Source organism: Nocardioides thalensis, from assembly GCF_013410655.1.
Classification (GTDB): Bacteria; Actinomycetota; Actinomycetes; order Propionibacteriales; family Nocardioidaceae; genus Nocardioides; species Nocardioides thalensis.
The window spans coordinates 1,868,382-1,979,423 of sequence record NZ_JACCFP010000001.1 but is presented as its reverse complement, the minus strand read 5'-3'; the positions used below and the strand labels follow the sequence as shown (position 1 = coordinate 1,979,423).

The following is a 111,042-nucleotide window of genomic DNA, read 5'->3' as shown; positions in this document are numbered from 1 at the left end:
GCTGAACATCTACACCGCCAGCCTCGGCCAGTTCCTGCTCGGCTGGGCCTACCTGCCGTGGGACTTCGCCCCGACGACCGGCGAGGCGCTGCCCCGCTTCTTCGACGGCGTCGTGCTCGACTACCGGTCGCTGCCCCAGGTCGCCGGTGACACCGGCGACAGCACGGCGTTCGCGATCTACGGCGAGGGCGACACGGCCACCCACGAGGTCGGCCACTGGCTCGGGCTGTTCCACACCTTCCAGGGCGGCTGCACCGAGCCGGGCGACCACGTGGGCGACACGCCTGCCGAGGCGTCGCCGGCGTTCCAGTGCCCGGTCGGCCGCGACACCTGCGCGGCCGCGGGCTCGGACCCGATCCACAACTTCATGGACTACACGCAGGACAGCTGCATGTTCGAGTTCACGCCGGGCCAGGTCACCCGGATGCAGGCCACCTGGGCGGAGTTCCGCGCGATCGGCTGAGCCGGCCCTCGCAAGATCCACGTCCACCGGCGACGGCGGCGGTACGTTCCCCGGCATGGCGAAGCGCCCCCGCAACCACGGCTATGCCGCCTTCGCCCCGGAGGACGTCGCGGACGCACGGGCGGGACGCCCGCCCGCCGAGCTCCGCGAGTACGGCGCCGCCCGCGGGCTCGCGTGGCTCGACCACGCGCGGCCACTGGGTTTCGCCGCGGCGGCGCCGGGCTTCGACGAGTACCGCTACAGCGTGCTGCGCGGCGAGCTCCCCGGTGGCCGGTACGGCGTGCTCATGCACCAGCTGATGGAGGTGCCGGTCACCGGCTCCCCCAACGTCAGCGGCACCCTCCACGGCTCGGTCGTGCGGACCGGTGGCCGGTGGTGGATGCCGAGCTGGCCCAACCGCACCGACATCCCGATCATCGGCGACTTCCTCGACCCGCCGACCGACCACAGCCCGCGCGAGCCCTTGGACACCGACGCCGTGTGGATCCCGACGACCGTCGTCGCGACCCACGTGCCCGAGAGCGTGCTCCAGTTGTTCCTCACCCGGCTCGACCGCCGCGACAAGCTCGCGCCCTACGACTTCACCCACCAGATCGCCCTCGAGCCGGCCGGCCTTCCGGGCTGGCGACTGCGGACGCACGTGCACCCGGTCGGCCACGACCTGCTGAGCCGCATGCTCTCCGGGCCGGTGCGCGAGGTGCTGGCCCGCCGTCACGCGGACCCGTACTTCGGCGTCCTGCTCCTCCGCGGCACGCTGGTGGTGCGTCGCAACGGCTACCTGCTCGACCCGTCGGCGCTCGACCAGCTCGCCGCGGACGCAGTGACGATCGCGGACGCTGTCGCGGACGCCTGCCTGCCCGAGCTGTCCCCGCGCCCGTTCTCCGAGCCGCTCCCGTCGCCCAGGTCGGAGCACCCCGAGGTGACGCCGGCGTGGCGCGACGGCTACATCCAGGTCGCGACGCGACTCGGACTCGCGATGGAGGACGTCGACGAGCTGCACCGCGCGTTTCCCTCGCTCCCGGTGCCCGGCCGCGTGGTGGCCGCGATGCGGGGCGACCTGGGAGGCGGGATCCACGGTCGCCTGGTCTACGCCGCGGAGCTGAACCTCGCGGCGTCGGAGCGTGCGCGCGGCGCGGTCCTGCTACCGGCCCCGCCGGGCGCGCGGCCCACCGCTCCCGCGGGCGAGCGACACGACGACCGGAAGCTGGTGCACCACCAACGCGAGGACATCACCGTGCTGTTGAGCACCCACACCGCGGGCTTCTTCCGCGAGGAGCAGGAGGACCTGGTCGCCCGGGCACTGACCTTCGCCCGCGAGCGCGACCTGCTGACCGGTTGAGGGGCGGGCGCCTACGAGACCCGCTCCGCGGGCACCTCGAGCGGCCGGACCCCGCCCAGTCGCTTCTGGTAGCGCACGTGGTCGGCGTAGCCCTCGAGGGTGCGCCACAGCGTCTGGTGGGCCTCCCACGGCAGCGGGTCGGCGCCCCGGCGCCAGCTGTCACCGAAGCTGATCCACACCGGCACCCATTCGGCCGCGTCGTCCCAGGCGCCACGCTTCTGCATGATCAGGCGGCGCCGGACCTGGAACTCCGTGCGCGGGCCGTCGACGCAGATCGGCGCGGTGCGCACCGGCCACACCCGCAGGTCGAGCTCCATCAGCGTCAGCTCGACGTCCTCCAGCACGCGCGGGTCCACCAGGACCGTCGCGACGTTCTCGTGGGGATGCCGCAGCATGGAGCAACGCTAGTCGCTGGCTCCGACACCGTCACGGATTCGCGCAAGCAGACGCGCCCCGGTCAGGCGAGCAGCTCCGCGACCTGGCGGATCTCGCCGGCGCTCCGGCAGCTGAGGAGCAGCGTGGTCACGCCCGTCTCCTCCCACTGGGCGACCCGCTCCTTCACCTCCGACGCGGTCCCGATGATGTGCATGTCGGTGACCAGCTCGTCCGGGATCAGCGCGGTCGCCTCGTCCTTGCGCCCCGACAGGTAGAGCTCCTGGACCTTGTCGGCGAGCGCGCCGTACCCCATGCGGGTGAAGACCTGGTGGTGGAAGTTCTGCTCCTTCGCACCCATGCCGCCCATGTAGAGGGAGACGAACGGCTTCATCGCCTCGACGACGGCCTGCTTCTCGTCGCCGTCCTCGACGACCTGGAGGTGACAGGTGGCCGCGATCTCGAACGAGTCGCGCGTCCGGCGGGCGCCGGGCCGCGCGAAGCCCTCGTCGAGCCACGGCTGGTACATGCCGGCGCTCTTCGGCGTGTAGAAGATCGGGATCCAGCCGTCCGCGATCTCGGCGGTCTGCGCGACGTTCTTCGGACCCTCGGCACCGAGCCAGATCGGGATGTCGGCGCGCAGCGGGTGCACGATCGGCTTGAGCGGCTTGCCGAGACCGACCGATCCGGGGCCGTTGTAGGGCAGCGGGTGGTGCGGGCCGTCGTTGGTGACGGGCGCCTCGCGGGCCAGCACCTTGCGGATGATCGAGACGACCTCACGCGTGCGCGCGAGCGGCTTCGAGAACGGCTGGCCGTACCAGCCCTCGACGACCTGCGGGCCGCTCACGCCCATGCCGAGGACCACGCGGCCGCCGGTGAGGTGGTCGAGCGTCAGCGCGTGCATCGCGATCGACGTCGGCGTCCGCCCCGACATCTGCACGATGGACGTGCCGAGGCGCACCCGGGAGGTCTCCCGCCCCCACCACGCCAGCGGGGTGAACGCGTCGCTCCCCCACGCCTCCGCCGTGAAGACGGCGTCGAAACCGGCCTCCTCCGCCGCGGCCACGAGCTCCGCGGTCCCCGTCGGGGGCTGCGCGCCCCAGTAGCCCAGCTGCAGGCCCAGCTTCATCTCATACCTCCGGGTGGTCGTTGATCCGAATACTAGAACGTGTTTCACTTTGCCGCATGAGCCGCACCCTGCAGGCGCCCGTGACGGTCGCCTTCGACTACACTCGATCGGTCGGCCCGGTGCTCGGTCGTTTCCTGACCGGCCTTCGCGAAGGCCGCTTCGTGGGAGCACGCACGAGCGACGGCCGGGTCGTCGTACCGCCGCCCGAGTTCGACCCTCTCACGCACCGGGCGACCGCCGACTTCGTCGACCTCCCCGACACCGGGACCGTGACCTCGTGGACGTGGGTCAGCGAGCCGGTCGCCGGCCAGCCCTTCGACCGGCCGTTCGCGTTCGCGCTGGTGACCCTCGACGGCGCCGACGCGCCGATCCTGCACGCCGTCGACGCGGCGGGCCCGGAGGAGATGTCCACCGGGATGCGGGTACGGGCGCGGTGGGCCGAGGAGCGGGCGGGAGTGATCACGGACTTCGTGTTCGAGCCGGACGGGTCCTCGGAGGTGTCGAGGCTCGGCACCGGGGCGCCTCGCACCTCGACCACCGAGGAAGGCGACGCGGTGAGCGGGATCATCACCCCGGTCAGCCTCGACTACGTCTACGCCGCCTCCCCGGAGGAGTCCGCGTTCTTCCGCGGCCTCTCGGAGGGCCGGATCCTCGGCCAGCGGTGCCCGAAGTGCCAGAAGGTCTACGTGCCGCCGCGGCCCGCGTGCCCGGTCGACGGCGTCCCGACCGAGGGCGAGATCGAGCTGTCCGACACCGGCACCGTCACGACCTTCTGCATCGTGAACGTGCCGTTCCAGGGCCAGAAGATCAAGCCGCCGTACGTCGCCGCCTACGTGCTGCTCGACGGCGCCGACATCGCGATCCAGCACCTGATCCTCGACATCCCGGCGGACGAGGTGCGGATGGGGCTGCGGGTGAAGGCCGTCTGGAAGCCGCGCGAGGAGTGGGGCACCACGATCGAGAACATCAGCCACTTCGCGCCGACCGGTGACCCGGACGCGGACTACGAGACCTACAAGCAGCACCTGTGAGGAGCGGATCATGAGAGACGTTGCCGTCGTCGGGTTCGCCCAGCGACAGATGACCGACTACGACGGGTCGCCGCAGTGCGCGGAGCTGCTGGTGCCGCTGCTCGCGGAGTGCTACGAGCAGACCGGCTGGACCAAGAAGGACATCGGGTTCTGGTGCTCCGGCTCGTCGGACTACCTCGCCGGACGGGCGTTCTCGTTCGTGTCGGCGATCGACGCGATCGGCGTGCTGCCGCCCGTCAACGAGTCGCACGTGGAGATGGACGCCGCGTGGGCGCTCTACGAGGCCTGGCTGAAGATCCAGACCGGCGAGGTCGACACGGCCCTGGTCTACGGCTTCGGAAAGTCCTCCGCGGGCGTGCTGCGCCGTACGCTCGCGCTGCAGCTCGACCCGTACACGATGACGCCGCTGTGGCCCGACACCGTCTCGATCGCCGCCCTCCAGGCGCGCCTCGGCATCGACGCGGGCCTGTGGGACGAGCGGGCGATGGCCGAGGTCGTCGACCGCTCCCTGACCGACGCCGAGAAGAACGAGTACGCCGTCCGCGCGGGCGGGTCGTCCGTCGAGGACCTCCTGGCCCGGCCGATGTTCGCCGACCCGCTGCGCAAGCACGACTGCGCCCCGGTGACCGACGGCGCGGCCGCGATCGTGCTGGCGGCCGGCGACCGTGCCCGCGAGGTGCGCGACCGGCCGGCCTGGATCACCGGTCTCGGCCACGTGTCCGACGGCCTCCACCTCGGCACCCGCGACCTCACCCAGTCGGAGTCCGCCGAGCGGGCCGCCGCGTCAGTGGGCGGCCTCGACGGCGTCGAGATCGCCGAGGTGCATGCGCCGTTCAGCCACCAGGAGGTCATCCTCCGCGGTGCGCTCGGGCTCGCGGACGACGTACGGATCAACCCGTCGGGCGGACCGCTCGCGGGCAACCCGATGTTCACCGGCGGCGCGATCCGGATCGGCGAGGCGGCTCGCCGGGTGTGGGACGGGACCGCCGACAAGGTGGCGGGCCACGCGACCAGCGGACCGGCCCTGCAGCAGAACCTCGTGTGCGTGATGGAGGCGAAGTAGAGATGGCGAAGGTTCCTGCGGCGGTCGTCGGGGTCGGGCAGACCCACCACCGCGCGAAGCGTGAGGACGTCTCGATGGCCGGCCTGTGCCGGGAGGCGATGGACCGGGCCCTCGAGGACGCCGGCATGACGCTCGACGAGATCGACGCGATCGTCGTCGGCAAGGCCCCCGACCTCTTCGAGGGCGTGATGATGCCCGAGCTGTACCTCGCCGAGGCGCTCGGCGCTGCCGGCAAGCCGCTGCTCCGCGTGCACACCGCCGGCTCGGTCGGCGGCTCCACGGCGATCGTGGCGTCGTCCCTCGTCCAGGCGGGCGTACACAAGAAGGTGCTGACCGTCGCGTTCGAGAAGCAGTCGGAGTCCAACGCGATGTGGGCGCTGTCCGTGCCCGTGCCGTTCGTGATGCCGGTGCACGCCGGTGCGGGTGGCTACTTCGCTCCCCACGTGCGGTCGTACATCCGGCGGTCGGGCGCGCCGACGGAGGTCGGCGCCATGGTCGCGGCGAAGGACCGCACCAACGCACTGAACAACCCCTACGCCCACCTGCGCGAGGAGAAGACCGTCGAGCAGGTCCTCGGCTCGACCATGCTCTGGGACCCGATCCGCTACGACGAGACCTGCCCGTCGTCCGACGGCGCATGCGCGCTGGTGATCGTCGACGAGGACGTTGCGCGCAGCTCGAGCAACCCGGCCTGGATCCACGGCACGGTGATGCGCTCGGAGCCCACGACCGCCGCCGAGCGCGACCAGGTCAACCCGCAGGCGGGCCGCGAGGCGGCCGCGACGCTCTGGCGGCAGGCCGGCATCACCAACCCGCTCGAGGAGATCGACGCGGCCGAGATCTACGTGCCGTTCTCCTGGTTCGAGCCGATGTGGCTGGAGAACCTCGGCTTCACCGAGGAGGGCGCCGGGTGGAAGCTGACCGAGGCCGGCGAGACCGGCATGGACGGCAAGCTCCCGATCAACTGCTCCGGCGGCGTGCTCTCGTCCAACCCGATCGGCGCGTCCGGGATGCTGCGGTTCGGCGAGGCGGCGCTCCAGGTGCGCGGCGCCGCGGGCGACCACCAGGTCGACGGGGCGCGCAAGGCGCTGGGCCACGCCTACGGCGGCGGGTCGCAGTTCTTCGCGATGTGGGTCGTCGGCGCCGACAAGCCCACCAACTGATGGGCCACGACCGATGACCGAGGGCCACGGCTTCGTCCTCGTCGACCGCCCCAAGGACGACGTCGCGGTCGTCACGCTCAACCGCCCCGAGCGGATGAACTCGATGGCGTTCGACGTGATGGTGCCGCTCCGCGACGTGCTGCGCGGCATCTCCGACGACAACGCGGTGCGGGTCGTGGTCCTCACCGGCGCCGGGCGCGGGTTCTGCTCCGGCGCGGACCAGAGCGGCGAGCGGGGCCGGATGCCCAACATCGGCGGGCTCACCGCCGTGACCATCGCGTTGCGGGCGATGGAGCTGCTCGACGAGATCCAGGTGACGCTGCGCAAGATGCACCAGCCGGTCATCGCCGCGGTCAACGGCCCGGCGATCGGCGGCGGGCTGTGCCTCGCGCTGGCGTGCGACGTACGGGTGGCCGCGGAGTCGGCGTACTTCCGGGCAGCAGGCATCAACAACGGCCTCACCGCCAGCGAGCTCGGGCTCTCCTACCTGCTCCCCCGCGCCATCGGGTCGTCGCGCGCCGCCGAGATCATGCTCACCGGCCGCGACGTCGACGCGACCGAGGCGGCGGCCATCGGCCTCGTCTCGCGGGTCGTGCCCGACGACCAGCTGCTCGACTCGTGCCTGGAGACGGCGGCGGACATCACCCGGTGGAGCCGCCCCGGTGTCGAGCTGACCAAGCGGACCCTGGTCGACTCCCTCGACGCCTCCTCCTTCGAGCAGCACATGCACGCCGAGGGGACAGGCCAGCTGCTGGTCCGGCTGCTCACGCAGAACTTCGAGGAGGCCGTCGCCGCCCGCAAGGAGAAGCGCGCTCCCGAGTTCCGCGACTGATCCCCTCTCGGTGGTTGAGGTGCGAGGCCGCCCGCGGCCGAGCCTCGAAACCCCGTAGGCTGGGCGGGTGATCGAGCTCCGTACCCCGACCCAGATCGAGCAGATGCGTCCTGCCGGGCGCTTCGTCGCCTCGGTGATCAGCGCACTCGCCGAGAAGGCTGCGGTGGGGGTCAACCTGCTCGAGCTCGACGAGCTGGCGCACCGGATGATCAAGGACGCCGGCGCAGAGTCGTGCTACATCGACTACCACCCCTCGTTCGGCGCCAGCCCGTTCGGCAAGGTGCTCTGCACGTCGGTCAACGACGCGGTCCTGCACGGGCTCCCCCACGACTACGTGCTCCAGGACGGCGACCTGCTGTCCGTCGACTTCGCCGCCTCGGTCGACGGCTGGGTCTCCGACTCGGCCCTGTCGGTCGTGGTCGGCACGCCGCGCGAGGAGGACCTCCGGCTGATCGACACCGCCCAGCGGGCGCTCGACGCCGGCATCGCCGCCGCCCAGGCCGGCAACAAGCTCGGCGACATCTCGCACGCGATCGGCTCGGTCGCCCGCGCCGACGGTCTCGGCGTCAACCTCCAGTTCGGCGGCCACGGTGTCGGCCGCACCATGCACGGCGAGCCGCACGTGCCCAACGACGGCCCCGCCGGCCGCGGCCTCAAGCTCCGGCCCGGCCTGGTCATCGCGATCGAGCCGTGGTTCCTGCACACCACCGACGAGATCGTGTTCGACCCCGACGGCTGGACCATCCGCTCGGCCGACGGCTCGCGCGGCGCGCACGTGGAGCACACCGTCGCCATCACTGCCGACGGTCCGCTGGTGCTCACCGCTCGCGACTGAGATTTCTCGACCCGAGCCCCCTCCTTCGGAGTGGGTCGTGGCGTGGTGATGGGTGAAGCCCCACCCTGGAGGACACCATGACCACGCTGCACGACCGCCTCGTCGACCTCGCCGCCGACGCGCCCGCAGGCCAGGCCGAGCCGGATCTCTGGGATCGGGGGCGCCGGTTGGTACGACGCCGCCGGGGCACCCAGGTGATCGCCGGCGCCACGGTTGCCCTGGTCGCTGCACTCGGGATCGGCTGGTGGCAGCAGTCGCCGGGTCCGGTCGCACCCGCGTCGGCGGAGGCCGAGCTGCGGCTGCCGGACCGGTTCTACGAGCCGAGCGGCTGGCTGCCCGGCACCGAGGAATCCGGGCCCATCGGACCGCTCGTGGCCGTGATCGGTGCTGAGCGGTCGTCGTGGACCGGCGGCGACTACGGCGTGGTCGGCGTCTCTGGCGAGACCGGGGACTACCGCTTCCTCGATCTGCCAGTCGACGCCTTGACGAACAGCAGCCTTCCCGATGTCGCGCTGTCCCCGGACGGGCGCTACTTGGCATTCTGGACGGCCACCGCATCGAGCTCGTCCGACGTCTTCGTCGAAGGAGTGGCCGTCTACGACACGGTGACCGGAGAGACCGATCGGCGGGACTTCGATGCCCCCTGGGGCATGTCACCGGAGGGCATGATCTGGACCGGTCACACCCTGTGGGTCGACGCCTACCGGTTCGCCGACAAGACGCGCACACTTTCGCGCGGGGGTGACCCCTGGCAGTGGGCCCCGACCGCAGGCTGGAAGGAGGCTCCGTTCGCCCCGGACTTCTACGAGGCGAGTGCCTACGGCGACGACATCCTGATGTCGGTGCAGGGTCGTACCGCACGACTCAGCCTCGACGGGGCCGAGCCCGTCAGGATCCGAATGGATCTCCCGGCCGAGCACGCCGCCCTCGGGCCCGGTGGACAGATCGCGGGGGATCTCGATACTGACGGCCCGAGCCGGACCGACTCGGGCGCGGGTGCTCCCCTCGTCGTCGGGACGATCGCCCGCGATGGGACGGTCGATCTCACGCGCGTCCCTGAAGCCAGAGCTCACCAAGTGGTCGCCTGGCGTGATGAGCGGACCGTCGTTGTCCGCCGCTTCACCGATCGGTCCGCGTCGAGCGTTCCTTTCCTGGCGGTCGACGTGCGCACGGGCGAAAGCACCGTCCTCGTGGACAACCAGAGCCAGACCGACTGGCTGATCCAGCCCCTCGTGGCCGCAGACGCGTGGGCGGCACCCACGTACGACGCGCCCGAGCCCCCGTCGCAGTGGGACCCGCGTCTCGTCCTCGGCGGCGGCGTCGCTGTCGTCCTCGCGGGCGGCATCGCAGTACTCCGATGGAGGCGCCGTGTCCGGCCGTGACGACTTCGAGTCGTTCGTCGCCGCGCGCCGCGGCGCGCTCCTCAAGTCGGCGTACCTGCTGACCGGGTCGCATGCCGACGCCGAGGACCTCGTCCAGACGACGCTCATCAAGGTCGTGCCCAAGTGGTCGCGGATCGCCGACCACCCCGAGCCTTACGTGCGGCGAGTGCTCGCCCGAGAGAGCATCAACCGCTGGCGGCGCCGGCGCTGGCGGGAGGTCTCAACGGCCGTGCTGCCCGACTCCCCTGTCGGCGCCGATGACGGGTCCGAGCGCGACATCCTGCGCGCGGCCCTGCTGAAGCTCTCGCCACGCCAGCGCGCCGTGGTCGTGCTGCGCTACTACGAGGACCTCACCGAGCGCGAGACCGCCGCCCGTCTCGGGCTCTCGCTCGGCACGGTGAAGTCGTATGCACGCGAAGGACTTGCGCGCCTGCGGACCACGCTTCCGATCGACGACCTGTCGGGGCCTCAGAGGTCCTTCTCGTAGAAGACTCGCTCGAACTCGCCGTCCCGACGTCGAGCAGTCTCGACGTAGCCCCACCGCTCGTAGAGCTGCTGGTTCTCCACCATGACCGCATGGGTGTACAGCCGGATCGACGGAAGCTCGTACGCAGCCGCTCGCTGCTCCGCGAGCTCGAGAAACGCGCGGCCGATGCCTCGTCCCTGGAACGCCGGGTGGACAGCGACGTTCTCGAGAAGCAGGTGGTCCTCCTGCCGGACGAGGATCAGGAAGCCCGCGACCACCCCGTCGTCGAGCTCGGCGACCCACACCTCGTCCCGCTCGACGGCGGCCTGGTAGTCGGTCTGGAGCGGCCCGGGGCGGACGCCCGCTGGCAGCCGCGGCAGGTAGATCGAGTAGGCGGCGACGGCGAGCTCGGCGAGGATCGGCGCGTCTTCTGTCGTTGCGGCACGGAGGCCGACCGGGCTGCCCGTCACCCGTCTCTCCGCCTCGTGCCGACGATCAGTTGCTGGTGATGCCCCAGATCATCCCGAAGATCCCGGCCCCGACGCCGGAGATGATGATCAACCACAGCGTGATCCAGGCCAGCGTGTGCATGCCGTGCTGGTAGTGGTTCTCGGAGAAGCCCTGGAACTGCTCGACGTCGATGTCGCTCATGTTCGAAGTATCGCGCTCGGAGTGATCCACGTCACGAACTTACGCGTAGCGGACCTGGAGATCCTTGATCCCGTTGATCCAGCCGTGGCGCAGCCGCTTCGGCTCGGCGAGCTTGCTGATGTCGGGCGCGACGTCGGCCAGCGCGTCGAAGATCACCCGGATCTCCTGACGGGCGAGGTTGGCGCCGAGGCAGTAGTGGGCGCCGTGGCCGCCGAACCCGACGTGCGGATTGGGATCGCGGGTGATGTCGAAGCGGAACGGGTCCTCGAAGACGTCCTCGTCGAAGTTGGCCGAGGCGTAGAAGATGCCGACGCGCTGGCCCTTCTTGACCGGCACTCCCCCGACCTCGACGTCCTCGAGGGCGGTGCGCTGGAACACCGTCACCGGCGTCGCCCACCGGACGACCTCGTCGACCATCGTGTCCGGCCGCTCGCGCTTCCAGAGCTCCCACTGGTCGGGGTTGTCGAGGAACGCGTTCATCCCGTGGCTGATCGCGTTGCGGGTCGTCTCGTTGCCGGCGACGGTCAGGATGATGACGAAGTAGCCGAACTCGTCGTCGTTGAGACCTCGGCCCTCCTCGTCGGCCTGGAGCAGCCGGGTGATGAGGTCGTCGCGCGGCGTGCCCGCCTCGATGAGCGCCTTGTGCTCCGCGGCCATCCCCATGGCGTACATGAGCACCTCGGCCGCCGCCTCCTGGCCGTCGACCTCCGCGTAGTCGGGGTCCTCGCTGGCGAGCATCTGGTTGGACCAGTGGAAGAGGCGGTGCCGGTCCGCCATCGGTACGCCGATCAGGTCGGCGATCGCCTGGAGGGGCAGCTCGGCCGCGACCTCCTCGACGAAATTGCCGCTCCCCCGCGCGACCGCGTCGCTGACGATCTTGTGCGCCCGCTCGCGCATGATCTGCTCGAGCGTGTTGATCGAGCGCGGCGTGAACGCCCTCGACACGATGTGCCGCATCGTCGCGTGGTCGGGCGGGTCCTGGTTGAGGATCATCACCCGCTGCATCTCGACGTCCGCGCGCGTCATGCCCTCCGGGAACCGGATGATCGCGCCGTTCTCCGCGTTGGAGAACTGCTTGCTGTTCTTCGAGACCGCCGCGACCTCGGCGTGCTTGGTCGCGGCCCAGTAGCCGGACCCCGACTCGGGCGCGAACCCGTCGTACGAGCCGGGCTTCTGCTCGATCCAGGCGACCGGGGCGGTACGGCGCAGCTCGCGGAACTGTTCGTGCGGGACCGCCGCCCAGTTGACGTCAGGATCGGTGAAGTCGAAGCCCTCGGGCAGGACGGCGGTCATCGCACACGGCCTCGCTACTTGTAGTTGACCTGGAGCTCCTTGATGGCGTTGAGCCATCCGGAGCGGAGACGCTGGGGCTCGCCAGCCTGGCTGATGCCGGGCACGATGTCAGCAAGTGCGTCGAAGATCAGCTTGATCTCCATCCGCGCGAGGTTGGCGCCGATGCAGTAGTGGGCGCCGTGACCGCCGAACGCGACGTGCGGGTTCGGGTCGCGGAGGATGTTGAACGTGAACGGGTCGTCGAAGACGTCCTCGTCGAAGTTGGCCGACGCGTAGAAGAGACCGACGCGGGCGCCCTTCTTGATCTCCTGGCCGGACAGCACCGTGTCCTGCTTGGCGGTCCGCTGGAACACCGTCACCGGCGTCGCCCAGCGGATGACCTCGTCGACCATGGTGTCGGGACGCTCGGCCTTCCACAGCTCCCACTGGTCGGGGTGCTGGAAGAACGCGTGCATGCCGTGGCTGATCGCGTTGCGCGTCGTCTCGTTGCCGGCGACGGTCAGCAGGATCACGAAGAAGCCGAACTCGTCGTTGGTGAGCGCGCCGTGGGCGTCGTCCTCACCCGCGTGGATCAGCTTGGTGACGATGTCGTCCCGCGGGTTCTCGCGACGGTCGTTGGCGAGCGCATCGAAGTAGGCGAGGATCTCCATCGACGCGACCGCGGGATCGATCTCGAAGTCGGGGTCGTCGTAGGCCATCATCTGGTTGGACCACTCGAAGAGCTTCTTGCGGTCCTCCTGCGGCACGCCGAGGAAGTCGGCGATCGCCTGCAGCGGCAGCTCCGCCGCGAGGTCCTCGACGAAGTCGCCCGAGCCCTTCGCGGCGGCCTCCTCGACGATCTTGTAAGCACGGTCGCGGAGGTTCTCCTTGAGCGACGCGATCGCGCGCGGCGTGAACCCGCGCGAGACGATGCCCCGCATCTTGGTGTGGCTCGGCGGGTCGTGGTGGATGAGCATCGCCCGCTGCACCTCGACCTGGTCACGCGTCATGTCGGGGGCGAACCGGATGATCACGCCGTTCTCGGCGGTCGACCAGTTGTCGTTGTCCTTCGACACCTCGCGGACGGTCTCGTGCCGCGTGCACGCCCAGTAACCGGTGTCGAGGAACCCGGCGCGCGCCTCCGGCTCCTGCTCCACCCAGTGGATCGGCGCAGTCGAGCGGAGCGCCTTGAACTCGTCGTGCGGCAGCGCGACCGCGTTGATGTCGGGGTTCGTCGGGTCGAAGCCCGGCGGGATCAGGTCGACTGCGGTCACGTCTGCGGAACCTTTCGAGCGGACTGGAACACGTTCTCATCGGAGGCTACACATAGTCATGCAAATACGAAAGGCTTTCAGTAAATCCTCGGGCGGCGTGTCCCGGTCGTGTTGCCCGGGGCGAGAACGTGTTCTAGTTTTGGCGCATGGGCAACCCCGTGATCATCGACGCCGTCCGCACCCCTCTCGGCAAGCGCAAGGGGTGGCTGGCCGGCCTGCACCCCGCGCAGATGCTGGGCTTCGTCCAGCAGGAGGTGCTCCGCCGCGCCGGCGTCGACCCGGAGCTGGTCGAGCAGGTCGTCGGCGGCTGCGTCACCCAGGCCGGCGAGCAGTCCAACGACATGGTGCGCCGGGCGTGGCTCTACCAGGGCCTTCCCCAGCACACCGGCGGGACGATCCTGGACGCCCAGTGCGGCTCGGGCCAGCAGGCCGCCCACGTCGTCAACGACATGGTTGCGGCGGGCACGATCGACGTCGGCATCGCATGCGGCGTCGAGGCGATGACGCGCATCCCGCTCGGCGGCAACGTCCCACAGGGTCTCGGCGACCCCCGTCCGGATGACTGGACCATCGACATGCCCAACCAGTTCGAGGCGGCCGACCGGATCGCCAAGAACCGCGGGCTCACCCGCGCCGACCTCGAGACGTTCGGCCTCGCGTCCCAGCAGAAGGCGCGCGTCGCCGTCGACGAGGGCCGCTTCAAGCGCGAGATCGCCCCGATCGAGGCTCCCGTCCTCGACGAGGACGGCAAGCCGACCGGTGAGACGCGCGTGGTCGACACCGACCAGGGCCTCCGCGAGACCACGCTCGAGGGCCTCGCCGGCCTGAAGACCGTGCTGCCCGACGGCATGCACACCGCCGGCACCTCCTCGCAGATCTCCGACGGCGCCGCCGCGCTGCTGATCATGGACGAGGACCGCGCCGCGGAGCTCGGCCTCAAGCCGCGAGCCCGGATCACCTACCACTGCCTCGTCGGCTCGGACCCGTACTACCACCTCGACGGCCCGATCGACGCCACCCAGCGGGTGCTCGACAAGACCGGCATGGCGATCAGCGACTTCGACCTGTTCGAGGTCAACGAGGCGTTCGCCTCGGTCGTGCTGTCGTGGGCGGGCCAGCACCGGGTCGACATGGACAAGGTCAACGTCAACGGCGGCGCGATCGCGCTGGGCCACCCGGTGGGCGCGACCGGCGTACGCCTGATCACCGCGGCTCTGCACGAGCTCGAGCGCCGTGACGCCTCGACCGCGCTGGTGTCGATGTGCGCCGGTGGCGCGATGGCCACCGGCACCGTCATCGAGCGGCTGTAGCGGTTACGCGCCGTAGACCGGCTCCGGCGCCGGCGCCTCCGCGAGCAGCTTGCGAAGCGCCGGCCCGACCTCGGCTGCCTCCCAGCGGGAGCCCTTGTCGTCGGACGGGCCGTGGCGCCAGCCGTCCTCGACGGTGATCTTCCCGCCGTCGATCTCGATGACCCGCCCGGTGACGTCGCCGGCCTCCTCCGAGGCGAGCCACGCGACGATCGGTGAGTTGTCCTCGGGCAGCGCCATGCCCGAGGTGTCGAACGCGCCCTCCGTCATCCGCGTCTTGGCGACCGGCGCGATGGCGTTGACGGTCACGCCGTAGCGCCCCAGCTCCTGCGCCGCCACCAGGGTCAGGCCGGCGATGCCGGCCTTGGCCGCGGAGTACGTCGCCTGGCCCACCGAGCCCTGGAGACCCGCGCCCGACGACGTGTTGATCACCCGCGCGGCGCGCTGGCGCCCCTCCTTGGCCTCCGCCCGCCAGTAGGCGCCGGCGTGGCGGAGCGGCGCGAAGTGACCCTTGAGGTGGACCCGGACGACGGCGTCCCACTCCTCCTCCGAGGTGTTGACGAGCATCCGGTCGCGCACGAACCCGGCGTTGTTGACCAGGATGTCGAGCCCGCCGAAGGTGTCGATCGCCTGCTGAACCATGGCGGCCGCCGCCTCGAAGTCCGCGACGTCGGCGCCGTTGACGACCGCCTGGCCGCCGCGCTCGACGATCTCGTTGACGACCTCCTGGGCCGGCGTCTCGCCAGTGCCCTCGCCTGCCAGCGAGACGCCGTAGTCGTTGACGACGACCTTGGCACCGTGGGCCGCGAGCTCCAGGGCGTGGGCGCGGCCGATGCCGCGGCCGGCGCCGGTGACGATGGCGACGCGGCCTTCGAGCAGACGGGACATTCAGTTCTCCTTCATTGCGGCTTGGGCGATGTGCAGGAAGACCGGCTGCTCCCCGCCGCCGTGGCAGGCGACGCGGGCGCCGGAGACGTACGACGACAGGTCGCTCGCGAGGAACGCGACGACGTTGCCGATCTCCGCGAGACCGGCCATCCGACCGAGCGGGATGGTGCGCTCGATCGCAGCGACCGTGGCGTCTCCGCCGTAGTGGTCCGCTGTGTCGGGGGTGCGGACGAGACCAACGTCGACGGCATTCACGCGCACGCGCGGGCCCCACTCCATCGCGAGCGAGGTCGTCAGCGCGTCGAGCCCTGCCTTGGCTGCGCCGTAGGCCGCGGTGCCCGGCGACGGCCGGCCAGCCGAGACCGAGGAGATGTTGACGATGACACCGCCCCCGTCCTGCCCCTGCATGACACGGTTGGCCGCCTGGCTGACGAGCAGGGCGGACGACAGGTTGAGGCCCACGATCTTGTCGTGGAAGCGCGGCGAGGCGTCGGCCGCGAGTGCGTACGGCGCGCCGCCCGCGTTGTTGACGAGCACGTCGAGCCGGCCGTGGTCGGCGGCGATGCCGTCGACCAGAGCGGCGACCGCGTCGGCGTCGCGGACGTCGCAGACCCGGTGGGTCGCGCCCGCGGGTGGCTCGGCCTCGCTGCGGCCGCAGGTCACCACGGCCGCGCCTGCCTCGAGCAGGACCTCGGTGATGCCGCGACCGATCCCGCGGGCACCGCCGGTGACGAGGGCGACCCGGCCGGACAGGTCGATGTTCAGCGCCATGGCCTAACCCTACCAAGCATTTGCTTGGTAGGGTCTCGATACGCCCTCGCCTAGCGGCTCGGGCTACTCGACCAACGGAGGACGGATGACAATCACCAGCGACCTGAGGCCAGACGGGATCCGCGTCATCACGATGGACGCTCCCCCGGTGAACGCGCTGACGGTGCAGGGCTGGTTCGACGTGGCGGCGGCCCTCGACGAGGCGAGCGCGGACCGGGCGACCAAGGTCGTCGTGCTGCGCGCCGAGGGGCGGGGCTTCAACGCCGGCGTCGACATCAAGGAGATGCAGAACACCACCGGCTTTGACGCACTGATCGGCGCCAACAAGGGCTGCTACGCGGCCTTCAAGGCGGTCTACGAGTGCGCGGTGCCGGTCGTCGCGGCGGTCAACGGGTTCTGCCTCGGCGGCGGGGTCGGGCTCGTGGGCAACGCCGACTGCGTGGTGGCCAGCGACGACGCCTACTTCGGCGTGCCCGAGGTCAACCAAGGCGCGCTCGGCGCCGCCACGCACATGGCGCGGCTGGTGCCGCAGCAGATGATGCGCAGGCTCTACTTCACCGCCCGCACGATCAAGGCCGCCGACCTGGTCGCGTTCGGCACGGTGCTCGAGGTGGTGCCACGCGAGGAGCTGCTCGACGCGGCGATGAAGGTGGCGGGCGAGATCGCCGCCAAGGACACCCGGGTGATCCGCGCCGCCAAGGAGGCGCTCAACGGCATCGACCCGATCGACGTCAACAAGTCCTACCGGTGGGAGCAGGGCTTCACGTTCGAGCTCAACCTGATGGGCGTCAGCGACGAGCTGCGGGACGAGTTCGCCGGTACCGAGAAGGGGAAGAAGTGAGCAACAAGCCACGCGACAAGCGGATGTCGATCGACGAGGTCGTCGGCAGCCTCGAGAGCGGGATGACGATCGGCATCGGCGGCTGGGGACCGCGGCGCAAGCCGATGGCCCTCGTCCGCGCGATCTACGGCTCCGACCTCACCGACCTCACGATCGTCAGCTGGGGCGGCGCCGACGTCGGCCTGCTGACGCGCGCAGGCAAGGTGCGCAAGCTGGTCTACGCGTTCGTCTCCCTCGACTCCGTCCCGCTGGAGCCCAACTTCCAGCGCGCTCGCCAGAACAAGCTGATCCCCGAGGTCGTCGAGCTCGACGAGGGGATGTTCCAGACCGGCCTCCGCGCGGCCGCCCAGCGGCTGCCGTTCCTCCCGATGCGCGCCGGCCTGGGCTCCGACGTCCTCGTCAACAACCCGCACCTGCGCACCGTGACGAGTCCGTACGACGACGCGGAGGAGCTGGTCGCCGTACCGGCCCTCGAGCTCGACGTCGCGCTGGTGCACCTCAACCGGGCCGACGAGCACGGCAACGCGTCCTACCTCGGCCCCGACCCCTACTTCGACGACCTCTTCGCGATGGCCGCCAAGAAGACCTACCTCTCCGTGGAGAAGGTCGTCGACACCGCGGGGCTTACCGTCGACTCGCCGGTGCAGCGTCTGCTGCTGAGCCGGATGATGGTCGACGGCGTGGTCGAGACGCCCAACGGCGCGCACTTCACGACGTGCACGCCGGACTACGAGCGCGACGAGCGCTTCCAGAAGGCGTACGCCGCAGCGGCCTCCGGCTCCGACGAGGACTGGCAGGCGTTCCACGACCGGTTCCTCTCCGGCGACGAGGCGTCGTACCAGGCCGCCGTCCAGGCGTTCGGCGAGGAGACGGACAAGTGAGCGACTACACCCGAGCCGACGTCTGTGCGGCCGCCATCGCCGACGCGTTCAAGGACGACGGCGAGATCTTCGCCAGCCCGATGGGCCTGCTCCCCACCCTCGGGGTGCGGCTCGCCAAGCTGACCACCAACCCCGACCTGGTGATCTCCGACGGGGAGTCGCTGTTCCTGGCCGGCACTCCCCCGCTCGGCAAGAAGGACGTCGTCGAGGGTTGGATCCCGTTCCGCAAGGTCTTCGACGTGGTCGCGTGGGGCAAGCGGCACGTGATGATGGGCGCCACGCAGGTCGACCGGCACGGCAACCAGAACATCTCGGCCATCGGCGACTTCGCCCAGCCGAAGCGGCAGCTGCTCGGGGTGCGCGGCGCGCCGGGCAATACGGTCAACAACCGGACGTCCTACTGGGTCCCGCGGCACTCCGCGCGCGTCTTCGTCGAGGAGGTCGACGTCGTCTCCGGCGTCGGGCCGGCCCGTGCGAAGGCCGCCGGCGCGGCCGCGAGTCGCTTCAACGACATCCACCGGATCGTCACCAACCTGGCCGTGCTCGACGTCGGCGGGCACGACGACACGGTGCGCCTGGTCTCGGTCCACCCGGGCGTGACGGTCGACGAGGTCGTCGCCGCGACCGGCTTCGAGCTGGCGCTGCCCGAGGGCGAGGTCCCGACGACGCGCGAGCCGTCGTACGCCGAGCTCGTGATCATCCGCGAGATGCTCGACCCGAAGGGGTTGCGGTTCAAGGAAGTGCCCGAGCCGGAGGCCGCGAAGTGATCGAGCAGCTCATCCGGACCCCGTTCACCGACCTCGTCGGCGTACGGCACCCGGTCGTGCAGACCGGCATGGGCTGGGTGTCCGGGCCACGGCTCGTGTCGGCGACCGCCAACGCCGGCGGGCTCGGCATCCTCGCCTCGGCGACGATGACCTTCGACGAGCTCGAGAAGGCGATCGTCGAGGTGAAGGGACGCACCGATCAGCCGTTCGGCGTCAACCTCCGCGCCGACGCCGGCGACGCAGCGGCCCGGTGCGACCTGCTGATCGACCATGGCGTGAAGGTCGCGTCGTTCGCGCTCGCACCCAAGCCCGAGCTGATCGCCCGGCTCAAGGAGCACGGCATCGTCGTGATGCCGTCGATCGGGGCGGCCAAGCACGCCAAGAAGGTCGCCGCCTGGGGCGCCGACGCGGTGATGGTGCAGGGCGGCGAGGGCGGCGGCCACACCGGCCCGGTCCCCACCACCCTGCTGCTGCCGACGGTGCTGGACGCCGTCGACATCCCCGTCGTCGCCGCGGGCGGGTTCTTCGACGGGCGCGGGCTCGCCGCCGCGCTGTCGTACGGCGCCGCGGGCGTCGGCATGGGCACCCGCTTCCTGCTGACCTCGGACTCCGCGGTGCCGGACGCTGTGAAGCGGCTCTACCTCGAGCGCGGGCTCACGGACACGGTCGTGACGGCGAAGGTCGACGGGATGCCCCACCGGATGCTGCGCACCGACCTCGTGAACGAGCTCGAGGAGACGTCAGCCGTCAAGCGGATGGGGCCGACCCTGCGCCGCACCCTCGAGTTCAAGCGCGACTCCGGCATGTCGTGGGCCGAGCTCGCGAAGGACGGCCGGGAGATGAGGAAGCAGCAGGGCCGCACGCTCGGCCAGATGGCGCTCGCGGCCAACACGCCGATGATGCTCAAGGCGGGCCTGGTCGAGGGCGACACCTCGGCCGGGGTGCTGGCCAGCGGGCAGGTCGTGGGGGTCATCGACGACCTCCCGTCGTGCGAGCAGCTGATCGACCGCGTGGTCACCCGCGCGGCCGACGAGCTGCGGCGCGGCGCGTCGTACGTCGTCGACCGGCTGCTGTAGCACTCAGGCCCGCTCAGGTCGGCCGCGCCCGTGCCGATCCGGAGGTCATGCGCGCCCCTGCCCTGCTCCAGCACGTGACCCTGGTCGCGGGCGGGGACCACGAGGCGCAGGTGCTCGACATCGAGGCGGACGCGATCGTCACGACGCTCGTCCTGTCGCGGCTCCCCGAGCACGGGGACGCAGAGGCTCAGGTCGACGCGGCGGTCGCCTGGACGGGAGACACCGGTCGCTTCACCTGCCCGGTCGTCGTCCGGCGCGCCCAGCGCGACTACGGCCCGGTCTGGCTCGCCCGGGTGGCAGGTCCGGCCGTGCGTGACCAGCGCCGGTCCCACTTCCGAGCGCCGGTGCACGTGCCCGTGGTGCTGACGTGGGACGCCGAGGACGCGGACGAGGTCACCGAGCGCCGTCTCTCGGCGGTCGCGGCCGACCTCAGCGAGGGCGGGCTGCTCGCAACGGTCGGCGGCGACGCACCTCCGGCCGGCGCCTCCGTGGGTGTGACGATCCGGCTCGACGACGAGACGCTCGGCCTCGAGGCGAGGGTCGTGCGACGGACGACGTATGACGGCGGCGGGCACGGCGTGGCGCTGGAGTTCACCGACCCGGGCCGCCACGCCGACCGGTTGCGTCGCGCGGCGTTCGACGCCGAGCGGCGGTCGGCGGCCGCTCGTCGCTGAGGAGCGCCGTCAGTAGCTGAAGCTGGTCGCGCCCTCGTCCCCGATCCACTGCCACATCGGCACGGTGCCGCCGAGCTCGGCGCCCTTGATCAGGTTCTCCGGGTCGAGTGCCTTGGCGTTGAAGCAGAGCGGGCACACGAGGTAGGTGCCGCCGGCCGCGAGGTAGCGCTCGAGCAGCTCCGGCAGCGGCGGGCAGCCGTCGCAGGCGGTGCCGACGGCAACGCCGGGCTGGGCGATCCGCACGGCCTCCTTCGTCAGGAACATCAGCGTGGGTCGGCCCTGCTCGGCGGCACCGACCGCGACGAGGAACGCGACCGTCACGCGCTCGGGGTCCTCCAGGCCGGTGGAAAGACTGATCACTGCCTTGTTGGACATGGTGTTCTCCTTCGTCTCGGGCGGCGGGATCGCCGTGTCGACGAAGCTAGGTCCGGAGGCATGCCTCCCGCGTCCGCGCGGACGCGTAAGAGGAGGAGCCGGGCTGGCGGTCGGCGCGTACGCCCTACGCGAGGACCCGCGCGACGGCGGCAGCCCGCGCCGTACGCCCCGACAGGCCCAGCTTGAGGTAGACGTTCTGGAAGTGCCGCTCCACCGTGCGCACGCTGAGGGTGAGCCGATCGGCGATCTCGGTGTTGTCGAGCCCGTCGGCAGCGAGCAGCAGGATCTCGCGCTCGCGGTCCGAGAGGTTCGACGTCGGCGGCGCGGAGCGGTCGGCCGCCAGGAAGCCCGCGACCTCCTGCCGGAAGACCCGCCAGGCGGGCTCGTCGGCGAGCAGGACGTGGTTGCGCGAGTCCAGCATGACCAGCCGCGCGTCCGGGATGGCCGACGCGAGCTCGAACCCCCAGTCCGGTGCCACCCGGTCACCGTCCGCGTGCAACACCAGGGTGGGCGCGGCGATCTCGGGCAGGATCCCGCGGACGTCGACCTGGTGCCGCGCGATGCGGCTGCACACGGCGTTCTCGGTGTTGGTCGACGTGCGCTGCAGCTCGTCCATCCACACCATCTGCTCCTCGGTGGCGTCGGGGATGAACGCGTTCGTGAAGACCCGCCGGAAGAGCGGGTCGGGCCGGGCCCAGCCCGCGCGGATCATTGCGAGGAAGGCCTCCTCCTCCACCGGGTCCTCCTGCCGCAGGCCACCGCCGGCCATGCCGCCGTACAGCACCATCCGGGTGACCCGCTCCGGGTGGGCGTGCGCGTAGGCCAGCGCGACCGGCGCGCCCCCGGACATGCCGAGGACGGCGAACCGGTCGAGCCCGGTCGCCTCCACGAGCGTCTCGAGGTCGGCGACGCGGCGCTCGAGCGAGAAGTCGGCCACCTCCCACTCCGAGAGCCCGAAGCCGCGCTCGTCGTAGCGGACGACGGTCGCGATGTCGCCGAGGTCGTCGAGGAAGTGTCGCCACACCGGGCTCTGCCAGTCGTGCTGCAGATGGCTGAGCCAGCACGAGACGATCAGCAGGGGCGGACCGGAGCCGTGGCGCGCCCAGGCGAGCCGCACGCCGTCGTCGGTGCGGCAGAACCGCACCTCCTGGGCAGGCGGTGCCTGGTGCCGGGTCGCCACCGGCTCAGGCTACTGCCGGATCGACCGGTTCAGAGGTCCTTCTGGAAGGCGAGCTCGCGACCCATGACGCGGTAGCCGAGGACCTCGTTGACACCGATCATCTGGTCGTTCGACTCCGCGTTCCACGTGTCGACCTCGGTGACCTGCGGCTCGGCCTCTGCCAGCCAGCGCAGCATGTCGGTCTTGAGCAGCAGGCCGAGCCGGTGGCCGCGGTGGCTGCGGACGACCGATGTGTCGTGCTGGTGGCTGATCTGCGGCCGCTCGGACTCCACCGCGACGACGGTCTGCCCGGCGAGCTCGCCGGTCGGCACGTGGCGGGCGACGACCCGGTAGAGGCGCTGGCCCTTGCCGGCCGTCGCCACCTCGTAGGCCTTCATGCGGTCACCGGTGAACACCTCGTCCTCGATGTCGAGGTCGTCGGTCGGCGCGTCGTTGATGGCCGATGCCATGCGCGCCAGGTCGTCGAGCTGATCGTCAGGCGTCGGCACCGGCCAGCGCTCCAGCACGTAGTCGGCTGCGTAGGGAAGCGCGGCGTCGTACCTCCTGTCGAGCTCGGCGCGGTCGATGTCGGCGAGGTACTGGCGGCGGTTGATGGCCTGGTGCTTCTTCTCGTAGCCGTGTCGGGCCGCGAAGCCGACGGCCGCCTCGGAGTCCCAGCCGTCGATGCCGCCGCTGGTGCGCCCGATCTCCTTCGCCTCCTGCTCGAGGTAGGCCAGGATCTGGCTGCCGTAGCCGCGTCGACGGTGGTCGGGGTGCACCTGCACGCCGAACCAGGCGAGGTGGAGGTTGTCGTACTCGGTCACCGAGACCGAGCCGATCCCGACGACGGTGCCGTCGAGCCGGGCGAGGTACGGCGTCGCGGGCTCGCCGTCCCAGCCGTGGCGGAACCGTCCCTCGGCCGTGGTCACGGTCCACGGGTGCTCCCACGGGGCGTCGACGGCGGCGACCGCGTTGGCCAGGGCGACCCACTCCCGGAGCGCGGCCGCGTCGTCGGGGCCGAACCGTGTGATGTCCATGACGTTCAGCATGCGCGCCCGCCTACGACGGCGCCACCGATTATCGAGGGGTGCCCGGAGCGCCGCAGAATGGAGGCATGAGCGAGCAGCCCGCGCCCCGGCGTCGGCACCTGATGGACCCGAGCCAGCCCCGCAAGGTCGCCGACCCGGAGGCGATCAGGCGGCTCGAGACCGTGCAGCGCCGCGTGCTGTCCGCGCTGATCCTGACGACGGTCGTGCACCTCACCGCCGGCTTCATCCTGGCCGCGAAGCTCGACGTCGCCGGTGACCGCACCGACGCGCAGGTCGTGCTCGTCGTGATCGGCGCGCTGTTCTGGAACGTCGGTGTCGCGGCGGTCCTGGGCATCAACAAGCGACCGCTGCTGTCGTGGTGGCACCTCACGTCGCTCCTGCCGCTCGCCGCCGGCATCTGGTGGGTCTGCTTCGCCTGACCGCTCATCGTCGCGGGCTGATCGGGTACCGCTCCTGGTCGACGGAGCACCCGAGAGCACCGGAGGCAACGATGGCTGTCACGACGTTCCAGGACCTCCCCCTCGCCGATCGCGCCCGTGAGTGGGACGGCGACGCGGCCGAGAAGCGCGTCCGCAAGTGGGCCGACGCGCAGGACGAGCCCAACGAGAAGTACCGGGACGCGCACGTCTGGTACGACGCCGACAACAAGGACAACTTCACCGCCTACAAGCTCCTCATCGCCGACGTCGTCGGGGGCGAGCTCAAGGCGGTGCCGCGCGGAGTGTTCGCCGCGGCGGGCGTCATGGAGGGCGCGCGCGGCGGCGTCGACGTACCCGACAAGGACGCCGAGCGCATCAAGAGCCACCTGGCGAAGTACTACGCCAAGCTCGACGACGACCCGCCCTGGGAAGACTGATCCCGGGGGTCAGTGCGTCAGCTTCAGGCCGACCACACAGGCGACCAAGCCGACCAGCAGCAGCACCTTGACGACACTGACCGCCTCGTCGCCGGTCACCATGCCGAACGCAACGGTCAGGGCCGCCCCGATGCCGACCCAGACGGCGTACGCCGTGCCGATGGGCAGCGTGCGCATCGCGAAGGCGAGACCGCCCATGCTGGCGGTGATCGCGACGACGAACACGATCGACGGCGTCAACCGGGTGAAGCCCTCGGTCCTGCCGAGGGCGACCGCCCAGACGGCCTCCAGGACCCCGGAGACGACGAGCACGAGCCAAGCCATGACCACTCCTCAGTGGCCGTCTTGTCGCGCTCCGGGTACGGCTCCCTCGTCCGGCGGCCGGGATCCGGCCGTGACCTCGAGGATAGAGCGGCCGGCGTGCGATGGCACGTTCAGGGAAGTGGCAGCCGGTCGCGGAGCCAGGAAACGGTGCCGCTCGTGACACCGCGCGCCTTCGGCCGCTCGGCAAGTGGTGCGACGAGCAGCGCACAGTCGTCCGAGAGCAGCCACTTGACCTCGTGGTAGACCCGCGACAGCGACTCGTCGGACTCGAGGACCAAGAGCCCGGATCCGACCTCGATCACCTCGCGCCACGGGCCGGGCGCCGCCATGACGACGTCGACCTGCTTCGGATCGCCGAGCCAGGCGAGACAGACGGCCATGACACCGAAGTGCCCGAGCGGGCATCGCTCACACCTAGGCGCGCGCGCCGATCACCAGCAGGGCGCGTCCGCCGACCCTGGTGAAGCCGAGCTCGCGGGGCCACTTCGGTCAGCAGCGCCGTGTGCGCGACGGGATCGGCCGCGAGGAAGGCGAAGGCCCGGTCGGCGAACGCCCGGACGTCGGACGTCGTCGACCAGGCCACCGCCCGATCCTCCCACCGAAGCCGGTCAGCGCACCTCGCACTCCACCGGGGTGTCGCAGTCCCTGAGCTGGTGGTCCTCGATGACCTCGCCCGCCGCGTCGTAGGCCACGATCCGTGCCAGCGTGCCCGGGACCTCGGCGAAGACGAACGACTCCTCGGTCATCAGGGTGCCCGCTTCGACCTGGCCTTCGACCCGGGTGCCGTCGGCGCTGATGAACTCGGCGCGCGCCACATCAGCACCGTCCAGGCCCGCCACCGCCAGCGTTGTCAGGTCGCCGGAGATGTAGCTCTCCTCGGCGAACACCTCCATCGGCGCCCCGTCGGTGAGGAAGTCGTCGGTCCCAAGGCCGTACTCGAAGACATACCCACTGTCGGAGTGGTCCGTCACGATCGCCGGGGAGCAAGGATCATCCGGGTCGCCGCCCCACTCCGCGCGCGGCAGCGCGCAGGCGAGGTAGCGCGGCCCGACGTCGACCGAGATCCCGGTGACGTCGCGGGTGCCGGCCCCGTAACTGCCGTCCGGCTCCGCGGCCGCACGCTCCGCCTTCTCGGTCCCCTCGTAGAGCCAGGCGGGCCACACCGAGGCTCGGTAGGTGGTGACGCCGTAGTAGTAGTGGCGCGGCAGCTCGACGGGCTGCCCAACAACCTCCACCCGCTGCGCCATGAACAGCCGGTCCTCCGGAGCCGGGATCACCACCTCACCGCTGTTGACCTGGCGAGCGCCCGGGATCTCCGCGAGTGCCCGCTCGGCGAGCGGCGAGAGCTCGGCGTCGGGGGGGACGGCGACCGTCACCGAGTCGCGAGCAGTGGACCCGTCGTCGCCGAGGAGCAGTGCGCCGCTGCCGGCGCTGCCGGCAACCACGAGCGCGGCCACACCGCCTGCCAGGGCACCGCGAACACGGCGCCGCCGGTGCCCGAGACGTCGGATCGTCACCAGGTCGGGCCGACCCGGATCGCCCGGGCCGCCGGCAAGCTGACCCTCGAGCTCGTGGATGTCGATCGTGTTCATCGGGTGCCTCCTACGGCCTCGTTCTCGGACTGGACCGACACCCGAAGCTTCTGGAGGGCGCGAGCGAGCGTGCTCTTGACCGTGCCCGGCGCGATGCGGAGCTCCTGCGCGACGTCGGCCTCGCTGAGGTCGCAGTAGTGCCGCAGCACCACGACCCTTCGCTCCTTCTCCGTCAGTCCGTCGAGGAGCCGCACGATCTGGTCACGGTCCTCCGCACGGCCGCCGTCGTCGCTCGACGGTATGGCCGCCAGCGCGCCGTCGCCGACCTCGGTGATGCGCTTCCGACGAATCCGGTCGATGTTGAGGTTGATCAGCACCCGGCGCGAGTACGCCGAGGCGTCGTTGCGACGTACCCGCCGCCACGAGGCGTAGGTGCGGACCAGCGCGGTCTGCGCGAGGTCCTCCGCAAGGTGGTGGTCGCCGGTCAGCAGGTAGCCGATCCGTCGCAACCGTGGCCAGGCCACGACGGCGAACTCGTCGAACTCGGTGTCATTCGATCCGAGCATCAGCTCTCCCCTCAGGTGTCATCCTCCACTACGCAGAGGACACCGGCGGGGTTCTGTGCCGGGTCGAGGGATTCAGCCGAGCCGCTCGATGATGGTGACGTTGGCCTGGCCGCCGCCCTCGCACATCGTCTGGAGGCCGAAGCGACCCCCGGTGCGCTCGAGCTCGTTGAGCAGGGTGGTCATCAGCCGGGTGCCGGTGGCGCCGATCGGGTGACCCAGCGCGATGCCGCCGCCGTTGACGTTGACCTTCTCGTGCGGAGCGCCGGTCTCCTTCATCCACGCGAGCACGACCGGCGCGAACGCCTCGTTGCACTCGAAGAGATCGATGTCGTCGATCGTCATCCCGGCCCTGTCCAGGGCGTGCTTGGTCGCGTTGATGGGGCCGGTGAGCATCCAGACCGGGTCGTCGCCGCGCACCGACAGGTGCACGATCCGCGCCCGCGGCGTGAGGCCGTGCTCCTCCACGGCGCGGGCCGACGCGACGAGCAGCGCGGATGACGCGTCACAGATCTGGGAGGCGACGCCCGCGGTGATGCGCCCGCCCGGCGCCAGCGGCTCGAGCCCCGCCATCTTCTCCAGCGAGGTCTCCCGCGGGCACTGGTCGGTCCCGAACACGGTGCCGTCCTCGAGCGCGAACGGCACGATCTCGCGGTCGAACCGCCCCTCCGCGATGGCGGCCTTCGCGCGCTGGTGCGACGCGAGGGCGAACTCCTCCATCTCTTCCCGGGAGAGGTCCCACTTCTCGGCGATCATCTCGGCCGAGCGGAATTGTGAGACCTCCTGGTCGCCGTACCTCTTCAGCCAGCCGGGAGACTCCGCGAACGGCGTCGTGAAGCCGTACTGCTGGCCGACGACCATCGCGGCCGAGATCGGGATGGCGCTCATGTTCTGCACGCCGCCGGCCACGACCAGGTCCTGGGTCCCGGACATCACTCCCTGTGCGGCGAAGTGCACCGCCTGCTGCGACGACCCGCACTGGCGGTCGATGGTCACGCCGGGCACGTGGTCCGGCAGTCCCGCGACGAGCCACGCCGTACGCGCGACGTCGCCGGCCTGCGAGCCGATCGTGTCGCAGCACCCGAGGATGACGTCGTCGACCGCGCCCGGGTCGATGCCCGTGCGATCGACCAGCGCGGAGATCGTGTGAGCGGCGAGGTCGGCGGAGTGGACGCCGGCGAGGGCGCCACCGCGCTTGCCGACCGGGGTGCGGACCGCGTCGACGATGTAGGCGGCGCGCGGGTCGAGGTGTTTCATGCAGATATCCCGTCGAGGAGGATGCGGACGTACTGGTCGGCGATGTCGGTGTGGCTGAGCCCTCGCCCGGGGCGGTACCACCGGACGGCGACCCACACCGTGTCGCGGATGAAGCGGTAGGTCAGGGTCACGTCGAGGTCGTCGCGGAGGACGCCGGTCCGGACGCCCTCCTCGATCAGCGTGACCCACACCTGGCGGGACTGCGCGTTGCGGTCCTTGAGATAGCCGAAGCGGTCGAACGTGCCGAGGAAGTCGGCGTCGTTCTGGTAGATCGCGACCTCGTGCGGGTGGTTCTCGATCGCCTCGAACGAGACCCGGACGGCGCGCTCGAGCTTGGTCCGCGCGTCGTCGTCGCTGGCGAGGATCGCGTCGTACTGGCCGAAGAGCTCCTCCTGGAAGGTCGAGAGGATCTCGTCGACCATGGATTCCTTGGAGTCGAAGTGGTGGTAGAGCGAGCCGGACAGGATGCCCGCAGCGTCCGCGATGTCGCGCACGGTCGTGTTGCGGAAGCCCTTGTCGGCGAAGAGCTGCGCGGCGATCGCGAGCAGCTCGGTGCGCCGGGTGCGCGCCTCGACGGTGGTCGGCTCAGGCATGCTGGCTGCTCACCGAGACGACCTCGCCGGTCAGGTACGACGAGTACCCGCTCGCGAGGAACACCATCACGTTCGCGACCTCCCACGGCGCCGCCGCCCGGCCGAACGCCTCGCGCTGCTTGAGCTCGGCGAGCAGCTCGGGCGAGGTGACCTTCTCCAAGAACGGGTGCATCGCCAGGCTGGGCGAGACCGCGTTGACCCGGATGCCGTACGGCGCCAGGTCGAGCGCGGCGCAGCGGGTGAGCGCCATGACGCCGGCCTTCGCCGCGGCGTAGTGCGCCTGCCCCTCCTGCGCGCGCCAGCCGATGACGGAGGCGTTGTTGACGATCACGCCCTGCTTGCCGGCCGCGACGAACCGCTGGCCGACGGCGCGGATGCACCGCATGGTGCCGGTCAACGTGATGTCGAGGACCTTGTTCCACTCGTCGTCGGTCATCTCCAGGATGCTCGAGGTGCCGCCCAGCCCGGCGTTGTTGATCATGACGTCGACACCGCCGAGCTCGTCGGCCACGTCGAGCAGGGCGCCCACCTGCGCCTCGTCGGTCACGTCGCAGACCAGCTGCCGCACCCGGTCGGCGCCGAACTCCTTGGCCAGAAGCTCCTCGGCCTCCGCCAGGCGTCGTGCGTGGGTGTCGCTGAAGACGACCGCCTTCGCACCCTCCTCCAGGGCACGCCGGACGACGGCCGCGCCGATGCCGGCGCCGGCGGCGGCCGTCACGACGACCACCTTTCCTGCCAGCAGGTCGTGGCCGGGGAGGTAGTCCGGCATGGGCTGCTCGGGACGGACGGCGGTCATTCAGGCCCCCTTGGGTTCGCGCGGCAGGCCGAGCACGCGCTCGGCGAGGATGTTGAGCTGGATCTCGTCGCTGCCGCCGTAGATCGTGTCGGCGCGCGAGAAGAGGAAGAGCCGCTGGTGCTCGTCGAGGTCGTAGTCGCCGGGGGTCGAGGCCGACCGAGTCAGCAGCCCCTCGGCACCGGCGACGTCCATCGCGACCTCGCCGAGCCGGCGGTGCCAGCGCGCCCAGGCGAGCTTGAAGATCGAGCCCGCTCCCCCGCCGGCGGCCGAGTCCTGGCCGCCCTCCACGAGCGCGAGCGACCGCAGTGCGAAGGAGCGGATCGCGGACAGCTCGACCTTCAGCGCGGCGAGCCGGTCGCGCACGAGCGGGTCGTCGATCGAACCGTTCTCCCGCGCCCTGGCCACCACGCCGTCGAGCTCGCGCGTGAAGCCGACGGTCTGGCCCAGCGTCGAGACGCCGCGCTCGAAGCCGAGCAGGCCCATGGCGACGCCCCACCCCCGGCCGGGCTCGCCGACCACCAGGTCCGCAGCGGTGCGGGCCCCGGTGAAGAAGACCTCGTTGAACTCCGACCCGCCGGTCAGCTGCTCGATCGGGCGGATCTCCACCCCGGGCGCGGGCTCGCCGTTCTGCCGGAGCGGCACGAGGAGGAAGCTCAGGCCGTGGTGCCGCGACGAGCCGGTCTCGGTGCGCGCGACCACGAAGCACCAGTCGGACACGTGCGCCATCGACGTCCACACCTTCTGGCCGTCGATCACCCATTGCCCACCGTCGAGCCTGGCCTTGGTCTGCACGGCCGCGAGGTCGGATCCGGCGCCGGGCTCGGAGTAGCCCTGCGCCCACAGCTCGTCGACCGCCCTGATCCTCGGCAGGAACCGCTGTTGCTGCTCCGGCGTGCCGAACGCGATCAGGGTCGGGCCGAGCAGCGTCTCGCCGAGGTGGTTGACGCCGGCCGGTGCGTCGGCGCGTGCGTACTCCTCGTGGAAGATCACCTGCTGCCACAGCGACAGGCCGCGGCCGCCGTGCTCCTCCGGCCACCCGAGCGCGGTCCATCCGTGCGCCGCCAGGTGGCGGTTCCACTCGTGGCGCTCGTCGTGGGCCTCGTGCTCGCGGCCGGGGCCGCCGAGCCCCCGCAACGCGCCCCACTCGCCGGCGAGGTTGTCCTCGAGCCAGGCGCGCACCTCTGCACGGAAGGCCGCGTCCTCGGCGCTCTCGGTCAGGTCCACGGCCTCACCATACCAAGCAAATGCTTGGTAGGCTGCCGGTCATGGCTGCTGACACGATCCCTGCACTCTTGCGGGAGGCGGCGGAGAGGTACGGCGACAAGCCGGCCTACGTGGAGGGTGACACCACCCTGACCTTCGCCGACCTGCTCGCACGGGTGCGCGAGCTCGCCGGCCGGCTGGTCGGTCACGGACTCGCGCCGCAGGAGCGGGTGGTCATCTGGGGCCCCAACAGCATCGAGTGGGTGATCGCGGCGCTCGCGACGACGTACGCCGGCGCCACCCTGGTCCCGGCCAACTCGCGCTACACCGCTCACGAGGTCGCCGACCTGGTCGACCGCACCGCGGCGACCACCGTGCTGGTGCACGACGGCTTCCTCGGCAAGTCCCAGATCGCCGACCTGCGCGCCGCCAGCCGTCTCGAGACCGTGCGCGCGATGGGCAACCTCGCACGTCTCTCGTTGGACCACCGGGGAGGGGAGCGCCACGTCCGGGAGGTCGCGGCCGACGAGGTCGAGGCGCGCGCCGACGCGGTCCTGCCGGACGACGTCGCCGACATCCTCTTCACCTCCGGCACGACCGGACGCGCCAAGGGCGCGATGAGCGCCCACCGGCAGACGATCGGCGTGGCGCGGGCCTGGGCGGAGCTCGGCGGCGTGACCGCCGACGACCGCTACCTCGTGGTCAACCCGTTCTTCCACTCGTTCGGCTACAAGATCGGCATCGTGGTCGGCCTGCTGACCGGCGCGACGCTCTACCCGGTGGCGACGTTCGACGTCGACCGCACGATGGAGCTGATCGAGCGGGAGCGGATCACGCTGCTGCCCGGAGCGCCGACGATCTACCAGTCGCTGCTCACCGCTCCCGGCCGCGCCTCGCGCGACCTCTCCAGCCTCCGGCTCGCGGTGACCGGCGCGGCGGTCGTGCCGGTCGTCCTGATCGAGCGGATGCGTGAGGAGCTCGGCATCGACCAGGTCGTGACCGCGTTCGGCATGACCGAGGCCGTCGTCGTCACCATGTGCCGCGACGGGGACCCCGCCGAGCTGGTCGCGACGACCTGCGGCCGCGCGATCCCCGGGATGGAGACGCGCATCGGCGACGGCGGCGAGCTGCTGGTGCGCGGTGATTACGTGATGCTCGGCTACCTCGACGATCCCGAGGCCACCGCCGAGGCGATCGACTCCGACGGCTGGCTGCACACCGGCGACATCGGCGAGCTGGACGAGGCCGGCAACCTTCGGATCACCGACCGCCTCAAGGACATGTACATCTCAGGCGGCTTCAACGTCTATCCCGCCGAGGTCGAGCAGGCGCTGATGCGGCTCGACGGCGTCGACGACGTCGCGGTCGTCGGTGTGCCCGACGAGCGGATGGGCGAGGTGGGCAAGGCGTTCGTCGTCGGTACGGCGACCGCGGACGAGGTGGTCGCGTTCGCGAAGGAGCGGCTCGCCAACTTCAAGGTGCCGCGACACGTCGAGCACATCGACGTGCTGCCGCGGAACCTGTCCGGCAAGGTACTGAAGACGGAGCTGCGCAGTGGATCTTGACCTGACCGATTCCGAGCGCGCCTTCCAGCAGGAGGCGCGGGAGTGGCTGGCCGCCAACGTGCCGGCAGAGCCGCTGCCCTCGCTCGACACCCCGGAGGGCTTCGTGCTCCACCAGGAGTGGGAGGCGAGGCTGGCCGCGGCGCGCTGGTCGGTCGTGTCGTGGCCCGAGGACTACCACGGCCGCGGCGCGTCACTGGTCGAGTGGGTGCTGTTCGAGGAGGAGTACTACCGCGCCGACGCTCCGCTGCGGGTCGGCCAGAACGGGATCTTCCTGCTCTCCCCGATCCTGTTCGAGCACGGCACCACGGAGCAGCAGGACCGCTTCCTCCCGTCGATGGCGACCGGGGAGAAGGTGTGGGCGCAGTGCTGGTCGGAGCCCGAGGCCGGCTCCGACCTGGCGTCCCTGAAGTCGACAGCGCGTCGCGACGACGAGCGCGGCGGCTGGGTCCTGAACGGTCAGAAGACGTGGTCGTCGCGCGCCGCGCTCGCGCACTGGGGCTTCGGCCTGTTCCGCTCCGACCCGGAGGCGGAGCGGCACCGCGGTCTGACCTACTTCCTCTTCCCGCTCGACGCCGACGGCGTCACGGTCCGCCCGATCGCGCAGCTCGACGGCGAGGCGGGGTTCGCCGAGGTCTTCTTCGACGACGTTTTCGTGCCCGACTCCGACGTGCTCGGCGCGCCCGGCGACGGGTGGCGGGTCGCGATGAGCACCGCGGGCAACGAGCGCGGACTCTCGCTGCGCTCGCCCGGCCGCTTCACGGCCGCCGCCGACAGGCTGCTCGACCTCTACGCCACCACCGCCGACGGTCCCGATCGCGAAGCCTCCACGACCGGAGTCGTCGACGCCTGGATCCGCGCCGAGGCCTACCGCCTCTACACGTGGGGCACCGTCTCCACGCTCGTCGACGGCGGCGACATCGGGCCCGCGGGCTCCGTGAACAAGGTCTGGTGGTCCGAGCTGGATGTCGCCCTCCACGAGACGGCGCTCGCGCTCCTCGGCGAGGCGGCCACCGAGGAGTCACGCTGGCTCGACGGCTATCTCTTCTCGCTGTCCGGCCCGATCTACGCGGGCACCAACGAGATCCAGCGCAACATCGTCGCCGAGCGCATCCTCGGCCTGCCCCGCGAGCCGAAGGGAGCCGGTCGATGAAGTTCGTCCTCGACGAGGAGCAGGTCGCGCTCCGCGACGCGCTCGACGGGTTGGTCGCGGGCAACCGCACGGCACCGGACCTGTGGAAGCGCCTCGACGAGATGGGGATCAACGACCTCGCCGTCGACGCCTCCCCGGTCGAGGTCGCGGTCGCGTTCGAGGTGCTCGGCAGGTACGCCGTCCCGGATGCGGTCGCGTCGACGGCGGGTGTCCCCGACGACGTCGAGCTCGCCACCGTCGCCACCGCCGCCTACCTCCTGGGCGCCGGCGAGCGGGTGCTGGCCGACTCGGTCGCCTACGCGAAGCAGCGCCGCCAGTTCGGGCGCGAGATCGGCTCCTACCAGGCGATCAAGCACCGCCTGGCCGACGTACGGATCGCTCTCGACTTCGCCCGGCCGCTCGTCTACGGCGCGGCCCTGGACATGAGCCCGCGCAGCGTCTCGGCCGCCAAGGTCAGCGCCGGCGACGCGGCGTACCTCGCCTCCCGCACGGGCCTCCAGGTCCACGGCGCCATCGGCTACACCCAGGAGCTCGAGCTGAGCGCCTGGTTCACCGCGATCCGCGAGCTCCAGTCGGCCTACGGCACCGCGGCCCAGCACCGCCGGCGCATCCTCGACTCCCTCCTCGCGGAGAGGCAGGGCTGATGGAGTTCGCCCTGAGCGAGGAGCAGGCCGAGCTCGCCTCGATCGTCCGCGCGGTCCTCGCCAAGCAGGCCGACCCGGCGGCGGTGCGTGCCGCGATCGCCGCTCCCCTGGGCTACGACGAGGCGCTCTGGGCCACGCTGTGCGAGCAGGTCGGGGTGGCTGCGCTCGCGATCCCCGAGGAGCACGACGGTGCCGGGGCGACGTTCTTCGAGACGGCTGTCGTCCTCGAGGAGCTGGGCCGGTCGCTCGCCCCGTCGCCGCTGCTGGCGACGGCCGTCGCGACGGCGGCCCTGCGGGCCGGCGGCACCGACGACGCCAAGGGCCGGCTGCTCCCTCGCATCGCGGCGGGCGAGGTGGCCACGGTCGCGCTCGAGCCCGACCAGCCGGTGCTGGACGCGGACCGGGCAGCGATCGTGCTGGCCGTCGTCGGCGACGACCTGGTCGAAGTGACGGACCCAGGCGCCACGTGGACGGAGTCGGTGGACCAGACGATCCGCGTCGGCCGACTCGCGTCGACCGACGGCGAGGTGATCGGCAGCGGATCCGCAGCGCGCGCCGCCATCCACCTCGTGTCGACGGTCGGCACCAGCGCCCTCGCGGTCGGCCTGTGCGACCGCGCGCTGCGGATGACCGTCGACTACAGCAAGGAGCGCGTCCAGTTCGGCCGGCCGATCGGATCCTTCCAGGCCCTGAAGCACCGGATGGCCGAGATGCTGGTGCGGCTCGAGCTCGCCCGGTCGGCGACCTGGGCCGCCGCCTACGCCGTCAGCCGCGGCACCGAGGACGCGGCCGACCTCGCGCGGGCCGCGGCGTCGTACGCCCTCGACGCGGCGAGCGACCTCGCCGGCGAGTGCGTCCAGCTCCACGGCGGCATCGCGATCACCTGGGAGCACGACGCCCAGCTGGTGTTCAAGCGCGCGCACGCGCTGGCACACATGGCCGGACCGCCGCACGTCCAGCGCGCGGCGGTCCGGTTGTAGCTCGATCAGCGGCTGCTCAGTGGATGAGCCGCTTGGTCGCCCGCGGCAGCGGGGCGGCGAGCAGCAGCTTGGGCCGGCTGCCGATCGTGCGCCGCGAGGTCACGGCCCAGATGATGCCGGTGTTCTTCTTCCGGCCCTTCTTCAGCAGCCAGGGGCCACCGCTGGCGCCACCGGTCATCGGGCAGCGCATGATCGCGTCCTGCGTGCGACCGCGACGCTTGGTCGGGCCGTCGCAGCGCTTGGCCACCTGGCCGTTGTAGCGCGGGCCCTCGGCCGGCCAGCCCCAGATGCGCACACCGCGCTGCCGCTGGTTCGCACCGAGCTTGACCCGGTTGGCGCCGGTCACCCGGGCCAGCTTGCGACCGTTGCGCTTCTGGAACTGGATGACCGCCTGGTCGTAGCGGAACTTGCCGTCGTTGATCCAGCCGTTGAAAGCCCAGACGCGGCTGTAGGCCCACTTGCCGTAAGGCGCGCGACGCTTGTGGTACTTCGGCACGAAGAGGAAGTTGTCGAACCAGCCCTGGCCGCCCGGACCGCTGTTGACGCAGTGGCCGGCGGTGATCACCTGGTTGCCGCGGCGTGACTTGACCGTCGCGGCCGAGCAGACTGCGCCGCCCTGGTTGGTGGTGAAGAACAGCTTGCCCGCCGTCTTCGGCACGGGCACACGCCCACGCGCGGCCGGCACGGCCCCGGCCGGCTCGACCGAGGCGTCGACCTCGGGAAGGAGACCCAGCACCTCCTCGATCGGTCGCGCGGCGGCCATCCGCTCCGGGGTCCAGTAGTCGAGGACCGCTCGCTTGCTGGTCTGCGGGCCGACGGCGCCGGCGTACGACGAGACGTCGTCGTCAGCGGACTCCGCGACGAGGGCGGTGGTGGCGGGCGCGGTGGCGCCTCCGTTGGCGGGGATGCTTCCAGTACCAGCGACCAGCGCCAGGCCGGTAACCAGTACGACGCCGAGTCGGCGTACGGGTGTCATCGTCGGGTCCTCCCAGATCGTGGGCTCACAGTGCAGCGGACACTACCCCCGTGCAACGCGTGGAAACGCGCCGGGTGACGGGGGGCGAGACCCGCAATCTGACAGCGTGTCGCACTCAGCCGGAGTCAGCCGTCCGTGGTGCGGTAGCGACCGCGGAAGTAGAGCAGGGGCTCCTTCGCGTCGCCGGGCGCCGTCTCCAGGTGCTGGACACGACCGATGACGACGTAGTGGTCGCCCGCCTCGTGGACCGACTGGATGGTGCAGTCGAGGTGGGCGAGGGTGCCGTCGATGACCGGCGACCCGGTCGCGACGGCCGGGTGCCAGTCGATGCCGGCGAACTTGTCGACCCCCTTGGTCGCCATCTGGGCCGACACGTGCTCCTGGTCCGCCGCGAGCACGTTGACCGCGAACCGCCCGGACCGCTGGATCAGGGGCCAGGCCCGCGACGTCTTCGCGGGCACGAACATCACCAGGGGCGGCTCGAGCGAGACGCTCGAGAACGACTGGCAGGTCATGCCGACCGGGGCGTCGCCGCTGATCGTGGTGATGACCGTGATCCCGGACGCGAAGGTGCCGAGCACGTCGCGGAACCGCCGCGCCGCCGCCTGCGCCTCCGGGTCGTCGTGGACCGGTACGTCCTCGCCGGGGCGGAACTCGAAGTCGACGTCGGCGTCGCCGAGGTAGTCGCCGATGAGCGCGGGATGGGGCCAGGTGTCGCGCGCGTCGGGGCTCATGCCCTCGGGGATGTCGGAGTCAGCCACCCGATGCACGCTAGCCGCCCTGACCGCCGCCGAAGTCGTGGCCCCAGTAGGACACGGCGGTGGACTCCCGCGCGACCCACCTGCTGTCGTCGACGCGCAGGCCCTCGGTGCCGAACTCGACGTCGAAGCCACCGGGCGACTTCACGTAGAACGAGATCATCTCGTCGTTCATGTGCCGGCCCAGCGTCGCGGACAGTGGCGCCTTGTGCTTGCGGACCCGTTCGAGGGCGCGGCCGACGTGGTCGAGCTCGTCGACCTCGAGCATGATGTGGACGCACTTGCTCGGGTTGGGCATCGGCAGGAACGCCAGCGAGTGGTGCCGCGGGTTCACGCCGAGGAAGCGCAGCCAGACCTTCGAGCCGGGCTCCTTGCCGACGAACTCCCCGGGCATGCTCATCGAGTCGCGCAGGCGGAATCCGAGCACCTCGGTGTAGAACCGCAGCGCCTCGACGTCGTCGAGCACGGGCAGCACCACGTGGCCCATCCCCTGGTCCGCGGTGACGAAGCGGGCGGCGTACGGCGTGACGACGGGCCGTGACTCGTAGGTGATGCCGTGGAACAGCTCGAAGACGTTGTCCCAGGGGTCGGAGAACCGGACCAGCTCCTGGACCCGGCGCTCGTCGAGCTCCTCGCGGGTGCCCTCCTCGAAGTCGACGCCCGCCTTCTGGAGGTGCTCGCGCGCCTCCTGGAGAGCGGCGTGGTCGGCGACCTCCCAACCGACGCACGCCATCTGGTCGACGTCGGCGGGGAACACCACGAGTCGCGCGGAGACCTCGTCGATCCGCCAGTACTGGTGGTCGGGGTTGGGGCCCCTGCCCTCGGCCAGGCCGAGGACCTTGCCGGCGAACGTGCGCCACGCGTCGAGGTCGGTGCTCGCGACGCGGACGTAGCCCATGGACTTGATGTCGATCGTCATCGCCCCTCCGGTGATCGAGCCTGTCGAGATTCCTTGTGCGCCGCCAGGAACGAGGTGCAGACGCTTGCGAACTCCTCCGCGGCCTCGATCTGCGCCCAGTGGCCGCAGTTCGGGAACACGTGCAGCTGCGCCCGCGGGATCTGCTTCAGCGCGACGAGCGCGCCGTCGAGCGGGTTGACCCGGTCCTCGCGTCCCCACGTCAGCAGGGTGTGCTTGCGGATCGCGTGCACCTCCCGCCAGAGCATGCCGTCCTCGGCCCACTCGGGGTTCCAGAACGAGGCGCCCATCGAGCGCATGGCCTCCAGCGATCCCGGCGCGGTGGCGTCGGCGAACCGCTCCTCGACCAGCTCGTCGGTCACCAGCTCCTGGTTGACGACCATGGTCGAGATGAACGCGCGAAGCCGCTCACGGCTGGGGTCCATGCTGAAGTCCATCAGCCGCTGGACGCCCTCCGTCGGGTCGGCGTGGAACAGGTTGAGCGAAAGGCCGCCGGGGCCCATCAGCACCAGCCGGCCCACCCGGTCGGGGTAGGACAGGGCGAACCGGGTCGCCGTGCCGCCGCCGAGCGAGTTGCCGAGCAGGTGCACGCGGTCGATCTGGAGCTCGTCGAGGAACTTGACGAGGTAGTCGGAGGAGTGCCGGAAGTAGTTCGACGCGACCGGCGGCTTGTCGGACTGTCCGAAGCCCGGCTGGTCGACCAGCAGCGTCCGGAAGCTCCCGGCGAAACGCGGCAGCGCGCTGCCGAAGTTGCTCCACGCCGAGGCACCCGGGCCGCCTCCGTGCAGCATCACGAACGGCAGGCCGCCCCCGACGTCGGCTCTCGGCTCACCAGCCTCGTAGTAGTTGAGGGTGATGTCACCGGCCTTCGCGGAGCGCCGTACGTCTTCCTTCTCGAACACTCAGTACATCCCCGGGTCGACCTTGTGCCCGAACTGCTGGGCGCCGTACATCTGGAGTGCGCGCTCGGGGTCGTTGGCCGCGTGGACCCGGCCCGCGTGCGCGTCGCGCCAGGCGCGCTGGAGGTAGGTGCCCTCCGCCAGCGCGCGGCCACCGGAGGCCTCGAACAGGGCGTCGATCGCCTCGATGGCGCGGGCCGTGCCCAGCACCTGGTCGCGGCGGACCCGCAGCCGGAGCTCGAGCGGGATCTGCTCGCCGCGCGCGACGTGGGCCTGCTCCTCGCGGATGTTGGCCATCAGCAGCGCCCATGCAGCGTCGATCTCCGACGAGGAGCGGGCGATGCGCACGGCTGCGAACGGGTCGAGCGACGCCTTCTCACCGAGGTAGGCGGCACGCACCCGCTTCTGCTGCATCTCCACGTGCTCGGCGTACGCGCCCTTGGCCATGCCGATGATCGGCGTGGCGATGGTGCTGGTGAAGATCGAGTGGAACGGCAGCTTGTAGAGGTCACTGTCGTTGACGGCCTGGCCGGGGCCCTTGCACTGTCCCGTCTCCCCCATCGACAGCGTGAACGCCTCGGGGATGAACGTCTCCTCGACGACGATGTCGTTGGAGCCGGTGCCGCGCAGTCCGACGACGTTCCAGACGTCGACGACCTGGTACTTCTCCCGCGGCACCATGAACGTGCGGAAGTCGACGACCTGGCCGTCCTCGTTGAAGACGAGGCCGCCGAGGAGCACCCAGCTGCAGTGGTCGCAGCCGGAGGAGAAGCTCCACTTGCCGGACAGCTTGAAGCCGCCCTCGGTCACGACCGCCTTGCCGGTCGGCGCGTACGACGAGGAGAGGCGCACGCTGGTGTCGGAGCCCCACACCGCCTGCTGCGCCTCGTCGTCGAACAGCGCGACCTGCCACGGGTGCACGCCGACGACGCTCGACACCCAGCCGGTCGAGCCGTCGGCCGAGGCGATGTCGCGGACCGCCGTGTAGAACGCGACCGGGTCGGCCTCGAGGCCGTCGAAGCGACGCGGCTGGAGGAGGCGGAAGAACCCGGTCTCCTCGAGCTCCTTGATGGAGGCGTCGGGCACGACGCGGAGCCGCTCGCCCTCGTCCGCGCGCTCGCGGAAGGTGGGGAGCAGGTCACGTACGCCGTCGAGGACGGCCTGCACCTCCGGCGCGAAAGCCTGGTTCATCGGGAGCTCCTGTCTGCAAGGTGGGCCTGCACGCCGACCATACTAGAACACGTTCTAGAAATGGAGAAGCCGGGCGGCTCGCCGGTCGAGGTGGCGGTTCTGCGGCCGGTTCCGGCCACTGCCGTTGACGCCGGTGTGACGGCGGTCATAACGTCGCTGCGCCCACCCCCTGAATCGTTTCACTTCCTCGGAAGGGACCCTCGTGCCACTCCCTCGTCGCGCGCCCCGCCGCGCGCTCGCTGCGTCGACGGCATGCCTCCTCGGCGTGTCCCTGGCCGGTCTCGTGCCGCCTCCGGCGGGTGCCGTCGCCGCCGCCACCGCACCCCAACCGGCGCCCACCGCGCTCCGCGTCGGCGCCCTGCAGGACCCGCTCGGCATCAGCGACACCACCCCGACCCTCCACTGGGAGGTCGACCAGTCGGTCACCCGCCAGGTCGCCTACCAGGTGCGTGTCGCCTCGTCGTCCGAGCGCCTCGCCTCCCCCGACCTCTGGGACTCCGGGAAGGTGCTCTCGAGCGCGCTCTCGACGACGTACGCCGGCAGCCAGCTCGACTCCCGCGACCGGGCCGTGTGGCAGGTCCGCGTGTGGGACGGCCCGGGTCGTGCCGGGGCGTGGAGCGAGCCGGGCCGGTTCGAGATCGGCCTGCTCAGCCCCGCCGACTGGGAGGCCGACTGGATCACGCACCCGGAGTGGGTGGAGCCGCTCCACCAGGACGTCGCCCTCAGCGCACCGACCACGGCGCAGTACGTCCGCGTGACGGTCACTGACCTGGGTCGCCCGGAGGAACCGCTCGACGACCCGGGCTGGCGCCCGCGCCTCGAGCTCGGCGAGATCGCGCTCCGCAACGGCGGTGACCCCGAGAACCTGGTCACGGGTGCGACCGTCACCGCCTCGGAGAACAAGAACCAGACCGGTGTGTGGCACCCGTCCTTCGTGGTGGACGGCAAGCTCACCACCGCCAACGCGCCGCGGGGCTACCGGAGCACCTACCACCCCGAGACCGACGTCCAGGACAAGCCGATCGTCCTCACGATCAAGCTCCCCGAGGCACGGACGTTCGACACGGTCGAGCTGTACTCGCTGTGGGACAGCCCGGGCCGCTACGGCACCACGCCGAACTATCCGCGCGACGTCACGATCTCGACGTCGGCCGACGGCACGACGTACACCAACGTGGGCAGCGCGAAGAAGCTGCCGGCGATCTCCACCGTGCACGAGGCGCCCGACGCCCTCCCGGTCTTCGCGACCGACTTCGAGGCCGCGGACGTCGAGTCCGCGCGGCTCTACGTCACCGGTCTCGGCGCCTACAACGCCAGCATCAACGGCACGCCCGTGTCGGACGACCTCCTCGAGCCGGCGAACACGTTCCACGCCAAGCGCGTGCCCTACGCGACGTACGACGTGACCTCGTTGCTGGCCGAGGGTGACAACAGTCTCGGCGTGGAGGTGGGCAACGGCATCTTCAACGTGTTCAACGTGCCCGGCGCCGCCACCCGCTACGTGAAGACCGCCAGCGGCCACGGCGCACCGCGGGTGATGGGCCAGCTGGAGATCACCCACAGCGACGGCACCACCACCACGGTCGCCACCGACGCCGGTGACGACTCCGCCTGGCGCACGACGCTGGGCGAGGTCACCTTCACGAACTGGTACGGCGGCGAGGACGTCGACGCCCGCCGCCACATCGACGGGTGGGACGAGCCCGGCACCGACCGGTCCGGGTGGACGAGCCCGGTCGCGTCGCGCGCACCGCGACAGACGACCGAGCTGGTCGGCCGGACGCAGCCGCCCATCCGCCAGGTCGACGAGCTCGAGACCACCGTGCGGCAGCTCGAGAACGGCGACCAGCTCTACGACTTCGGCGTGAACTTCGCAGGCTGGCAGCAGCTCACGACGTCGGGCCCCGCCGGGACAACGATCACGATGCGACCGGCCGAGCAGCTGAACGCCGACGGCACCGTCAAGCAGGCGAGCTCGGGCAACAACCGGTACGACACCTTCATCCTCGCCGGCACCGGCGAGGAGACCTACACGCCGCGGTTCCGCTACCACGGCATGCGCTACCTCCAGGTGAGCGGACTCACCGATCCCGGCGCCACGACGGTGAAGGGCCTGGTGCTGCGCACCGACAACGAGGACGTCGGCGAGTTCGAGTCGTCCGACCCCATGCTCAACGACATCCACACGATCATCGACCGCTCGGTCCAGAGCAACATGTACTCGGTGCTGACCGACTGCCCGCACCGCGAGAAGCTCGGCTGGCTCGACCAGACCAACCTGAACTTCGACACCGTCGCCCGCGGCTACGACATGCAGGCGCAGTACCGCAAGCTGCTCCAGGACGTCGCGGACTCCCAGCAGCCCAACGGGCTGATCCCCACCACGGCGCCGGAGGACTCGCTGTTCGCGGGCGCGTTCCGCCACGACGCCAACTGGGGCGCGACCATCGCGGTCTCCGCGTGGCAGGCCTACACGGAGTACGGCGACGTCGAGCCGTTGCGCGACTTCTGGCCCAACATGGTCAGCTACCAGCAGTTCCTGACCGCGCAGGCCAACGAGCTCGTGCTCGGCGGCGGCCTCAACGACTGGGCCACCCCGGAGGAGTCGCGGAACCAGGCGCCTGCCGCCCTCGTCCAGACCTACGCGTTCCACAAGATCACGCGCACGATGGCCGACATCGCCGAGGTGCTGGGCCGGCCCGCCCAGGTCCGGACCTACCGGCAGAAGGCCGCACAGATCGCCGACGCGTTCCGCGGCGCCTTCTACAACGCGAGCACGGCCGTGTGGGGCGTGGGCAACCAGGCGAGCCTCGCCCTGGCGCTGGACGAGGGCCTGGTGCCCGACGACCTCCGCCCGGCCGCGGTCGACGCCCTCCTGGCGCGCATCGAGGCCGACGGCAACCAGTTCATGGTCGGCGAGGTCGGGCTGTACGCGCTGCTGCGCGTCCTCGCAGCCGAGGGACGGCACGACCTGGTCCACGACCTCGCCGTGCGTCCGACCGGCAACAGCTATGCCAAGTTCGTCAACCAGGGCTCCACGTCGTTGCCGGAGCACTGGTCCGGAGCCGGCGGCACCGGTTCCCAGAACCACTACATGATGGGGATGCTCGAGGGCTGGCTGAACGGCAACCTGGCCGGTCTCCGGCAGGCGCCGGGCTCCGTCGCCTACGAGCACGTGCTGGTCGAGCCGGCGGTCGTGGAGGGCGTCGACAGCGCGAGCACCTCCTACGACTCGGTCCGCGGGACCATCGCGGTCTCGTGGCAGCGCGCGGACGAGGTGCTGACGATGTCGGTGGAGGTCCCCGGCAACACCACCGCGACGGTGCGGGTGCCGAACGCGGAGGACGGCTCCGCGGCGTACGGTCCGCGCGGCGCCACCCTGGTGCCCAGCCAGGTGGAGGGCTACACCGAGTTCGAGGTCGGCCCCGGCACCTGGGAGTTCGGATCGGGCGGCGAGGCACCGAGCTGGACGACGAAGGTCTCCCTCGCCGGGGACCCGGTGCCGTACGGCGCCGGCGGCGACCTCGAGGTCAGCGTGACCGATGCCGAGGGCGTGCCGGTCGACGCCGGCACGGTCACCGTGACCGGGCTCGGCGCCGCGCAGACCGCCGCGATCGGCGACGGCGTGGCCACGGTCCGTGTGCCCTCCCGGCTCCAGCCCGGCTCCTACACCGCCTCGCTCGCCTACAGCGGCGAGGGCCGGTTCGAGTCCGGCGCGGGGACGGCGACCGTGCAGGTGGAGAAGGCACGCGTCGCCCCACGCACGACGGTCGTCACCCGCCCGACCGCCACCAGGCCGGGGAAGGTACGGGTCACGCTGCCGTCGACCACCGGCACGCGCGGCGACGCCCGCGCGGCCACCGGCAAGGTGCGGCTGGTGCTGACCAAGGCGGGTAGGAAGGTCGTGCGGTCCGCGATCGCCAGGGACGGCGCCGCCGTGGTCGAGGTGCCCTCCCTCACGGCGGGGACGTGGGTCCTGAAGGTCGCCTACGCCGGTGACGACCGCTACCGCGTGGTGCGGCTCACCCGGACCGGACAGGTGACGGTCGAGCGGTGAGAGCGCGAGGGCCGTGCTCCCGACGACGCGCTGCGGCGCCGGGTCGGGAGCACGGCCCTCGTTGCTACTCGCTAGTCCTGTCGCGCCTTGAGCTGGAGCGCGATGTCGATGAGCTGGTCCTCCTGGCCGCCGATGAGCTTGCGCTTGCCCGCCTCGAGGAGGATCTCGGCGCCGGACACGCCGAAGCGCTCGGCCGCGTTGTCCGCGTGCTTGAGGAAGCTGGAGTAGACGCCGGCGTAGCCCATCATGAGCGTCATGCGGTCGAGCCGACACTCCTCCGGCATGGCCGGCTTGATGACCTCCTCCGAGGCGTCGATCAGCTTCATGAAGTCGACCCTGGTCGTCCAGCCGAGCGAGTCGGCGACGCCGACGAAGGCCTCCAGCGGCGTGTTGCCCGCGCCGGCGCCGAAGCGGCGGACCGAGCCGTCGATCTGCGTCGCGCCGGCCCGCGCGGCGATGACCGTGTTGGCCACCCCGAGGCCGCGGTTCTCGTGGCCGTGGAAGCCCACGTCCGCCTGGTCGCCGATCTCGGCGACGACGGCGGCCACACGGTCACCCGTCTCCTCCATGACCAGGGCGCCCGCGGAGTCGACCACGTAGACGCACTGGCAGCCGGCGTCGACCATGATCCGCGCCTGCTTCGCCAGCACCTCGGGTGTCTGCGTGTGGGCCATCATCAGGAACCCGACGGTCTCGAGGCCCAGCTCGCGGCACAACCCGAAGTGCTGGATGGCGACGTCGGCCTCGGTGCAGTGGGTGGCGATCCGGCAGATCTGGCCGCCGTTGTCCTGGGCCGCCCGGATGTCGTCCTTGGTGCCGAGGCCGGGGAGCATCAGGAACGCGATCTTGGCGCGCTGCGCGGTCTTGGCCGCGATCGAGATGAGCTCCTGCTCGGGAGTCTTCGAGAAGCCGTAGTTGAAGCTCGAGCCGCCCAGCCCGTCGCCGTGGGTCACCTCGATGACGGGGATGCCGGACTCGTCGAGCGCGCGCACGATGTCCTCCACCTCCTGCGCCGTGAACTGGTGCCGCTTGTGGTGCGACCCGTCGCGGAGGCAGGTGTCGGTCAGCCGGAGGTCGAGCTCGCCCCACGGCTCGTCGCCGTGGGCGCCGGACCAGGTGCGAGTCAGGGTGTTGATGTCGGTCATCTCAGGCCTTCCCGAGGATCGAGCGGGCGATGTTCTGACCGACCTGCGTCGCCGCGGCGGTCATGATGTCGAGGTTCCCGGAGTACGGCGGCAGGTAGTCGCCCGCGCCCTCGACCTCGACGAAGATCGACACCCGGCGCATGCCCCGGGTGAAGTCGGACGGGCCGTCGAACTGCGGGTCCTGGAGCAGGCGGTAGCCGGGCACGTACTCCTGGACGGCCGCCTCCATCCGGTGCACCGACTCGGCGATCGCGTCGGTGTCGGCGTCAGGGTCGACGGCGCAGAAGATCGTGTCGCGCATGATCATCGGCGGCTCCGCCGGGTTGAGGATGATGATCGCCTTGCCCCGCTCCGCCCTGCCGATCGTCTCGATACCGGCCGACGTGGTGCGCGTGAACTCATCGATGTTGGCACGCGTGCCCGGGCCGGCACTCACCGACGACACGGAGGCGACGATCTCGGCGTACGACACCGGGGTGACCCGCGAGACCGCCGCGACCATCGGGATCGTGGCCTGGCCGCCGCAGGTGATCATGTTGACGTTGGGCGCGGCCACGTGCTCCTCGCCGTTGACCGGCGGGATCACCGCGGGCCCCACCGCGGCCGGGGTCAGGTCGATCGCACGGATGCCGGCCTCGGCGTACCGGGGGGCGTACTCGCGGTGGACGTAGGCCGAGGTCGCCTCGAAGAGGAGGTCGGGCAGCTGGTCCTGCTTGAGCAGCCAGTCGACGCCCTCGTGGCTGGCCTCCAGGCCCTTGTCGGAGGCGATCCGCAGGCCCTCGCTCGCCGGGTCGACGCCGATCATCCAGCGTGGCTCGATGACGTCGCTGCGGAGCAGCTTGTAGAGCAGGTCGGTGCCGATGTTGCCCGGACCGACGATCGCGGCGGTGAGCTTGCTCATTTCACTCCTTGAAGGTGGCGACCAGCGGCGCGAAACCGCTGATGGACGCCTCGACGCGGTCTCCCGCGGCGAAGGGGACGAACGGGCCCAGGGCCCCGGACAGGATCAGGTGGCCGGCGCGCAGCGGGTCGCCGAAGCGGAACGCCTGCACGGCCAGCCAGCGCAGCGCCTCGAGCGGGTCGCCGAGGCAGGCGGCGCCGTTGCCGGCGGAGCGCTCCTCGCCGTTGATCGTGAGCGACATGACCACCTCGCGCGGCTCGAGATCGTCGAGCTTGCGGCCGTCGCTGCCGACGACGAACAGGCCGCTAGAGGCGTTGTCGGCCACGGTGTCGGTGAAGCCGATGTCCCACTCCGCGATCCGGGAGTCGACAATTTCCAGCGCCGGGAGCGCGACGTCGACGGCCGCGCGCACCGCGTCGAGGGTGATCTCGTCCTCGGTGGCCGGCGCGACGTCGGCGGCGAGCCGGAAGGCGACCTCCGCCTCGACCCGCGGCTGCACGAGGGTGGCCATCGAGATCGGGTCGTCGTCGCTGACGTCCATGTCGCTCAGCAGGTATCCGAAGTCGGGCTGGTCGACGCCCAGCTGCCACTGGACCGCCTCCGACGTGGCGCCGATCTTCCGGCCGACGACGGAGACCCCGCCGCTCAGCCGGGCCTGCACGAGTCCCTGCTGCACGGCGTACGCCGCGGGGAGGTCGTCGGTGCCGATGAGGTCGCGGACGGGCGGGCACGGGACCCGCGTCTGCTGGGCGAGCGCGAGGCGGTCGACTGCGGCCGCGACGGCGTCCTGGGAGGTCACGGGGCAATACTAGAACCTGTTACAGTTTGGCGCCATGACGACCCCTTCTCGCGTCGCCTCCGCCGACCTCCCGACCGAGGTCGACGTCGTCGTGGTCGGCGCCGGCGGAGCCGGCATGAGCGCGGCGCTCGCGGCCGGGCGCCGCGGCCTCGACACGATCCTCGTCGAGAAGAGCGGCTACTTCGGCGGCTCGACGGCGCGCAGCGGCGGCGGGGTCTGGATCCCCGGCAACTACGCGCTCAAGGAGGCCGGGCAGGACGACCCCGGCGACATCGACCGCGCCAAGACCTACCTCGACGCCATCGTCGGCGACGTCGTGCCGAAGGTGCGCCGCGACGCCTACCTCGAGCGCGGCCCCGAGGTCATGGACTTCGTCCGCGACAACACCCCGGTCCGCTTCCGCTGGGTGCCGGAGTACGCCGACTACCTGCCGGAGCAGCCCGGCGGCCGCCCTCGCGGACGCAGCGTCGAGCCGGTGCCGATGGACGCGCGCTTCCTCGGCGACGAGCTCGACAGGCTGCACCCGCCGTACACGAAGGCACCGGCCAACCTGATCGTCACCCAGGCCGACTACCGCAAGCTCAACCTCGGTCTGCGCACCATCCATGGGCCGGTCACGATGCTCGTGGTGATGGTCCGGCGGCTGCTGGCGATCGCGACCGGCAAGAAGATGTACGCAATGGGCAACGCGATCGCGATCGGCCTCCGCAAGGGGCTCGCCGACGCCGGCGTACCGGTTCACTACGAGACCGAGCTGCGCGACCTGCTCGTCGAGGACGCTCGGGTGGTGGGCGTCGTCGTGGAGCAGGGCGGCACCCGGCGCGAGGTGCGCGCGCGGCGTGGCGTCATCCTCGGGTCGGGCGGGTTCGAGCACAACCAGGAGCTGCGGGAGAAGTTCCTCCCCCAGCCGACGACGACCGAGTGGTCGACGGGCGCGGTCTCCAACACCGGCGGCGGGTTGCTCGCCGGCACCGCGGTCGGCGCGGCGACCGACCTGCTCGACGACGCCTGGTGGGGTCCGACGATCCCGCTCCCGGGGCGTGCCTGGTTCTGCCTCGCCGAGCGCAACCTGCCCGGCTCGATCATCGTCAACCAGGCCGGGCGCCGCTTCATGAACGAGGCGCTCCCCTACGTCGAGGCGACGCACGAGATCTACAAGGGCGAGGCGACGGGCGTGCCGCACGTGCCGTCCTACATGGTCTTCGACCAGACCTACCGCAACCGCTACCTGTTCGCCGGCGTCGCCGGCAGGCAGCCGTTCCCCGGCCGTTGGTACAAGGAGGGCGTGGTGACCCGCGCCGACTCGCTCGCCGAGCTCGCGGAGAAGGTCGGGCTCCCCGCCGACGCGCTCACGGAGACCGTGACGCGGTTCAACGGGTTCGCGCGCAGCGGCGTCGACGAGGACTTCCACCGCGGCGAGAGCGCCTACGACAAGTACTACTCCGACCCCAAGGTCAAGCCGAACTGCTCCCTCGCACCGATCGAGAAGGGGCCGTTCTACGCCGTGAAGATCGTCCCGGGCGACCTCGGCACCAAGGGCGGGCTGGTCACCGACGAGCAGGCCCGTGTGCTGCGCGAGGACGGGTCCGTCATCGCCGGCCTGTACGCCGCCGGCAACGTCTCCGCCGCCGTCATGGGGAACACCTACCCCGGCCCCGGCGGCACCATCGGCCCCGCGCTCGTCTTCGGCTACCTCGCCGCCGAGCACATCGCGGGCGCCGGTGGTTGAGGTGCGAGGAGCGCTACCGACGAGCCTCGAAACCTCCGGCCCCAAGGAGAACTGAAATGCCCATCGACCCGTCCGTCGCGATCGGGGCCGACCTCGGCTCCCGCACGTTCTCGTGGACCGAGAGCGACGTCCTGCTCTACCACCTCGGCATCGGCGCCGGCGCGCGCCCGGGCGACAACGTCTCCCCCGCCGCGCTCCGCTGGACGCTCGACGGCCCCTCGCTCCAGGTGCTCCCCTCCTTCGGCGTCGTCGTGCCGACGTTCCACGAGACCGACCCGCCGCCCCTCGACCTGCCCGGTTGCGACATCAACCTCGCGCAGGTCGTGCACGGGTCGCAGTCGGTCGAGGTCGCGGGCCCGCTCCCGACCTCCGGCACGGCGACGCTCACGACGACGCTCACTGACGTGTGGGACAAGGGCAAAGCAGCCGTCATCTGGCAGGAGGGAGTGGCTCGCTCGCCCGAGGGCGAGGAACTGTGGCGCGTCCGGTCGTCGATCTTCGTCCGCGGCGAGGGCGGCTGGGGCGGCGAGCGCGGCACGTCGGCCGCGGTCGCCGTACCCGATCGGGAACCGGACCTCGTCGCGACGTACGACGTGACGCCGCAGCAGGCGCTGCTCTACCGCCTGTGCGGCGACCGCAACCCGCTGCACGCCGACCCCGACTTCGCCAAGACCGCCGGCTTCCCGGCGCCGATCCTGCACGGGCTGTGCTCCTACGGGATCGTGCTGCGCGAGCTCACCGAGGGACTGCTCGGCGGTGACGCCGCCGCCGTGCGCGGGTTCACGGCTCGGTTCGCGGGCGTGGTGTTCCCGGGCGAGACGATCCGCGTGGCCGGCTGGCGCGAGGGCGACCGGGTCGTCGCCTCCGCGACCATCGCGGGAGGCGAGCGGGACGGCTCCCCGGTGCTCGCCGACTGTTCACTGTCGCTCTGAACAGCCGGCGGCTAGGTTCGGACCATGCCTACTCGCACTGCACGCACTGCATGGAACGGTGGACTCCAGGACGGCTCGGGCCAGGTCGAGCTCTCGTCGTCCGGGGTCGGCACGTTCGACGTCTCCTTCCCCAAGCGCGCCGCGGACGACGCGGACGGCACCACCAGCCCGGAGGAGCTGATCGCCGCCGCGCACTCCGCCTGCTACTCGATGGCCCTGTCCAAGCAGATCGCCGACGCGGGCGGTACGCCGCAGTCGCTCGACGTGACCGCTGACGTGACCCTCGGGGCCGACTCCGGCGGCGCGCCGACGATCACCACGATCAAGCTCACCGTGCGGGCGGAGGTCGACGGTCTCGACGACGCGGCCTTCCAGACGTGCGCCGAGAACGCGAAGGCCGGGTGCCCGGTGAGCAAGGCGCTGGCCGGGGTCGGCGAGATCAGCCTGGACGCTGCTCTCGAGACTGCCTGACCGCCTCGTCGTCGACGACGATCGGGCGGATCCGCGCCCAGGCGAAGAACGCGCCCGCGACGACCAGCAACGCGATGCCGGCCCACAGGTTGGCGTCGATGTCCCCGGTCTTGCGGCCGCTGTCGTCGCTGGCGAGGCCCAGCACGGTCAGCACCGCTCCGTAGAGACCGAGCAGCGCCCCGATGACGTTGCGGATGTCGAACGCGCCCGCGGTGTGCCGCCTGCGCCGCTCGACGTCGTCGTCGATGTCTGACATCACTCGCTCCAGCCTCTAGAAGATCGCGTTCAGGACGATGACCATGACGAGCGCGACACCGGCCAGCGGCACCGGTCGCTGGTACCAGGGGTACGACGCCTCGCGGGGGTCGGTGCGCTGCTCGCGCGGGGTCTCGGAGTAGACGAGGCCGACCAGCTGCTCCGCCGGCTTCGGGGTGGTCACGAGCGACACGACGACGCTCAGCGCGATGTCGACGACGAACGCCGCCGACGCGCTCAGGAACGCCGCCCCCTGACCGCTGATCGGCAGCACCCCGGTGCTCAGCGAGCCGAACGCGTCCTCGCTCAGGAACGCCACGAGCACCGCGGACGCCGTACCGGCGACGAGACCGAGCCAGCCCGCGGTGGGCGTCATCCGCTTCCAGAACATGCCGAGGATGAACGTCGCGAACAGCGGCGCGTTGAAGAACCCGAACAGCGTCTGGAGGTAGTCCATGATGTTCGAGAAGTTCGCCGCCAGTGCTGCGGTCAGGATCGCGACGCCGGTGGCCGCGACCGTCGCGACGCGCCCGACCTTGAGGTAGTAGCCGTCGGGCTTGTTCTTGACGACGTAGTCGCCCCAGAGGTCGTAGCTGAAGACCGTGTTGAAGGCGGAGATGTTGGCAGCCATGCCGGCCATGAAGGCCGCGAGCAGTCCGGTGATCGCGACACCGAGCAGGCCGTTGGGGAGCAGGTCGCGCATCAGGAGCAGCAAGGCGTCGTTGTAGGCGACGCCCTCTCCGGACGCGCCGCCGGCCGGCGTTCCTCCGGCCTTGAGGTCGGCGATCTCGGTCACCAGCACCGCGGCGATCATGCCGGGCACGATCGTGATGAAAGGGACGAACATCTTCGGGAAGGCGCCGATGATCGGGGTCTTCCGCGCCGAGGAGATCGAGTCCGACGCCATCGCGCGCTGGACCTCGACGAAGTTCGTGGTCCAGTAGCCGAAGGACAGCACGAAGCCGAGGCCGAAGACGATGCCGACCACCGACAGGAAGCCGGAGTCGAAGCCGGACAGCGCCTGACCGGGCCACGACTCGGTCTGCTGCCCCACCGTCGCGCCGCCCTCGGCGGGCGCGACCTTGTCCATCAGGCCGTCCCAGCCGCCGACCTGGTGGAGCCCGATGATCGTCAGCGGGAGCAGGGCCGCGACGATCACGAAGAACTGGAGCACCTCGTTGTAGATCGCCGCGGAGAGGCCGCCGAGGGTGATGTAGGAGAGCACCACCGCGGCCGCGACGACGAGCGCGAGCCACAGCGGCCAGCCGAGCAGTGCGTGGATGATCGTGCCGAGCAGGTAGAGGTTCACGCCCGCGATGAGCAGCTGGGCGAGCGCGAACGACAGCGAGTTGACGAGGTGGGCGCCCGGGCCGAACCGGCGGAGCATGAACTCCGGCACCGACCGGACCTTCGAGCCGTAGTAGAAGGGCATCATCACGATGCCGAGGAACAGCATCGCCGGGATCGCCCCGACCCAGAAGTAGTGGACCGTGGGCAGTCCGATCTCTGCCCCGTTGGCCGACATGCCCATGATCTCGACGGCGCCGAGGTTGGCGGAGATGAAGGCAAGACCGGTGACCCAGGCCGGTAGGGCACGTCCGGACAGGAAGAAGTCGACCGAGTCCGAGACCTGTCTTCGAGCGAGCCAGCCGATGCCCAGCACGAAGACGAAGTAGGTCGCCAGGATCGCGTAGTCGACGAGGTCCGCGTCGATGAGGGTGTCCGAGACGAGCGGCGTCACGCGCTTCAAGGTAACCCGATCCGGGCTCTCCAGCCCGGTACGGCGTGTCGGGTGCACGCCGCCTCCGCCCACGGCATGCCTACCGCCGACGGATGCGCGCGGGCGCCGTACGGGTCCAAGGTGGTCCCATGGCCCGTGACACCACCCGCGCAGCGATCGGCTCGTTCGCGTTCTTCCTGCTCGCGCCCGGCGTGAACGCGGGGCTGGTGCCGTGGCTGATCACCCGCTGGGAGACCGATGCGCCGGTCTGGGCGCAGGCGGCCGGGATCGCGGTGACCTCGGCCGGGACCTTGCTCGTGACGGCGGCGTTCGTGCAGTTCGTCGCCGAGGGGCGCGGTACGCCGGCGCCGGTGGCACCGACGCAGCAGCTCGTCGTGGGCGGCCTCTACCGCTGGGTGCGCAACCCGATGTACGTCGGCGTCGCCGGCGCGATCGCGGGCCAGGCCGTCCTGTTCGCCAGCGTCGGGGTCGCCCTCTGGCTCGTGGCGTTCGTCGGTGCGGTCACCCTGTTCGTCGCCCGTTACGAGGAGCCGACCCTGCGCCGCACCTACGGCGCGTCGTACGACGCCTACACGAGCGCGGTGCCGCGCTGGCTGCCACGTGTCACGCCGTGGCAGCCTCAGCGGTCGCCCTGAACGTCAGCCCGACTGGTCGGCAGCGAGGATCTGCTCGCGCAGGATGTCGCCGTGCCCGGCGTGACGGGCGAGCTCCTCGATCATGTGGGCGTACATCCACCGGAGGCTCACGCCGCCGCGGCGCTCGTCGCGGGCGACGTGGTCGAGGTCGTAGGCCGCGGCGATCCGATCGGACTCGGCGCACACCTGCCGGAACTCCGCACTGATCGACGCGATGGTGTCGGAGTCGTCGAGGCGGAAGCTGTCGTCGATCTGGGTGGGTACGCCGACCTCGGCCCGGGTGCGGTTGGCGAGCCGGACGTGGAACCACACGCGCTCGGCGAACGACGCGTGCTTGACCAGCCCGAGGAGCGTCGTCAGCGAGGGCACGAGGCGGCGGCGCGCCTGCTCTTCGGTCAGGCCCTCGAGCAATCCGAGGATCTCGGCGCGGTTGCTCGAGAGCAGGTCGCCGAGGGTCTCGCGCTCGGACCCGGTGTAGCGAGGGTGGTCGGTGATCACCCGGGCAGGGTAGCCACCTGACGCGTCGAACCGCTGACGTCGGCGCCGCCTGCCACGATGGCGCCCATGACACAGGTGGCGATGGGCACCCGCCAGGGCAGAGGCGCACTGCTGGCGGCGGTGCTCGGCACAGGGATGGCCTTCCTCGACGGCACGGTCGTCAACGTCGCGCTCCGCGAGATGGGCCGCGACCTCGACGCCTCGCTGAGCGACTTGCAGTGGATCACCAACGGCTACCTGCTCTCCCTCGCGTCCCTGATCCTGCTCGGTGGGTCGCTGGGCGACCGGTTCGGGCGTCGGCGCCTGTTCGTCGTCGGGGTCGTCGGCTTTGCGGTCGCGTCGCTGGTGTGCGGGCTGGCGCAGACCCCGGAGCAGCTGATCGCCGCGCGACTGCTCCAGGGTGTCGGCGGCGCGCTCCTGACGCCGGGGAGCCTGGCGATGATCCAGAGCGTGTTCCGCCAGGAGGACCGCGGCCGCGCGATCGGCGCCTGGTCCGGGCTCGCGGGCGTCTCGACGGCGATCGGCCCGTTCGTCGGCGGCTGGCTCATCGACTACGCGAGCTGGCGCTGGATCTTCCTCATCAACGTCCCGCTCGCGGTGCTCACCGTGGTCGCGGCGCTGCGCTACGTGCCCGAGACCTCCGACCCCGAGAGCGCCCACGAGTTCGACGTCGTCGGAGCCGTCCTCGGCGCGCTCGCGCTCGCCGGCGTGACGTTCGCGCTCATCCAGTCCGAGTCCATCGGTCGCGGTCCCGCGATCGCCGTGGGCGCGGCCGGCGTCGTCGCCGGAGTCTGCTTCGTGGTGCAGGAGCGCCGCTCGCCCCACCCGATGATGCCGCTGTCCCTGTTCGGCTCCCGGCTGTTCTCGGCGAGCAACCTGATGACGTTCCTCGTCTACGCGGCGCTCGGTGCGGTCAGCTTCTTCCTCGTCATCCAGCTCCAGACGGTGTCCGGGTACGGCGCGCTCGCCGCCGGCCTCGCGACCCTCCCGATGACCATCCTGATGCTGCTCTTCTCCTCCCGGGCCGGCGACCTGTCCAGCCGGATCGGGCCGCGGGTGCCGATGTCCCTCGGTCCGGCGATCTGCGCCGCCGGCACGCTGATGCTCGTCGGCGTCGACGAGGACCCGTCGTACTGGCTCGACGTCTTCCCGGGGGTCACCGTCTTCGCGGTCGGGCTCACCCTGCTGGTGGCCCCGCTGACCGCGACGGTGCTCGCCGCCGCGCCCGACCGCTACGCGGGGATCGCCAGCGGCATCAACAACGCGGTGGCCCGGGCCGGGACCCTGCTCGCGATCGCAGCGCTGCCAGTGGCGGTCGGGCTCACCGGCGCCGACTACGAGCGCCCGCGCGCGTTCGACCTCGGCTACGAGCGGGCGATGATCGCGTGCGCGGTGCTGCTCGCGCTGGGCGGGCTCGTCTCCTGGGTCGCCGTACGCCGCCCGGAAGCGGTCGTGACCTCCGACGCCTGACGCGCGGCGCGCCGTACGGTGACCGCATGTCCTACCCACCCCCGCTCTACGACGGCCCGCACGGTGAGGTCTCGGCGACCGTCCGGCCCGGCGGCAGCGAGCCGGACCTCGTCTACCCCAACGGCAACCGCGTGCACTACCTCGCGACGGGCGAGGGCAGCGGCGGGCTGTTCGGTCTCTACCGGTGGGAGTTCTCGGAGGCGGTGAGCGGGCCGGGGCCGCACTTCCACCGCACGATCGCGGAGTCGTTCTACATCCTCACCGGCGAGGTGAAGGTCTACGACGGCAACGCGTGGGTCACGGCGCGGCCGGGCGACTTCCTGCACGTCCCGCCGGGCGGCCTGCACGGGTTCCGCAACGAGTCGGGTGCCGAGGCGTCGATGCTGCTGCACTTCGCGCCCGGCGCGCCCCGCGAGGCCTACTTCGAGGGTCTCGACCGCCTCGCCCGCGGCGAGGAGTGGACGAAGGACGAGTACGCCGCGTTCATGGCCGAGCACGACAACTTCTGGGAGGAGTGAGGCGGCTCAGCCCGCCGCGAGCACCAGCCCGCTGGTCGGCACCCCGGTGCCCGCGGTGACGAGCACGTGGTGGACGTCGTCGACCGGGTTGACCGACGTGCCGCGCACCTGCCGCACGCCCTCGGCGATGCCGTTCATGCCGTGGATGTAGGCCTCGCCCAGCTGCCCACCGTGGGTGTTGATCGGGAGTCGGCCGCCGACCTCGATCGCACCGTCCTTGACGAAGTCCTTCGCCTCGCCCCGGCCGCAAAAGCCCAGCTCCTCCAGCTGCATCAGCACGTACGGCGTGAAGTGGTCGTAGAGGATCGCCATCGGCATGTCCTGCGCGGTGAGCCCGGACTGGCGCCACAGCTCCCGCCCGACCACGCCCATCTCGGGGATGCCGAGGTCGTCGCGGTAGTAGGACGTCATCACGAACTGGTCGCGCCCGCTCCCCTGCGCTGCCGCGGCGACGTACGCCGGCCGCTGCGGGAGGTCGCGTGCCCGCTCGGCGGAGGTGACGACCAGTGCCACGGCGCCGTCGCTCTCCTGGCAGCAGTCGAGCAGGTGGAGCGGGTCGACGATCATCCGCGACGCCTGGTGGTCCTCCAGGGTGATCGGCCTGCCGTGGAAGAACGCGTTGGGGTTGGTCGCGGCGTGTCGCCGGTCGGCGACGGCGACGCGGCCGAAGTCCTCCGACGTGGCGCCGTACTCGTGCATGTAGCGGCGGGCCTGCATGGCGACCGTCGCGGCCGGCGTGCCGAGGCCCATCGGGTAGGTCCACGCGTTGTCGAGCCCGTTGGTGTTGACCTGGGTCGCTGCCGCGACCGAGACCTGCCCGAACCGCGACTCCGACCGCTCGTTGAAGCCGCGGTAGCAGACGACGACGTCGGCCACCCCCGTGGCGACGGCCATCGCTGCCTGCTGCACGGTGGCGCAGGCCGCGCCGCCGCCGTAGTTGATGCGGCTGAAGAACCTCAGCTCCGGGATGCCGAGCTCCCGCGCCACGGCGATCTCCGACGAGGTGTCCATCGTGAACGTGGTCAGCCCGTCGACGTCAGCGGGAGTCAGGCCGCAGTCGGCGAGCGCCGCCCGCACCGCCTCGACGGAGAGCTGGAGCTCGGAGCGGCCGGACTCCTTGGAGAACTCGGTCGCGCCGATGCCGACGATGGCCGCCTTGCCGCTGAGCGAGCGCTCGGTCATGCGACGGCCACCTTCACCGTGCCGGTGACGTGGGCGCCGAGCGAGACCGATCCGGTAACGGCGATCGTCGCGACGCCGTCGGCGACCTCGGTCACCTCGCCCGTGAACGTCAGGGTGTCGTAGGGGTGCGCGGGCGCGCCCAGCCGGATCGCGATGCCCTTAAGCTCGCAGTCGTGGCCGACCCAGTCGGCGACGTACTTCTCGACGAGGCCGTTGCTGGTCAGGATGTTCATGAAGATGTCCTTCGACCCTGCCGCCTGGGCGATGTCGCGGTCGTGGTGCACGTCCTGCCAGTCGCGGGTGGCGATCGCCGTGCTCACGATCGTGGTCGGCGTGAGCGGCAGGCTCCACGCGGGGATGGCCTCGCCGGCCTCGAGCTTCCTCATGAGTCCTCCTCGACCGGCCGCCACACGGGCAGGGTCAGGTCGTCGTCGACCCGGTGCCAGTCGACCCGCAGCCGCCGGCCGATCTCGATCTCCTCGGGCTGCACACCGTGCACCTCGCCGACCATCCGCACGCCCTCGTCGAGGTCGATCAGCGCGATCACGATCGGCAGCTCCTTGCCGGGCACCGGCGGATGGCGGTGGACGACGTAGGAGAACACCTCGCCCTCGCCGGCCGCCACGACGTAGCCCCGGTCGAGCCCGCCGCACTCCGGGCACGCGGGTCCGGGCGGGTGGCGCAGCGCGCCGCAGGCGTTGCAGCTCTGCACCCGCAGCTCGCCCTTCTGGGTGCCCTCCCAGAAGTACGCCGAGTCGCGGTTGACCATCGGCCGGATCACGGGCGCTCCTTCGGGATGAACTTCAGCACCCGGAAGAGCATCGTCGCGACCTTCTCGTCGCCGACGTACCAGGTGTTCCGCGACGTCACGAAGTAGCCGATGCCCATCGCGGTCGCCTTCGGCCCGGCCACGGACTCGAGGGCCGAGGTGACCCGCACGTGCTCGCCGACGCGCAGGTAGCGCTCGTAGGTCTGCTCGCAGTTGGTGCCCAATACCGCCGTGAACCCCTCGGCCGTGAGCACCTCCATCATCCGGCTCAGCGGGTCGTCGTCGGGGCGGCGCCGGCCGAGGCCGGGCATGGTCCACACCTGCGCCATCGACGGCGGCGCCTCGCCGTTGCGGAAGCGCTCGTTGTCGTAGCCCATCGCGTCGAGCCAGGTGCCGATCGTCGGCTGGTTGACGGGGTACGGCGCCATCGACTCCGACGCCTCGCCGAGGGCGCTGATGGCCTCGGCCTCCGCCATGATCCGCTCGTGGACGTCGGCAGGCACGAGGTCCTGCACCTGCTCGGTGGCGCTCATCGTGGCACCCTCGGCAGCCCGAGCCCGAACATCGCGATCAGCTCCCGCTGGACCTCCTGGACGCCACCGCCGAACGTCAGCACCAGGTTGCGCTTGGCCTGCGCGTCGAGGTAGTCGACGAGGTCCTTGGTGCCGGGCTCCCCCGGGTCGCCGTACTTGTGGATCAGCGAGATCAGGTCGGCCAGCAGGTGCTGGACCTGGTCGGAGGCGAACACCTTGGTCGCCGAGGCATCGGCGACCTGCACCTCCCCGGAGGCCGCCTGCCCGGCGACCTGCCAGTTGAGCAGCTCGTTGACGCGGAAGACGGCAGTGGCCTTGCCGAGCAGCTCCGACACCTCGGGCAGGTCGCGCACGCCGGCGCTCTCGGCCCACCGCAGCACGCGGTCGCGCAGGCCCTCGATGCGCCCGGCCGGCCCGAGCATCACGCGCTCGTGGTTGAGCTGCGTGGTGATCAGCCGCCAGCCCTGGTTCTCCTCGCCCACCAGCATGTCGACCGGCACGCGCACGTCGTTGTAGTAGGTCGCGTTGACGTGGTGCGACCCGTCGGCGGTGATGATCGGCGTCCACGAGTAGCCGGGGTCGGTCGTGTCGACGATCAGGATCGAGATGCCCCGGTGCTTCGGGGCGTCGGGGTCGGTGCGGCAGGCCAGCCAGATGTAGTCGGCCTGGTGGCCGCCCGTGGTCCAGAGCTTCTGCCCGTTGACGACGTAGTGGTCACCGTAGCGGCGGGCGGTGGTGCGCAGCGACGCGAGATCGGTGCCCGCGTCGGGCTCGCTGTAGCCGATCGCGAAGTGCACGTCGCCGGCGAGGATCCGCGGGAGGAACATCTCCTTCTGCTTCTCCGTGCCGTAGCGGATCAGCGTCGGGCCGACCGTCTGCAGCGTCACCGCCGGCAGGTGCACGTCGGCGTACTGCGCCTCGTTGGCGAAGATCGTCTGCTCCACCTCGCCGAGGCCGTGGCCGCCGTACTCCTTCGGCCAGCCGACGCCCATCCAGCCGTCGGCGCCGAGCTGCTTGATGAGCTTCTGGTAGCTCGGGCCGTGGCGGTCCCACGCGCCCTCGACCGGGTCGGGGTCGTTGAGGTGCCCGAAGTCGGCGGCGAGACCGGCGAAGTAGCGCCGCAGCTCGCCCTTCAGCTCGCGCTGCGCCTCGGTGAGCTCGAGGTTCTTGGCGTCGGCAGCCTCGACCGGCACCTCGGCGCCGGCGGTGTCGAGCGCGTGCGCCAGGTCGGTGCCCCACGTCGTGTAGCCGACGAGCGGGTAGGTCACGTCGACGCCCATGCCACCGTGCAGGTGGTGACAGGTGCGGAACGCGTACGGCGCCACGCGGCTCACCCAGTAGGAGGCGACCGCGAGGTCGTCGGCCGCCGGGAGTCCCTGGGCGACCCGCCAGACCGCGTTGTCGGCGGCGAGGTCGAGCGTGCGCGAGGCGACGTAGACGTCGGCCATCTGGAGAGAGACCGCCTGGAACTCCGCCAGCGAGCGACCGAACTGCTGCCGTCCCTTCACGTAGTCGGCGGTCAGGTCCCGCGCTCCGGCGAGTACGCCGGCCGCAGTCGCCACCAGGCCGGCGCGCGCCACGTCGTGGAGGTACGGCGCCGCACCCTCGCCGAGGAGCTCGGCGGGCGCGCCGTCGAGGATGACCGTGTGCTGCGCGACGTCGCTGGAGGCGCTGGCCGGGAGCAGGGTCACGCCGGGACCGCGCGGGTCGACGAGGGCGACCACCTCGCGCTCGCCAACACGCGCCGTCACGAGCAGCCGGCCGGCCTCGTCGGCGTAGGTCACGCCGACCTTGCGGCCGGAGACGGTGCCGCCGTCGTACGTCGTGGCCACGCCGTGGGCGTCGCGGAGCGCCGGCGTCACCACCACCTCTCCAGCAGCGATGCCGGGGAGCAGCCCCGAGCGCTGGTCGTCGGAGCCGTGAGCAGTGAGCGCGAGCGCGCCGCAGCACAGCGTCTCCCAGACGGGCACCCGCACGGCCGCCCGCCCGGCCTCGCGGAGCAGCACCGCGACCTCGGGCAGGCCGAGGGCGTCACCCCCGTGCATCTCGGGCACCGGGAGCGCGGTCAGGCCGGCCGCCGCCCAGGCGGACCACTCCGCTGCGCGGCCGTCCTCGCGGCTGACGAGGTCGGTCACGACCTCCCGCACGGCAACGATCGACTCAGTGTCCACGAGCAGAACTGTAACGTGTTCTAGTCTGCCGTGGGCAACCCATCCGCCCCGCGGCTACGGATCACCCGTCATGATTCGTGTCGTGGATCCCCGGCTCAAGGCGCACGTCGACCGGCTCGCGGCCGAGCACCCGCCCCTCCGCCTCGACGACGTCGACTTCACGGTGCGCGACCCTGCCGGCTTCGAGCGCCGGTTCGGGCACGTGCTCGACTACATGGCCCGCGTCGAGCTCGAGGTCGACCGCAACGTCCTCGAGCTCACCACCATGCTGCCGGACCCGCCGGAGATCGACCGCTACTTCTACGCCGACGTGTGGCAGCCGCAGGAGATCCAGCACGGCCGGATCCTCGACCGGCTCCAGGTGGAGCTCGGGCGCGCGCCCGCGACGGCCGACGTCGACACGGTGAGCGCGAAGCTGCGGATCCTCGGCGCGCTCGCGCATCTCGACGCGTTCCAGGACGTCTGCCGGATGCTCTACTACCTGACCGGCATGGCGACCGAGCGGTCGGCCGTGCTGGCCTACAACCTGCTCCACGAGGGCACCCTCGAAGCCGGCGAGCAGGCCATCGCGCACACCGTGGTCGGGCCGATCAAGCGGCAGGAGCCCGGCCACTACGCGTTCTACCAGCTCTCGGCCCGCGGGCTCTGGCCCCGGCTCGCCGCGTGGCAGCGGTGGTTGGTCCGCCGGATGCGGACGATCTCGTTCGGGCCCGTGGGCACGAACAACAAGGAGCAGCGGGCCGACTTCGGCGACGTGATGCGCACGCTGGGGATCGCCGGGCGCGAGGACGACTTCGCCGGGCAGGCGGTCCGCGTCGAGCGCGAGCTCCTCTGGGGCCACCGACAGGGGCTGGCGGTGCCGCCGTACGTGCTGCGCGCCTTCCGGGAGGCGGTCGAGCTGTCCGTCGCCCGCGAACGCGCCGCGGCCGCCTGACGGGCGCCGCTTGGAACGTGTTCTAGTGTGGCGCCCATGGGGGTGCTCCCGCTGGACGGCGTCCGGGACCGGATCGGCGTCCCCGACGTGGCGATCCCCGTCGGACGCGTGGTGGAGCTGCCCGGACGCGGCGGTTCGACGTACGTCACGGACACGCCGGGACCCAGCCCCGACTCCCCCACCGTCGTGCTGCTGCACGCGCTGGGCTGCACCGGCCTGCTCACGTGGTTCCCCGTCATCGAGCCGCTCTCGGAGCGGTTCCGGGTGGTGACGCTCGACCAGCGCTGGCACGGCCGCGGCATCCGGGGCGAGGAGTTCTCGCTCGTCGACTGCGCCGACGACGTGGCCGCCCTGGTCGACCTGCTCGGCCTCGACGACGTGATCGTCGCGGGCTACTCGATGGGGTCGATCGTGGCCCAGCGGGCGTGGCGCCAGCACCCCGGGCTCGTCCAGGGGCTGGTGCTCGCCGCCACGACGGACCGGTTCCAGCGGGCGCCGTACGAGCACGTGTTCTTCACCGGGATGGGCGCGGCGATGCTCGCCTCCCGGGGGATCGCGCGCTCCCGCACCGCCGTCGCCGCGGCCCGCGCGGCCGCGGACGCGGCCGACGTCGCCAACGAGGACGTGCACGCCTGGGCGCTCAACGAGTTCCGCTCGACCAGCCCGTGGGCGGTCGGCCAGGCGCTCGCCGCGCTCGGACGCCACCACTCGAGGCCCTGGCTGGGCCGGATCGACGTGCCGACGGCGGTGGTCGTGATGTGCAAGGACAAGGTGATCCCGACGGCCCGGCAGTACGAGATCGCGCGGGCCATCCCGGGCGCCACGATCCACGAGGTCGACGACGGGCACGCCGGATGCGTGCTGGGCCACGAGAGGTTCGTGCCGGCCTTCCTGGAGGCCGTGCGCACCGTCAACGCGCGCCGGCGCGACTTCCGCCGCTGACCGCCTTCCGGAGACGCTCCAGCTCGGCCGGGAAGTGCCGGGCCAGCGCGTCGGCGTCCGGCATGGACTCGCGGCACGCGATCACCCCGACGTGGACCTCGCCCGCGTTGGACATGACCGTGATGTTGAGGCCGGCGCCGTGGAACACGGGGCCGAGGGGGTAGAGCGCCGCGATCCGGGCGCCCATGAAGTAGAGCGGCACCGGCGGGCCGGGCACGTTGGAGATCACCAGGTTGTGGACGACGGGGTGCTTCTCCGCCAGGCGCAGGTTGGCGTAGGTGCGCACCGCGAGGCCGAACGTCCGCGGCGCCGCGAACTCCGCCCAGTCCTGGAGGGCGTCGGCGCTGATCGCGTTGTGGTGGTCCTTGGCGTTCCGGTTGCGCTCGGCGAGCTTGCCGAGCCGCTCGAGCGGGTCGTCGAGGTCGGTGCCGAGCTTGGTGAAGAGCGCGGAGACCTTGTTGGCGCCGCTCTCGCGCCGCGACGAGCCGCGCACGCTCACCGGCACCGTCGCGAGCAGGGACGACGACGGCAGCTCGCCGCGCTCGTCGAGGTAGGCGCGCAGCGCGCCTCCGGCGATGGTCAGCACGACGTCGTTGACCGTGGTGCCCGTCGCCTTCTTGATCTCGCGGATCTCGTCGAGCGACATGTCCGAGAGCGCGATCCGGCGGTGCGCGGTGATCGTCCCGTTGAACGACGTCCGCGGAGCCGAGAACGGCGCCGCCATCGCGGTGCCCTCGCGGGCGCGCTCGATGGTCTTGGTGACGAGCTGGACCGACGGCCTGATCACCTTCGCCAGGGTGACCGGCAGCGCGGCGGTGCCGAGGACCGCCCGGCCCAGGAGCTCGCGCTTGCCCGGGTCGCGCGGGTGCCGCAGCGGCTCGCCGTCACCGATCGGCTCCGCGTCGGGCTCCAGCGCGCACAGGTGCGAGATCAGGTTGGCGCCGGAGACGCCGTCGACCGTGGCGTGGTGCATCTTCGCGAAGACCACCACCCGCTCGTCCTCCTCGTCGTCGGGCCGGTAGCCCTCGATCACCCACATCTCCCACAGCGGGCGCGAGCGGTCGAGCGGCTGTGCCGCCAGGTGGCTGCAGAGGTCGACCAGCTCGCGGTAGCCGCCCGGCGACGGCAGCGCCAGGCGGTGCACGTGGCGCTCGATGTCGAAGTTCTTGTCGCGCACCCAGACCGGGTGGTCGAGACCGAGCGGCACGCCGCGGATCTTGCGGGTGAACGCGGGCACGTCGCAGACCCGGCGCTCGATCTCGTCCTGCAGGTGGTCGAACGAGTACGGCGCCGTCATCGTCGCCGGATCGAGCACCATCACCGCGCACACGTGCATCAGCTGCGCCGGCGTCTCCAGGTAGAGGAAGCTCGCGTCGAGCCCTGACAGCCGGTCCATGTCAACAAACTCCTCGGTGGTTGAGGTGCGAGCGAAGCGAGCCTCGAAACCGGAACAGGTTCCAGTATCGCGCAACGATCTGGCTAGGCTCAGGTCATGGGTTTCGTACGCCGACAGGCGGTGACCGCGGCGCTCACCGCCAACGCGATCCGGCCGCTCCCGGGCTTCCGCACCGGCATCCCGGCGTTCTTCGCGGGCTGGATCACCGGTGAGCTGGCGCCGCACGTGCTCGCGGTGACCGCGGGCGACACCGCGGTGCACCTGGCCCGCGGCCGGCGCGACCGGCTCGGCCTCGCGCTCGCCGGCGCGAGCGCGCTCGGCCTCGGCTACCTGATCACCCAGAGCCGGACCGCCGTCCACGACGCCGAGGAGGCGCTCGTCGAGGGGCTCGGCGTCGACTATGTCGAGCAGCTCGACGCCAAGCCCACCCCGGCCGACCTCAAGACCGAGTGGCGGCGGCTGGTGAACCCGTTCGCGTTCGGCCGCGCCGCGTCGAAGGCCGGCGTCGAGGTGCAGCGCAACATCCCGTTCGCCCCCTACGGCAAGCGCGGCATGCTCGACATCTACACCTCGGCCGACACCCCCGAGTCCGGAGCCCCCGTCCTGCTCCAGGTCCACGGCGGCGCCTGGGTGATCGGCACGAAGGAGCAGCAGGGCCTCCCGCTGATGCAGCAGATGGCCGCCAAGGGCTGGGTGTGCGTCGCGATCAACTACCGCCTCGCCCCGCGCGACCGGTGGCCGGCGCAGATCGAGGACGTGAAGCGTGCGATCGCGTGGATCAAGGACAACATCGCCGACTACGGCGGCGACCCCGACTACGTGGCCATCACCGGCGGCTCCGCCGGCGGGCATCTCACCGCGCTGGCTGCGCTGACCCCCAACGACCCGGCCTTCCAGCCCGGTTTCGAGGGCGCCGACACGTCCGTCCAGGCCGCGGTGCCGCACTACGGCGTCTACGACTGGACCGGCGACGACGGCAACCGCAACGTCGCGCTGATGCGCGACAGGTTCCTCGCACCACGCGTCGTGCAGGCGCCGTACGACGCCGCGCGCGAGGTCTACGAGAACGCCTCGCCCCTGCAGCGCGTGACCTCGGACGCCCCCGACTTCTTCGTCATCCACGGCTCGCACGACACCCTCGTCGGCGTGCACCAGGCGCGGGAGCTCGTGCGCCGGCTGCGCGAGACGTCGAAGCGGACCGTCGTCTATGCCGAGCTCCCCGGCGCGCAGCACGCGTTCGACGTGTTCCCCTCGATCCGCTCCCAGCACGTCGTCAAGGCGATCGACCGCTACCTGCACTGGCACTGGAACTGCTGGCGCAGGGAGCACGCCGAGTCGGCAGAAACTGGCGCCTGAAACGGCTCGAGTCGGCAGAAGTTCGCATGTCTGGTGCGAACTTCTGCCGACTCGGCGCCCCCAGCGCGCCAACTTCTGCCGACTCGCGCTCAACGGGGCAGGCCGAGGATCCGTTCTCCCGCGACGTTGCGGAGGATCTGCGTCGTACCGCCCGCGATCGACAGGCAGCGGGTGTTGAGCATCTCCCAGGCGTCGGCGGACAGGGCCCTGTCGCCGTCGGCTCGGGCCACGCCGCCGACCACCGCGAGCTCGTCGCCCTGGAGGGCGACCACCAGCTCCGAGGAGTCCTGACGGCTGCGGACGCCGAGCAGCTTGGCCACGCTCGACTCCGGCCCGGGCCCGTGACCACCGATCGCCCGCAGCGTGGTGCGCACGCCGAGCAGCCCGCACACGGTCGCGAGCGCGACCGCGTGGCCGACCTTCACCCGCTGCACCGGCCCCAGGTCGCGGCTCGCCGCGAGCTCGACGGCGCGCTCGACGCTCTTGCCGAGCCGCGCGCTGGCCATCGCGACGCGCTCGTTGGCGAGCGTGGTGCGCGCCAACCGCCAGCCGTCGCCCGGCTCGGCGACGACGCACTCGTCGGGCACGAAGACGTCGTCGAGGAACACCTCGTTGAACAGCGCCTCGCCGGTGATCTCGCGCAACGGCCGCACCTCGATCCCGGCGGTGCGCATGTCGACGAGGAAGTAGGTGATGCCCTTGTGCTGCGGCACGTCGGCGTCGGTGCGCGCCAGGCAGATGCCCCAGTCGGCACGCTCGGCGACGGAGGTCCACACCTTCTGGCCGGTGAGCCTCCAGCCGCCGTCGACCTTGACGGCCCTGGTGCGCAGCGACGCGAGGTCGGAGCCCGAGCCGGGCTCGGAGAACAGCTGGCACCACACCAGCTCGCCGAGCAGCGAGGGTCGCACGAACCGCTCCCGCTGCTCGTCGGTGCCGTGCTGGAGGATCGTCGGCACCGCCCACCCGGCGATCACCAGGTCGGGCCGGGTGACGCCGGCACGGGCCAGCTCCTGGTCGATGACGACCTGGGTGACCGGGTCGGCGCCGAGACCGTACGGCGCCGGCCAGTGCGGAGTCAGGTAGCCGGTGTCGGTGAGCGCTGCCCGCTGCTCCGCTGCCGGCAGCGCGGCGATCCGCTCCACCTCGGCCCGGATGCCGGGTCGCAGCGGCTCGTCGAGCCCGCCGAGGTCGACGTCCACGCGGCGCCGTACGCCCTGCACGGCGGCGGCCGTGACCCGCTCCGCCGCCACGTCGGCGGACCCGACGAGCGACCGCAGCGAGAGCGCGCGCCGGTAGTAGAGGTGGGCGTCGTGCTCGTAGGTGAAGCCGATGCCGCCGAGCACCTGGATGCAACCCTTGGCGACCTCGACGGCGCCGTCGAAGCAGGTCGCCTGCGCGACGTCGACAGCGAACGCCCACTGCTCCTCGTCGCCGGTGTCGTGCGCCGCGGAGGCGTCCCACGCGGCGGCGTTGATCGCCTCGGCGGTCTCGAGCATCTGCGCGCACAGGTGCTTGACCGCCTGGAAGGCGCCGATCTTCTGGCCGAACTGCTCGCGGGTCTTCGCGTACTCCACCGCGGTGTCGAGGCACCAGCGGGCGACGCCCGAGGCCTCGGCCGCGGCGAGGGTGACCGCGATCCGCCGGGTCCTGTCGTCGGCCTCGACCACCTCCGCGGACCCCGGCGCGCCCGCGCCGTGCCGCGCGCTCAGGTCGATGCCGAGCGCCCCGCCGCCGTCCCACACGACGCCGTCGGGGTGCACCCGGACGCCGTACCGCCCCGGCGTGCCGGTGGCCAGCGCTCCGACGGCCGCCCCGAGCAGGCCACCGGGCACCAGCTCGTAGGCGCAGGCCTCGAGCGCGACGGCCTGGTCGAGCAGCGTGCCACCGCCACCGCCTGCCCCCTCCGGCAGGGCGATCGCCGCGACGCCCATCTCCTCGACGGCACCCCACAGGTCGTCGAAGCGGGCGTCGGCGTCACCCTCGGCCGCGCGCACGGCGTCGATCGGGCCCAGGCTGGCCGCCCACTTGCGCAGGCTGGCAGCCAGCTCGACCTGCTCGTCGGTGATGGCGATCGACATACGGCTCCTCTTCGGTGGTCGAGTAGCCGACGCGCCCTGGGCGCGGCGGCGTATCGAGACCAGGAAACTAGAACAGGTTTCAGTTTACTAGAATGCCGCGGTGCCGAACACCATGCCCGCCGACCTGCTCGAGCACGCGACCAACGCCAAGGGCTTCATGCCTGCCGACGAGGGCGAGCTGCTGTACCGGATCGCCCTCGAGCGGCTGCCCCACGGGCCCGCCCTGGAGGTCGGCACCTACTGCGGCAAGTCGGCCATCTACCTCGGCGCCGCCGCCCGCGAGCTGGGCACGGGGACGGTCTTCACCGTCGACCACCACCGCGGCTCGGAGGAGAACCAGGCGGGGTGGGAGCACCACGACCCGTCCGTGGTCGACCAGGAGCTCGGCCTGATGGACACCCTCGGTCAGTTCCGCAAGAACATCGCGCGGGCCGGCCTCGAGGACCAGGTGGTCGCGGTCGTCGGCCAGTCGGCCACGGTCGCCGCGCACTGGCAGGCGCCGCTGAGCCTGCTCTTCATCGACGGCGGCCACGGCGAGGAGCCGGCACGCATCGACTACGAGTCCTGGACGCCGAAGGTGATGGCGGGCGGCTACCTCGCCATCCACGACGTGTTCCCCGACCCGGCCGACGGCGGGCGGCCGCCGTACGAGCAGATCTACCTGCCCGCGCTCGACAGCGGCGACTTCGCCGAGGTCGCCGCCGTCGGCTCGCTGCGGGTGCTGCGCCGCGTCAGCGGCTGACGCGCTCGCTCGACGAGCAGTCGCACTCGAGCGCGATCTCGTCGAAGTGCGGCGCGAGCGACGTGCCGCGCATGATGCCCGAGCCCGGCGTGCCGTGGCCGTAGGTCTCCCCCAGCGCGTCGACGGCCAGGATCACGGCGGCGGCCGTGTAGGTCGTGTGCTCGTCGGGCCAGTAGACGTTGCGCGGCTCCGCCCCGCTCGGGCCGTAGACGACCTCGTCGGAGGCACGGGTCTCGCCGTAGACCCAGCCGGTCCAGTACTTGCCGTCCTCGCCCCGCAGGTGCTGCATGTCGCGCACCAGCGTGAGGGCGCGCTGCGGCTCCCCCATCGCGTCGAGCGCCATCGCGAGCTCGCAGGTCTCGGCACCGGTCACCCAGGGGTTCGTGTCGACGCACTGGATGCCGAGGCCCGGCACGACGAAGTCGTCCCAGCGCGACTCGATCATCGCGCGCGCCGCGTCACCTCGTACGGCGCCGCCGAGCACCGGGTAGTACCAGTCCATCGAGAACGTCGACTTGTCCGCAAACCGGTCGGCGTGGGCGCGGATCGCGTGGCCCAGCCGGCCGCCCGCGAGCTCCCACTCCGGCTGCGGGTCGTCCATCAGCTCGGCGAGCGCGACGCCGGCACGCAGCGAGTGGTAGATCGAGGAGTTGCCGGTGAGCAGGCAGAAGTCGTCGACCGGCGTCCAGCGGATGCCACCGAAGTCCTCCTGCAGGGACACCACCCAGTCGAGCGCGGCCCGCACCGACGGCCAGTAGCGCTCCACGAAGCGCACGTCGCGCCGGACGAGCCAGTGGTGCCACAGGCCGACGGCGAAGTAGGCCGACATGTTGACCTCGCCGCGCTCGTCCTCGACCTCGCCGCCGACGATCTTCATCGGCAGCGAGCCGTCGGGCCGCTGCATCGTCGTGATCCACGCGTAGGCGCGCTCAGCGGCGGACACCTGGCCGCCGACGAGCATCGCCATCGCGGCCTCGACGTGGTTCCAGACGTCGCAGTGCTCGCCGGTCGTCCACGGGATCGCGCCGCACGGCTCCTGCATCGCGGCGATGGAGGCCGCGGTCTCCGCGACGTCCTCGGCGGTCAGCAGCCCCTCGACGAACGGGATCCGTGCCAGCGGCACCTCCGGCCCTGCGGTCGGGTCAGTCATTGCTCTCCACGGGCTTGCGGAAGTAGAGCACCATGCTCTTGCCGATCAGCGGGTCGAGCACCTTGCCGGCCAGCTTCAGCGCCGTGGGCTGCTTCATGATCTCCCAGACCAGGAGCTGGTGGTACGCCTTCGCCAGCGGGTGGTCGTCGTTCTCGACGCCGACCGCGCACTTGATCCACCAGTACGGCGAGTGCAGCCCGTGGGCGTAGTCCTTGCCCTCGAAGATCATCGCGTCACCGGGGGTGCCGTCGTTGGGGCGGCCGGCCTTGGTGACCTTGTCGACCAGCTCGTGATCGGTGTAGATCCGGATGTGGCCACCCGTCGCGTTGTGGTAGTCGGCCGAGAGCTTCCAGTTGACGACCTCGGGCAGCCAGCGCGGCACCGAGATCGCCAGCGTGCCGCCGGGGCGCAGCACGCGGACCAGCTCGCGGATCGCCGCGACGTCCTCCCAGATGTGCTCGAGCACCTCGGCGGCGACGATCCGGTCGAACTCGCCGTCGGCGAAGGGCAGCGCCAGCGCGTCGCCCTGCTTGACGTCGGCCTCGGCGCCCTCCGGCACCTCGCCGGCCTCCTTCATCGCGACGAAGAGGTTGCGGACGTTCTCGAGCTCCTCGGCGTCCCTGTCGAACGCGATCACGTCGGCGCCGCGGCGGTACATCTCGAAGCTGTGGCGGCCGGCGCCGGCGCCCATGTCGAGCACGCGGTCACCGGGCAGCAGGCCCAGCCGATCGAAGTCAACGGTCAGCACGGCGTTCCTCCTGATAATCGACGATCACGTCCTCGAGCACCTCGGCCGTCCGCGCGGCGACCGCGCTCCAGCTGAAGAGCTCCTTCACGCGAGCACGGCCGGCGGCACCGAGCCGCGCGCGGCGCTCGGGGTCGTCGAGCAGGGCCGCCACGGCGGTGGCGATCGCACCCACGTCACCGGGCTCGACGACGTCGGCGCAGAGGCCGTCGGGACCGACGACCTCAGGGATCGCTCCGGCCCGGGAGACGACGAGCGGCGTCTCGCAGGCCATCAGCTCGGCGGTCGGGAGCGAGAAGCCCTCGTAGAGCGACGGCACGCAGGCGAGCTCGGCGGAGCCCATCAGCGCCACGAGCTCGTCGTCGGTCAGGCCGTTGGCGAACCGCACCGAGCCCTTGATGCCCAGCCGGTCGATCAGCTTCTCGGTGACGCCACCCTCCTTGGGCTTGGTCACCAGCACCAGCTCGAGGTCGCGCTCGGTGCGCAGCTTGGCGAACGCCTCGAGGAGGATGTGGATGCCCTTGAGCGGGGCGTCCGCGCTCGCCATGGCGAGGATCCGACCGGGCACCCGCGGCTCGGTGGGCGGGTGGAACCGGTCGTCGACACCGAGCAGGATCGTCTCGACCCGGTCGACGTCGACCCCGAACTCCCGCACGACGTCGCGCTTCGACGACTCGGACGGCGTGATCACGCGCCGCAGGCGGGGCGCGGTGCGCTTCTGCTGGCCGAGGAAGGAGTACCAGCGCCAGACGCCGGCCTTCGGCAGCTCGAGGTGCCAGCGGGAGCCCGACTTCCGGCGGATCCACGGCGCGGTCTGGAGCTCGATCGCGCGGTCCATCGTGATCGGGTGGTGGATGGTGGCCGCGAGCGGCAGGCCGAAGTCCTCGACCTCGAGCAGCGGCAGCGCGAGGGTCTGGTTGTCGAAGACGATGTCGAACTCGTCGCGTCGCTCGCGCAGCGTCTTCACGACCCGCTTGCTGAACGTCAGCGGCTCCGGGAAGGCGCCGCTGCGCATCAGCGCCCACTCCTGGAGGTCGACCAGGTCGCGGAACTCCCGTGGGTGCGGGTTCCGGAACTCGTCACCGGGGCGGTAGAGGTCGAGGCTCGGCACCTTGGTGAGGGTGACGCCCTCGTCGAGCTCGGGATACGGCTGGCCGGAGAACACCTCCACCGTGTGGCCGAGCGCGACGAGCTCGCGGGTGAGCCGACGGATGTAGATACCCTGACCACCGACGTGGGGCTTGCTCCGATAGGACAGCATCGCGATCCGCATGCTCGGCCTCTCACTTCTCACTCGGGCGCGCGCCCGAACGGGCCGACACGAACTGGAACGTGTTTCTATCACGCGCTACCACTCGGTAGCCTACCGATGCAGGCCCAACGCGAAACGAGGAGATGCCCGTGACCACCGCCACGCCCCTGCCGGACGACTCGGCGGCGGACCCCGTCGCCAACGGATCGGCGGCGCAGCGCGACCGGCGCAAGCGCATCCTCGACGCGACGTACGCCCTCGCCAAGGAGGGCGGGTTCGACGCGGTGCAGATGCGCGCTGTCGCGGAGCAGGCCGAGGTCGCCCTGGGCACGCTGTACCGCTACTTCCCGTCGAAGATCCACCTGCTCGTCGCCGCCCTCGACCAGCAGTTCGCCGACGCCGCCGAGCGGCTCAACGTGCGCGAGATCCCGGGCGACACCCAGGCCGACCGGGTGCTCTACGTGCTCAAGCGGCTCACCCGCGGCATGCAGGGCGACGCCAAGCTCACCGAGGCGCTCACCCGGGCGTTCATGTTCGCCGACAGCAGCGTTGCCGAGGGCATCCACTCGGTCGGCATGGCGATGACCTCGATCGTCAACCACGCGATGCACGGCGGCCCCGTCGACGCCGACAGCATCACCGACGAGGACGTCGCGATCGCGCGCGTCATCGGCGACGTGTGGCTCTCGGCTCTCGTCGGCTGGGTGACCGGCCGCTCCACCGCCGAGCAGACCGCCGCTCACATGGAGACGGCCGTCCGCCTGGTCCTGCGCGACTGAGCGCTGCTCACCGCGATCCTCAGTCGTCACGCGACCTGCTCGCCCGACCGATCGCCTCCTCGACGACCTGGTTGAACCGGGAGCCGTTGGGCCACCCGTCGTAGTGGCACGCCATGATCACGAGCTCGCGCAGCTGCTCGGGCGACAGCTCGTCTTTGGCGAGCGCCGCCGGCACCTGGATGCCCAGGACGTCGTCGGCGCGCTGACCGACCAGCACCCCGATGAGGAAGAGGCGGCGGTCCCGGTCGGAGAGGCCCGGGCGTTGCCAGATGTCGCCGAAGAGGTGCTCGACCGTGTAGCGGAAGAAGTCGCCGCCTGACTCACCCGGGTCGGACATCTCGAAGCCGTAGACCTGCTCCATCTTCTCGAGCCCCTTGCGCCGGGTCTCCGGGAGGTCGGCGAACTTGTCGGACTTGCTCATCAGATCGCTCCATCGTCGGTGGGGAGCCCGAGACCGGGGCCGAGGCGGTCCCGGGCGAGCCTGGTGAGGGGTACGTCGACGCCGAGGTCCTCCGCGAGACCGAGCGCGAAGCGGAGGTCCTTCTCGCCCAGCGCGCGCACGTGCTCGAAGACGCCGAACCAGAAGTCGCCGGGGTCGAGCACGGCGGTCGTCTCGCGGTGCATGATCGCGCCGGGACCGCCGGTGATCGCGTCGGTGTGACGCACGACGTCGCCGAGCGCGCGCAGGTCGAGGCCGGCGGCCTCGGCGAGCCGCTGGGCCTCGGTGGCCGCGGTGAACGCCACGAAGTGGAGCAGGTTGCGCGCGAGCTTCATCCGGGTGCCCGCGCCCAACGGGCCGGCGTGCACGACCTTCGAGCCCATCGCCTCGAGCACGGGGCGTGCCGTGCCGAGGGCGTCGGCAGGGCCGCCCACCATGATCGCGAGCGAGCCGTCGGCGGCACCCATCGGTCCGCCGCTGACGGGCGCGTCGAGCACGGTGAGCCCGCGGGCCTCGAGCTCGGCCGGGGTCTCCGGGCTGACGGTCGAGTGGATCACCAGCACCGTCCCGGGGTCGAGGTCCGCCGCGACCTCGCGCACCTGGTCGTCGTCGCGCACCATCACGCAGACCACGTCGGCCTCTCCGGCCAGGTCCGCGACACTGGTCGCGGCCTTGGCGCCGGCCGCGGTGACCTCTGCGACCGGGTCGGCCGCGACGTCGTACACCACGAGGTCGATGCCGTCGGCGGCGGCGAGCCGCAGCGCCATCGGCTTGCCGATGTTGCCCAGCCCGACGAATCCCGCCCTCACCACGCTCATCGGAGCCCCGTTACAGCCGGAAGGTCTGGCCGCCGTCGACCGCGAGGATCTGGCCGGTCACCCACGAGGCGTCGTCGGAGAGGAGGAAGAGCGCGGCTCCGACCATGTCGTCGACCGACCCCATCCGCTTGATCGCGAGCGAGTTGCGGACGATGTCCTGGGCCGCGTCGCCGGCCTGGATCTTCGTCGCCTCGGTCGCGGTGGGACCCGGCGCGATCGCGTTGACCCGGACCCTCTGGCCGCCGAGCTCGTGCGCGAGCTGCTGGGTGAGGCTGTTGATCGCGGCCTTCGCCAGTCCGTAGAAGCCTGAGTAGAGATAGGCGGCGGTCGAGGACTGGTTGACGATCGCTCCCCCGCCGCGCTTGGCGATCTCCGGGTAGACCGCGCGGGTCATCACCAGCGCGCCGTCCATGTTCACCGACATGAACTTCCGGTAGTAGTCCCAGTCGACCGAGACCAGCAGGTTGAACTCCATCGCGCCGTAGATCGCGGCGTTGTTGATCAGGTGGTCGATGCCGCCGTACGCCGCCACGACCTGGTCGACCAGCGCGGCCGCCGACTCGTGCGACGACACGTCGCAGGGGACGAACATCGCCGTCCCGCCGTCGGCCTCGATCTGCTTGGCGACCTGCTGGCCCGCCTCGGCGTTGACGTCGGCGACGACGACGCGAGCACCCTCCGCGGCCAGGGCCTTGGCATAGGCCTCGCCGATCCCCTGTGCCGCGCCGGTGACGACGACGACCTTGTCGGAAAATCTCATTGGCTGATGTTGCCTTTCATCTCACTGGGTTTCGACGCGGTCGCGACCTCGTCCCTCGGTCGCGCGCTTGCTCAACCTTCGCCGGCGACGGCGGCTTCGCAGGCTCAGCCGCCTGCCGGCTCGGCAACGGTCTTCATCTCCAGGTACTCCTCGAACCCGGCCACGCCCATCTCCCGGCCGAGCCCGGACTGCTTGTAGCCGCCGAACGGCGCGTCCGGGCTGAACCAGACACCACCGTTGACCGCGAGCGTGCCGGTCCGGATCCGGCGCGCGACGGCCCTGGCCCGCTCGAGGTCGCCGGAGTCGACCGAGCCGGAGAGGCCGTAGGCGGAGTCGTTGGCGATCCGGACCGCGTCGTCGTCGCCGTCGTGCGGGATGACGACCAGCACCGGCCCGAAGATCTCCTCCTGCGCGAGGCACGAGGAGTTGTCGAGGCCGGCGATCACGGTGGGCTCGACCCAGAAGCCGGGCTGGTCGATGACCTTGCCACCGGTCACGATCCGGCCGCCCTCCTCCTCGGCCAGGCGGAGGTAGCCGGCGACGCGGTCGCGCTGCGCCTGCGAGATCACCGGCCCGCAGATGGCGCCCGGATCGGCAGGATCCTTCGCGCCGATCGACTCCATGGTGGCGGCGGCGACGTCCACTGCCTCGTCGTACTTCTCCCGCGGTACGACGAGGCGGGTGGTGATCGCACAGCCCTGGCCGGCGTGGATGCACGCGGCGAACGCTGTAGCGCCCGCGACCGCGGCGACGTCGGCGTCGTCGAGCGCGATCGCGGCGGACTTGCCGCCGAGCTCGAGGAACACCTTCTTCAGCGTCGGTGCGGCCGCCGCCATGATCGCCCGGCCGGTGTTGGTGGACCCGGTGAAGCTGACCATGTCGACCCGGGGGTCGCTGGTGAGCTGGGCGGCGACCTCGTTGGACCGCGGCGTGACCACGTTGAGCACCCCCGCGGGCAGGTCGGTGTGCTCGGCGGCCAGTCGTCCGAGCTCGGCGGCGACCCACGGCGTGTCCGGGGCGGGCTTGAGCACGACCGTGCACCCGGCCGCGAGGGCGGGACCGATCTTGGCGAGGTTGATCTGGGTCGGCACGTTCCACGGCGTGATCGCGGCGACGACCCCGACCGGCTCGCGGCGCACGGTGCGCCGGCTCGGGATGCCCATCGGTCGGGCGACACCGAGGTCCGTCTCCCACTCATAGCGCTCGAGCAGGTCGGTGACCCACTTCAGCCCCTCGACGGGTACGTCGAACCCGGCCGCGCCCATCATGAAGCCGGGCATGCCGACCTCCGCCGTCGTGAGCGCCCGGAAGTCGTCGGCGTGGTCGAGCAGCGCCTGGTGCAGCTGGCGGAGACAGCGCACGCGCAGCGCGACGTCGGTCGACCAGTCGGTCTCGTCGAACGCCCGCCGGGCGGCGGCGATCGCCGCGTCGACGTCGTCGGCGCTGCTGTCGGGCGCGTGCCCGATCTCCTCGCCGGTCGCCGGGTTGAGGATCGGGTAGGACGCGCCGGTGCTCGCGCCGCTCAGCTTGCCGTCGACGAGCTGTTGGGCCGGGGGGGTGGCGATCATGCCGACGCCTCCGGCGCGGGCGCCTGGGTGATGTAGTCGCCGCGCTCGACCGGTGGCGGCCACACGGTCGAGGGCAGGTCCTTGTAGTGGTAGTGCCCGGGCACGCCGTGGCCCGTGACCGACATCCGCTTGAGCAACGTGTCGGGCGCCTTGTCGGCCTTGATGATCTCGAGGAACGTGTGCGCGGTCGAGGGCATGTCGAACCAGTCGCGCTGCCAGGCGATCTTGACCTTGCCCTCGTCCGCACCGGAGGTCTGGCGCTCGACGCCGAACCACGAGCCGCCGAGGCCGAGGATCTCGTACTCCTCGCCGGTGTCGTCGTTGATGATGCCCGAGCGCTGCTTCCAGAAGCCCAGCACCATGGACTTCTGCTCGTCGATCATCGTGCACACGTAGTCGTAGTGCCAGCCGTCGAGGCCGTCCATCTCGATGCCGATGGCCCAGTCGCGGATCTGGTCGCGGCCGACGGCCATGAAGTGCTCGTCGGGCGAGTACATCCACCCGTAGGTGGCGTCCTCGGCGTACCACTCCGCCATCGGTCGCCAGTCACCGGTGGCCTCGGCCTTCCGGTTGATGTCGAGCCAGGAGTCCCAGAACTCCTCGATCTCCGCGCGGGTCAGGGTCATGTCAGTCCTCTTCGATCGACAGGGCGAATGCGGGGCAGTACTTCACGGCGGTCTGGACGTCGACGCGCAGCGACTCGTCGGGGCGCTCGTCGAGCAGCACGACCACGTCGGCGTCCTCGTCGAAGCCGAACACCGTCGGGGCCTCGCCCTGGCAGAGCTGGTGGCCCTGGCAGATGTCTGTGTCGGCGACGACCTTCATGCCGGGTCCGCCTGGTCTCGTGACGGCCGCGGGCGGCCTCCTCGACCACCGGGGTCACGCCGGCGGTAGCGGACGCGGCACGGCTGCTCGAGCTGGATCACCATCTTGGTGAAGTCGTCGCGGTAGGAGTCCAGCGGCTGGGCGGGCTCGAACTCGAAGTCGCGCAGGATCACCGAGAAGATCGCCTTCATCTGCATCATCGCGAACGCGTTGCCCACGCACCGGTGCTTCCCGGCACCGAACGGGATCCACGTCCACCGGTTCTGCAGGTCCTCCTGGCGCGGGTCGACGTAACGGCTGGGATCGAACTCCTCGGCCTTCGGGAAGTCCTCCTCGATCCGGTTCGACACCCGCGGCGACGCCGCGATCACCGTCCCCTTCGGCAGCGTGTGACCGAGCAGCTCGAAGTCCTCCTGCACCAATCGCATCAGGATGATCAGCGGCGGGTGCAGCCGCAGCGTCTCCTTCAACGCCGCCTCCAGCACCGGGATCGACCGCAGCGCCTGGAACGACACCTCGCTGCCGTCGGCATACAGCTCGTCGAGCTCGGCGACGACGTCGGCCATCACGGCCGGGTTGCGCATCAGCTCGATCATCGCCCAGCTGGCCGTGCCTGAGGAGGTGTGGTGGCCCGCGAACATCATCGAGATGAAGATCCCGGTCACCATCTCCGCGTCGTAGCCCACGGCGATCAGCACGTCGAGCAGGTCGCGGTCCTCCTTGGCGATCTCGCCCTGCGCGACCCGGTCGCTGATGATCGCCTGAACCTTGGCCACGAGCTCCTCACGCGCCGCGTCGCGCACCCGGAAGCTCTCGATGTCGGCATAGGCATCCACGTAGGCGATCGCGTCGGTGCCGTGCTCGAGCCGGTGGTAGATCTCGGCGAACGACCCGTCGAGCTGGTCGCGGAACGGCTTGCCGATCAGGCACGAGGACGTCGTGTAGATCGTCAGCTCGGCGAAGAAGTCGAGCAGGTCGATCTCGCCCTCGTCACCCCAGTCGGCGACCATCCGGCGGATCTCGGCCTCGATCGTCCGCGCGTGGCCGCGCATCATGTCACCGCGCAGCGCCTGGTTCTTCAGCATCTGCTGCCGCTCCTCGGGCGAGGCGTCGAACACCACGCCCTTGCCGAAGATCGGCGTCATGAACGGGTACGCCGCCGCCTGGTCGAGCACCTCGTCGGGCGCCCGGAAGAACGCCTCGTTGGCCTCGGCGCCGGTGACCATGACGACGTCCTTGTCGGCGAGCCGGAACCGGCCGACGTCACCGCACTCCGCGCGCACCCGGGTGAACAGCCCGATCGGATCGACCCGCATCTCGGGCAGGTGCCCCGTCCCCCTGATGATCTCCGGGACCTCGGGGCTCTGGTCGTCCAGGACGGTCGAGACCTCGGGGATCCCGGTCAGCCGGTCGTCGGTGACGGTCATGACTTCTCCTCCACGGGCGCCTCGGGGTTCACGTCGACGGGCGAGATGTGCACGCCGCGCGGCGCGCTCACCACCGTGGTGATCGCGTCGGCGATCGCGCGCGCCTTGAGGAAGTGGGAGTGGCGCGCGTGGCCCCACTTGACCCACTCGTTGAGCACCGCGGCCGCCGCGTCGGGGTCCCAGTCCATGCCCATCTCGCTCCACGTGGGTCCGGGCCGCACGACGGACGCGCGGACACCGGTGCCCTCGAGCTCCATCTGCAGCGAGCCCACGAGGCCCTCGAGCGCGGACTTGGTCGCGCTGTAGCCGCCCATGAGCGGCCGGGGCCGGAGGGCGACGTCGGAGGAGACGAAGACGATGTCGCCGCGGCGCCGCCCGACCATCGCGGGCACGAACGCGCGGACCAGTCGGTGCGGGCCGAGGACGTTGACGTCGAGCTCGCTGCGGAGCCGGTCGACGTCGGTGTCGAGCAGCGCACCGGGCCCGATCAGGGCCGCGTTGCTCACGACCACCTCCACGTCGCCGAGCTCGGCGGTCACCTTAGCGGCGAAGTCGGCGACCGACCCCTCGTCGGTGACGTCGAGCTGGACGGCGATCGCCTCTCCCCCGTCGCTGCGGATCTCGGCTGCGAGCTCCTCGCAGCGGTCGACCCGACGGGCGCCGAGCGCGACCGGGAAGCCCGCGGCCGCGAGCGACCGCGCCGTCTCGGCACCGATGCCCGAGGACGCGCCGGCCACGACGGCCGGGCGCCGACCCGGCTGGTCGTACTTGCCCATCAGCTCTCTCCTCGTCGCTGGAAGGTCACCGGGAGATGCGCGAAGCCGCGGACGCTGGTGGAGTGCACCCGTACGGCGCGATCGGTGTGCACCTCGAAGTGGCCGACCCGTCGGACCAGCTCGGCGAGCACGACACGTGCCTCGAGCCGGGCCAGGTTCGCGCCCAGGCAGAAGTGCCGCCCGGTGCCGAAGCTCAGGATCTTGCCCAGCTCGGACTTGTCGCGACCGATGTCGAACACGGTCGGCTCGGTGAAGACCCGCTCGTCGCGGTTGGCGGAGCCGAGCAGCACCAGCGCCTTCGACCCCGCCGGGATCGTGACGCCGTCGACCACGGCGTCGTCGACCACGTAGCGGGCGAGCATCTGGCTGGACGTGTCGTGTCGGAGCGTCTCCTCCACCCACTGGCTGACGATCGGCAACGGCTCGTCGTGATGGGCGAGCACCTCGGCGCGCTGGTCGGGGTGCGCCGAGAGGTGGAACAGCGCGTTGCCCAGCAGCTTGGTGGTCGTCTCGTTGCCGGCGACCACCATGAGGAACAGGAACGCCATGATCTCGCTGTCGCGCAGCCGGTCGCCGTCGACCTCAGCGGCGAGCAGCGCCGACGTGAGGTCGTCGGTCGGCTCGGCCCGTCGCTGCGCGACCATGCCCGCGTAGTAGTCGAAGAGCGCGAACGAGGCCTCCATGCCCGCCTGCGGCACGTCGCGAACGCCGTCCTCGCGGTGCACGACCAGGTCGGCGAGCCGCCGTACCTCGTCGCGGTCGCCCTCCGGCACCCCCATCATCTCGCTGATGACGTCCATCGGGAGCTTGCCGGCGAACTCGGTGATCCAGTCGGCCTCGCCGTGCTCGGCGTTCACCGCCAGCGTGCGCTCGAGGTAGCGGTCGGTCAATCGCTGGATGCCCGGCTCGAGCTCGCGGACCCGGCGCGGCGTGAACGCGGCAGAGACGAGCTTGCGGATCCGCGACTGCTCGGCGCCGTCGAGCGCCAGGAACGACATCACCCGGTGGGCCTCGGCGTTCCAGGCGCTGGCGTCGAGGGAGACGCCCATCCGGTTGGAGAACGTGACGTCGTCGCGCAGCACGGCGTGCACGTCCGCGTGGCGGGACACCACCCACAGGTCGTCGGCCTCGGCGTGGAAGACGGGCGCCTCGTCGCGCAGCCGCTGGTAGAGCGGGTAGGGGTCCTCGTGGAACTCGTAGTCGTAGGGGTCGAACACGAGATCGGCGGTGACCGTCATCGGTTGGCCCCCAGGATCGTCGCGACGACCGTGTCGAGCCGGTCGCCGAGTTCGGCGTACGTGATCAGGCCCATGCCCGCCTGCAGCAGGGCTCCGGAGAACGCGAGCACCAGCGCGTCGACCAGCTCCGGCGTCGCCGCGTCACCGAGGGCGGTCTCGAACCGGGCGACGAACTCGCCGCCGATGCGCAGCCGGAGCCGGTCGACGTCGGGGTCGGTGCCGAGCAGCGCCAGCGTCGCGCCCGCCGCGAGGTGCGGGTTGCGCTCGCAGAGGTCGGTGAGCGTGCGGGTCACGGCCTGGACCCGTGCGGTCGGAGTGCGGCCCGCCGGCGTCTCCGGCGCCTCGTCGACGAGACGGCGCCAGAAGAGCTCGGCCAGGAGGTGGCTCTTGGAGGAGAAGTAGGTGTACGCCGTCGCCGGCGAGACTCCCGCGCGCATGGCGACCTGACGGACCGTCAACGCCTCGGGTCCGACCTCGGCGAGCTGCTCGAGCCCGGCGTCGAGCAACCGCTGCACGGTCGCCGCCTGGCGCTGGTTGAGCTGTCGCCTCGGCGAGCTGGTCAGCTGACTGGACACGTGTCCAACATAGGAGACGATCGCCGCGGCCACAAGACCATTTCTGAAACAAGTTCTACTGTGGTCGTATGCGCAACGGCATCGTCCTCTTCACCTCCGACCGCGGCATCACGCCGGCCGCCCTCGCGAAGGCCGCCGAGGAGCGCGGCTTCGACACGATCTACGTGCCGGAGCACACGCACATCCCGGTCCGCCGCGACGCGCTGCACCCGACCGGTGGCGAGGAGCTGCCCGACGACCGCTACCTACGCACCCTCGACCCGTGGACATCGCTCGCCACCTGTGCCGCCGTCACCGAGCGGATCGGGCTCTCCACGGCGGTGTGCCTGCCGGTCGAGTCCGACCCGATCACGCTGGCCAAGACGCTCGCCACCCTCGACCACCTCTCGGGCGGCCGGGTCACGATCGGTGCCGGCTTCGGCTGGAACACCGACGAGCTCACCGACCACCACGTGCCGGCCGGCAAGCGCCGGACCGTGCTCAAGGAGTACCTCGAGGCGATGCGCGCGCTGTGGACCGAGGAGGAGGCCTCCTACGACGGCGAGTTCGTGAAGTTCGGCGCGTCGTGGGCCTACCCCAAGCCCCCGCAAGGCCGGATCCCCGTGATCATCGGCGCGGGCGCCGGGCCGAAGACGTTCGCGTGGATCGCGGCCAACGCCGACGGCTGGATGACCACACCCACGACGACCGACGTGTCCGCCAACGCCGACCGCCTGCGCAAGGCATGGGCAGACGCGGGCCGCGACGGCGAGCCCGACATCCGGATCCTGGTGGCCAAGAAGCCGACCGAGGACGACTTCGCCGACTGGATGGGCGCCGGGCCCTCGGAGCTGATCTGGGGCGTGCCCGACGCCGACCCCGACAAGGTCCTCACCTACCTCGACAAGCTCGCCGGGCGACTGGGGCTCTCGGCATGAGCGCGGCGGCCCCGATCCGGGTGTTCCAGGTCGCGACGGGCAACGTCGGGACCGAGATGATCAAGCGGCTCCAGGAGCAGCCGGACCTCGAGCTGGTCGGCGTGCACTGCTACTCCCCCGACAAGGTCGGCCGCGACGCGGGCGAGCTCGCGGGCATCGGGCCGGTGGGCGTGGTGGCGACCGGCTCGGTCGACGAGATCCTCGCCGCGCGGCCCGACGTGCTGACCTTCCACGGCGTGTGGCCCGACATCGACCTCTACGAGCGGGTGCTCGAGGCCGGCATCGACGTCGTGACGACCGCCGACTGGATCACCGGGCACCACCGCGACACCAACAAGGTCGGTGCCGACGGTCGCACCGAGGGCGAGCGGCTCGCCGCCGCGTGCGCGAAGGGCGGCGCGACCTTCTACGGCACCGGCATGAACCCCGGCCTCGCGCAGATCCTCACCGTGGTGCACTCGGCCGACGTCACCGAGATCGAGAAGGTCACCAACGTCGAGTCCGTCGACGTCTCCTGCCACCACTCCGCCGACACCTGGCGCAACTGCGGCTTCGGCGAGCCGGTCACCGACCCGGAGGTGCCCCGCAAGCTGGAGCTCGGCACCCGGGTGTTCGAGGACGGCGTCCGGCTGATGGCCGACTGCTTCGACCTCGAGCTCGACGAGGTGGAGTTCGTCTACGAGCTGGGCGCGTGCACCAAGGACATCGACCTCGGCTGGTTCCGGCTGCCCGAGGGATCGCTCGGCGGCGCCTGCTTCTCGTACGTCGGCAAGGTGGCCGGTGTCCCGCGCGTGGAGCTGCGCCTCGAGTGGCAGATGACTCCGCACACCGCGCCCAGCTGGGACATCAAGGGCTGCTACATCACCCACATCGAGGGCGACCCGGTGATCTACAGCAAGCACATGATCCTGCCGAAGCCCGGCACCGACTTCAGCAGCGTCGAGGCGTTCGCCGCGATCGGGATGACCGTCACCGGCATGCCCGCCCTCAACGCGATCAAGGCGGTCGTCGCAGCTCCCCCGGGCGTCGTCACGAGCGCCGATCTGCCCCTGCGCGCGTTCGCCGGCAGGTTCAAGCGGTGACCCGCAGCCGCTTCGAGGCGCTGACCCGCGAGGAGCTCGCGGTCGTCGTACCGGAGCTCCTCCTGATCGGTCAGCTGATCGACCGCTCCGGCATGGCGTGGTGCATCTCGGCGTTCGGGCGCGAGGAGATGGCGCAGATCGCGATCGAGGAGTGGGCGGCGGCGAGCCCGATCTACACCCGGCGGATGCAGCAGGCGCTCGGCTACGCGCCTGCCGTGGCCGGCAAGGGCGACGTGGTCACGATCTTCAAGGGCCTCCAGCTCGACATCGGCGCTCCCCCGCAGTTCATGGACTTCCGCTACACGGTGCACGACCCGTGGCACGGCGAGTTCCACCTCGACCACTGTGGCGCGCTGATGGACGTCGAGCCGATGGGCGAGGACTACGTGCGCTCGATGTGCCACGACATCGAGGACCCGACGTTCGACGCGACCGCCGTGGCCTCCAACCCGAAGGCCCAGGTGCGGCCGATCCACCGGCCGCCCCGGCGGCCCGCCGACCGGCAGCCCCACTGCGCGTGGACCGTGATCATCGACGAGTCCTACCCCGAGGCCGAGGGCATCCCGGCGCTCGCGGTCAACGAGCGGTCGCGGGCGGCCACCCTCGAGCTCGCGCCGATCGACCGGTCCGACGAGGGCCTCGCCGACTACAGCGGCCCGCTGCTGTCCGACGTCGACTTCGCGGCATTCTCCAAGTCCGCGCTCGTGCGGATCGCCGACGAGGTGTGCCTCCAGATGCACCTCCTCGACCGGGCGTTCGCGCTCGCCCTCTCGGAGCGCGCCGAGACCGACGACGATGTGCGGCGCATCCGGCGCAAGCAGCTGGTCGGCGTGGCCGGCATCGCCTCCGAGCGGCTCGCCCGCGCGCTGGGGCTGGACGCCGCGGCCGACCGGGTCGCCGCCGCGGTGCGGCTGCTCTCCGTCCACCCGCTCCTCAACCCGGCGGCGTACGTCGACGCGTCCGCCGCGGGCGCCACGGTCGTCGTACGGCGCGGCGCCGCGCACGAGGACGAGGCCTGGATCTCGCTCTGCGGGCCGCAGTGGGTGGCGGCGCTCCAGGCCGCGGTGCGCGGGCTGGACCCGCGGCTCGACGTCTCCGTCGCCGGCTCCGACGAGGAGTGGCTCGCGACGGTCGTGCTGGGCGACTCCCCGGCGAAGGAGGCGGACGAGGTCGCGGTGACGAAGTTCAGCACCGGCACCGCGTTCGAGTTCCAGCCGCGGCGGTCGCTGCCGATCACCCCGGTCTGAGGAGCGGGCCGGTGGTCGAGGCGCGACGAGCGAGGCGAGGTGCCTCGAAACCTCCGGCGCCCGGCGGTCGCCGTGCGTCATCGAGCAGATGAGCCTCTGGCAGAAGGCGCTGGGCGCCTACGTAGTGCTGCACCTGGCGATCGCCGTCGGAGGGTTCATCACGAACCCGTCGTTCGCGATCGGCGCCGACGCCACCACCGAGAAGTTCCTCGGCATCGACTTCAACGGGTGGCACGCGGCCGCCGGCCTGATCACCTGGCTGCCGGGCCTGTGGGCGATGACCGACGACTTCCTCGCCCGGGTCTACGTCTGGGCCGCCTCGGTCGTCGTGCTGGCCGCTGCTGCGTGGAACGCCGTCGACGACCGACCCGCGTGGGTCCTCTACCTCCCCGACGCGACCGCGGACATCGTCTTCCACGTCGTCACGGTGGTCTTCCTGCTGGCCCTGCTCGTCCTGCGGAGGCTCACGTTCCCCGAGCGCGCGGCGGGGACCCAGCTGATCGAGGCGGACGGATCAGCCACCGGGTAGGCAGCGGGGCAGGCCGAACCACGGGAGGACGCTGCTCTCGAAACGGGTCACCTCGCTGACCCGGTCGCCGGCCAGGGTGAGGACGACGAGCCCGATCCCACGCCGGGCGCCGTCCGCCGTACGCAGATAGGTACCGAACGCCGGTTGACCGTTCGCGCGGGTCGGCACCAGGTGGTACTTCCGGTCGGCGCTCAGCAGCGCGCCGTAGAACCCGGCGACGGCGTCGCGACCCTCGTACTCCAGCGGCATCGGCGGCATCGAGACGCGGACGTCGTCGGTGAGCAGCGCGACCAGGGCGTCGATGTCACCCGTTTCGTAGGCGCGGGCGAACCTCGCCACGAGCGCCTCCTCGACCGGCGAGGCGGCCATCGGGGGTGCGTCGGCCTGTGTGGTCGGCGGGACTCGCCGCTGCACTGCGGCACGTGCCCGCTTGAGGGCGCTGGTGACCGACTCGACGGACGAGTCGAGCATGTCGGCGACCTCTACAGCTGGATAGCCGAGCACCTCGCGCAGGATCAGGACGGCGCGTTGGCGCGCCGGCAGCACCTGGAGCGCGGTGACGAACGCCAGCGAGATCGACTCCTTCTGCTCATAGCGTGCTTCCGGGCCGAGGGGCGCTGCGGGGACCCCGTCGAGGAGCGCGTCCGGATACGGCTCCAGCCACGCGATCTCGCCCAGGCTGGTCGGGTCTGGCGGTTCGATGCCGGGCACGTCCCACTCCTTTGCCGGGCGACGGCTGGCCGCGCGCAGCGTGTTGAGGCACTGGTTGGTAGCGATGCGATACAGCCAGGTGCGGACGGAGGACCGCCCCTCGAACCGGTCGAGCCCCCGCCACGCCGCGACCAGCGTGTCCTGCACGGCGTCCTCGGCGTCCTGGAAGGAGCCCAGCATCCGATAGCAATGGAGGTGCAGCTCCCGGCGATAGGGCTCGGCCAGCTCCCGGAACGCATCGCCGTCACCGGCCTGTGCCCTCGCCAGCAGCTCGGTCGCCGTCACGCCTCACACCCCCTGCTCCGCCGGATCTGTCGGTCCTCCTACGTACTGACACCGGGCGGGCCGAGAACTGGGCGCGCTTCCGCAGCCCAATTCTCGGCTGCCGTGGTGTCTCCACCTCTGACAGCTCGGATCACCCTCAGAAGGAGAACAGATGACGCTCAGCGACAAGACGGTCCTGGTCACCGGAGCCAACCGCGGCATCGGGAAGGCCTTGGTGGAGGAGGCGCTGCTGCGGGGAGCGCAGCGGGTGTACGCCGGCACCCGGCAGGCCCTCGCTCATGAGGATGAGCGCGTCACGCCGCTGGTCCTCGACCTGACGGACGCCGCCCAGGTCAGGCGCGCCGGCGAGGCCGTCGGATCGCTCGACGTCCTCATCAACAACGCGGGCGTCTACGGCTACGACGACCTGACCGACCGCGCTGCCCTCGAGCAGCAGCTCGCGGTCAACCTCTTCGGTCCCCTTGCGGTGACACAGGCCTTCCTCCCGCGGCTCGTCGAGTCACGGGGAGCGATCGTCAACGTGCTGTCACTGGCTGCGGTGGCCGCCGTGCCCATCAGTCCGGCGTACTCGATCTCGAAGGCGGCGGCGTTCTCGCTGACGCAGACCTTGCGCGCGACCCTCGCCGGTCAGGGCGTGGACGTCCACGCCGTGCTGCCCGGGCCCGTGGACACCGACATGGTGCGCGACCTCGACATCCCGAAGTCGAAGCCGCAGTCCGTGGCCCGAGCGATCCTCGATGGGCTCGACCGCGGCGAGGAGGAGATCTTCCCGGATCCCTACTCGCAGGGGATCGCCGAGGGCTGGGACAAGGGTGTGGCCAAGGCGCTCGAACGGCAGAACGCGGGTCTCGTCGCCGCTGCGAACCAGTAGCGGACACCTCGTGGTCCGTCGAACAGCGCGAGGTGCCGGCGTCACTCCGTCTCGAGCTCCGGGAGGTCGGGCCGCGAGTAGTAGTCGCTCGCTTGGCTGGTCCACCACGCCTGGACGGTCCGCAGCCCGGTGGGCGGATCCAGTGTGCCTGCGCAGATCGCCCGCCTCGCCGGGTCTTCCGACGACTGCCAGAACAGCGACGAGCCGCACCGGGAGCAGAATCCGTAGCCTGCGTCCGGGACCGGGAAGTACCAGGTGAGAAGGGCGTCCTCGTCCTCCACGTGGATGGCGTCCACCATCGCCGATGTCGTGGCCATGTGGTGACCGGTGAACCGCCGGCACCGCTCACAGTGGCAATCGATCACCGCACGCAGCTCGCCGCGGACGTCGTACCGGATGCCGCCACACAGGCAGCGCCCGCGGGCCTCGGACACGTCGGACATAAGCTCACCCTTCCCCCGCAGGTGGACGCGGGCTTCCGTCAGTCGATCGTCTCGACGATCGAGAACACTAGGGCGTCGCGTCGAGTGCGATGAGCGCAGCGAGGAGCCCGCCGGTGGTTGAGGTGCGACGAACGCCGCGGGAACCCGCCGGTGGTTGAGGTGCGACGAGCGCCGCGGGAACCCGCCGGTGGTTGAGGTGCGACGAGCGCAGCGAAAAGCCTCGAAACCTCCGGCGGCCGCCCGGTCTGCTGTGGTCGAGGTTCAGACGGCTGGGCACGAACAAGGCCGCCGGTCGGTCGCCCTTGCCTTTCGGGCGCCAGGCAGGCGGAGAAACTCCTCGAAAGCAGACCCCCACAACCCTTGCTGTTCGAACAGTTGTTCGATAGGATGAGCGCATGACCTCCACCACCGCGCTCGACACGGCCGCAGCCGCGGTACAGGCGTGCGCGGACCTCGCCGGCGGGCAGTGGGACCAGGTCGAGGACTCCCTGCTTCCTGAGGCCGCGGTGGCGATCGCGAGGATCCGCGCGTACGCCGACGCGGCCCTGGTCGAGGTCGCCGAGCAGCTGGAGGCCACCGGCGCCGCCGACAAGCTGGGCTGGGCCACGACCAAGGACTTCCTCACCCATCTCCTGGGCGGCCACAAAGGCACCGGCGCGACCTACCTGCGCGTGGCGAAGCAGACCGCCGACCTCCCCCACGTGCGGGAGGCGATGACCGCCGGGGAGGTGTCCCTGGCCCAGGCCAGCGTGATCGGGTCCAACGTGGCGAAGCTCCCCCACGTCGACGACCTCCGCGAACAAGCCGCCGGCAAGCTGCTGGACCTGGCGGTCGGCGAGCAGCGTGATGCCACCGACCTCGACCACGCCATCGGTGACGTGATCCACGACCTCGACCCCGACGGCACCCTGCTGGCGTGGGACACCGAGAAGGACAAGGCCGAACGCTCCGCCCACCGCGCCCGCTACTTGTCCTTCACCAAGGACAAGCTCGGCGGCTACAAGATCAAGGGCTACGGCACCGCCGAGGACACCGAGCTCGTCAAAACCGCCCTGATGCCGCTGGCCGCGCCCGTGGTCACCGAGCCCGGCGCCTGCGGCGGCGAACCCGACCACACCAAGTGGCGCGACCCCGAGACCGGGCAGGCCATCACCCACGGGTGTCCCGACCCCGACTGCCGCCACGACGGCCGCGACCCCCGCGAGTCCGGCGCCCGCCTCTTCGACGCCCTCGTCGAAGCAGCCCGCCGCCTCCAAGCCACCGACTCACTACCCCACGCCCACGGCACCACCGCCCGGATCACCATCACCACATCGCTCGACGCGTTGACCACCCGCCTCACCGAGACCGGGCACCTCGACACCGACGGGCACCTCCCCTCCGGCGACCGGCTCTCCGCCACTGCGGTACGACGCCTGGCCTGCGACGCCGAGATCATCCCCACCGTCCTCGGCACCCCCGGGCAGATCCTCGACATCGGCCGCACCACCCGCACCGTCCCCACCGCCATCTGGAACGCCCTCGTCCTCCGCGACCGACACTGCGCCTTCCCCGGCTGCAACCGCCTCCCCATCGCCTGCGACGCCCACCACATCCACCACTGGGCCGACGGCGGCACCACCGCCCTGCACAACCTCATCCTGCTCTGCCGCAAACACCACACCGCCATCCACCGCACCCCCTGGACCGTCGCCATCGACGACGACACCGGCAGACCCGCGTGGACACCCCCACCACCCATCGACACCAGCAACCGATGGTCCTTCACCCCCGCCCGAGCCAGACCACCCACGAGAGCCGCCTGACGGGCGGCTGCCCGGCGATCGACATCGCAGGCGATTCCGCGGTGACACCCACCGCCGTGCCGGACGTTCCCTAGTGTGAGCCCGAGGAACGGAGCCCAGGTGGACGCGGACCAGTTCGAGGCGTGCTGGCACGCACACATCAGGCGTGTCGTCGCGTACGCCGAGCGACACGTCGGCCGCGACGCGTCGTACGACGTCGCGGCGTCCACCTTCCTGACCGCCTGGCGGACCTGGGAGACGATCCCCTCCGAGCCGCTCCCCTGGCTGATTTCCGTCGCACGCGGGCACGTCCGCAACCACCATCGCTCCTTGCGCCGCCGCGCCGGCCTCGAGCAGCGCCTCGAGCTGCTCGACACCTCGGCGGCCACGGGCGCCGACACCGGCGTGACCGCGACCGAGCGCGCGGAAGCACTGCGGGTGCTGGCCGCCATGCCCGAGCAGGACCGCGAGGCGCTGCTGCTCGTGGCGTGGGAGGGCCTCACCACGGAGCAGGCGGCCGAGGTGCTCGGCTGCCGGCCCGGCACCCTCCGGATGCGGCTGCACCGCGCCCGAGCCCGCATCGAGAGCACGTCGTCGAATCCCCTCCCCCTGAGCAGGAGCGTGCAGTGAACGTCCTCGACCAGATCCGACCCCGGGCCGACCACCTGTCCGACGAGCACTCGCACGCCATGCTCGCGTCGGTGCTGAGCTCGCCCGCCCCGCGGCGCAAGCGGCGCGGACGCCGTGCGGCCGCCTTCGTGCTCTCCGGCGTGGTCGTCGCCGGCGGCGCGGCCTACGGCACCGGCCTGGTCCCGGAGATCGTCGCGGAGCGCTTCCAGCAGATCCGCGGCGGGGACGACGGGTGGCCGGACCCGATCGACGGCGAGCGCCTGATCGCCGACGTCCCGCTCAGCAACGGCAAGCAGGCCCGCGTCTGGCGCGCCGACACGACCGGTGGCCAGTGCGAGATCCGCGACATGACCGGCGACAGAGAGCGTCCTGAGGACTTCGGCGTCGGCTGCTGGCGGTGGAACCCCGGCGAGGCGACCGACCCGCGCCGTGGCGTCCACTGGCAGACGTCGGCCGACGGTCCGGCGGTGGTCTACGGCGACTTCACCGGCGTACGAGAAGCCGTCGCGCGCGTCGAGGTGAGCGGCGACGGCTGGAGGCGGTCCTTCGCCGTGGTCGACGGCGCGTTCGCCGGCGAGGTCCCCGCGGGCGACCCTCGTGACGCGGTCCGCTTCGCCTACTTCGACCGATACGGCGCACGGATCGCCCGCAAGACGGTGACTGTCTCGATCGAGTCCGAGTAGTCAGTCGGTGTCGTCAGGCGGTCGGTCCCGGCCGGCTCAGACCAGCCCGGTGGCGTCGAACATCCACGACGTGTCGGCAGCGAGCAGGTTCTCCATCCAGTCCGGCGGTGCGGCGTTCTGCACGGTGCCGAAGTCCCAGTAGTCCTTCCACAGCGCGACCCTGCCGTCGCGCACCCGGTGCACGCTGACGAACGGCAGCACGACCACCTCACCCGAGGCGAACGTCCAGGTCTCACTGTGCTCGTAGAGGACGGCGTCACCCTCGGCGACCAGCAGGCCGTCGTGGTTCTCGTAGCCGGCGAGGTCGCGCAGGCCGACCTGGAGGCGCTTGACGATGTCGACCGGTCCGCGCGCCGCAGCGGTCGGCCCGACCGGCATGTCGACGTAGATGCAGTCGTCGGTCACCCAGTCGCCGAGTCGGTCCCAGTCGCGCGCCGACAGCGTCCGCCAGAGACCGAGTACGGCGTCCTTCGGGTCGGCCACCGCGTCAGGCCTTGGTCGGGATGTGGTTGATGGTGCCGCCGTCGACCACGAACTCCGACCCGGTGGCGAACGACGACTCGTCGCTGGCGAGGAACACCACGAAGGCCGCCACCTCCCCGGGCGTGCCGGGTCGCCCGAGCGGGATCGGGATCAGGTCCTCGGGCATCTGGTCGGTGGCGGGGGTGCTGATCCTGCCGGGGTGGAGGGAGTTGACGCGGATGCCGTGGGGCGCGAGCTCCATCGCCGCCGACTTGGTCAGGCCGGTCAGCCCCCACTTGGAAGCGACGTAGCCGTGCGCCCACGGCGTGCCGCGCAGTCCCTCGATCGACGAGGTGTTGATGATCGACCCGCCGCCGGCGGCGATCATCGCGTCGGTGGCGGCACGCATGCCGAGGAACGGCCCGGTCAGGTTGACGTCGAGCATCTCCTGCCACAGAGCCCGCTTGTAGCGGTGGAGCATCCCGCCGTTGAAGATGCCGGCGTTGTTGAACAGCACGTCGAGCTTGCCGAACTCCGCGACTGCGAGGGCCACCGCGGCGCGCCAGTCCTCGTCGCTCGTGACGTCGAGGTGGACGTAGCGGGCGGACTCGCCCAGCTCGTCGGCGAGCGCCTTCCCCTCCTCGTCGAGCAGGTCGCCGATGACGACCTTCGCGCCCTCGGCCACCAGGGCCCGAGCGCTGGCGCCGCCGATGTTGCGCGCGCCGCCACTGATCAGCGCGACCTTGCCTTCAACGCGTCCCATGTCAGTCCTTCTCGCTCGTGCCGGTGAGAGTCGTGGCGAAGATGCCCTTGGCCGTGGTGACCGGCAGGTCCAGGGTCGTGCGGATCCCGGGTGCCGCGGCGACGACGTCGGGGATCGCGTTGACGATCCGGCCGGCGCCGAGCGCGATGGCGGCGTAGTTGTGGTCGCCTCGCCTGCTCGACGGGCAGACGTCGACGACGTACGACGGCTCGCCCGTGACCTCGACCCGGTAGGACCCGCCCTCCTGCGCCGGCTGCGGCCAGTCCGGGCGCAGGTCGGGACGCAGCCGGGTGGTGTGGTCGACCACGATCACCTCCTTGCCGCGGGCGACGCCGGCGATCGTGAAGCGGACCGCGGCGACCGTGCCCTTCTTGATCGTGCCGATCGCGACGTCGATGTCCTCGGGCGCCGGCTCCTGCTCGAACCACTCGGTGATCTCGTCGAGCTCGATGCCGAAGCCCGCCGCCAGCTGGCGGATGCTGATCCCCCACGCCGACGACAGCATCCCCGGTTGGAAGAGCATCGGCAGGTCTCCGAGCTCGCGGCCGAACCCCATGACGTCGCGCATGACCGGCTCGCCGTCGTAGGTCGCATAGTCGGCGATCTCGTAGCACCGCACCTGCTCCACCGACTGGCAGGTCGAAACGATCGCGAACGGGAGCACGTCGTTGGCCCAGCCGGGGTCCACGCCGCCGGCGAACAGGCTGACGCCGTTGGTGCGGCAGGCGTCCTCGATCGGCTGGATCATCGACTCCGGCAACAGGCCCCACGGATAGATGAGCGGCACCGGCGAGGACGTGACGACGTTGGCGCCCGCCTCCAGGCAGGCCTTGACGTCGTCGAGCGCCTCGAAGAACCGGGTCTCGCCGATCGCGCAGTAGACGACGCAGTCGGGCTCGGCCGCCAGCGCCGCGGCCAGGTCGTCGGTGGCGGCGACGCCGGTGCGTACGTCGAGCCGCGCCAGCTCGCCCGCGTCGCGTCCTACCTTCTCCGGGGTCGAGGTCACCAGGCCGACCAGCTCGAACCTGGGGTCCTCGATCAGCTGGGACAGCGCGATCCGGCCGACGTTGCCGGTGGCGACGTGGACGACGCGGAGGGGCGCGGGAGTCTGGCTGGACACCTGTCCACTCTAGAACCTGTTCTAGTTTCGCGGCAAGGGTCGCTAGCCGACCAGTCGCGGCACGCCGCAGTCCACGGTCGGGGCGGCGTGGACCGTGCCACCGGCCACGTCGATCCCGAGCGTGCGGAGAAGGGGCGACAGCAGCCACCGATCGGCGGTGTGCACCAGCGGGTTGACGACGCCCTCGACGACCTCGCGGACGACCATGTCCAGCAGGTTGGAGATGCCCAGGAACCGCAGCAGGAACGACACCGGGCCGAGCCCGTCGAGGAGTGCCAGCGTGTTGAGCGAGGTGTGGAGGGTCGGGATTCCGATGCCGCCCTCACTGGCCCGGACCCACCGGGAGTAGTCCTCGTCGACGACGTCGATGTGCCGGTGCAGCGTGGGCCGGCTCATGCTCTGCCCGCTGGTCAGCGCGATGGTCCCGCGGGCCACCTCGATGCCGTTCCAGCCCGGAAGGCCGACGTCGGCGAGAGCCACCCGCATCTCGGGAGAGGACGGCTGGCCGGCCATCCTGCCGAGCCGCACCTCGAGGCTGGCGAGCCCGCTGTCGATGTCCAGGAGCACGCGCTTCGCGTGCGGCAGGCACCGGACGTCGGTCACGGTCGCGCTGGCATCGGCGAGGGTGAGGCGCACGGACACGGGCACGTGCGCCGAGACGAGGCCGAGGTCCACATCGACGGCGTCGCCGTACAGCTCGACCACCACCTGGGAGCTCTCGGCGGTGCCACCGCACTTCACGACCGGCTTCTGGCCGACCACGACGCGTGCCCGGAGGTCGACCGCGCTCCCCCGGCCTCCCAGCGGCAGGGGCAGGGTCACTCCGAGAGGCAGGTCGATCACGTTGGTGCCGTTGGCCACGGCGAGCGAGCCGGCCACCAGGTCGAGCAGGTCGAGGTCGAGACCGAGTGCCGCGTCCGCTGCGGTCTCCAGCGAGACGATGTCAGCGAGCCGCACGCCGACTGCGCCGATCGTCGCGCGGACGCCGTCGTAGACGCCGCGCATCAGCTGGACCTGGGCGACCTGGCCCGACCGTCGCTCGAGCGCGTGGAGCGCGGCCAGCATCAGCCGTTCCAGGTTGACGACGACGTCGGCGGCCTCGGTGAACGAGAGTGCGGAGATGTCGGTGGCGACGAGCGGGTCGAGCTCCTCGATCAGCTCGAGGAGGGAGACCTGCGCCCCGAGCAGGCCCGCGTGGGGGTCGAGCACCTGGACGGCGAGGCGGGTGCCGAGCACCTTGCCGAGCAGCGCGTCGAGGAGCCACGACTGTCCAGTGTCCACGTGCGCGGCGTAGGAGCTCACGCGCAGGCACGCCGACGTGCGGGCCTGGCCCACCGCGGTGCGAGTGGCACCGCCCACCATCTCGCCGGTGACACCACCGAAGACGAACCCGACCTCCGCGGAGGCGATCACCTTCACGGCGGCCGGCACGTCGCCGCCCTCGGCCGGGACCCACTGGGAGCCCGTGGGATCGCGCTTGACGAGCTCCCAGGTGACACCGCGCGGATCGACCGGGCCACCGATGACGTCGCTGTTGCGGCGCACGCTGGCGTCCCGCGCCGCGTCCATCCGGGTGCCGCGGACGCCGTTGTAGGAGCCCGCCGGCCGGCCGTCGAGCTCACGGGCGAGGTCGAGGGCGACGACGTCGGCGAGGGCCTGGAGGTCGGCGCGGAGCACCCGCTGCATGCCGATGTCCACCACCAGGGCGGCGATCACCATGATGACCACGACGAACACGCCGGCCACGGTCGCAACGGCGCCCCGCTCGTCCCGGCGCCGCTCCCCGAAGATGCGACGCACGTTCCTGTCCTCCCGCCGGCGCCGACCTGTTCGGCGTCCGGGACGTCGATCGGCCGGGGCGCCGAGGAGTGAAGGGGAAGCGGCAGGCGATTCAGGCCGGCGCGGGGTAGAACTGCTCGGCCCAGGTCCGCAGCGCCGTGAACCCGGGATACTCGCCCCGCGAGAGGGCGGCCGGGTCGGCGTACTTCTGGTGCGACCAGATCACCAGGTCCGCCTCAACCTGCTCGATGACGCCGCGCGCCTCCTTGCGGGCGAGCTCGAGGGACCGGTCCTCGTCGAGGTCCGTGCGGCGGCGGGTCCAGACGGAGAACCGGACGTCGCAGGTGGCGTCGTCGACCGGGGTGACCGCCAGGCAGGTGCGGTTGTCGATCATCCCCCAGCTCTTGGTCACCGCGAGTCCGATGCCGGCGTTGATCGCGTGCACCCCGCTGTTGACGTCGTCGATGCTGCCGACCGAGTCGTCGAACGTGATCGTGAAGTCGACGTAGGACACCGGCTCGTCGAAGTCGTGGCGGGTGAAGACAGGCACGATCGGCACCTTGTGGACGTACTTGAAGTGGGCGAAGTCGACGCCGTTCTCCATCACGTACTGCGGGTGCAGCTCGAGGCCCTGCTCGAACAGGTGAGAGCCGGGGTACGCCGGGTGGTAGTCGTCGGCGCTGACCTCGTCGTCCCACGACGTGAAGACGTCGGGCACGTCGAAGTACGGCGCCCGCCGCTCGACGTCGTGCCAGATGTAGACGGCCTCGTTGCGCTCGACCGTGGGGAACGTCCGGATCTTCTTGCCGATGTTGGGCCGGTCCTCGTAGGGGACGCACACGTTCCTGCCGGCGGTGCTCCACTGCCAGCCGTGGAACGGGCACTGGATCACCTCGCCGACCACCGTGCCGCCGTAGCCGAGGTGCGCGCCGAGGTGCTCGCAATAGGCGTCCATGACCGTCACCGCACCCGACTCGGTGCGCCAGGCGACCAGGTCGCGGCCGAAGTAGGACATCCGGTGGACCGCGCCCACCGGGACCTCGCTCGACCACGCGACCTGGAACCACCCGGTCGGCACCATCGACAGCGTCGGCTTCATGGCGACGGTCCTCCGCTAGGCCCCGAACGCGTGGGTGCTGGTGACGCCGCCGTCGACCGAGATCTCGGCGCCGTTGATGTACGCAGACTCGTCGGAGGCGAGGAACACGTAGAGCGGGGCGACGTCCTCGGGGTAGCCCACCCGGCCGAGCGGCACCTTCGAGGCGCCGAACTCCATCGCGGCGTCGCCACCGTGGACGCGCGTCATCGGGGTGTCGATCATGCCGGGGTGGACCGAGTTGACCCGGATCCCCTTCGGTCCGAGCTCCATCGCGGCGCACTTGGTCATGCCGCGGATCGCCCACTTGGTGGCGGCGTACGCCGTGCACGACGGCATGCCCGCCAGGCCCTCGATCGACGAGGCGTTGATGATCGAGCCGCCGCCGTTCTTGCGCATCGTGCGGGTGACGGCCTGCATGCCGAGGAACGTGCCGAGCTGGTTGACCCGCCACAGCAGCTCGACCTCGTCGCCCGGCATCCGCTCGATGTCGCCGAAGCGCAGGATGCCCGCGTTGTTGGCGAGCACGTTGACCGGCCCGAAGCGCTCGTTGGCGTCGTCGACGAGCGTCGCCCACGACGCGGCGTCGCTGACGTCGTGCGCCGCGAAGTGCGCGGCCTCACCCAGCTCGTCGGCGAGGGCCTGTCCGGGCTCCTTCGCGACGTCGGCGACGACGACCTTCGCGCCCTCCGCGACGAAGCGGCGCACGATCTCGGCGCCCTGTCCCTGTGCGCCACCGGTGACGATGGCGACTTTGTTGTCGAGACGGCCCATGGCTTCTCCTTCAGACCTTCAGCTGCATGATCGAGTCGGCGGCGAAGCCGACGGCGGGGTCGCGGTCGGCGAAGAACCCGCCGAGCTGCTTGTCGAGGTCGTCGGCGGTCCACACGTCGCCGGAGGCGTCGAACCGCTGCTCGACGACCGGCGCGGCGACCACGGCGACCATCCCGCCGTAGACGACGAACACCTGGCCGGTCACCCGCGCCGCCGCGGGCGAGGCGAGGTAGGCCACCAGCGGGGCGACGTGCTCCGGCGAGTACGGGTCGACCGCTCGGCCGGACGTGTCCTCGCCGAAGACCTCGGCGGTCATCGCCGTGCGGGCGCGCGGGCAGATCGCGTTGGCGCGCACGCCGACCCGACCGAGGCCGCGCGCGGTCGAGAGCGTGAGCGCCGCGATGCCCGCCTTGGCCGCGGCGTAGTTGGGCTGACCGGGGCTGCCGCCGAGGAACGCCTCGGACGCGGTGTTGATGACGCTCGCGTCGACGGGCGCGCCGGTCTCCTTCGACCTCGTGCGCCAGTACGACGCCGCGTTGCGCGAGAGGAGGAAGTGACCGCGAAGGTGGACCGCGATGACCGCGTCCCACTCCTCGTCGGACATGTTGAAGAGCATCCGGTCGCGGGTCATGCCCGCGTTGTTGACGACGATGTCGAGCCGTCCGAAGCCCTCGACGGCCGCGGTCATCATCGCGTCGGCGGTGGCCCGCTCGCTGACGTCGCCGGCGACGACGGTGGCCTCGCCGCCGCGGGAGCGGATCTCCTCGACCGCGTCGTCGCCGGCACCGGGCAGGTCGTTGACGACCACCTTCGCGCCGGCGTCGGCCAGCGCGAGGGCCTCGGCGCGACCGAGGCCGGCCCCGGCGCCGGTGACGATCGCGACCTTGCCGTCGAGGCTGGTCTGCTCGCTCACTCGTTGTCCTCCACCAGGCTGATGGCCGCGCGCGGGCAGGCGGCAGCCGCCTGCTCGACGCGCTGCCTGTTCTCGTCGGTCACCTCGTCGGTGTTGAGCTGGAGGAAGTCGTCGTCGTCCAGCTCGAACACGTCGGGGGCCAGCGCCTCGCACATCGCGTTGGACTCGCACAGGTCGAAGTCGACCTTGATCCTCGTAGTCATGATTGCCTCCTAGACGAGCTTCCGGTGGTCCCAGGTCGCGACCTTCTCGGGGTGGATGACCACAGCCACCCGCTTGGTCGCCTGCTTCTCGACGGTCTCGCGGCCGAAGTCCCCCAGCGCCTCGAACGACTCCGCGCCGAGCATCCGGGTGGCGACCTCGCTGCCGATCGAGAAGATGCCGTCGTAGTCACGGACGATCTCGGCCCGGCCCTGGATCGAGATCCCGCGCAGCTCGAAGTAGTCGACGCCGTCCTCGACGAGCGCGGTGACCCGCGGGTCGCGCTCGAGGTTGCGGATCTTCTGGCTGCGGCCGTAGGTCCAGAACGCGATCTTCCCGTCACGGACGATGTAGAACAGCGTCGTCAGGTGCGGTACGCCGTCGGGGCCGTTGCTCGCCACCTGCACCTTGAGGTTCTCCGCGAGCATCGCGGCGACCTCGTCGTCGTTCAGCTTCACCGCGTCGCGGTTGCCGGCCATGCTCACGCACCTTCCGAGGAGTGACCCGGGAACACGTGGGCCGTGGGGTCGATGACGACGGCGGCGTTGTTGACGGCCGTCGCGGCCTCGCCGAAGCCGACGGCGATCAGCCGCACCTTGCCGTCGTAGTCGGTGATGTCGCCGGCGGCGAACACCCGCTCGAGGTTGGTGCGCATGGACGAGTCGACCACCAGGTGGCGCTTGTGGGTCTCGATCCCCCACTCCTGCAGCGGGCCGAGGTCGGCGACGAAGCCGAGCGCCGCGATGACGGCCTGGGCCGGCCGGAGGCTCGGCTCCCCATCGACCGTGACCTCGACCTTCTCCAGGTCGGGGTCGCCGATCAGTGCCGTCACCTCCGCCTTGGTCAGGATCTCGACCGACGACGCCTTCACCTGCTCGACGGTGCGCGCATGCGCCCGGAACGCGTCGCGTCGGTGCACCAGCGTCACCGACCGCGCGATCGGCTCCAGGTTCTGCGCCCAGTCGAACGCGCTGTCGCCGCCGCCGACGATGACGACGTCGCGGTCGGCGTACGGCTCGAAGCTCGGGACGAAGAACTCCAGGCCCCGGCCCAGCCACCCCTCGCCGGCCGGGAGCGGGCGGGGGCTGAACTTGCCGATGCCGGCGGTGACGATCATCGCCTTCGCCTCGACCGTGGTCCCGTCGTCGAGCGTCAGCGTGACTCCGCCGTCCGGGCCGGCACGGTGGTCGAGACCGGTGGCGGTCCGGTCGAGGAGGTACGTCGCGCCGGCGCTCTCGGCCTGGGCTACGAGCCCGGCGACCAGCTCGCGTCCCTTGACGGACGGGAAGCCGGCGACGTCGAGGATCGGCTTCTCGGGATACATCGCCGTGATCTGCCCGCCGAGCTCGGGCAGCGAGTCGACCACGACCACCCGCAGGCCGCGGAAGCCTGCGTAGTAGGTGGCGAACAGGCCCGTCGGGCCGGCTCCCACGATGACCAGGTCGCACTCCACGACCCGAACTGTAACGTGTTCTAGTTCGCCGTGGGGCATGACCCGCTCCTCGATACTCGTCCTAGCTCGCGTCGATCCGGTCGACGAACCAACCCTGGTCGGTGTGCACCAGCGTCACCAGTGCGCGGAACTCGGAGGTGACCGTCTTCGGCTCCGGCCCGGCGGTGGTCACCGTGGTCTGGTCGAACATCACCAGCGCCTGGAGCTCGGCGTCGTTGGCCCGCACGACGGCCTGGGCGCGGAGGTCGACGCTCATCACCGCCTCCTTGCCGACGAACTCCTGCTTGACGTCGTCGGTCGTGCTGCGGAACTCCTCGGCGAAGTCGGCGGTGAGGAACTCCGCCGCCTTGTCGACGTCGGCGTCGTAGGTCTCGTAGGAGCGGGTCATCATCGTCTGCACGGCCTCCCCGGCGACGGCGACCCCCTCCTTCCAGGCGAGCTCGTTCTCGACCACCGGCCGGTCGGCCGGGACCGCGATGGCGCCGCTGGCCTCCGACGGCTCTGCGGGCTCGTCGACGAACCAGGTGTGGCGCACCCACCAGACGGCCTGGAGGAGCAGGACGACCGCGAGCACGGCGAGGATCCGGACCAGCATCCGGGTCGCAGCCGGGCTGGCGAGCACCGGAGCGGTCTCCTTGTCCGGCCGCGGGGCGTCGTCGCGCGACGACGGGGCGACCTCGACGTCGTCGGCCGTGGGCGGCGCGGTCGTCGCCGTGGTGGTGGCCGCCTTCGGCTCGGGCACCGGCGTGTCGTCGGTCGGCGTGACGGCCGACTGCCCGGCGATCTTGCGCGGCCGGTTGACCGCGCCGCGGGAGCTGGCCGGTCGACGGGGCGTGGACGGGCTCATCGGCCTCGCTCCTCGTCCTTGGGCGCGGCCAGGTCGGGCGCCTCGGCGTCGATGAACCGCAGGTCGCGGGTCAGCCAGTCCCCGTCCTGCAGCTCCAGCTCGATCTGCATGCGGTAGGGCTTCGCCTGCGGCTGCGGCGTGTTGACGTTGACCACCTTCGTGTTGGTGGCGAGAAACACGGTCGCGGAGTCGTCGTCGGCGGACGAGATCCCGGCCCACACCACCTCGCCGGACTGCACCGACTCCATCCGCTCCGTCAACTTCGTGATCGCCTTGAACGACTTCTCGTACTGGGTCTGGAACGCACCGGTCGCGCGCTCCAGGACCGCCTGACGCGTGGCGTCCAGGTCGCGGTAGTCGATGTTGAGGAACGTCGTGGCCATGCCGCTCGCCGCATCGAGGATCGCCGCCCAGCGCGCCTGGTCCTCGTCGTCGGCGGGCTTCACCGCCTGGACCAGGCCCGGTCCGACGTCGGTGCCGATCAGGCTGGTCGCGCCGTCGGACTGCTGGTCGAGCACCACCGCGACCGACCGGGAGAACCAGTTGCCCGACGTGTCGCCACCCTTGTCGGCGTGGGCGTTCCACATCACCGAGCGGAACAGGAAGCACACCGCGACGGTCGAGAGGATCACCAGGACGTAGAGCGCGATGTTGAGCCGGACCCGCGCCCTCACGGGCCCGCCACCGGACCCACCAGCATCCACTTCCACGCATCCCCTCCCAGGACGGACAGGTCGGCCGGCGCCCGGACCTCCACCGGGTTGCCGTTCGCGTCGACCGCGCCGTGCACGCGGCCGGTCGTCGCGTCGTAGGTGCCACTGTAGACGCGGCCGGGCGACGCGGTCGGGTCGAGGTGCAGGCCGGGCGCGTACTTCGAGCCGCGCGGGTTGAACGGCATCGGCGAGTTGCACTTGGCCGGGTAGAGCTCGTGGTCGCGGGTGTCGTGCGGGTTGTTCCACTGCTCGTGCGGCTTGTAGCCGTCGGTGCACGGCGGCACGGAGTAGTCCATCTGCACGTTGATGTGTCCCCAGCCGTCGCGGGTGCTGCCGGTGGGGCCGCCCGCCATGAACGTCGGGAACAGGATCAGCAGGTGCTCCACGCCCGGCAGGTAGGTGCTCACGATCTGCCCCATCCCCGTGAGGTCGCTCAGCAGGATGGGCAGCGTGGGCTCGAGGTCCTCGAGCAGGGCCCGGATCTCGGTCGCGGCTCCTGGCGTGTCCCGGAGCACCTTGCGCAGGTTCTTGTCGCTGCCGCGCAGCATCGAGGTGACCACGGCGAGGTCGCGGGCGAACGCGCGCACGTTCTCCTTCTCGTCGCGCTGGGTGCGCAGCACCGTCAGCCCGTTCTCCAGGAGCGCGATCGTCTCGTCGGTGTGCTCCGACGCCTCGGCGATGAACTCCGAGCCGTTGTCGAGCAGGCGCTGGAGGTCGCGGCCGGTGTCGCCGAACAGCAGGCCCAGCTCCTCGACCGCGACCCGCAGGTTCTCGTGGTCGACGGAGTTGACGAACCGGTCGATGTCGACGAGGAGGTCACCCTCGTCGACCGGGAGCGAGTCGGCCGTGCCGACGAAGGTCGTGCCGTCCTCGGCGTACGGCGCCGAGTCCGACGCCGGCTGGAAGTCGAGGTACTGCTCCCCGACCGCCGACAGGTTGTGCACGAAGATCTCGGAGTCGACGGGGAGCTTGGTGTCCTCCTCGAGGGAGATGCCGACCTCGACGCCCTCCTCGGTCGGGGTCATCCGCGACACCCGGCCGATCTTCACGCCGCGGTAGGTCACCTCGCTGCCCTCGAACAGGCCGCCCGAGCCCGGCAGCGTCGCCGTCACCTCGATGTTGCGTCCGGTGGCACGGTCGACGATCCCGAGGTACGTCGCGGCGACGTACGTGATCCCGATGGCGCTGAGCACGACGAAGACCGCCAGCCTGATCCGGACACCGCGACTCATACCGCACCTCCCAGCAACGTCGACTCGTCCGCCGGCGGACCGGTGGACGCCGTGCGGCCGATGAGGCCGTCGAGCAGGCCGCCGAGGTTGCCCAGCAGACCGTCGCCGAGGTCACCGAGGTTCGGCAGCGACGCGATCGCGCGGCACACCGGGCCGTTGCGGATGTGGCGGTTCTGGCGGCACTGCTTCTGGAGGTCCTTCAGCAGGTCGAGGCTCGAGAGCACCTTCGAGCAGGGCACGCTCGTGAGGCTGCCGCTCTGGAGGCACGCGGCGACCTGGTCGACGACCTCTCCGGGGTCCGGCAGCTGGATGTCGGGCAGCCCGAGGCCGGTGAAGAGGTTGGTGAGGTCGACCTGCACGCGCGCGATGGTGTCGGCGTAGTCGCCCTGGATGATGTCGCCTGCCGCCTTGGGGAAGGGGAAGCTCGCCAGCAGGTTGATGCCGGGAGCCAGCCGGTCGCCGGCACCCCACAGACCGCGCAGCACCGGCTCGAGGTCGTCGAGGATCTCGAGCATGTCCTCCTTGCTCGCGCGGATCACCCGGGTGCCGACCTGGCCGAGCCGGTCGAGGGAGGCCAGCATCGCGATCAGCTCGTCGTGCTGGTCGGCGAGCACGTCGATCGCCGGGCCGACCGCGTCGAGCGCGCCGCCGATGACGTCCTTCTCGGCGTTGAGCGTGCCGGTGAGGTTGTCGAGCGACTCCATCGCGTTGATGATGTCCTGCTTCTGCTCGTCGAGCGTGCCGACGACCCCCTCGAGGGAGCTGAGCAGCGAGCGCAGCCGGTCCTCGCGGCCGGACATGACCTGGTTGGCCTCGTTGGTGATCGTGCCGAGCTGGGCGACACCGCCGCCGCTGAGCATGAACGACAGCGCGCCGAGCACCTCCTCGACCTCCGGGTTGCGGCCGGTGGCGGCGAGTGCGATGTCGTCGCCCTCACCGAGCCGCCCGGCGGGCTCCTGCTCGGTGGGCTCCTCGAGCGCGACGTACTTCTCGCCGAGGAGGGAGACCTGGCGGATGTCGGCGAGCACGTTGTCGGGGAGCTCGACGTCCTCGCGGATGCGCAGAGTCACCGCCGCGTGCCAGCCGACGCGCTCCACCTCGGTGACCTCGCCGACGACGACGTCGTCGACCATCACGGGCGAGCGCGGGACGACGTTGAGGACGTCGCGGAACTCGGCGGTCACCTCGAACGCCTCGTCCTCCGAGACCGGGGACCCCGGGAGCGGGAGGTCGTAGGCGCCGTCGAAGTCGCACCCGCCGAGCACCAGGGCGCCGGCGGCGGCGAGGGCGATCCAGCGTGTGCGCCTCACGCGCCACCTCCCATCATGTCCGCGAGCGACGGGTCCTCGGGCGTCACGTAGGTGACCTGGGGCGGCTGCGGGACCTTGATGCCGTGCTTGGTGTCCTCGAACTCGGGCACCGCGGGGCTGGTCCGGTTGCTGCTCACACCCGGGAACTCCGGGATGTAGCTGCCGTACTCCGGCGGCAGCCACGGCAGCTGGTCGAGCGCCTGGCCGAGGAGCTGGCGCAGCAGCTCGCAGGTGACGTCCTTCAGCTTCTGCGGCATCGCCGGGTGCTGCTGGACGAAGCCGCACAGCAGCGAGTCGGCGCTCCAGACGTTGCCGCCGATGCCGACCCGGGAGTTCTGGGTCCCGGTCTGGTGGTCGAACCCGAGGTGCAGGGTGTCCATCGCCATCGGGGCGATGGCGAGCGCCTTCCGGAGGTTCTCCTTTTCGGACATGATCGTCGACGTCACCGTGGTCAGCTTGCGGATGCCGGCCACGAGCGCGTCGCGGTTGTCGCCGACGAAGCTCTTGACGCTGCCGACCGCGCTGGCGACCGCGGCGACCGCCTGCTGGAGCTCGTCGCTCTCGTCGGCGAGGACGTCGGAGACGCCCGCGAGGTCGGCCATGAACGCGCGGACGACCTTGTCGCTCTTCGCGAGGGTGCCGGTGAACTCGGCCAGGTGGGTCACCGCCTCGAACAGGGGGCCGGCGCCGTCACCGAACGTCTCCGCGGCCGCGGACAGCTCGCGGATCATCTCATTGCCGCGCGCCCCCTGACCGTCGAGGGCCTTCCGCGTGGAGGCGAGCAGGTTGTCGAGCGAGCCGTCCTTGTTGACGCCGTTGGGGCCGAGCGCGATCGTCAGCTGCTGGAGGCTGCCGTAGATGCGGTCGAGCTCGACCGGCACCCCGGTGTCCGGGAGCTCGATCTCGGCGCCGTCGGCGAGCACCTGCCCGCCCTCGTAGACCGGCGTGAGCTGGACGAAGCGGTCGGCCACCAGCGTCGGGGTGACGATCACGGCCTTGGCATCGGCAGGCAGGTCGTGCTCGGCGTCGTACTCCATCTCGACGCGGACCGCGTCGCCCTCGGGGATCACCGAGGTGACCTGCCCGACGTTGACACCGAGGATGCGCACGTCGGTGCCCTCGAAGACACTCACCGCGCGCGGGAAGTAGGCGGTGACGGTCTTGGTCTCGGCAGGCGAGCGGAACACGTTGACCAGCAGCGCCGCCGCCAGAGCGACGACGAGCACGATCACGATCCGCCGGTCGATGCGGCGCCAGATCTGGGACAGTACGGCGGTCATTCGTTGAACCCCTCCGGCAGCCCGGCGATGAACTCCGGCAGGTTCGGCTCCATCTCGACCGGCAGCGTCGCGAGGTTGACCGCCATCGCGTCGAACCAGGGTCCGGTGCCGATGATGTTGCTGAGGATCTCGACGTACGGGCCGAGATTGGTCAGCAGCGCCTTGAGCTGGTCCTTCCGGGCGGTCAGCATCCCGAGCAGCTCGTCGACCTCCTGCAGCGCGGGGCCGATCTGCCGCTCGTTGTCCTCGGCCACGCCGCGGAGCTCGACGGCGAGCGTGCGCGCGCCGACCAGGAGCCGGTGGACGGCCGCCTTCCGCTTGCGGATCTCCTTGAAGACCAGGTCGCTGTGCTTCATCAGCTCGACGATGTCGTCGCTGCGGGCGGCCAGCACGTCGCTGACGCGCTCGGTGCTCTTGAACAGCGCCTGGATCTCCTCGTCGCGGAACGAGATCGACCGCGACAGCCGGGCGAGCCCGTTGAACGTCTGGCGGAGCTCGGGCGCCGCGTCGTCGAGCGTGCCGGCGACGACGTCGAGCGCCTGGGACAGCTGGCGGGTGTCGATCTGCTCGGTGGTCGTCGTCAGGTCGCCGAAGACCCCGACGATGTCGTAGGCAGCCTCGGTGCGCTCGAGCGGGATCGTGCCGCCGCTGTCGAGCTGGCCGTCACCCGCCGGGCTCAGCTCGAGGGCCTTCTCGCCGAGCAGGTTGTAGACCTCGATGGAGGCCGCGGTCTCCGGCCCGAACTCGACGTCGCCGTCGACCTCGAACTTCACGAGCACCTTGGTGTCGTCGAGCGTGACGTCGGTGACGCGGCCCACGCGGATGCCACCGACCTGGACGATGTTGCCCTTGTGGATGCCGCTGGCGTCGCTGAACTCGGCGTAGTAGGTGGTGCCGCGGAAGCCGGGGAACTTGGACAGGTTGAACGTCGCGGCCGAGATCACCGCCATCACCACCAGGGTGATGGCACCCAGCCGCAGGACGCGGGCGTCGCTCACTCCCCTGCTCATGGGCGGTCACACCTTGCGGCGGTCGACTGCATGTCGAACTTGGTGATGTAGTCCTGGATCCGCTCGATCAGCGGGATCTCACCGACGAGCGGCAGCTTGATCTGCACGGTCGCGCCGCAGATGTAGTACTGGTACCAGGAGCCGTAGCTGCCGGTGCGGGTCTGGTCGGACATCATCTCCGGCATCCGGTCGAGCAGGTCGACGATGTCGGCGGTCTGGCCGGGCTTGTTGAGCAGCTTGGACAGGTCGTGCAGGGCGGCGATGTCCTTCTTCAGCAGCGGGCGCCCGCGGTGCAGGAGGTCGGCGACGACCTCGGTGAGCTCGGAGATGTTGTCGAGCGAGGAGCCGATCGTCTCGCGGTCCTTGGCGAGGTCGCGCATCCAGTCGCGCAGCTCGATCACCAGCGTGCTCAGCTGCTCGTGCCGCTCGTCGACCGTACCGAGCGTCTCGGTGAGGTTGGTGACGACCGAACCGATCAGCTGGTCGCGGTTGGCCAGCGTGTTGGTGAGCGAGGCGGTGTGCTCGAGCAGGCCCTGCACCGTGCCGCCCTCACCCTGGAGCACCTGGACCAGGTTCATGCTCAGCTCGTTGACCTGGTCGGGGGTGAGGGCCTGGAACAGCGGCTTGAAGCCGTCGAAGAGGACGGTCAGGTCGAGTGCCGGGCTGGTGTGGGACACCTCGATGGTGTCGTCCTCCTCGAGCGTCTCGGTGAGCGGGCCTGGCTCGCCCTCCTGGAGCGCGAGGTAGCGGTCGCCGATCAGGTTGAGGAACCGGATCTCCGCATGGGTCTCGGTCGTCAGCTCGAGGTCGGACTCGGCCGTGAACGTCACCCGAGCCATCGTGCGGTCGTAGTGCTCGACCTCGGACACCTCGCCGACGCTGACGCCCGCCACCCGGACGTCGTCGCCAGCCTCCAGCGAGGTCGCGCTCGTGAAGATCGCGTGGTACTCCTTCGAGTCGCCCAGCCCGATGTTGCCCATGATCACCGTGAGGACACCGGTGACGAGCACCGAGATCGCGGTGAAGATGCCGAGCTTGATCGCGGCAGCCATCGTCACCGCGTTGCGGCGGTGGCGCAGCTTGGCGGTCGGGTCGCGCTTCTCGACGGACTTCATGAAGTCGGCGCTCATCCGTCGACCTCCTCGCCCTTGCGCACCAGCGGGCCGTAGAGCATCGAGCCCAGCGCGCCGTACGACTCCGGCTCGGTGCCGTTCTGCGAGGCCAGCAGCGCGTTGACGATCTGCTGGTCGCCCTCGGACCCGGCGAACCCGCTGGTGAGGTTGAGGTCGAGCAGGTCGCCCGGGAGGACCCCGAAGCCCGGGATCAGGTTCTTCGGCGGCTTCTCGTCGATGTCCGACCCGTTGTCGAGCGGATAGGCGTCGCCCGGCACCTTGAACTTCGGCAGGCCGAGGCACCACGGGCCGTGCCCGGTCTCGCCGTACTCGATCGCGTCGCTCTCGTTGAACACGCGGTACTGCGGCGTGAAGAACTCGATGTACTGCTTGACCCACCCGCCCTCGAACGTCTTCGACAGGATCGGCGCGTACTCCGCGGCGCCCTGGATCAGGCACGGGAACTCGGGCGAGTAGTCGGCGAGCAGCTGGACGACGGGCTGGTTGTAGTGGCCGACCTGGATCAGGTTCTGCTCGTTGTCGCGCAGGATCCGGGCGCTCACGTCGGCGAGCCCGGCGAGGTCGGAGAAGAAGACGTCGAGCTCCCGCCTCATGTCGACGATCGACCGGCTCGTCACGGTCACGTTGTCGAGCACGGCGAGCAGGTCGGGGGCGGCGTCGTCGTAGGCGTCGGCGACGTCGGCGAGCGCGATCAGGTCCTCGCGCAGGGTCGGCAGCACGGAGTCGATCTCCTCGACGTACTCGCCGAGCTGGTCCATGGTCGTGCCGATCTGGTCGCCGCGACCGTCGAGCGCGGTGGCGAGCGCGCTGAGGGTGGCGTTGAGGTCGGCCGGACGCACGGCGCGGAGGAGCGGGAAGAGGTTGGCGAGGATCCTGCTGAGCTCGACGTTGGTCTCGACCCGGTCGGACGGGATCACGTCGCCGTCGGAGAGCGTGCCGGAGGGCGAGTCGGGACGCACGAGCGCGACGTACTTCTGCCCGAACAGGGTGGTCGGCAGGATCTGGACCGACACGTTCGCGGGGATCTGCTCCGCGGCGTCCGGCTCGAGGGCGAGCTTGATCGACGCCTCCTCCCCGTCCTGGGAGACCTCGCGCACCTGCCCGACGAGTGCGCCGTTGATCCGCACGTCGCCGAACTTCGCGAGCTGGAGGCCGGCGCGGTCCGCCTTGACCGTGACCATGGTGACCCGGTCGAACTGCTTGTTGTAGATCGCGACCGAGAGCCAGATGAGCAGGCCGATCACGACGAGGAACGCGATGCCGGCCACCAGGAGCCGGTTGTGCTCCCTGGCGGAGTCGTGGTGGACGTTGACGAGCATCAGGCCGTTACCCCGTGATCCTGACCGTCGTCGTCGAGCCCCAGATCGCGAAGCTCAGGAAGAAGTCGGCGACCACGATCGTCACGATGCTGGTGCGGATGGCCTTGCCCACCGCCCGGCCCACGCCGGCGGGGCCGCCGGACGCGGTGTAGCCGTAGTAGCAGTGGATCAGGATCACCGCGACCGCGAGGAACGCCAGCTTGAAGAACGACCAGAGCATGTCGATCGGTGGCAGGAACTGCAGGAAGTAGTGGTCGTAGGTGCCGGGCGACTGGCCGTAGATGTAGGTGACGATCAGCCGGGGCGAGAGGTACGACGCGAACAGCGCCACGATGTAGAGCGGGATGATCGCGAGGAACGCGGCGATCATGCGGGTCGTGACCAGGAACGGGAGCGACGGGATGCCCATCACCTCGAGCGCGTCGATCTCCTCGGAGATCCGCATCGCTCCGAGGCGGGCGGTGTAGCCGCACCCGACCGTCGCCGCGAGCGCGATCGCGGAGATCAGCGGGGCGACCTCCCGGGTGTTGAAGTAGGCGGAGATGAACGCGCTGAACTTCGCGACGCCGATCTGGCTCAGCGACGCGTAGCCCTGGATGCCGACCTCGGTGCCGGCGAAGAAGGCCATGAACGCGATGACGCCCGCCGAGCCCGCGATCAGCGTCAGGCCACCGGCGCCGAAGGCGACCTCGGCCAGGGTGTTCCAGATCTCGCGCTGGTAGCGCCGGACGGCACGGGGTGCCCAGGCCAGTGCCTTCGCGTAGAACAGCAACTGGTCGCCGTACTGCTCCAGCGAGCGGCGGCCGGACTGGACCGCGTCTGACGCGTACTCGGTGATCGCTGCCATGTCAGAGACCCACCGGCGGGACGACCTGGAAGTAGATCGCGGTGATGACCGCGTTGAGGAAGAACAGCAGCATGAACGCGACGATCACGGACTCGTTGACCGCGCGGCCGACGCCGCTCGGGCCGCCGCCGGCGTTGAGCCCCTTGTAGGAGCCGACGATCGCGGCGAGCCACCCGAACAGGGCGGCCTTGATCATCGCGATGTAGAGGTCGGGCAGCGACGCGAGCGCGGTGAAGCTGGAGAGGAACGCGCCCGCAGACCCGTCCTGGACGATCACGGTGAAGAAGTAGCCACCGCCGATGCCGGTCGTGATCACGATGCCGTTGATCATCACCGCGACGAACATGGTGGCGACGACCCGTGGAGCGACGAGGCGCTCGAGCGGGTTGATGCCCAGCACCTCCATCGCGTCGATCTCCTCGCGGATCTTCCGCGCTCCCAGGTCGGAGCAGATCGCCGATCCCGCGGCGCCGGCGATGATCATCGCGGCGGCCATCGGCGCCGCCTCACGCACGGTGGCGAGCACCGCGGTCGCGCCGGCGAACGACTGGGCGCCGAGCTGGCCGGTGAGGCTGCCGACCTGCAGCGAGATCACCGCTCCGAACGGGATCGACACCAGGATCGTCGGCATCAGCGTCACGCTGGTGACGAACCACGCCTGCTCGAGGAACTCCCGGAACTGGAACGGCCGGGTGAAGATCAGCTTCGTGACCTCGACGACCATGAGAGCCAGCTCGCCGGGTCCGCGGATGACCGATGCAGCATTCACTGCCAAACCGGCCACCTCCCATGTCATCGAGCCGCCGTCACAGTAGAACGTGTTCTCGTTATGAGCAACGAGGCACGGTGTGACGCGTTACACAAACATGCCAACGACCCCCACGCGGTGCGCGTCACGCTAACCGATCAGGTCATTTGACCTACCCCGTTCGGCTCGATTCGTGGACAGGTGCAAGAAGGTCGCGTCGGCATCGGCGAGCGCCGCCCGGAGTGGGCCGAGGCCGTCGTAGAGTGCCTGACCGTGAGCGACCAGACGACGGCGTCGAGGAGGACGCTGCGCACCATCGCGAAGCACCCGTCCGCGGTGCTGCTCGCCGCCCAGCTCGTCGTCGTCCTCGCCTACCCGTTCCTCGAGGACTCCGTCGCCGGCCGGGCGGTGGTCGGCGTCTTCCAGATGGTCGTGGTGCTGTCCGCGGTGGCCGCCGTCCGCAACACCCCCGCCCTGGTGTGGGTCGCCGTCCTGCTCGGCGGGCCGGCGATGCTCCTCAGCGTCGCCGAGGCCGCCTCGCCCGAGACCGACTGGATCGTCCTGGCCTCGGCCGTCTTCCACGTGCCGTTCTACTTCTTCGTCTCCTACGCGATGATCCGGTACCTGTTCCACGACGACCGGGTCACGCGCGACGAGCTCTTCGCGACCGGGGCGGCGTTCACCGTCGTCGCGTGGGGGTTCGCCTACCTCTACGCCGCCGCGCAGGTGATCTGGCCGAGCTGCTTCATCGGCTACAGCTCCCCCCGAGCCGAGGACCCGCTGGAGTGGTTCGAGCTGCTCTACCTGTCGTTCACGACGCTCACCAGCGTCGGCCTCTCCGACGTCTATCCCGTCAACAACCACGCCCGGTCGCTGGTGATGATCGAGCAGATCAGCGGGGTGTTCTACGTCGCGCTGGTGGTGGCCCGCCTGATCGGGCTCACCCGGCCGGGAGCGCGGCCGCCCATGTCCTGAGTCCCTACTTGGTCGCCTCGACCATCTGGCGCAGCTCCTTGCGGAGCTCGGAGATCTCGTCGCGCAGGCGCGCGGCGAGCTCGAACTGGAGCTCCGCCGCGGCGGCCTTCATCTGATCAGTCAGCTCCTGGATCAGGCCGGCGAGGTCGCTGCTCGGCATGCCGGCGAGCTCGCGGGCGTGCTGGCCGGGCGCGTCGGCGCCGAGCGTCGGGACCGGGGCGGCCTTGCCCTTGACTCCTCCCGCGCGGCCCTTGACGCCGGCGTCGGCCCAGGTCTGCAGCAGCGCCTGGGTGGTCTCGTCCTCGCGGGCGAGCATCTCGGTGATGTCGGCGATCTTCTTGCGCAACGGCTGCGGGTCGATGCCCCGCTCCTCGTTGTAGGCGATCTGCTTGGCACGACGCCGGTTGGTCTCGTCGATCGCCGCCGCCATCGAGGGCGTGATCTTGTCGGCGTACATGTGCACCTGGCCGGACACGTTGCGCGCGGCGCGGCCGATGGTCTGGATCAGCGACTTGTCGGAGCGCAGGAAGCCCTCCTTGTCGGCATCGAGGATCGACACCAGCGAGACCTCGGGGAGGTCGAGTCCCTCACGGAGCAGGTTGATGCCGACGAGCACGTCGTAGGCGCCGAGACGCAGGTCGCGCAGCAGCTCGATGCGCTTGAGCGTGTCGACCTCGGAGTGGAGGTAGCGGGTGCGGATGCCGGCGTCGAGGAGGTAGTCGGTGAGGTCCTCCGACATCTTCTTCGTCAGCGTCGTGACGAGCACCCGCTCCTGGCGCTCGGCACGCACCCGGATCTCGTGGATGAGGTCGTCGATCTGGCCCTTCGTCGGCTTGATGACGACCTCGGGGTCGACCAGTCCCGTCGGCCGGATGATCTGCTCGACGACGTCGCCCTGCACCTTGTCGAGCTCGTAGTCGCCGGGGGTCGCGGAGAGGTAGATGGTCTGCCCGATCCGCTCGAGGAACTCCTCCCACCGCAGCGGCCGGTTGTCCATCGCGCTCGGCAGCCGGAAGCCGTGCTCGACGAGGTTGCGCTTGCGGGACATGTCGCCCTCGTACATGCCGCCGATCTGCGGGACGGCGACGTGGGACTCGTCGACGACGAGCACGAAGTCCTCGGGGAAGTAGTCGAGGAGGCAGTTGGGCGCCGACCCGCGGCTGCGGCCATCGATGTGCATCGAGTAGTTCTCGATGCCCGAGCAGCTGCCGACCTGGCGCATCATCTCGATGTCGTAGGACGTGCGCATCTGGAGCCGCTGGGCCTCGAGCATCTTGCCCTGCCGCTGGAACGTCGCGAGCTGCTCGGCGAGCTCGGCCTCGATGCCGGCGATCGCCCGCTCCATCCGCGCGGGCCCCGCGACGTAGTGGCTCGCCGGGAAGATGTAGAGCTCCTGGTCCTCGGTGAGGACCTCGCCCGTGACCGGGTGGAGCGTCATCAGCCGCTCGATCTCGTCACCGAAGAACTCGATGCGGACGGCCATCTCCTCGTAGACGGGGAAGATCTCGAGCGTGTCGCCGCGGACGCGGAACGTGCCGCGGGTGAACGCGAGGTCGTTGCGCGTGTACTGGATCTCGACCAGCCGCCGGAGCACCGAGTCGCGGTCGTGCTCCTCCCCCACCCGCAGCCGGACCATGCGGTCGACGTACTCCTGCGGGGTGCCGAGGCCGTAGATGCAGGAGACGGTCGACACCACGATCACGTCACGCCGGGTGAGCAGGCTGTTGGTCGCGGAGTGGCGCAGCCGCTCGACCTCCTCGTTGATCGAGGAGTCCTTCTCGATGTAGGTGTCGGTCTGGGGGACGTAGGCCTCGGGCTGGTAGTAGTCGTAGTAGGAGACGAAGTACTCGATCGCGTTCTTCGGGAACAGCTGCCGCAGCTCGTTGGCGAACTGGGCGGCGAGCGTCTTGTTGGGCTGCAGCACGAGCACCGGGCGTTGCAGCTGCTCGGCCACCCACGCCACGGTCGCGGTCTTGCCGGTGCCGGTCGCGCCCAGCAGCACCACGTCCTGGACGCCCGCCTGGATCCGCCGGGTGATCTCCTTGATCGCGGCCGGCTGGTCGCCCGAGGGCTGGTAGTCGGACTCGACGCTGAACGGGGCGACGCGGCGCTCGAGATCGGTGACGGGGCGCATGTCCTCCAGACTACGGGCGGCCGCCGACAGCGCTCCGCCGCTCAGCGCCTGGGCTGGTCCGGCTGCACGCGGAACGCCTTCAGCACGGTCGCCAGCATGGCGTAGTGCCCGACGAGGAGCACCAGCTCGATGCGCTCCTTCTCGTCGAAGAACCGCCCCAGCTCGGCCCAGAGCGCGTCGGAGATGTCCTGGTCGGCGACCATCTCGTCGGCGACCCGCAGCGCCAGCGCCTCGCGGTCGGAGAGCCCGCCCGCGTCGTCGGTGGCGCGCTCGGCGACCGCGACCTCGTCGGCGCTGAGCCCGGCCCTGCGGCCCAGTCGCCGGTGCTGGGTCAGCTCGTAGTCCGACCCGAGCAGGGAGGCGACCCGGAGGATGACGAGCTCCGCCTCGCGACGGGCGAGCCTGCCGCCGGGCATCAGCCGGCCGGCGAAGTGCAGCCAGCCCCAGAACAGGCGGCGGTGCCGCCCGAGCGTGCGGAACACCGCGGGCGGCTCGGTGCCGGTGACCCGGCCCGCGACCGCCGCGAACGCGGCCACGACCGGTCCGGTCTCGCGCCAGCCGCCGGGGGTGACTCGCGGCTCGCTCATGCCGGCCGCCGCGCCTGCTCGACCGTGGGGAGCACCCGGTTGGCGCCGTAGTTGAAGATCCGCATCGCGACCGCGTAACCGGGCGGGAAGTAGCGCTGGAGCCAGTGCACCAGCCGGATGTCGGGCGAGGTGTAGACCCAGTAGCGGTTGCGGCGCACCCCCTTCCAGATCGCCTCCGCGGCCCGCTCCGGGGAGACCGCCCGCCTCTGGAACTGGCGGCGGGCGCGGACGAACGCCCTGCTCTGCTGGTCGATGCCGGCGATCCGGATCGTCTCGACGAGCCCGGTGTCGACAC

117 protein-coding genes and 1 riboswitch (2 of these 118 running past the window's edge) are annotated in these 111,042 nt (G+C 71.0%); of the genes, 42 read left to right on the top strand and 75 right to left on the bottom strand.

All coding sequences use genetic code 11. The features are described from left to right. A protein-coding gene (locus HNR19_RS09735) for a zinc metalloprotease (protein ID WP_179667735.1) crosses the window boundary here: on the top strand, positions 1-463 show its 3' end. It extends 530 nt beyond the left edge of the window; 463 of the gene's 993 nt are visible here — the last part of the coding sequence; the start codon falls outside the window, past its left edge; it ends in the stop codon at positions 461-463. Between the two features lie 55 nt (positions 464-518). Beyond that, positions 519-1,802 (top strand): hypothetical protein, encoded by a 1,284-nt coding sequence (locus HNR19_RS09730; protein ID WP_179667734.1) that lies wholly within the window; start codon positions 519-521, stop codon positions 1,800-1,802. An 11-nt stretch (positions 1,803-1,813) separates the two neighbouring features. Here HNR19_RS09730 and HNR19_RS09725 read toward each other — a convergent pair whose 3' ends face one another. Both HNR19_RS09725 and HNR19_RS09720 read right to left on the bottom strand, forming a co-directional pair. Next, positions 1,814-2,197 (bottom strand): hypothetical protein, encoded by a 384-nt coding sequence (locus HNR19_RS09725; protein WP_179667733.1) that lies wholly within the window; start codon positions 2,195-2,197, stop codon positions 1,814-1,816. Between the two features lie 62 nt (positions 2,198-2,259). Continuing rightward, positions 2,260-3,303, bottom strand: a complete 1,044-nt coding sequence (locus tag HNR19_RS09720) for an LLM class F420-dependent oxidoreductase (protein ID WP_179667732.1) — start codon at positions 3,301-3,303, stop codon at positions 2,260-2,262. Between the two features lie 56 nt (positions 3,304-3,359). Here HNR19_RS09720 and HNR19_RS09715 point away from each other — a divergent pair, with 56 nt between their 5' ends. From HNR19_RS09715 to HNR19_RS09685, 7 genes are all read left to right on the top strand, one after another. After that, positions 3,360-4,334 (top strand): Zn-ribbon domain-containing OB-fold protein, encoded by a 975-nt coding sequence (locus HNR19_RS09715; protein ID WP_179667731.1) that lies wholly within the window; start codon positions 3,360-3,362, stop codon positions 4,332-4,334. 10 nt (positions 4,335-4,344) lie between these two features. After that, positions 4,345-5,397, top strand: coding sequence for a thiolase domain-containing protein (locus HNR19_RS09710; RefSeq protein WP_179667730.1), 1,053 nt, complete (start codon positions 4,345-4,347; stop codon positions 5,395-5,397). A 2-nt stretch (positions 5,398-5,399) separates the two neighbouring features. Then, positions 5,400-6,560: a thiolase domain-containing protein gene (locus HNR19_RS09705; protein WP_179667729.1), complete on the top strand. Its 1,161-nt coding sequence runs from the start codon at positions 5,400-5,402 to the stop codon at positions 6,558-6,560. Positions 6,561-6,573: 13 nt separating this feature from the next. Next, on the top strand, positions 6,574-7,392 hold the full coding sequence (locus HNR19_RS09700) for an enoyl-CoA hydratase (protein WP_179667728.1): 819 nt from the start codon (positions 6,574-6,576) through the stop codon (positions 7,390-7,392). Between the two features lie 67 nt (positions 7,393-7,459). Next, positions 7,460-8,227, top strand: coding sequence for a type I methionyl aminopeptidase (map, locus tag HNR19_RS09695; RefSeq protein ID WP_179667727.1), 768 nt, complete (start codon positions 7,460-7,462; stop codon positions 8,225-8,227). 194 nt (positions 8,228-8,421) lie between these two features. Then, on the top strand, positions 8,422-9,609 hold the full coding sequence (locus HNR19_RS09690) for a hypothetical protein (RefSeq protein ID WP_179667726.1): 1,188 nt from the start codon (positions 8,422-8,424) through the stop codon (positions 9,607-9,609). Continuing rightward, positions 9,596-10,096, top strand: coding sequence for a SigE family RNA polymerase sigma factor (locus tag HNR19_RS09685; RefSeq protein ID WP_179667725.1), 501 nt, complete (start codon positions 9,596-9,598; stop codon positions 10,094-10,096). Before HNR19_RS09690 ends, HNR19_RS09685 begins: the two co-directional genes overlap by 14 nt. Here the strand turns inward: HNR19_RS09685 and HNR19_RS22685 are convergent. Genes HNR19_RS22685 through HNR19_RS09665 form a run of 4 tightly spaced genes read right to left on the bottom strand, consistent with a single transcriptional unit; the run spans position 10,078 to position 13,272 of the window. Next, positions 10,078-10,545 (bottom strand): GNAT family N-acetyltransferase, encoded by a 468-nt coding sequence (locus tag HNR19_RS22685; protein ID WP_179667724.1) that lies wholly within the window; start codon positions 10,543-10,545, stop codon positions 10,078-10,080. The genes HNR19_RS09685 and HNR19_RS22685 overlap by 19 nt on opposite strands. A 25-nt stretch (positions 10,546-10,570) precedes the next feature. Beyond that, complete coding sequence (locus HNR19_RS09675) at positions 10,571-10,726, bottom strand: hypothetical protein (protein WP_179667723.1); 156 nt, start codon at positions 10,724-10,726, stop codon at positions 10,571-10,573. Between the two features lie 39 nt (positions 10,727-10,765). After that, positions 10,766-12,019: a cytochrome P450 gene (locus HNR19_RS09670; protein ID WP_179667722.1), complete on the bottom strand. Its 1,254-nt coding sequence runs from the start codon at positions 12,017-12,019 to the stop codon at positions 10,766-10,768. Between the two features lie 14 nt (positions 12,020-12,033). Next, positions 12,034-13,272 carry a cytochrome P450 gene (locus HNR19_RS09665; protein ID WP_343047129.1) on the bottom strand — a complete coding sequence of 413 codons (1,239 nt, stop codon included), beginning with the start codon at positions 13,270-13,272 and terminating at the stop codon, positions 12,034-12,036. A 146-nt stretch (positions 13,273-13,418) separates the two neighbouring features. Between HNR19_RS09665 and HNR19_RS09660 the strand changes: the two genes are divergently transcribed. After that, positions 13,419-14,582, top strand: a complete 1,164-nt coding sequence (locus HNR19_RS09660; protein WP_179667721.1) for a steroid 3-ketoacyl-CoA thiolase — start codon at positions 13,419-13,421, stop codon at positions 14,580-14,582. A gap of 3 nt (positions 14,583-14,585) precedes the next feature. On the opposite strand, the gene HNR19_RS09655 is transcribed toward HNR19_RS09660, so the two are convergent. Further along, entirely contained in the window at positions 14,586-15,467 is an 882-nt protein-coding gene (locus HNR19_RS09655; protein WP_179667720.1) for an SDR family oxidoreductase, read from the bottom strand. Further along, positions 15,468-16,238 (bottom strand): SDR family oxidoreductase, encoded by a 771-nt coding sequence (locus HNR19_RS09650; RefSeq protein ID WP_179667719.1) that lies wholly within the window; start codon positions 16,236-16,238, stop codon positions 15,468-15,470. 85 nt (positions 16,239-16,323) lie between these two features. Between HNR19_RS09650 and HNR19_RS09645 the strand changes: the two genes are divergently transcribed. Genes HNR19_RS09645 through HNR19_RS09625 form a run of 5 tightly spaced genes read left to right on the top strand, consistent with a single transcriptional unit; the run spans position 16,324 to position 20,477 of the window. After that, positions 16,324-17,079 (top strand): enoyl-CoA hydratase family protein, encoded by a 756-nt coding sequence (locus tag HNR19_RS09645; RefSeq protein ID WP_179667718.1) that lies wholly within the window; start codon positions 16,324-16,326, stop codon positions 17,077-17,079. Then, positions 17,076-17,960, top strand: a complete 885-nt coding sequence (locus HNR19_RS09640) for a CoA transferase subunit A (protein ID WP_343047128.1) — start codon at positions 17,076-17,078, stop codon at positions 17,958-17,960. The genes HNR19_RS09645 and HNR19_RS09640 overlap by 4 nt, the downstream gene beginning before the upstream one ends. Then, entirely contained in the window at positions 17,957-18,727 is a 771-nt protein-coding gene (locus HNR19_RS23480; protein WP_179667717.1) for a CoA-transferase, read from the top strand. The genes HNR19_RS09640 and HNR19_RS23480 overlap by 4 nt, the downstream gene beginning before the upstream one ends. Further along, a complete protein-coding gene (locus HNR19_RS23135; RefSeq protein ID WP_179667716.1) occupies positions 18,724-19,803 on the top strand; it encodes a nitronate monooxygenase in 1,080 nt (359 codons plus the stop codon). The genes HNR19_RS23480 and HNR19_RS23135 overlap by 4 nt, the downstream gene beginning before the upstream one ends. A 47-nt stretch (positions 19,804-19,850) precedes the next feature. Beyond that, the gene (locus HNR19_RS09625; RefSeq protein WP_179667715.1) at positions 19,851-20,477 is read left to right on the top strand and encodes a PilZ domain-containing protein; all 627 of its coding nucleotides are present in this window, start codon (positions 19,851-19,853) and stop codon (positions 20,475-20,477) included. A 9-nt stretch (positions 20,478-20,486) separates the two neighbouring features. Here the strand turns inward: HNR19_RS09625 and HNR19_RS09620 are convergent, their stop codons facing one another. From HNR19_RS09620 to HNR19_RS09610, 3 genes are all read right to left on the bottom strand, one after another. Further along, positions 20,487-20,852 carry a DsrE family protein gene (locus HNR19_RS09620; RefSeq protein ID WP_179667714.1) on the bottom strand — a complete coding sequence of 122 codons (366 nt, stop codon included), beginning with the start codon at positions 20,850-20,852 and terminating at the stop codon, positions 20,487-20,489. Positions 20,853-20,976: 124 nt separating this feature from the next. Further along, a complete protein-coding gene (locus tag HNR19_RS22680; protein WP_179667713.1) occupies positions 20,977-22,032 on the bottom strand; it encodes an alpha/beta fold hydrolase in 1,056 nt (351 codons plus the stop codon). Positions 22,033-22,061: 29 nt separating this feature from the next. Continuing rightward, a complete protein-coding gene (locus HNR19_RS09610; protein WP_179667712.1) occupies positions 22,062-23,048 on the bottom strand; it encodes a GNAT family N-acetyltransferase in 987 nt (328 codons plus the stop codon). A 77-nt stretch (positions 23,049-23,125) separates the two neighbouring features. Here HNR19_RS09610 and HNR19_RS09605 point away from each other — a divergent pair, with 77 nt between their 5' ends. Both HNR19_RS09605 and HNR19_RS09600 read left to right on the top strand, forming a co-directional pair. Continuing rightward, a complete protein-coding gene (locus HNR19_RS09605) occupies positions 23,126-23,479 on the top strand; it encodes a hypothetical protein (RefSeq protein WP_179667711.1) in 354 nt (117 codons plus the stop codon). Positions 23,480-23,550: 71 nt separating this feature from the next. Then, positions 23,551-23,916 carry a hypothetical protein gene (locus tag HNR19_RS09600; protein WP_179667710.1) on the top strand — a complete coding sequence of 122 codons (366 nt, stop codon included), beginning with the start codon at positions 23,551-23,553 and terminating at the stop codon, positions 23,914-23,916. 9 nt (positions 23,917-23,925) lie between these two features. Here the strand turns inward: HNR19_RS09600 and HNR19_RS09595 are convergent, their stop codons facing one another. The 8 genes from HNR19_RS09595 to HNR19_RS09560 form a co-directional block, all read right to left on the bottom strand. Beyond that, positions 23,926-24,240 (bottom strand): DMT family transporter, encoded by a 315-nt coding sequence (locus HNR19_RS09595; protein ID WP_179667709.1) that lies wholly within the window; start codon positions 24,238-24,240, stop codon positions 23,926-23,928. A gap of 11 nt (positions 24,241-24,251) precedes the next feature. Next, positions 24,252-24,315, bottom strand: a riboswitch (guanidine-III (ykkC-III) riboswitch). A gap of 35 nt (positions 24,316-24,350) precedes the next feature. Continuing rightward, entirely contained in the window at positions 24,351-24,620 is a 270-nt protein-coding gene (locus HNR19_RS09590) for a hypothetical protein (RefSeq protein WP_179667708.1), read from the bottom strand. Positions 24,621-24,848: 228 nt separating this feature from the next. Beyond that, positions 24,849-25,832, bottom strand: coding sequence for a hypothetical protein (locus tag HNR19_RS09585; protein WP_179667707.1), 984 nt, complete (start codon positions 25,830-25,832; stop codon positions 24,849-24,851). Beyond that, positions 25,829-26,338 carry a SigE family RNA polymerase sigma factor gene (locus HNR19_RS09580; protein ID WP_179667706.1) on the bottom strand — a complete coding sequence of 170 codons (510 nt, stop codon included), beginning with the start codon at positions 26,336-26,338 and terminating at the stop codon, positions 25,829-25,831. The genes HNR19_RS09585 and HNR19_RS09580 overlap by 4 nt, the downstream gene beginning before the upstream one ends. Positions 26,339-26,410: 72 nt before the next feature. Beyond that, positions 26,411-27,592 carry an acetyl-CoA C-acetyltransferase gene (locus tag HNR19_RS09575; protein ID WP_179667705.1) on the bottom strand — a complete coding sequence of 394 codons (1,182 nt, stop codon included), beginning with the start codon at positions 27,590-27,592 and terminating at the stop codon, positions 26,411-26,413. Beyond that, a complete protein-coding gene (locus HNR19_RS09570; protein ID WP_179667704.1) occupies positions 27,589-28,185 on the bottom strand; it encodes a TetR/AcrR family transcriptional regulator in 597 nt (198 codons plus the stop codon). The genes HNR19_RS09575 and HNR19_RS09570 overlap by 4 nt, the downstream gene beginning before the upstream one ends. Then, on the bottom strand, positions 28,178-28,981 hold the full coding sequence (locus tag HNR19_RS09565) for an SDR family oxidoreductase (protein WP_179667703.1): 804 nt from the start codon (positions 28,979-28,981) through the stop codon (positions 28,178-28,180). The genes HNR19_RS09570 and HNR19_RS09565 overlap by 8 nt, the downstream gene beginning before the upstream one ends. Further along, complete coding sequence (locus HNR19_RS09560) at positions 28,982-30,205, bottom strand: acyl-CoA dehydrogenase family protein (protein WP_179667702.1); 1,224 nt, start codon at positions 30,203-30,205, stop codon at positions 28,982-28,984. Positions 30,206-30,246: 41 nt separating this feature from the next. Between HNR19_RS09560 and HNR19_RS09555 the strand changes: the two genes are divergently transcribed. From HNR19_RS09555 to HNR19_RS09540, 4 genes are read left to right on the top strand one after another with little or no spacing between them, the layout of a single operon-like run. Beyond that, complete coding sequence (locus HNR19_RS09555; RefSeq protein ID WP_179667701.1) at positions 30,247-31,749, top strand: FadD3 family acyl-CoA ligase; 1,503 nt, start codon at positions 30,247-30,249, stop codon at positions 31,747-31,749. Further along, entirely contained in the window at positions 31,739-32,899 is a 1,161-nt protein-coding gene (locus HNR19_RS09550) for an acyl-CoA dehydrogenase family protein (RefSeq protein ID WP_179667700.1), read from the top strand. The genes HNR19_RS09555 and HNR19_RS09550 overlap by 11 nt, the downstream gene beginning before the upstream one ends. Next, entirely contained in the window at positions 32,896-33,543 is a 648-nt protein-coding gene (locus HNR19_RS09545) for an acyl-CoA dehydrogenase family protein (protein ID WP_179667699.1), read from the top strand. The genes HNR19_RS09550 and HNR19_RS09545 overlap by 4 nt, the downstream gene beginning before the upstream one ends. Next, a complete protein-coding gene (locus HNR19_RS09540) occupies positions 33,543-34,523 on the top strand; it encodes an acyl-CoA dehydrogenase family protein (protein ID WP_179667698.1) in 981 nt (326 codons plus the stop codon). The genes HNR19_RS09545 and HNR19_RS09540 overlap by 1 nt, the downstream gene beginning before the upstream one ends. Positions 34,524-34,539: 16 nt before the next feature. Here HNR19_RS09540 and HNR19_RS09535 read toward each other — a convergent pair whose 3' ends face one another. From HNR19_RS09535 to hsaA, 5 genes are all read right to left on the bottom strand, one after another. Continuing rightward, positions 34,540-35,499 carry a trypsin-like serine peptidase gene (locus tag HNR19_RS09535; protein ID WP_179667697.1) on the bottom strand — a complete coding sequence of 320 codons (960 nt, stop codon included), beginning with the start codon at positions 35,497-35,499 and terminating at the stop codon, positions 34,540-34,542. 125 nt (positions 35,500-35,624) lie between these two features. Further along, a complete protein-coding gene (locus HNR19_RS09530) occupies positions 35,625-36,260 on the bottom strand; it encodes a flavin reductase family protein (RefSeq protein ID WP_343047127.1) in 636 nt (211 codons plus the stop codon). A 10-nt stretch (positions 36,261-36,270) separates the two neighbouring features. After that, a complete protein-coding gene (gene hsaC / locus HNR19_RS09525) occupies positions 36,271-37,176 on the bottom strand; it encodes an iron-dependent extradiol dioxygenase HsaC (protein ID WP_218910197.1) in 906 nt (301 codons plus the stop codon). Then, the gene (gene hsaD / locus HNR19_RS09520; protein ID WP_179667696.1) at positions 37,173-38,075 is read right to left on the bottom strand and encodes a 4,5:9,10-diseco-3-hydroxy-5,9,17-trioxoandrosta-1(10),2-diene-4-oate hydrolase; all 903 of its coding nucleotides are present in this window, start codon (positions 38,073-38,075) and stop codon (positions 37,173-37,175) included. Before hsaD ends, hsaC begins: the two co-directional genes overlap by 4 nt. Continuing rightward, complete coding sequence (gene hsaA, locus HNR19_RS09515) at positions 38,076-39,263, bottom strand: 3-hydroxy-9,10-secoandrosta-1,3,5(10)-triene-9,17-dione monooxygenase oxygenase subunit (protein ID WP_179667695.1); 1,188 nt, start codon at positions 39,261-39,263, stop codon at positions 38,076-38,078. It abuts the gene before it with no gap. Positions 39,264-39,465: 202 nt separating this feature from the next. Between hsaA and HNR19_RS09510 the strand changes: the two genes are divergently transcribed. Further along, entirely contained in the window at positions 39,466-43,320 is a 3,855-nt protein-coding gene (locus tag HNR19_RS09510) for a family 78 glycoside hydrolase catalytic domain (protein WP_179667694.1), read from the top strand. A 71-nt stretch (positions 43,321-43,391) separates the two neighbouring features. Here the strand turns inward: HNR19_RS09510 and dmpG are convergent, their stop codons facing one another. The 3 genes from dmpG to HNR19_RS09495 are packed head-to-tail and all read right to left on the bottom strand — an operon-like array spanning position 43,392 to position 46,165. Continuing rightward, positions 43,392-44,465, bottom strand: a complete 1,074-nt coding sequence (dmpG, locus tag HNR19_RS09505; RefSeq protein ID WP_179667693.1) for a 4-hydroxy-2-oxovalerate aldolase — start codon at positions 44,463-44,465, stop codon at positions 43,392-43,394. Position 44,466: 1 nt separating this feature from the next. Then, a complete protein-coding gene (locus HNR19_RS09500; protein ID WP_179667692.1) occupies positions 44,467-45,366 on the bottom strand; it encodes an acetaldehyde dehydrogenase (acetylating) in 900 nt (299 codons plus the stop codon). Between the two features lies 1 nt (position 45,367). Further along, positions 45,368-46,165 carry a fumarylacetoacetate hydrolase family protein gene (locus tag HNR19_RS09495; RefSeq protein ID WP_179667691.1) on the bottom strand — a complete coding sequence of 266 codons (798 nt, stop codon included), beginning with the start codon at positions 46,163-46,165 and terminating at the stop codon, positions 45,368-45,370. A gap of 34 nt (positions 46,166-46,199) precedes the next feature. On the opposite strand from HNR19_RS09495, the gene kstD reads away from it, so the two are divergent. From kstD to HNR19_RS09480, 3 genes are read left to right on the top strand one after another with little or no spacing between them, the layout of a single operon-like run. Beyond that, a complete protein-coding gene (gene kstD / locus HNR19_RS09490; protein ID WP_179667690.1) occupies positions 46,200-47,894 on the top strand; it encodes a 3-oxosteroid 1-dehydrogenase in 1,695 nt (564 codons plus the stop codon). 56 nt (positions 47,895-47,950) lie between these two features. Continuing rightward, the gene (locus HNR19_RS09485) at positions 47,951-48,826 is read left to right on the top strand and encodes a MaoC/PaaZ C-terminal domain-containing protein (protein ID WP_179667689.1); all 876 of its coding nucleotides are present in this window, start codon (positions 47,951-47,953) and stop codon (positions 48,824-48,826) included. Between the two features lie 24 nt (positions 48,827-48,850). Beyond that, a complete protein-coding gene (locus HNR19_RS09480; protein ID WP_179667688.1) occupies positions 48,851-49,297 on the top strand; it encodes an OsmC family peroxiredoxin in 447 nt (148 codons plus the stop codon). Here HNR19_RS09480 and HNR19_RS09475 read toward each other — a convergent pair. Then, the gene (locus tag HNR19_RS09475) at positions 49,266-49,553 is read right to left on the bottom strand and encodes a hypothetical protein (protein ID WP_179667687.1); all 288 of its coding nucleotides are present in this window, start codon (positions 49,551-49,553) and stop codon (positions 49,266-49,268) included. The two genes, HNR19_RS09480 and HNR19_RS09475, sit on opposite strands and share 32 nt — an antisense overlap. Before the next feature lie 15 nt (positions 49,554-49,568). Beyond that, positions 49,569-51,293, bottom strand: a complete 1,725-nt coding sequence (locus HNR19_RS09470) for a sodium:solute symporter family protein (RefSeq protein WP_343047126.1) — start codon at positions 51,291-51,293, stop codon at positions 49,569-49,571. A gap of 128 nt (positions 51,294-51,421) precedes the next feature. On the opposite strand from HNR19_RS09470, the gene HNR19_RS09465 reads away from it, so the two are divergent. Further along, entirely contained in the window at positions 51,422-51,928 is a 507-nt protein-coding gene (locus tag HNR19_RS09465) for a methyltransferase family protein (RefSeq protein ID WP_179667685.1), read from the top strand. Between the two features lie 3 nt (positions 51,929-51,931). Here HNR19_RS09465 and HNR19_RS09460 read toward each other — a convergent pair whose 3' ends face one another. Beyond that, positions 51,932-52,426: a DinB family protein gene (locus HNR19_RS09460; RefSeq protein WP_343047125.1), complete on the bottom strand. Its 495-nt coding sequence runs from the start codon at positions 52,424-52,426 to the stop codon at positions 51,932-51,934. Positions 52,427-52,492: 66 nt separating this feature from the next. On the opposite strand from HNR19_RS09460, the gene HNR19_RS09455 reads away from it, so the two are divergent. Beyond that, positions 52,493-53,896, top strand: a complete 1,404-nt coding sequence (locus HNR19_RS09455; protein WP_179667684.1) for an MFS transporter — start codon at positions 52,493-52,495, stop codon at positions 53,894-53,896. A 26-nt stretch (positions 53,897-53,922) separates the two neighbouring features. Then, on the top strand, positions 53,923-54,414 hold the full coding sequence (locus HNR19_RS09450) for a cupin domain-containing protein (RefSeq protein ID WP_179667683.1): 492 nt from the start codon (positions 53,923-53,925) through the stop codon (positions 54,412-54,414). Between the two features lie 6 nt (positions 54,415-54,420). On the opposite strand, the gene HNR19_RS09445 is transcribed toward HNR19_RS09450, so the two are convergent. The 5 genes from HNR19_RS09445 to HNR19_RS09430 are packed head-to-tail and all read right to left on the bottom strand — an operon-like array spanning position 54,421 to position 59,069. Continuing rightward, positions 54,421-55,596 carry a lipid-transfer protein gene (locus tag HNR19_RS09445; protein WP_179667682.1) on the bottom strand — a complete coding sequence of 392 codons (1,176 nt, stop codon included), beginning with the start codon at positions 55,594-55,596 and terminating at the stop codon, positions 54,421-54,423. Beyond that, positions 55,593-55,982: a MaoC family dehydratase gene (locus HNR19_RS09440; RefSeq protein WP_179667681.1), complete on the bottom strand. Its 390-nt coding sequence runs from the start codon at positions 55,980-55,982 to the stop codon at positions 55,593-55,595. The genes HNR19_RS09445 and HNR19_RS09440 overlap by 4 nt, the downstream gene beginning before the upstream one ends. After that, positions 55,979-56,377 (bottom strand): Zn-ribbon domain-containing OB-fold protein, encoded by a 399-nt coding sequence (locus HNR19_RS22345; protein ID WP_343047124.1) that lies wholly within the window; start codon positions 56,375-56,377, stop codon positions 55,979-55,981. Before HNR19_RS22345 ends, HNR19_RS09440 begins: the two co-directional genes overlap by 4 nt. Further along, complete coding sequence (locus tag HNR19_RS22340; protein ID WP_218910195.1) at positions 56,374-56,898, bottom strand: FAS1-like dehydratase domain-containing protein; 525 nt, start codon at positions 56,896-56,898, stop codon at positions 56,374-56,376. The genes HNR19_RS22345 and HNR19_RS22340 overlap by 4 nt, the downstream gene beginning before the upstream one ends. Further along, the gene (locus HNR19_RS09430) at positions 56,895-59,069 is read right to left on the bottom strand and encodes an acyl-CoA dehydrogenase family protein (RefSeq protein ID WP_179667680.1); all 2,175 of its coding nucleotides are present in this window, start codon (positions 59,067-59,069) and stop codon (positions 56,895-56,897) included. The genes HNR19_RS22340 and HNR19_RS09430 overlap by 4 nt, the downstream gene beginning before the upstream one ends. Before the next feature lie 82 nt (positions 59,070-59,151). On the opposite strand from HNR19_RS09430, the gene HNR19_RS09425 reads away from it, so the two are divergent. Together HNR19_RS09425 and HNR19_RS09420 are read left to right on the top strand one after the other, a co-directional pair. Beyond that, entirely contained in the window at positions 59,152-60,003 is an 852-nt protein-coding gene (locus tag HNR19_RS09425; RefSeq protein ID WP_343047123.1) for a GTP-binding protein LepA, read from the top strand. A 36-nt stretch (positions 60,004-60,039) separates the two neighbouring features. Beyond that, positions 60,040-60,945, top strand: coding sequence for an alpha/beta fold hydrolase (locus tag HNR19_RS09420; protein ID WP_179667678.1), 906 nt, complete (start codon positions 60,040-60,042; stop codon positions 60,943-60,945). Here HNR19_RS09420 and HNR19_RS09415 read toward each other — a convergent pair. After that, entirely contained in the window at positions 60,914-62,341 is a 1,428-nt protein-coding gene (locus tag HNR19_RS09415; protein WP_179667677.1) for a WS/DGAT/MGAT family O-acyltransferase, read from the bottom strand. The two genes, HNR19_RS09420 and HNR19_RS09415, sit on opposite strands and share 32 nt — an antisense overlap. A 96-nt stretch (positions 62,342-62,437) precedes the next feature. Here HNR19_RS09415 and HNR19_RS09410 point away from each other — a divergent pair, with 96 nt between their 5' ends. After that, complete coding sequence (locus HNR19_RS09410) at positions 62,438-63,697, top strand: alpha/beta hydrolase (protein WP_179667676.1); 1,260 nt, start codon at positions 62,438-62,440, stop codon at positions 63,695-63,697. An 89-nt stretch (positions 63,698-63,786) separates the two neighbouring features. Here the strand turns inward: HNR19_RS09410 and HNR19_RS09405 are convergent, their stop codons facing one another. Beyond that, complete coding sequence (locus HNR19_RS09405; RefSeq protein WP_179667675.1) at positions 63,787-65,775, bottom strand: acyl-CoA dehydrogenase family protein; 1,989 nt, start codon at positions 65,773-65,775, stop codon at positions 63,787-63,789. A gap of 100 nt (positions 65,776-65,875) precedes the next feature. Here HNR19_RS09405 and HNR19_RS09400 point away from each other — a divergent pair, with 100 nt between their 5' ends. Next, the gene (locus tag HNR19_RS09400; RefSeq protein ID WP_343047122.1) at positions 65,876-66,517 is read left to right on the top strand and encodes a class I SAM-dependent methyltransferase; all 642 of its coding nucleotides are present in this window, start codon (positions 65,876-65,878) and stop codon (positions 66,515-66,517) included. Here HNR19_RS09400 and HNR19_RS09395 read toward each other — a convergent pair. From HNR19_RS09395 to HNR19_RS09385, 3 genes are read right to left on the bottom strand one after another with little or no spacing between them, the layout of a single operon-like run. Then, positions 66,507-67,667, bottom strand: coding sequence for a prenyltransferase/squalene oxidase repeat-containing protein (locus HNR19_RS09395; protein ID WP_179667674.1), 1,161 nt, complete (start codon positions 67,665-67,667; stop codon positions 66,507-66,509). The two genes, HNR19_RS09400 and HNR19_RS09395, sit on opposite strands and share 11 nt — an antisense overlap. Continuing rightward, a complete protein-coding gene (locus tag HNR19_RS09390; RefSeq protein ID WP_179667673.1) occupies positions 67,660-68,415 on the bottom strand; it encodes a methyltransferase domain-containing protein in 756 nt (251 codons plus the stop codon). Before HNR19_RS09390 ends, HNR19_RS09395 begins: the two co-directional genes overlap by 8 nt. Then, a complete protein-coding gene (locus HNR19_RS09385) occupies positions 68,402-69,685 on the bottom strand; it encodes a glycosyltransferase family 4 protein (RefSeq protein ID WP_179667672.1) in 1,284 nt (427 codons plus the stop codon). The genes HNR19_RS09390 and HNR19_RS09385 overlap by 14 nt, the downstream gene beginning before the upstream one ends. 122 nt (positions 69,686-69,807) lie before the next feature. Here HNR19_RS09385 and HNR19_RS09380 point away from each other — a divergent pair, with 122 nt between their 5' ends. After that, positions 69,808-70,443, top strand: a complete 636-nt coding sequence (locus HNR19_RS09380) for a TetR family transcriptional regulator (protein ID WP_179667671.1) — start codon at positions 69,808-69,810, stop codon at positions 70,441-70,443. A gap of 19 nt (positions 70,444-70,462) precedes the next feature. Here HNR19_RS09380 and HNR19_RS09375 read toward each other — a convergent pair whose 3' ends face one another. The 10 genes from HNR19_RS09375 to HNR19_RS09330 all read right to left on the bottom strand — a co-directional run bounded on the left by HNR19_RS09375 (position 70,463) and on the right by HNR19_RS09330 (position 78,869). Then, a complete protein-coding gene (locus HNR19_RS09375; protein WP_179667670.1) occupies positions 70,463-70,864 on the bottom strand; it encodes a carboxymuconolactone decarboxylase family protein in 402 nt (133 codons plus the stop codon). Then, positions 70,864-71,700, bottom strand: a complete 837-nt coding sequence (locus tag HNR19_RS09370; protein WP_179667669.1) for an NAD(P)-dependent oxidoreductase — start codon at positions 71,698-71,700, stop codon at positions 70,864-70,866. Before HNR19_RS09370 ends, HNR19_RS09375 begins: the two co-directional genes overlap by 1 nt. Positions 71,701-71,710: 10 nt before the next feature. Then, complete coding sequence (locus tag HNR19_RS09365) at positions 71,711-72,460, bottom strand: SDR family oxidoreductase (RefSeq protein ID WP_179667668.1); 750 nt, start codon at positions 72,458-72,460, stop codon at positions 71,711-71,713. A gap of 104 nt (positions 72,461-72,564) precedes the next feature. After that, a complete protein-coding gene (locus HNR19_RS09360) occupies positions 72,565-74,028 on the bottom strand; it encodes an aldehyde dehydrogenase (protein ID WP_179667667.1) in 1,464 nt (487 codons plus the stop codon). Continuing rightward, positions 74,025-74,654 (bottom strand): nuclear transport factor 2 family protein, encoded by a 630-nt coding sequence (locus tag HNR19_RS09355; RefSeq protein ID WP_179667666.1) that lies wholly within the window; start codon positions 74,652-74,654, stop codon positions 74,025-74,027. Before HNR19_RS09355 ends, HNR19_RS09360 begins: the two co-directional genes overlap by 4 nt. A 1-nt stretch (position 74,655) precedes the next feature. Further along, positions 74,656-74,853 carry a ferredoxin gene (locus HNR19_RS09350; protein WP_179667665.1) on the bottom strand — a complete coding sequence of 66 codons (198 nt, stop codon included), beginning with the start codon at positions 74,851-74,853 and terminating at the stop codon, positions 74,656-74,658. Beyond that, entirely contained in the window at positions 74,850-76,280 is a 1,431-nt protein-coding gene (locus HNR19_RS09345; protein WP_179667664.1) for a cytochrome P450, read from the bottom strand. The genes HNR19_RS09350 and HNR19_RS09345 overlap by 4 nt, the downstream gene beginning before the upstream one ends. Beyond that, positions 76,277-77,056: an SDR family oxidoreductase gene (locus HNR19_RS09340; protein ID WP_179667663.1), complete on the bottom strand. Its 780-nt coding sequence runs from the start codon at positions 77,054-77,056 to the stop codon at positions 76,277-76,279. The genes HNR19_RS09345 and HNR19_RS09340 overlap by 4 nt, the downstream gene beginning before the upstream one ends. After that, positions 77,056-78,294, bottom strand: a complete 1,239-nt coding sequence (locus HNR19_RS09335) for a cytochrome P450 (RefSeq protein WP_179667662.1) — start codon at positions 78,292-78,294, stop codon at positions 77,056-77,058. Before HNR19_RS09335 ends, HNR19_RS09340 begins: the two co-directional genes overlap by 1 nt. Beyond that, positions 78,291-78,869: a TetR family transcriptional regulator gene (locus tag HNR19_RS09330; RefSeq protein WP_179667661.1), complete on the bottom strand. Its 579-nt coding sequence runs from the start codon at positions 78,867-78,869 to the stop codon at positions 78,291-78,293. The genes HNR19_RS09335 and HNR19_RS09330 overlap by 4 nt, the downstream gene beginning before the upstream one ends. A 68-nt stretch (positions 78,870-78,937) precedes the next feature. Here HNR19_RS09330 and HNR19_RS09325 point away from each other — a divergent pair, with 68 nt between their 5' ends. From HNR19_RS09325 to HNR19_RS09310, 4 genes are all read left to right on the top strand, one after another. After that, positions 78,938-79,786, top strand: coding sequence for an LLM class F420-dependent oxidoreductase (locus HNR19_RS09325; RefSeq protein ID WP_179667660.1), 849 nt, complete (start codon positions 78,938-78,940; stop codon positions 79,784-79,786). Then, entirely contained in the window at positions 79,783-80,868 is a 1,086-nt protein-coding gene (locus HNR19_RS09320; RefSeq protein WP_179667659.1) for an NAD(P)H-dependent amine dehydrogenase family protein, read from the top strand. Before HNR19_RS09325 ends, HNR19_RS09320 begins: the two co-directional genes overlap by 4 nt. Next, a complete protein-coding gene (locus tag HNR19_RS09315; protein WP_179667658.1) occupies positions 80,865-82,115 on the top strand; it encodes a hypothetical protein in 1,251 nt (416 codons plus the stop codon). Before HNR19_RS09320 ends, HNR19_RS09315 begins: the two co-directional genes overlap by 4 nt. An 88-nt stretch (positions 82,116-82,203) precedes the next feature. Next, on the top strand, positions 82,204-82,644 hold the full coding sequence (locus HNR19_RS09310) for a DUF4383 domain-containing protein (protein WP_179667657.1): 441 nt from the start codon (positions 82,204-82,206) through the stop codon (positions 82,642-82,644). On the opposite strand, the gene HNR19_RS09305 is transcribed toward HNR19_RS09310, so the two are convergent. Next, positions 82,630-83,640: an RNA polymerase subunit sigma-70 gene (locus HNR19_RS09305; RefSeq protein WP_179667656.1), complete on the bottom strand. Its 1,011-nt coding sequence runs from the start codon at positions 83,638-83,640 to the stop codon at positions 82,630-82,632. The genes HNR19_RS09310 and HNR19_RS09305 overlap by 15 nt on opposite strands. 151 nt (positions 83,641-83,791) lie before the next feature. Between HNR19_RS09305 and HNR19_RS09300 the strand changes: the two genes are divergently transcribed. Then, positions 83,792-84,511, top strand: a complete 720-nt coding sequence (locus HNR19_RS09300) for an SDR family NAD(P)-dependent oxidoreductase (protein WP_179667655.1) — start codon at positions 83,792-83,794, stop codon at positions 84,509-84,511. 41 nt (positions 84,512-84,552) lie between these two features. Here the strand turns inward: HNR19_RS09300 and HNR19_RS09295 are convergent, their stop codons facing one another. After that, positions 84,553-84,954 (bottom strand): GFA family protein, encoded by a 402-nt coding sequence (locus HNR19_RS09295; RefSeq protein WP_179667654.1) that lies wholly within the window; start codon positions 84,952-84,954, stop codon positions 84,553-84,555. Between the two features lie 395 nt (positions 84,955-85,349). On the opposite strand from HNR19_RS09295, the gene HNR19_RS09290 reads away from it, so the two are divergent. The 3 genes from HNR19_RS09290 to HNR19_RS09280 all read left to right on the top strand — a co-directional run bounded on the left by HNR19_RS09290 (position 85,350) and on the right by HNR19_RS09280 (position 88,051). Next, complete coding sequence (locus HNR19_RS09290; protein WP_179667653.1) at positions 85,350-86,759, top strand: HNH endonuclease signature motif containing protein; 1,410 nt, start codon at positions 85,350-85,352, stop codon at positions 86,757-86,759. Between the two features lie 99 nt (positions 86,760-86,858). Continuing rightward, entirely contained in the window at positions 86,859-87,368 is a 510-nt protein-coding gene (locus HNR19_RS09285) for a sigma-70 family RNA polymerase sigma factor (RefSeq protein ID WP_179667652.1), read from the top strand. Continuing rightward, entirely contained in the window at positions 87,365-88,051 is a 687-nt protein-coding gene (locus HNR19_RS09280) for a hypothetical protein (RefSeq protein WP_179667651.1), read from the top strand. Before HNR19_RS09285 ends, HNR19_RS09280 begins: the two co-directional genes overlap by 4 nt. A 36-nt stretch (positions 88,052-88,087) precedes the next feature. On the opposite strand, the gene HNR19_RS09275 is transcribed toward HNR19_RS09280, so the two are convergent. From HNR19_RS09275 to HNR19_RS09180, 20 genes are all read right to left on the bottom strand, one after another. Further along, positions 88,088-88,534 carry a nuclear transport factor 2 family protein gene (locus tag HNR19_RS09275; protein ID WP_179667650.1) on the bottom strand — a complete coding sequence of 149 codons (447 nt, stop codon included), beginning with the start codon at positions 88,532-88,534 and terminating at the stop codon, positions 88,088-88,090. A 4-nt stretch (positions 88,535-88,538) separates the two neighbouring features. Beyond that, positions 88,539-89,276 carry a glucose 1-dehydrogenase gene (locus HNR19_RS09270; protein WP_179667649.1) on the bottom strand — a complete coding sequence of 246 codons (738 nt, stop codon included), beginning with the start codon at positions 89,274-89,276 and terminating at the stop codon, positions 88,539-88,541. A gap of 1 nt (position 89,277) precedes the next feature. Further along, positions 89,278-90,396 carry a diacylglycerol kinase gene (locus HNR19_RS09265; RefSeq protein WP_179667648.1) on the bottom strand — a complete coding sequence of 373 codons (1,119 nt, stop codon included), beginning with the start codon at positions 90,394-90,396 and terminating at the stop codon, positions 89,278-89,280. Positions 90,397-90,438: 42 nt separating this feature from the next. Then, on the bottom strand, positions 90,439-92,196 hold the full coding sequence (locus tag HNR19_RS09260) for a pilus assembly protein TadG-related protein (RefSeq protein ID WP_179667647.1): 1,758 nt from the start codon (positions 92,194-92,196) through the stop codon (positions 90,439-90,441). A 91-nt stretch (positions 92,197-92,287) separates the two neighbouring features. Continuing rightward, positions 92,288-93,274, bottom strand: a complete 987-nt coding sequence (locus HNR19_RS09255; RefSeq protein ID WP_179667646.1) for a Rieske 2Fe-2S domain-containing protein — start codon at positions 93,272-93,274, stop codon at positions 92,288-92,290. 15 nt (positions 93,275-93,289) lie between these two features. Beyond that, positions 93,290-94,045, bottom strand: coding sequence for a glucose 1-dehydrogenase (locus tag HNR19_RS09250; protein ID WP_179667645.1), 756 nt, complete (start codon positions 94,043-94,045; stop codon positions 93,290-93,292). A gap of 10 nt (positions 94,046-94,055) precedes the next feature. Continuing rightward, complete coding sequence (locus HNR19_RS09245) at positions 94,056-94,958, bottom strand: 3-oxoacyl-ACP reductase (RefSeq protein ID WP_179667644.1); 903 nt, start codon at positions 94,956-94,958, stop codon at positions 94,056-94,058. Beyond that, entirely contained in the window at positions 94,955-95,161 is a 207-nt protein-coding gene (locus HNR19_RS09240) for a ferredoxin (RefSeq protein ID WP_179667643.1), read from the bottom strand. The genes HNR19_RS09245 and HNR19_RS09240 overlap by 4 nt, the downstream gene beginning before the upstream one ends. A 9-nt stretch (positions 95,162-95,170) precedes the next feature. Next, positions 95,171-95,638, bottom strand: a complete 468-nt coding sequence (locus HNR19_RS09235) for a pyridoxamine 5'-phosphate oxidase family protein (protein WP_179667642.1) — start codon at positions 95,636-95,638, stop codon at positions 95,171-95,173. 2 nt (positions 95,639-95,640) lie between these two features. Continuing rightward, the gene (locus tag HNR19_RS09230; protein WP_343047120.1) at positions 95,641-96,612 is read right to left on the bottom strand and encodes an NAD(P)/FAD-dependent oxidoreductase; all 972 of its coding nucleotides are present in this window, start codon (positions 96,610-96,612) and stop codon (positions 95,641-95,643) included. Between the two features lie 61 nt (positions 96,613-96,673). Continuing rightward, a complete protein-coding gene (locus HNR19_RS09225) occupies positions 96,674-97,459 on the bottom strand; it encodes a hypothetical protein (RefSeq protein ID WP_179667640.1) in 786 nt (261 codons plus the stop codon). Next, entirely contained in the window at positions 97,456-98,133 is a 678-nt protein-coding gene (locus HNR19_RS09220) for a hypothetical protein (protein ID WP_179667639.1), read from the bottom strand. The genes HNR19_RS09225 and HNR19_RS09220 overlap by 4 nt, the downstream gene beginning before the upstream one ends. Continuing rightward, positions 98,130-99,404 (bottom strand): MlaD family protein, encoded by a 1,275-nt coding sequence (locus HNR19_RS09215; protein ID WP_179667638.1) that lies wholly within the window; start codon positions 99,402-99,404, stop codon positions 98,130-98,132. The genes HNR19_RS09220 and HNR19_RS09215 overlap by 4 nt, the downstream gene beginning before the upstream one ends. Next, positions 99,401-100,714, bottom strand: a complete 1,314-nt coding sequence (locus HNR19_RS09210; RefSeq protein ID WP_179667637.1) for an MCE family protein — start codon at positions 100,712-100,714, stop codon at positions 99,401-99,403. Before HNR19_RS09210 ends, HNR19_RS09215 begins: the two co-directional genes overlap by 4 nt. Then, positions 100,711-101,994 (bottom strand): MCE family protein, encoded by a 1,284-nt coding sequence (locus HNR19_RS22675; RefSeq protein WP_179667636.1) that lies wholly within the window; start codon positions 101,992-101,994, stop codon positions 100,711-100,713. Before HNR19_RS22675 ends, HNR19_RS09210 begins: the two co-directional genes overlap by 4 nt. Beyond that, the gene (locus HNR19_RS09200) at positions 101,991-103,004 is read right to left on the bottom strand and encodes an MCE family protein (protein ID WP_179667635.1); all 1,014 of its coding nucleotides are present in this window, start codon (positions 103,002-103,004) and stop codon (positions 101,991-101,993) included. Before HNR19_RS09200 ends, HNR19_RS22675 begins: the two co-directional genes overlap by 4 nt. Next, positions 103,001-104,134 carry an MCE family protein gene (locus tag HNR19_RS09195; protein WP_246303499.1) on the bottom strand — a complete coding sequence of 378 codons (1,134 nt, stop codon included), beginning with the start codon at positions 104,132-104,134 and terminating at the stop codon, positions 103,001-103,003. The genes HNR19_RS09200 and HNR19_RS09195 overlap by 4 nt, the downstream gene beginning before the upstream one ends. Further along, complete coding sequence (locus HNR19_RS09190; protein WP_179667634.1) at positions 104,131-105,456, bottom strand: MCE family protein; 1,326 nt, start codon at positions 105,454-105,456, stop codon at positions 104,131-104,133. The genes HNR19_RS09195 and HNR19_RS09190 overlap by 4 nt, the downstream gene beginning before the upstream one ends. 7 nt (positions 105,457-105,463) lie before the next feature. Continuing rightward, a complete protein-coding gene (locus HNR19_RS09185; protein WP_179667633.1) occupies positions 105,464-106,303 on the bottom strand; it encodes an MlaE family ABC transporter permease in 840 nt (279 codons plus the stop codon). Position 106,304: 1 nt separating this feature from the next. Beyond that, positions 106,305-107,078 carry an MlaE family ABC transporter permease gene (locus HNR19_RS09180; protein WP_246303498.1) on the bottom strand — a complete coding sequence of 258 codons (774 nt, stop codon included), beginning with the start codon at positions 107,076-107,078 and terminating at the stop codon, positions 106,305-106,307. A gap of 246 nt (positions 107,079-107,324) precedes the next feature. On the opposite strand from HNR19_RS09180, the gene HNR19_RS09175 reads away from it, so the two are divergent. Next, positions 107,325-108,026 (top strand): two pore domain potassium channel family protein, encoded by a 702-nt coding sequence (locus HNR19_RS09175; protein WP_179667631.1) that lies wholly within the window; start codon positions 107,325-107,327, stop codon positions 108,024-108,026. 4 nt (positions 108,027-108,030) lie between these two features. Here the strand turns inward: HNR19_RS09175 and uvrB are convergent, their stop codons facing one another. The 3 genes in view from uvrB to HNR19_RS09160 are tightly spaced (at most 41 nt apart) and all read right to left on the bottom strand, a layout consistent with a single transcriptional unit that may run on beyond the window. Next, positions 108,031-110,160: an excinuclease ABC subunit UvrB gene (gene uvrB, locus HNR19_RS09170; protein ID WP_179667630.1), complete on the bottom strand. Its 2,130-nt coding sequence runs from the start codon at positions 110,158-110,160 to the stop codon at positions 108,031-108,033. Positions 110,161-110,201: 41 nt separating this feature from the next. Further along, a complete protein-coding gene (locus HNR19_RS09165) occupies positions 110,202-110,747 on the bottom strand; it encodes a carboxymuconolactone decarboxylase family protein (RefSeq protein ID WP_179667629.1) in 546 nt (181 codons plus the stop codon). After that, a protein-coding gene (locus HNR19_RS09160; protein ID WP_179667628.1) for an SDR family oxidoreductase crosses the window boundary here: on the bottom strand, positions 110,744-111,042 show its end. 577 nt of this gene lie beyond the right edge of the window; only the last 299 of its 876 coding nucleotides appear in the window; its start codon lies off the right edge, out of view; its stop codon occupies positions 110,744-110,746. Before HNR19_RS09160 ends, HNR19_RS09165 begins: the two co-directional genes overlap by 4 nt.

Bases quoted from the DNA above. Each gene is read 5' to 3' on its own strand.
- HNR19_RS09730 (WP_179667734.1), top strand. From the start codon at position 519: ATGGCGAAGCGCCCCCGCAACCACGGCTATGCCGCCTTCGCCCCGGAG.
- HNR19_RS09725 (WP_179667733.1), bottom strand. From the start codon at position 2,197: ATGCTGCGGCATCCCCACGAGAACGTCGCGACGGTCCTGGTGGACCCG.
- HNR19_RS09720 (WP_179667732.1), bottom strand. From the start codon at position 3,303: ATGAAGCTGGGCCTGCAGCTGGGCTACTGGGGCGCGCAGCCCCCGACG.
- HNR19_RS09715 (WP_179667731.1), top strand. From the start codon at position 3,360: ATGAGCCGCACCCTGCAGGCGCCCGTGACGGTCGCCTTCGACTACACT.
- HNR19_RS09710 (WP_179667730.1), top strand. From the start codon at position 4,345: ATGAGAGACGTTGCCGTCGTCGGGTTCGCCCAGCGACAGATGACCGAC.
- HNR19_RS09705 (WP_179667729.1), top strand. From the start codon at position 5,400: ATGGCGAAGGTTCCTGCGGCGGTCGTCGGGGTCGGGCAGACCCACCAC.
- HNR19_RS09700 (WP_179667728.1), top strand. From the start codon at position 6,574: ATGACCGAGGGCCACGGCTTCGTCCTCGTCGACCGCCCCAAGGACGAC.
- HNR19_RS09675 (WP_179667723.1), bottom strand. From the start codon at position 10,726: ATGAGCGACATCGACGTCGAGCAGTTCCAGGGCTTCTCCGAGAACCAC.
- HNR19_RS09670 (WP_179667722.1), bottom strand. From the start codon at position 12,019: ATGACCGCCGTCCTGCCCGAGGGCTTCGACTTCACCGATCCTGACGTC.
- HNR19_RS09660 (WP_179667721.1), top strand. From the start codon at position 13,419: ATGGGCAACCCCGTGATCATCGACGCCGTCCGCACCCCTCTCGGCAAG.
- HNR19_RS09655 (WP_179667720.1), bottom strand. From the start codon at position 15,467: ATGTCCCGTCTGCTCGAAGGCCGCGTCGCCATCGTCACCGGCGCCGGC.
- HNR19_RS09650 (WP_179667719.1), bottom strand. From the start codon at position 16,238: ATGGCGCTGAACATCGACCTGTCCGGCCGGGTCGCCCTCGTCACCGGC.
- HNR19_RS09645 (WP_179667718.1), top strand. From the start codon at position 16,324: ATGACAATCACCAGCGACCTGAGGCCAGACGGGATCCGCGTCATCACG.
- HNR19_RS09625 (WP_179667715.1), top strand. From the start codon at position 19,851: ATGCGCGCCCCTGCCCTGCTCCAGCACGTGACCCTGGTCGCGGGCGGG.
- HNR19_RS09620 (WP_179667714.1), bottom strand. From the start codon at position 20,852: ATGTCCAACAAGGCAGTGATCAGTCTTTCCACCGGCCTGGAGGACCCC.
- HNR19_RS09610 (WP_179667712.1), bottom strand. From the start codon at position 23,048: ATGGACATCACACGGTTCGGCCCCGACGACGCGGCCGCGCTCCGGGAG.
- HNR19_RS09605 (WP_179667711.1), top strand. From the start codon at position 23,126: ATGAGCGAGCAGCCCGCGCCCCGGCGTCGGCACCTGATGGACCCGAGC.
- HNR19_RS09600 (WP_179667710.1), top strand. From the start codon at position 23,551: ATGGCTGTCACGACGTTCCAGGACCTCCCCCTCGCCGATCGCGCCCGT.
- HNR19_RS09595 (WP_179667709.1), bottom strand. From the start codon at position 24,240: ATGGCTTGGCTCGTGCTCGTCGTCTCCGGGGTCCTGGAGGCCGTCTGG.
- HNR19_RS09590 (WP_179667708.1), bottom strand. From the start codon at position 24,620: ATGGCCGTCTGTCTCGCCTGGCTCGGCGATCCGAAGCAGGTCGACGTC.
- HNR19_RS09585 (WP_179667707.1), bottom strand. From the start codon at position 25,832: ATGAACACGATCGACATCCACGAGCTCGAGGGTCAGCTTGCCGGCGGC.
- HNR19_RS09580 (WP_179667706.1), bottom strand. From the start codon at position 26,338: ATGCTCGGATCGAATGACACCGAGTTCGACGAGTTCGCCGTCGTGGCC.
- HNR19_RS09575 (WP_179667705.1), bottom strand. From the start codon at position 27,592: ATGAAACACCTCGACCCGCGCGCCGCCTACATCGTCGACGCGGTCCGC.
- HNR19_RS09570 (WP_179667704.1), bottom strand. From the start codon at position 28,185: ATGCCTGAGCCGACCACCGTCGAGGCGCGCACCCGGCGCACCGAGCTG.
- HNR19_RS09565 (WP_179667703.1), bottom strand. From the start codon at position 28,981: ATGACCGCCGTCCGTCCCGAGCAGCCCATGCCGGACTACCTCCCCGGC.
- HNR19_RS09555 (WP_179667701.1), top strand. From the start codon at position 30,247: ATGGCTGCTGACACGATCCCTGCACTCTTGCGGGAGGCGGCGGAGAGG.
- HNR19_RS09545 (WP_179667699.1), top strand. From the start codon at position 32,896: ATGAAGTTCGTCCTCGACGAGGAGCAGGTCGCGCTCCGCGACGCGCTC.
- HNR19_RS09540 (WP_179667698.1), top strand. From the start codon at position 33,543: ATGGAGTTCGCCCTGAGCGAGGAGCAGGCCGAGCTCGCCTCGATCGTC.
- HNR19_RS09535 (WP_179667697.1), bottom strand. From the start codon at position 35,499: ATGACACCCGTACGCCGACTCGGCGTCGTACTGGTTACCGGCCTGGCG.
- hsaC (WP_218910197.1), bottom strand. From the start codon at position 37,176: ATGACGATCGACATCAAGTCCATGGGCTACGTCCGCGTCGCGAGCACC.
- hsaA (WP_179667695.1), bottom strand. From the start codon at position 39,263: ATGAACCAGGCTTTCGCGCCGGAGGTGCAGGCCGTCCTCGACGGCGTA.
- dmpG (WP_179667693.1), bottom strand. From the start codon at position 44,465: ATGACCGACATCAACACCCTGACTCGCACCTGGTCCGGCGCCCACGGC.
- HNR19_RS09500 (WP_179667692.1), bottom strand. From the start codon at position 45,366: ATGAGCAAGCTCACCGCCGCGATCGTCGGTCCGGGCAACATCGGCACC.
- kstD (WP_179667690.1), top strand. From the start codon at position 46,200: ATGACGACCCCTTCTCGCGTCGCCTCCGCCGACCTCCCGACCGAGGTC.
- HNR19_RS09485 (WP_179667689.1), top strand. From the start codon at position 47,951: ATGCCCATCGACCCGTCCGTCGCGATCGGGGCCGACCTCGGCTCCCGC.
- HNR19_RS09480 (WP_179667688.1), top strand. From the start codon at position 48,851: ATGCCTACTCGCACTGCACGCACTGCATGGAACGGTGGACTCCAGGAC.
- HNR19_RS09475 (WP_179667687.1), bottom strand. From the start codon at position 49,553: ATGTCAGACATCGACGACGACGTCGAGCGGCGCAGGCGGCACACCGCG.
- HNR19_RS09465 (WP_179667685.1), top strand. From the start codon at position 51,422: ATGGCCCGTGACACCACCCGCGCAGCGATCGGCTCGTTCGCGTTCTTC.
- HNR19_RS09455 (WP_179667684.1), top strand. From the start codon at position 52,493: ATGACACAGGTGGCGATGGGCACCCGCCAGGGCAGAGGCGCACTGCTG.
- HNR19_RS09450 (WP_179667683.1), top strand. From the start codon at position 53,923: ATGTCCTACCCACCCCCGCTCTACGACGGCCCGCACGGTGAGGTCTCG.
- HNR19_RS09445 (WP_179667682.1), bottom strand. From the start codon at position 55,596: ATGACCGAGCGCTCGCTCAGCGGCAAGGCGGCCATCGTCGGCATCGGC.
- HNR19_RS09440 (WP_179667681.1), bottom strand. From the start codon at position 55,982: ATGAGGAAGCTCGAGGCCGGCGAGGCCATCCCCGCGTGGAGCCTGCCG.
- HNR19_RS22340 (WP_218910195.1), bottom strand. From the start codon at position 56,898: ATGAGCGCCACCGAGCAGGTGCAGGACCTCGTGCCTGCCGACGTCCAC.
- HNR19_RS09420 (WP_179667678.1), top strand. From the start codon at position 60,040: ATGGGGGTGCTCCCGCTGGACGGCGTCCGGGACCGGATCGGCGTCCCC.
- HNR19_RS09415 (WP_179667677.1), bottom strand. From the start codon at position 62,341: ATGGACCGGCTGTCAGGGCTCGACGCGAGCTTCCTCTACCTGGAGACG.
- HNR19_RS09410 (WP_179667676.1), top strand. From the start codon at position 62,438: ATGGGTTTCGTACGCCGACAGGCGGTGACCGCGGCGCTCACCGCCAAC.
- HNR19_RS09405 (WP_179667675.1), bottom strand. From the start codon at position 65,775: ATGTCGATCGCCATCACCGACGAGCAGGTCGAGCTGGCTGCCAGCCTG.
- HNR19_RS09395 (WP_179667674.1), bottom strand. From the start codon at position 67,667: ATGACTGACCCGACCGCAGGGCCGGAGGTGCCGCTGGCACGGATCCCG.
- HNR19_RS09385 (WP_179667672.1), bottom strand. From the start codon at position 69,685: ATGCGGATCGCGATGCTGTCCTATCGGAGCAAGCCCCACGTCGGTGGT.
- HNR19_RS09380 (WP_179667671.1), top strand. From the start codon at position 69,808: ATGCCCGTGACCACCGCCACGCCCCTGCCGGACGACTCGGCGGCGGAC.
- HNR19_RS09375 (WP_179667670.1), bottom strand. From the start codon at position 70,864: ATGAGCAAGTCCGACAAGTTCGCCGACCTCCCGGAGACCCGGCGCAAG.
- HNR19_RS09370 (WP_179667669.1), bottom strand. From the start codon at position 71,700: ATGAGCGTGGTGAGGGCGGGATTCGTCGGGCTGGGCAACATCGGCAAG.
- HNR19_RS09365 (WP_179667668.1), bottom strand. From the start codon at position 72,460: ATGAGATTTTCCGACAAGGTCGTCGTCGTCACCGGCGCGGCACAGGGG.
- HNR19_RS09360 (WP_179667667.1), bottom strand. From the start codon at position 74,028: ATGATCGCCACCCCCCCGGCCCAACAGCTCGTCGACGGCAAGCTGAGC.
- HNR19_RS09355 (WP_179667666.1), bottom strand. From the start codon at position 74,654: ATGACCCTGACCCGCGCGGAGATCGAGGAGTTCTGGGACTCCTGGCTC.
- HNR19_RS09350 (WP_179667665.1), bottom strand. From the start codon at position 74,853: ATGAAGGTCGTCGCCGACACAGACATCTGCCAGGGCCACCAGCTCTGC.
- HNR19_RS09345 (WP_179667664.1), bottom strand. From the start codon at position 76,280: ATGACCGTCACCGACGACCGGCTGACCGGGATCCCCGAGGTCTCGACC.
- HNR19_RS09340 (WP_179667663.1), bottom strand. From the start codon at position 77,056: ATGGGCAAGTACGACCAGCCGGGTCGGCGCCCGGCCGTCGTGGCCGGC.
- HNR19_RS09335 (WP_179667662.1), bottom strand. From the start codon at position 78,294: ATGACGGTCACCGCCGATCTCGTGTTCGACCCCTACGACTACGAGTTC.
- HNR19_RS09325 (WP_179667660.1), top strand. From the start codon at position 78,938: ATGCGCAACGGCATCGTCCTCTTCACCTCCGACCGCGGCATCACGCCG.
- HNR19_RS09320 (WP_179667659.1), top strand. From the start codon at position 79,783: ATGAGCGCGGCGGCCCCGATCCGGGTGTTCCAGGTCGCGACGGGCAAC.
- HNR19_RS09310 (WP_179667657.1), top strand. From the start codon at position 82,204: ATGAGCCTCTGGCAGAAGGCGCTGGGCGCCTACGTAGTGCTGCACCTG.
- HNR19_RS09300 (WP_179667655.1), top strand. From the start codon at position 83,792: ATGACGCTCAGCGACAAGACGGTCCTGGTCACCGGAGCCAACCGCGGC.
- HNR19_RS09295 (WP_179667654.1), bottom strand. From the start codon at position 84,954: ATGTCCGACGTGTCCGAGGCCCGCGGGCGCTGCCTGTGTGGCGGCATC.
- HNR19_RS09290 (WP_179667653.1), top strand. From the start codon at position 85,350: ATGACCTCCACCACCGCGCTCGACACGGCCGCAGCCGCGGTACAGGCG.
- HNR19_RS09270 (WP_179667649.1), bottom strand. From the start codon at position 89,276: ATGGGACGCGTTGAAGGCAAGGTCGCGCTGATCAGTGGCGGCGCGCGC.
- HNR19_RS09255 (WP_179667646.1), bottom strand. From the start codon at position 93,274: ATGAAGCCGACGCTGTCGATGGTGCCGACCGGGTGGTTCCAGGTCGCG.
- HNR19_RS09250 (WP_179667645.1), bottom strand. From the start codon at position 94,045: ATGGGCCGTCTCGACAACAAAGTCGCCATCGTCACCGGTGGCGCACAG.
- HNR19_RS09240 (WP_179667643.1), bottom strand. From the start codon at position 95,161: ATGACTACGAGGATCAAGGTCGACTTCGACCTGTGCGAGTCCAACGCG.
- HNR19_RS09235 (WP_179667642.1), bottom strand. From the start codon at position 95,638: ATGGCCGGCAACCGCGACGCGGTGAAGCTGAACGACGACGAGGTCGCC.
- HNR19_RS09225 (WP_179667640.1), bottom strand. From the start codon at position 97,459: ATGAGCCCGTCCACGCCCCGTCGACCGGCCAGCTCCCGCGGCGCGGTC.
- HNR19_RS09215 (WP_179667638.1), bottom strand. From the start codon at position 99,404: ATGAGTCGCGGTGTCCGGATCAGGCTGGCGGTCTTCGTCGTGCTCAGC.
- HNR19_RS22675 (WP_179667636.1), bottom strand. From the start codon at position 101,994: ATGACCGCCGTACTGTCCCAGATCTGGCGCCGCATCGACCGGCGGATC.
- HNR19_RS09200 (WP_179667635.1), bottom strand. From the start codon at position 103,004: ATGAGCAGGGGAGTGAGCGACGCCCGCGTCCTGCGGCTGGGTGCCATC.
- HNR19_RS09195 (WP_246303499.1), bottom strand. From the start codon at position 104,134: ATGAGCGCCGACTTCATGAAGTCCGTCGAGAAGCGCGACCCGACCGCC.
- HNR19_RS09190 (WP_179667634.1), bottom strand. From the start codon at position 105,456: ATGCTCGTCAACGTCCACCACGACTCCGCCAGGGAGCACAACCGGCTC.
- HNR19_RS09185 (WP_179667633.1), bottom strand. From the start codon at position 106,303: ATGGCAGCGATCACCGAGTACGCGTCAGACGCGGTCCAGTCCGGCCGC.
- uvrB (WP_179667630.1), bottom strand. From the start codon at position 110,160: ATGCGCCCCGTCACCGATCTCGAGCGCCGCGTCGCCCCGTTCAGCGTC.
- HNR19_RS09165 (WP_179667629.1), bottom strand. From the start codon at position 110,747: ATGAGCGAGCCGCGAGTCACCCCCGGCGGCTGGCGCGAGACCGGACCG.